The sequence below is a fragment of the Ruegeria sp. CDSB086 genome, assembly GCF_059611065.1.
In genome coordinates this window covers 1-112,581 of the sequence record NZ_JBXWOV010000008.1, presented here as the reverse complement: position 1 = coordinate 112,581, position 112,581 = coordinate 1, and the positions used below count along the sequence as shown (strand labels likewise).

The 112,581-nt window shown below is 55.4% G+C and carries 106 protein-coding genes and 4 pseudogenes (1 of these 110 only partly in view); 47 read left to right on the top strand and 63 right to left on the bottom strand.

Features of this window, described 5'->3' with window-relative positions; translation table 11 throughout:
- The 3 genes in view from AC2FIO_RS17075 to AC2FIO_RS17065 are tightly spaced (at most 24 nt apart) and all read right to left on the bottom strand, a layout consistent with a single transcriptional unit that may run on beyond the window.
- Positions 1-950: the 5' portion of a Rieske 2Fe-2S domain-containing protein gene (locus tag AC2FIO_RS17075; protein ID WP_496699138.1), read on the bottom strand. It extends 421 nt beyond the left edge of the window; only the first 950 of its 1,371 coding nucleotides appear in the window; the start codon lies at positions 948-950; its stop codon lies off the left edge, out of view.
- A gap of 24 nt (positions 951-974) precedes the next feature.
- Positions 975-2,435: an aldehyde dehydrogenase gene (locus AC2FIO_RS17070; RefSeq protein ID WP_496699136.1), complete on the bottom strand. Its 1,461-nt coding sequence runs from the start codon at positions 2,433-2,435 to the stop codon at positions 975-977.
- Positions 2,436-3,458: a succinylglutamate desuccinylase/aspartoacylase family protein gene (locus tag AC2FIO_RS17065; protein ID WP_496699134.1), complete on the bottom strand. Its 1,023-nt coding sequence runs from the start codon at positions 3,456-3,458 to the stop codon at positions 2,436-2,438.
- A gap of 178 nt (positions 3,459-3,636) precedes the next feature.
- Between AC2FIO_RS17065 and AC2FIO_RS17060 the strand changes: the two genes are divergently transcribed.
- The 3 genes from AC2FIO_RS17060 to AC2FIO_RS17050 are packed head-to-tail and all read left to right on the top strand — an operon-like array spanning position 3,637 to position 5,800.
- A complete protein-coding gene (locus tag AC2FIO_RS17060) occupies positions 3,637-4,683 on the top strand; it encodes a pyridoxal phosphate-dependent aminotransferase (protein ID WP_496699132.1) in 1,047 nt (348 codons plus the stop codon).
- Positions 4,683-5,231, top strand: a complete 549-nt coding sequence (locus AC2FIO_RS17055) for a decarboxylase (protein WP_496699130.1) — start codon at positions 4,683-4,685, stop codon at positions 5,229-5,231. Before AC2FIO_RS17060 ends, AC2FIO_RS17055 begins: the two co-directional genes overlap by 1 nt.
- Positions 5,228-5,800 (top strand): thiamine pyrophosphate-dependent enzyme, encoded by a 573-nt coding sequence (locus AC2FIO_RS17050; protein WP_496699128.1) that lies wholly within the window; start codon positions 5,228-5,230, stop codon positions 5,798-5,800. Before AC2FIO_RS17055 ends, AC2FIO_RS17050 begins: the two co-directional genes overlap by 4 nt.
- Here the strand turns inward: AC2FIO_RS17050 and AC2FIO_RS17045 are convergent.
- Both AC2FIO_RS17045 and AC2FIO_RS17040 read right to left on the bottom strand, forming a co-directional pair.
- Positions 5,787-6,677 (bottom strand): LysR substrate-binding domain-containing protein, encoded by an 891-nt coding sequence (locus AC2FIO_RS17045; protein ID WP_496699126.1) that lies wholly within the window; start codon positions 6,675-6,677, stop codon positions 5,787-5,789. The two genes, AC2FIO_RS17050 and AC2FIO_RS17045, sit on opposite strands and share 14 nt — an antisense overlap.
- Before the next feature lie 119 nt (positions 6,678-6,796).
- Complete coding sequence (locus AC2FIO_RS17040) at positions 6,797-7,375, bottom strand: helix-turn-helix domain-containing protein (RefSeq protein ID WP_282154130.1); 579 nt, start codon at positions 7,373-7,375, stop codon at positions 6,797-6,799.
- A 381-nt stretch (positions 7,376-7,756) separates the two neighbouring features.
- Here AC2FIO_RS17040 and AC2FIO_RS17035 point away from each other — a divergent pair, with 381 nt between their 5' ends.
- Positions 7,757-8,107: a hypothetical protein gene (locus tag AC2FIO_RS17035; protein ID WP_282170348.1), complete on the top strand. Its 351-nt coding sequence runs from the start codon at positions 7,757-7,759 to the stop codon at positions 8,105-8,107.
- Positions 8,104-8,646 (top strand): RES family NAD+ phosphorylase, encoded by a 543-nt coding sequence (locus AC2FIO_RS17030; protein ID WP_496699123.1) that lies wholly within the window; start codon positions 8,104-8,106, stop codon positions 8,644-8,646. The genes AC2FIO_RS17035 and AC2FIO_RS17030 overlap by 4 nt, the downstream gene beginning before the upstream one ends.
- Positions 8,647-8,740: 94 nt before the next feature.
- Here the strand turns inward: AC2FIO_RS17030 and AC2FIO_RS17025 are convergent, their stop codons facing one another.
- Positions 8,741-9,394, bottom strand: coding sequence for a TetR family transcriptional regulator C-terminal domain-containing protein (locus AC2FIO_RS17025; RefSeq protein ID WP_282170350.1), 654 nt, complete (start codon positions 9,392-9,394; stop codon positions 8,741-8,743).
- A 109-nt stretch (positions 9,395-9,503) separates the two neighbouring features.
- On the opposite strand from AC2FIO_RS17025, the gene AC2FIO_RS17020 reads away from it, so the two are divergent.
- Genes AC2FIO_RS17020 through AC2FIO_RS16985 form a run of 8 tightly spaced genes read left to right on the top strand, consistent with a single transcriptional unit; the run spans position 9,504 to position 19,593 of the window.
- Positions 9,504-10,373, top strand: coding sequence for an ABC transporter permease (locus AC2FIO_RS17020; protein ID WP_432653528.1), 870 nt, complete (start codon positions 9,504-9,506; stop codon positions 10,371-10,373).
- Complete coding sequence (locus tag AC2FIO_RS17015; protein ID WP_496699120.1) at positions 10,370-11,161, top strand: ABC transporter permease; 792 nt, start codon at positions 10,370-10,372, stop codon at positions 11,159-11,161. Before AC2FIO_RS17020 ends, AC2FIO_RS17015 begins: the two co-directional genes overlap by 4 nt.
- Positions 11,158-12,255, top strand: a complete 1,098-nt coding sequence (locus AC2FIO_RS17010; protein WP_496699118.1) for an ABC transporter ATP-binding protein — start codon at positions 11,158-11,160, stop codon at positions 12,253-12,255. Before AC2FIO_RS17015 ends, AC2FIO_RS17010 begins: the two co-directional genes overlap by 4 nt.
- Before the next feature lie 17 nt (positions 12,256-12,272).
- Positions 12,273-13,334 (top strand): ABC transporter substrate-binding protein, encoded by a 1,062-nt coding sequence (locus AC2FIO_RS17005; RefSeq protein WP_282153236.1) that lies wholly within the window; start codon positions 12,273-12,275, stop codon positions 13,332-13,334.
- Between the two features lie 60 nt (positions 13,335-13,394).
- A complete protein-coding gene (locus AC2FIO_RS17000) occupies positions 13,395-15,455 on the top strand; it encodes an oxidoreductase (RefSeq protein ID WP_496699115.1) in 2,061 nt (686 codons plus the stop codon).
- Positions 15,455-16,687, top strand: coding sequence for an aromatic ring-hydroxylating oxygenase subunit alpha (locus AC2FIO_RS16995; RefSeq protein ID WP_496699113.1), 1,233 nt, complete (start codon positions 15,455-15,457; stop codon positions 16,685-16,687). Before AC2FIO_RS17000 ends, AC2FIO_RS16995 begins: the two co-directional genes overlap by 1 nt.
- Positions 16,680-18,242 carry a trimethylamine methyltransferase family protein gene (locus tag AC2FIO_RS16990; protein WP_496699111.1) on the top strand — a complete coding sequence of 521 codons (1,563 nt, stop codon included), beginning with the start codon at positions 16,680-16,682 and terminating at the stop codon, positions 18,240-18,242. The genes AC2FIO_RS16995 and AC2FIO_RS16990 overlap by 8 nt, the downstream gene beginning before the upstream one ends.
- Positions 18,235-19,593: an aminotransferase gene (locus AC2FIO_RS16985; protein WP_496699109.1), complete on the top strand. Its 1,359-nt coding sequence runs from the start codon at positions 18,235-18,237 to the stop codon at positions 19,591-19,593. Before AC2FIO_RS16990 ends, AC2FIO_RS16985 begins: the two co-directional genes overlap by 8 nt.
- A 117-nt stretch (positions 19,594-19,710) precedes the next feature.
- Here AC2FIO_RS16985 and AC2FIO_RS16980 read toward each other — a convergent pair whose 3' ends face one another.
- Positions 19,711-20,403 carry a nitroreductase family protein gene (locus tag AC2FIO_RS16980; RefSeq protein WP_472724827.1) on the bottom strand — a complete coding sequence of 231 codons (693 nt, stop codon included), beginning with the start codon at positions 20,401-20,403 and terminating at the stop codon, positions 19,711-19,713.
- A gap of 114 nt (positions 20,404-20,517) precedes the next feature.
- Here AC2FIO_RS16980 and AC2FIO_RS16975 point away from each other — a divergent pair.
- A pseudogene (locus tag AC2FIO_RS16975) lies at positions 20,518-20,697 on the top strand (IS6 family transposase); the annotation flags it as partial.
- A gap of 112 nt (positions 20,698-20,809) precedes the next feature.
- On the opposite strand, the gene AC2FIO_RS16970 reads toward AC2FIO_RS16975, so the two are convergent.
- From AC2FIO_RS16970 to AC2FIO_RS16945, 6 genes are read right to left on the bottom strand one after another with little or no spacing between them, the layout of a single operon-like run.
- Positions 20,810-21,751, bottom strand: a complete 942-nt coding sequence (locus tag AC2FIO_RS16970) for an ABC transporter permease (protein ID WP_496699107.1) — start codon at positions 21,749-21,751, stop codon at positions 20,810-20,812.
- Positions 21,748-22,791: an ABC transporter permease gene (locus AC2FIO_RS16965; RefSeq protein WP_496699105.1), complete on the bottom strand. Its 1,044-nt coding sequence runs from the start codon at positions 22,789-22,791 to the stop codon at positions 21,748-21,750. Before AC2FIO_RS16965 ends, AC2FIO_RS16970 begins: the two co-directional genes overlap by 4 nt.
- Positions 22,781-24,301 carry an ABC transporter ATP-binding protein gene (locus AC2FIO_RS16960; RefSeq protein ID WP_496699103.1) on the bottom strand — a complete coding sequence of 507 codons (1,521 nt, stop codon included), beginning with the start codon at positions 24,299-24,301 and terminating at the stop codon, positions 22,781-22,783. The genes AC2FIO_RS16965 and AC2FIO_RS16960 overlap by 11 nt, the downstream gene beginning before the upstream one ends.
- A complete protein-coding gene (locus AC2FIO_RS16955) occupies positions 24,298-25,704 on the bottom strand; it encodes an amidase (protein WP_496699101.1) in 1,407 nt (468 codons plus the stop codon). The genes AC2FIO_RS16960 and AC2FIO_RS16955 overlap by 4 nt, the downstream gene beginning before the upstream one ends.
- Positions 25,673-26,656 carry a BMP family protein gene (locus tag AC2FIO_RS16950; protein ID WP_282170363.1) on the bottom strand — a complete coding sequence of 328 codons (984 nt, stop codon included), beginning with the start codon at positions 26,654-26,656 and terminating at the stop codon, positions 25,673-25,675. The genes AC2FIO_RS16955 and AC2FIO_RS16950 overlap by 32 nt, the downstream gene beginning before the upstream one ends.
- A 39-nt stretch (positions 26,657-26,695) precedes the next feature.
- Positions 26,696-27,997: an amidohydrolase family protein gene (locus tag AC2FIO_RS16945; RefSeq protein WP_496699098.1), complete on the bottom strand. Its 1,302-nt coding sequence runs from the start codon at positions 27,995-27,997 to the stop codon at positions 26,696-26,698.
- A gap of 446 nt (positions 27,998-28,443) precedes the next feature.
- Between AC2FIO_RS16945 and AC2FIO_RS16940 the strand changes: the two genes are divergently transcribed.
- Entirely contained in the window at positions 28,444-28,872 is a 429-nt protein-coding gene (locus AC2FIO_RS16940) for a MarR family winged helix-turn-helix transcriptional regulator (RefSeq protein ID WP_496699096.1), read from the top strand.
- Positions 28,873-29,027: 155 nt separating this feature from the next.
- Here AC2FIO_RS16940 and maiA read toward each other — a convergent pair whose 3' ends face one another.
- The 8 genes from maiA to AC2FIO_RS16900 form a co-directional block, all read right to left on the bottom strand.
- Positions 29,028-29,660, bottom strand: coding sequence for a maleylacetoacetate isomerase (gene maiA, locus AC2FIO_RS16935; RefSeq protein WP_496699094.1), 633 nt, complete (start codon positions 29,658-29,660; stop codon positions 29,028-29,030).
- A gap of 85 nt (positions 29,661-29,745) precedes the next feature.
- A complete protein-coding gene (locus AC2FIO_RS16930; RefSeq protein ID WP_058274548.1) occupies positions 29,746-30,291 on the bottom strand; it encodes a VOC family protein in 546 nt (181 codons plus the stop codon).
- Positions 30,292-30,354: 63 nt separating this feature from the next.
- Positions 30,355-31,671: a TRAP transporter large permease gene (locus AC2FIO_RS16925; protein ID WP_058278629.1), complete on the bottom strand. Its 1,317-nt coding sequence runs from the start codon at positions 31,669-31,671 to the stop codon at positions 30,355-30,357.
- Positions 31,668-32,216, bottom strand: coding sequence for a TRAP transporter small permease (locus AC2FIO_RS16920; protein ID WP_082637164.1), 549 nt, complete (start codon positions 32,214-32,216; stop codon positions 31,668-31,670). The genes AC2FIO_RS16925 and AC2FIO_RS16920 overlap by 4 nt, the downstream gene beginning before the upstream one ends.
- Positions 32,217-32,219: 3 nt before the next feature.
- Positions 32,220-33,254: a TRAP transporter substrate-binding protein gene (locus AC2FIO_RS16915; RefSeq protein WP_496699091.1), complete on the bottom strand. Its 1,035-nt coding sequence runs from the start codon at positions 33,252-33,254 to the stop codon at positions 32,220-32,222.
- Between the two features lie 16 nt (positions 33,255-33,270).
- Complete coding sequence (locus AC2FIO_RS16910) at positions 33,271-33,462, bottom strand: DUF2783 domain-containing protein (protein WP_058274303.1); 192 nt, start codon at positions 33,460-33,462, stop codon at positions 33,271-33,273.
- A complete protein-coding gene (locus AC2FIO_RS16905; RefSeq protein ID WP_496699089.1) occupies positions 33,459-35,093 on the bottom strand; it encodes an FAD-dependent oxidoreductase in 1,635 nt (544 codons plus the stop codon). The genes AC2FIO_RS16910 and AC2FIO_RS16905 overlap by 4 nt, the downstream gene beginning before the upstream one ends.
- 25 nt (positions 35,094-35,118) lie before the next feature.
- On the bottom strand, positions 35,119-36,069 hold the full coding sequence (locus AC2FIO_RS16900; RefSeq protein WP_496699087.1) for an MBL fold metallo-hydrolase: 951 nt from the start codon (positions 36,067-36,069) through the stop codon (positions 35,119-35,121).
- A gap of 169 nt (positions 36,070-36,238) precedes the next feature.
- Here AC2FIO_RS16900 and AC2FIO_RS16895 point away from each other — a divergent pair, with 169 nt between their 5' ends.
- Entirely contained in the window at positions 36,239-36,418 is a 180-nt protein-coding gene (locus tag AC2FIO_RS16895) for a hypothetical protein (RefSeq protein WP_496699085.1), read from the top strand.
- A 13-nt stretch (positions 36,419-36,431) separates the two neighbouring features.
- Here the strand turns inward: AC2FIO_RS16895 and AC2FIO_RS16890 are convergent, their stop codons facing one another.
- The 8 genes from AC2FIO_RS16890 to AC2FIO_RS16855 form a co-directional block, all read right to left on the bottom strand.
- Positions 36,432-37,160, bottom strand: coding sequence for a metallophosphoesterase family protein (locus AC2FIO_RS16890; RefSeq protein ID WP_496699083.1), 729 nt, complete (start codon positions 37,158-37,160; stop codon positions 36,432-36,434).
- 43 nt (positions 37,161-37,203) lie between these two features.
- Positions 37,204-38,259 (bottom strand): aldolase/citrate lyase family protein, encoded by a 1,056-nt coding sequence (locus AC2FIO_RS16885; RefSeq protein ID WP_108859833.1) that lies wholly within the window; start codon positions 38,257-38,259, stop codon positions 37,204-37,206.
- Positions 38,260-38,270: 11 nt separating this feature from the next.
- Complete coding sequence (gene hpaH / locus AC2FIO_RS16880) at positions 38,271-39,071, bottom strand: 2-oxo-hept-4-ene-1,7-dioate hydratase (protein ID WP_496699080.1); 801 nt, start codon at positions 39,069-39,071, stop codon at positions 38,271-38,273.
- Positions 39,068-39,922 (bottom strand): fumarylacetoacetate hydrolase family protein, encoded by an 855-nt coding sequence (locus tag AC2FIO_RS16875; protein ID WP_496699078.1) that lies wholly within the window; start codon positions 39,920-39,922, stop codon positions 39,068-39,070. Before AC2FIO_RS16875 ends, hpaH begins: the two co-directional genes overlap by 4 nt.
- Positions 39,922-41,403 carry an NAD-dependent succinate-semialdehyde dehydrogenase gene (locus AC2FIO_RS16870; protein ID WP_496699076.1) on the bottom strand — a complete coding sequence of 494 codons (1,482 nt, stop codon included), beginning with the start codon at positions 41,401-41,403 and terminating at the stop codon, positions 39,922-39,924. The genes AC2FIO_RS16875 and AC2FIO_RS16870 overlap by 1 nt, the downstream gene beginning before the upstream one ends.
- 24 nt (positions 41,404-41,427) lie before the next feature.
- Positions 41,428-42,270 (bottom strand): 3,4-dihydroxyphenylacetate 2,3-dioxygenase, encoded by an 843-nt coding sequence (hpaD, locus tag AC2FIO_RS16865; RefSeq protein WP_282170371.1) that lies wholly within the window; start codon positions 42,268-42,270, stop codon positions 41,428-41,430.
- Positions 42,271-42,434: 164 nt separating this feature from the next.
- Positions 42,435-43,943 carry a 5-carboxymethyl-2-hydroxymuconate semialdehyde dehydrogenase gene (hpaE, locus tag AC2FIO_RS16860; RefSeq protein ID WP_496699073.1) on the bottom strand — a complete coding sequence of 503 codons (1,509 nt, stop codon included), beginning with the start codon at positions 43,941-43,943 and terminating at the stop codon, positions 42,435-42,437.
- A gap of 3 nt (positions 43,944-43,946) precedes the next feature.
- The gene (locus tag AC2FIO_RS16855; protein ID WP_058274537.1) at positions 43,947-44,345 is read right to left on the bottom strand and encodes a 5-carboxymethyl-2-hydroxymuconate Delta-isomerase; all 399 of its coding nucleotides are present in this window, start codon (positions 44,343-44,345) and stop codon (positions 43,947-43,949) included.
- Between the two features lie 106 nt (positions 44,346-44,451).
- On the opposite strand from AC2FIO_RS16855, the gene hpaR reads away from it, so the two are divergent.
- Entirely contained in the window at positions 44,452-44,892 is a 441-nt protein-coding gene (gene hpaR / locus AC2FIO_RS16850; protein WP_058281156.1) for a homoprotocatechuate degradation operon regulator HpaR, read from the top strand.
- Between the two features lie 33 nt (positions 44,893-44,925).
- Here hpaR and AC2FIO_RS16845 read toward each other — a convergent pair whose 3' ends face one another.
- Positions 44,926-46,278 carry an aminotransferase class III-fold pyridoxal phosphate-dependent enzyme gene (locus tag AC2FIO_RS16845; RefSeq protein WP_496699071.1) on the bottom strand — a complete coding sequence of 451 codons (1,353 nt, stop codon included), beginning with the start codon at positions 46,276-46,278 and terminating at the stop codon, positions 44,926-44,928.
- A gap of 35 nt (positions 46,279-46,313) precedes the next feature.
- The gene (locus AC2FIO_RS16840) at positions 46,314-47,093 is read right to left on the bottom strand and encodes an IclR family transcriptional regulator (protein ID WP_496699070.1); all 780 of its coding nucleotides are present in this window, start codon (positions 47,091-47,093) and stop codon (positions 46,314-46,316) included.
- Between the two features lie 108 nt (positions 47,094-47,201).
- On the opposite strand from AC2FIO_RS16840, the gene AC2FIO_RS16835 reads away from it, so the two are divergent.
- Genes AC2FIO_RS16835 through AC2FIO_RS16810 form a run of 6 tightly spaced genes read left to right on the top strand, consistent with a single transcriptional unit; the run spans position 47,202 to position 54,674 of the window.
- Complete coding sequence (locus tag AC2FIO_RS16835) at positions 47,202-48,131, top strand: tripartite tricarboxylate transporter substrate binding protein (RefSeq protein WP_496699069.1); 930 nt, start codon at positions 47,202-47,204, stop codon at positions 48,129-48,131.
- Positions 48,132-48,187: 56 nt separating this feature from the next.
- Positions 48,188-48,724: a tripartite tricarboxylate transporter TctB family protein gene (locus tag AC2FIO_RS16830; RefSeq protein WP_496699067.1), complete on the top strand. Its 537-nt coding sequence runs from the start codon at positions 48,188-48,190 to the stop codon at positions 48,722-48,724.
- A 9-nt stretch (positions 48,725-48,733) separates the two neighbouring features.
- The gene (locus AC2FIO_RS16825; protein WP_496699066.1) at positions 48,734-50,266 is read left to right on the top strand and encodes a tripartite tricarboxylate transporter permease; all 1,533 of its coding nucleotides are present in this window, start codon (positions 48,734-48,736) and stop codon (positions 50,264-50,266) included.
- A 7-nt stretch (positions 50,267-50,273) separates the two neighbouring features.
- Positions 50,274-51,758, top strand: a complete 1,485-nt coding sequence (locus AC2FIO_RS16820) for an aldehyde dehydrogenase (RefSeq protein ID WP_496699065.1) — start codon at positions 50,274-50,276, stop codon at positions 51,756-51,758.
- A 28-nt stretch (positions 51,759-51,786) separates the two neighbouring features.
- Positions 51,787-53,022, top strand: coding sequence for a Tm-1-like ATP-binding domain-containing protein (locus AC2FIO_RS16815; RefSeq protein ID WP_496699064.1), 1,236 nt, complete (start codon positions 51,787-51,789; stop codon positions 53,020-53,022).
- Positions 53,019-54,674 (top strand): sulfatase-like hydrolase/transferase, encoded by a 1,656-nt coding sequence (locus tag AC2FIO_RS16810; RefSeq protein WP_496699062.1) that lies wholly within the window; start codon positions 53,019-53,021, stop codon positions 54,672-54,674. The genes AC2FIO_RS16815 and AC2FIO_RS16810 overlap by 4 nt, the downstream gene beginning before the upstream one ends.
- 510 nt (positions 54,675-55,184) lie before the next feature.
- Here the strand turns inward: AC2FIO_RS16810 and AC2FIO_RS16805 are convergent.
- Both AC2FIO_RS16805 and AC2FIO_RS16800 read right to left on the bottom strand, forming a co-directional pair.
- Positions 55,185-57,254 (bottom strand): oxidoreductase, encoded by a 2,070-nt coding sequence (locus tag AC2FIO_RS16805; protein WP_496699060.1) that lies wholly within the window; start codon positions 57,252-57,254, stop codon positions 55,185-55,187.
- Between the two features lie 64 nt (positions 57,255-57,318).
- A complete protein-coding gene (locus tag AC2FIO_RS16800) occupies positions 57,319-58,671 on the bottom strand; it encodes an aminotransferase class III-fold pyridoxal phosphate-dependent enzyme (protein ID WP_496699058.1) in 1,353 nt (450 codons plus the stop codon).
- Between the two features lie 155 nt (positions 58,672-58,826).
- Here AC2FIO_RS16800 and AC2FIO_RS16795 point away from each other — a divergent pair, with 155 nt between their 5' ends.
- The 7 genes from AC2FIO_RS16795 to argE all read left to right on the top strand — a co-directional run bounded on the left by AC2FIO_RS16795 (position 58,827) and on the right by argE (position 66,184).
- Positions 58,827-59,639, top strand: a complete 813-nt coding sequence (locus tag AC2FIO_RS16795) for a helix-turn-helix transcriptional regulator (RefSeq protein WP_282170383.1) — start codon at positions 58,827-58,829, stop codon at positions 59,637-59,639.
- Between the two features lie 303 nt (positions 59,640-59,942).
- Positions 59,943-61,223, top strand: coding sequence for a flavin-containing monooxygenase (locus AC2FIO_RS16790; protein WP_282153278.1), 1,281 nt, complete (start codon positions 59,943-59,945; stop codon positions 61,221-61,223).
- Positions 61,224-61,240: 17 nt separating this feature from the next.
- Positions 61,241-61,657, top strand: a complete 417-nt coding sequence (locus AC2FIO_RS16785; RefSeq protein ID WP_496699056.1) for a RidA family protein — start codon at positions 61,241-61,243, stop codon at positions 61,655-61,657.
- An 84-nt stretch (positions 61,658-61,741) separates the two neighbouring features.
- Positions 61,742-62,416, top strand: coding sequence for a DUF1028 domain-containing protein (locus tag AC2FIO_RS16780; RefSeq protein ID WP_282153277.1), 675 nt, complete (start codon positions 61,742-61,744; stop codon positions 62,414-62,416).
- A 17-nt stretch (positions 62,417-62,433) separates the two neighbouring features.
- Positions 62,434-63,930 (top strand): aldehyde dehydrogenase, encoded by a 1,497-nt coding sequence (locus tag AC2FIO_RS16775; protein ID WP_496699054.1) that lies wholly within the window; start codon positions 62,434-62,436, stop codon positions 63,928-63,930.
- Positions 63,931-63,955: 25 nt separating this feature from the next.
- Positions 63,956-64,894 (top strand): LysR substrate-binding domain-containing protein, encoded by a 939-nt coding sequence (locus AC2FIO_RS16770; RefSeq protein ID WP_108862429.1) that lies wholly within the window; start codon positions 63,956-63,958, stop codon positions 64,892-64,894.
- 141 nt (positions 64,895-65,035) lie between these two features.
- Positions 65,036-66,184 (top strand): acetylornithine deacetylase, encoded by a 1,149-nt coding sequence (gene argE / locus AC2FIO_RS16765; RefSeq protein WP_496699051.1) that lies wholly within the window; start codon positions 65,036-65,038, stop codon positions 66,182-66,184.
- Positions 66,185-66,260: 76 nt separating this feature from the next.
- Here argE and AC2FIO_RS16760 read toward each other — a convergent pair whose 3' ends face one another.
- The 7 genes from AC2FIO_RS16760 to AC2FIO_RS16730 form a co-directional block, all read right to left on the bottom strand.
- Entirely contained in the window at positions 66,261-67,298 is a 1,038-nt protein-coding gene (locus tag AC2FIO_RS16760; RefSeq protein ID WP_282120978.1) for an extracellular solute-binding protein, read from the bottom strand.
- 19 nt (positions 67,299-67,317) lie between these two features.
- Positions 67,318-68,127, bottom strand: coding sequence for an ABC transporter permease (locus AC2FIO_RS16755; RefSeq protein ID WP_282120977.1), 810 nt, complete (start codon positions 68,125-68,127; stop codon positions 67,318-67,320).
- Between the two features lie 3 nt (positions 68,128-68,130).
- Entirely contained in the window at positions 68,131-69,060 is a 930-nt protein-coding gene (locus tag AC2FIO_RS16750; protein ID WP_108862424.1) for an ABC transporter permease, read from the bottom strand.
- Complete coding sequence (locus tag AC2FIO_RS16745) at positions 69,060-70,169, bottom strand: ABC transporter ATP-binding protein (RefSeq protein WP_282170389.1); 1,110 nt, start codon at positions 70,167-70,169, stop codon at positions 69,060-69,062. The genes AC2FIO_RS16750 and AC2FIO_RS16745 overlap by 1 nt, the downstream gene beginning before the upstream one ends.
- A gap of 783 nt (positions 70,170-70,952) precedes the next feature.
- Positions 70,953-71,378, bottom strand: coding sequence for a hypothetical protein (locus AC2FIO_RS16740; RefSeq protein ID WP_496699048.1), 426 nt, complete (start codon positions 71,376-71,378; stop codon positions 70,953-70,955).
- Between the two features lie 342 nt (positions 71,379-71,720).
- A complete protein-coding gene (locus tag AC2FIO_RS16735) occupies positions 71,721-71,852 on the bottom strand; it encodes a hypothetical protein (protein ID WP_496699047.1) in 132 nt (43 codons plus the stop codon).
- A gap of 275 nt (positions 71,853-72,127) precedes the next feature.
- A complete protein-coding gene (locus tag AC2FIO_RS16730) occupies positions 72,128-73,048 on the bottom strand; it encodes a tyrosine-protein phosphatase (RefSeq protein ID WP_496699046.1) in 921 nt (306 codons plus the stop codon).
- A 105-nt stretch (positions 73,049-73,153) separates the two neighbouring features.
- On the opposite strand from AC2FIO_RS16730, the gene AC2FIO_RS16725 reads away from it, so the two are divergent.
- From AC2FIO_RS16725 to AC2FIO_RS16715, 3 genes are all read left to right on the top strand, one after another.
- Entirely contained in the window at positions 73,154-74,065 is a 912-nt protein-coding gene (locus tag AC2FIO_RS16725; RefSeq protein ID WP_496699044.1) for a LysR family transcriptional regulator, read from the top strand.
- 207 nt (positions 74,066-74,272) lie between these two features.
- Positions 74,273-74,500 (top strand): hypothetical protein, encoded by a 228-nt coding sequence (locus AC2FIO_RS16720; RefSeq protein WP_282170395.1) that lies wholly within the window; start codon positions 74,273-74,275, stop codon positions 74,498-74,500.
- Positions 74,501-74,795: 295 nt separating this feature from the next.
- Entirely contained in the window at positions 74,796-75,383 is a 588-nt protein-coding gene (locus AC2FIO_RS16715; protein WP_496699042.1) for a hypothetical protein, read from the top strand.
- Positions 75,384-75,395: 12 nt separating this feature from the next.
- On the opposite strand, the gene AC2FIO_RS16710 is transcribed toward AC2FIO_RS16715, so the two are convergent.
- Positions 75,396-75,872, bottom strand: coding sequence for a TetR/AcrR family transcriptional regulator (locus tag AC2FIO_RS16710; protein WP_282170397.1), 477 nt, complete (start codon positions 75,870-75,872; stop codon positions 75,396-75,398).
- A 95-nt stretch (positions 75,873-75,967) separates the two neighbouring features.
- On the opposite strand from AC2FIO_RS16710, the gene AC2FIO_RS16705 reads away from it, so the two are divergent.
- The 3 genes from AC2FIO_RS16705 (at position 75,968) to AC2FIO_RS16695 (ending at position 79,498) form a co-directional block, all read left to right on the top strand.
- Complete coding sequence (locus AC2FIO_RS16705; RefSeq protein ID WP_282170398.1) at positions 75,968-76,438, top strand: DUF2269 family protein; 471 nt, start codon at positions 75,968-75,970, stop codon at positions 76,436-76,438.
- A gap of 38 nt (positions 76,439-76,476) precedes the next feature.
- Positions 76,477-77,157: a DUF1295 domain-containing protein gene (locus tag AC2FIO_RS16700; protein ID WP_282170399.1), complete on the top strand. Its 681-nt coding sequence runs from the start codon at positions 76,477-76,479 to the stop codon at positions 77,155-77,157.
- Between the two features lie 952 nt (positions 77,158-78,109).
- Positions 78,110-79,498: a hypothetical protein gene (locus AC2FIO_RS16695; protein ID WP_282170400.1), complete on the top strand. Its 1,389-nt coding sequence runs from the start codon at positions 78,110-78,112 to the stop codon at positions 79,496-79,498.
- Between the two features lie 12 nt (positions 79,499-79,510).
- Here AC2FIO_RS16695 and AC2FIO_RS16690 read toward each other — a convergent pair whose 3' ends face one another.
- From AC2FIO_RS16690 to AC2FIO_RS16680, 3 genes are read right to left on the bottom strand one after another with little or no spacing between them, the layout of a single operon-like run.
- Positions 79,511-79,825, bottom strand: coding sequence for a hypothetical protein (locus AC2FIO_RS16690; protein WP_282170401.1), 315 nt, complete (start codon positions 79,823-79,825; stop codon positions 79,511-79,513).
- Between the two features lie 36 nt (positions 79,826-79,861).
- Positions 79,862-80,242 (bottom strand): hypothetical protein, encoded by a 381-nt coding sequence (locus AC2FIO_RS16685; protein WP_282170402.1) that lies wholly within the window; start codon positions 80,240-80,242, stop codon positions 79,862-79,864.
- 8 nt (positions 80,243-80,250) lie between these two features.
- The gene (locus tag AC2FIO_RS16680) at positions 80,251-81,825 is read right to left on the bottom strand and encodes a hypothetical protein (protein ID WP_496699038.1); all 1,575 of its coding nucleotides are present in this window, start codon (positions 81,823-81,825) and stop codon (positions 80,251-80,253) included.
- A 604-nt stretch (positions 81,826-82,429) separates the two neighbouring features.
- Between AC2FIO_RS16680 and AC2FIO_RS16675 the strand changes: the two genes are divergently transcribed.
- A complete protein-coding gene (locus AC2FIO_RS16675) occupies positions 82,430-83,296 on the top strand; it encodes a Rossmann-like and DUF2520 domain-containing protein (RefSeq protein WP_496699036.1) in 867 nt (288 codons plus the stop codon).
- 107 nt (positions 83,297-83,403) lie between these two features.
- Here AC2FIO_RS16675 and AC2FIO_RS16670 read toward each other — a convergent pair whose 3' ends face one another.
- Positions 83,404-84,285 carry a DMT family transporter gene (locus AC2FIO_RS16670; protein ID WP_496699035.1) on the bottom strand — a complete coding sequence of 294 codons (882 nt, stop codon included), beginning with the start codon at positions 84,283-84,285 and terminating at the stop codon, positions 83,404-83,406.
- 117 nt (positions 84,286-84,402) lie between these two features.
- On the opposite strand from AC2FIO_RS16670, the gene AC2FIO_RS16665 reads away from it, so the two are divergent.
- Positions 84,403-85,791: an aminotransferase-like domain-containing protein gene (locus tag AC2FIO_RS16665; protein ID WP_496699278.1), complete on the top strand. Its 1,389-nt coding sequence runs from the start codon at positions 84,403-84,405 to the stop codon at positions 85,789-85,791.
- Positions 85,792-85,977: 186 nt separating this feature from the next.
- Here AC2FIO_RS16665 and AC2FIO_RS16660 read toward each other — a convergent pair whose 3' ends face one another.
- Positions 85,978-87,222, bottom strand: coding sequence for a tetratricopeptide repeat protein (locus tag AC2FIO_RS16660; RefSeq protein ID WP_496699033.1), 1,245 nt, complete (start codon positions 87,220-87,222; stop codon positions 85,978-85,980).
- Positions 87,223-87,460: 238 nt separating this feature from the next.
- On the opposite strand from AC2FIO_RS16660, the gene AC2FIO_RS16655 reads away from it, so the two are divergent.
- The 3 genes from AC2FIO_RS16655 (at position 87,461) to AC2FIO_RS16645 (ending at position 90,179) form a co-directional block, all read left to right on the top strand.
- Positions 87,461-87,703 (top strand): hypothetical protein, encoded by a 243-nt coding sequence (locus AC2FIO_RS16655; protein ID WP_496699031.1) that lies wholly within the window; start codon positions 87,461-87,463, stop codon positions 87,701-87,703.
- A 24-nt stretch (positions 87,704-87,727) separates the two neighbouring features.
- The gene (locus AC2FIO_RS16650; RefSeq protein ID WP_496699029.1) at positions 87,728-89,368 is read left to right on the top strand and encodes a sulfatase-like hydrolase/transferase; all 1,641 of its coding nucleotides are present in this window, start codon (positions 87,728-87,730) and stop codon (positions 89,366-89,368) included.
- Positions 89,369-89,480: 112 nt separating this feature from the next.
- Entirely contained in the window at positions 89,481-90,179 is a 699-nt protein-coding gene (locus AC2FIO_RS16645) for a hypothetical protein (RefSeq protein WP_496699027.1), read from the top strand.
- 1,066 nt (positions 90,180-91,245) lie between these two features.
- On the opposite strand, the gene AC2FIO_RS16640 is transcribed toward AC2FIO_RS16645, so the two are convergent.
- From AC2FIO_RS16640 to AC2FIO_RS16610, 7 genes and pseudogenes are all read right to left on the bottom strand, one after another.
- Positions 91,246-92,238, bottom strand: a complete 993-nt coding sequence (locus tag AC2FIO_RS16640) for an MBL fold metallo-hydrolase (RefSeq protein WP_282170410.1) — start codon at positions 92,236-92,238, stop codon at positions 91,246-91,248.
- Positions 92,239-92,359: 121 nt separating this feature from the next.
- Positions 92,360-93,307 (bottom strand): LuxR C-terminal-related transcriptional regulator, encoded by a 948-nt coding sequence (locus tag AC2FIO_RS16635; RefSeq protein ID WP_496699025.1) that lies wholly within the window; start codon positions 93,305-93,307, stop codon positions 92,360-92,362.
- A gap of 1,231 nt (positions 93,308-94,538) precedes the next feature.
- Complete coding sequence (locus AC2FIO_RS16630; protein ID WP_496699023.1) at positions 94,539-95,261, bottom strand: alpha/beta hydrolase family protein; 723 nt, start codon at positions 95,259-95,261, stop codon at positions 94,539-94,541.
- 608 nt (positions 95,262-95,869) lie between these two features.
- Positions 95,870-96,295, bottom strand: a pseudogene (locus tag AC2FIO_RS16625) (transposase); the annotation flags it as partial.
- 54 nt (positions 96,296-96,349) lie between these two features.
- Positions 96,350-96,625, bottom strand: a complete 276-nt coding sequence (locus AC2FIO_RS16620; protein ID WP_496699021.1) for a hypothetical protein — start codon at positions 96,623-96,625, stop codon at positions 96,350-96,352.
- A gap of 669 nt (positions 96,626-97,294) precedes the next feature.
- Positions 97,295-97,693: a hypothetical protein gene (locus AC2FIO_RS16615; RefSeq protein WP_496699017.1), complete on the bottom strand. Its 399-nt coding sequence runs from the start codon at positions 97,691-97,693 to the stop codon at positions 97,295-97,297.
- 363 nt (positions 97,694-98,056) lie between these two features.
- The gene (locus tag AC2FIO_RS16610) at positions 98,057-98,359 is read right to left on the bottom strand and encodes a WYL domain-containing protein (protein WP_496699276.1); all 303 of its coding nucleotides are present in this window, start codon (positions 98,357-98,359) and stop codon (positions 98,057-98,059) included.
- Between the two features lie 439 nt (positions 98,360-98,798).
- On the opposite strand from AC2FIO_RS16610, the gene AC2FIO_RS16605 reads away from it, so the two are divergent.
- Both AC2FIO_RS16605 and AC2FIO_RS16600 read left to right on the top strand, forming a co-directional pair.
- Positions 98,799-99,407, top strand: coding sequence for a 3'-5' exonuclease (locus tag AC2FIO_RS16605; RefSeq protein ID WP_496699011.1), 609 nt, complete (start codon positions 98,799-98,801; stop codon positions 99,405-99,407).
- Between the two features lie 726 nt (positions 99,408-100,133).
- On the top strand, positions 100,134-100,343 hold the full coding sequence (locus tag AC2FIO_RS16600; protein ID WP_496699009.1) for a DDE-type integrase/transposase/recombinase: 210 nt from the start codon (positions 100,134-100,136) through the stop codon (positions 100,341-100,343).
- A gap of 328 nt (positions 100,344-100,671) precedes the next feature.
- Here the strand turns inward: AC2FIO_RS16600 and pdxR are convergent, their stop codons facing one another.
- Positions 100,672-102,165, bottom strand: a complete 1,494-nt coding sequence (pdxR, locus tag AC2FIO_RS16595) for a MocR-like pyridoxine biosynthesis transcription factor PdxR (RefSeq protein ID WP_496699007.1) — start codon at positions 102,163-102,165, stop codon at positions 100,672-100,674.
- Positions 102,166-102,323: 158 nt separating this feature from the next.
- Here pdxR and AC2FIO_RS16590 point away from each other — a divergent pair, with 158 nt between their 5' ends.
- Together AC2FIO_RS16590 and AC2FIO_RS16585 are read left to right on the top strand one after the other, a co-directional pair.
- A complete protein-coding gene (locus AC2FIO_RS16590) occupies positions 102,324-103,907 on the top strand; it encodes an ABC transporter substrate-binding protein (protein WP_496699005.1) in 1,584 nt (527 codons plus the stop codon).
- Positions 103,908-103,971: 64 nt separating this feature from the next.
- Positions 103,972-104,901 (top strand): endonuclease/exonuclease/phosphatase family protein, encoded by a 930-nt coding sequence (locus AC2FIO_RS16585; RefSeq protein WP_496699003.1) that lies wholly within the window; start codon positions 103,972-103,974, stop codon positions 104,899-104,901.
- A 260-nt stretch (positions 104,902-105,161) separates the two neighbouring features.
- Here AC2FIO_RS16585 and AC2FIO_RS16580 read toward each other — a convergent pair.
- The 5 genes and pseudogenes from AC2FIO_RS16580 to AC2FIO_RS16560 all read right to left on the bottom strand — a co-directional run.
- Positions 105,162-105,257, bottom strand: a pseudogene (locus tag AC2FIO_RS16580) (IS6 family transposase); the annotation flags it as partial.
- On the bottom strand, positions 105,241-105,375 hold the full coding sequence (locus AC2FIO_RS16575) for a hypothetical protein (RefSeq protein WP_282170421.1): 135 nt from the start codon (positions 105,373-105,375) through the stop codon (positions 105,241-105,243). The gene AC2FIO_RS16575 and the pseudogene AC2FIO_RS16580, both read right to left, overlap by 17 nt.
- 117 nt (positions 105,376-105,492) lie before the next feature.
- Complete coding sequence (locus tag AC2FIO_RS16570) at positions 105,493-105,747, bottom strand: aminotransferase class V-fold PLP-dependent enzyme (protein ID WP_496699001.1); 255 nt, start codon at positions 105,745-105,747, stop codon at positions 105,493-105,495.
- A gap of 113 nt (positions 105,748-105,860) precedes the next feature.
- Positions 105,861-106,595, bottom strand: a complete 735-nt coding sequence (locus tag AC2FIO_RS16565) for an SDR family NAD(P)-dependent oxidoreductase (protein WP_496698999.1) — start codon at positions 106,593-106,595, stop codon at positions 105,861-105,863.
- A 6-nt stretch (positions 106,596-106,601) separates the two neighbouring features.
- Complete coding sequence (locus tag AC2FIO_RS16560; RefSeq protein ID WP_496698997.1) at positions 106,602-107,132, bottom strand: 2,4'-dihydroxyacetophenone dioxygenase family protein; 531 nt, start codon at positions 107,130-107,132, stop codon at positions 106,602-106,604.
- Between the two features lie 108 nt (positions 107,133-107,240).
- On the opposite strand from AC2FIO_RS16560, the gene AC2FIO_RS16555 reads away from it, so the two are divergent.
- Positions 107,241-108,002, top strand: a complete 762-nt coding sequence (locus tag AC2FIO_RS16555) for an IclR family transcriptional regulator (RefSeq protein WP_496698995.1) — start codon at positions 107,241-107,243, stop codon at positions 108,000-108,002.
- A gap of 199 nt (positions 108,003-108,201) precedes the next feature.
- Here the strand turns inward: AC2FIO_RS16555 and AC2FIO_RS16550 are convergent, their stop codons facing one another.
- Together AC2FIO_RS16550 and AC2FIO_RS16545 are read right to left on the bottom strand one after the other, a co-directional pair.
- Positions 108,202-108,918: a glutathione S-transferase gene (locus AC2FIO_RS16550; RefSeq protein WP_496698993.1), complete on the bottom strand. Its 717-nt coding sequence runs from the start codon at positions 108,916-108,918 to the stop codon at positions 108,202-108,204.
- An 867-nt stretch (positions 108,919-109,785) separates the two neighbouring features.
- A pseudogene (locus tag AC2FIO_RS16545) lies at positions 109,786-110,348 on the bottom strand (IS6 family transposase).
- Positions 110,349-110,829: 481 nt separating this feature from the next.
- Here AC2FIO_RS16545 and AC2FIO_RS16540 point away from each other — a divergent pair.
- The gene (locus AC2FIO_RS16540; protein WP_496698991.1) at positions 110,830-111,483 is read left to right on the top strand and encodes a YrbL family protein; all 654 of its coding nucleotides are present in this window, start codon (positions 110,830-110,832) and stop codon (positions 111,481-111,483) included.
- A 131-nt stretch (positions 111,484-111,614) separates the two neighbouring features.
- On the opposite strand, the gene AC2FIO_RS16535 is transcribed toward AC2FIO_RS16540, so the two are convergent.
- Together AC2FIO_RS16535 and AC2FIO_RS16530 are read right to left on the bottom strand one after the other, a co-directional pair.
- Positions 111,615-112,220: a YrbL family protein gene (locus tag AC2FIO_RS16535; RefSeq protein ID WP_282121617.1), complete on the bottom strand. Its 606-nt coding sequence runs from the start codon at positions 112,218-112,220 to the stop codon at positions 111,615-111,617.
- Between the two features lie 77 nt (positions 112,221-112,297).
- Positions 112,298-112,581, bottom strand: a 284-nt coding sequence (locus tag AC2FIO_RS16530) for a hypothetical protein (RefSeq protein WP_282170428.1), incomplete at its 5' end; no start/stop codon positions are given.

The window sequence follows — 112,581 nt, the reverse complement described above, 5'->3', positions numbered from 1 at the left end:
ATCCCAAAGCCCACTTTGCTTTTGTCCGTTAGGCCCTTTGGATCGTCATTCGCCGCCGCATCCCGGAAGTGGCGCCATGCGATGACCATCGTGTTGGTGTCGTCAATCGGGGTTATCCAACGCGACAGCCCGCAGCGCCCAAAATAGCGCGGCTCGTCTGGCACCGGGAAGTGGCCGCCATTTTGCGTGAACGACGGCAGCATATGGTCATGTATGCGCACCCAGACGATATCTTCGACACGTCGGACATTGGTGTAAAAATCGCCCGTTTGACTATCGTGAAACTCGATCATCGGCATCTCGGCAAAGGCGTCGATGAACTGGCTGCGTACGGCCAGTGTATGCAGGTAGACAACATGGAACGGGTCCCATGCGTTTTCCATCACCTGAAGCCAGTTGCACGGGGATTTGATGAGGTAAGGCACCAACTCGTCGCCACCTTCGTCAAATGTGTCCATTACTGGGAATGGGGGTTGCTCGTCGGGGGGGCCCATAAATGCAAAGGCCAAACCCTTGTATTCGATCACCGGATATGCCCCCAGACAGGCCTTTTTCTTGACCTGTGAGGCGGGCGGCTCACATGGGGTTTCCAGAATGGTGCCGTCCAAGCCGTATTTCCAGCCATGGTATGAGCATCTAATTCCGCCTTCCTCAACGATGCCGAATTCCAGGCTCATGTTGCGGTGACAGCAATGCAGATGGGTCAGACCCAGCTTGCCCTCTTTTTTTTCGCGGAACAGAACCAGATCTTCGCCCAGAATACGCAGGCGATAGGGCAGGTCGCCAATCTGATCGGTCATTGCCACCGGCATCCAGAACCGGCGCAGGTATTCACCGCACGGCGTGCCGGGGCCAACCTCGGTCAGTTCGGGGTCAGGTTGCTGTTGCCAGACTTTTTGTTGGTCGTGACCGCGGAAATTGCCCTTGGGGGCTGAGAAATGATCGTTCATGCCGTCCTCCGTGCGTATCGGTGGTCAGGGAAACGGATCTGACACCGGCGTGGCACCGGTCCAGATCGATTTGACCTGACAGAAATCCCTTATGGCGTCCGGGCCCAATTCACGCCCGTAGCCCGACAGTTTGATCCCACCAATCGGGCAGGCAGGGTCAACGCTGCGATAATGGTTGATGTAAACAGTGCCCGCCTCGATCGCTTCGGCTACCCGAGCGCCCTTGTCGGCATCGGTGGTCCAGACCCCCGCAGCCAGCCCGTAGTCGCTGTCGTTAGCCAGCGCGATGGCTTCGTCTTCGGTGGTGAAAGAGGTGACGGCCAGAACCGGGCCGAACACTTCTTCACGCCAGAGCTGCATGCCGGGCGTCACATCGTCGAAAACCGTTGGTCCGATATAGAACCCATTCCGGCCTGCAGTTGCGGCGTTGCCGTCCAGTAAGCAAATCGCACCGTCGGCTTTGGCGCGTTCGATCATTGCCGTAACCTTTCGCAGATGCGGTTCATTGGCCAGCGGTGCGACCTGAGTATCCGGGTCCATCGGATCCCCCATCTGCAATGTGCGGGCGCGGTCGATCAGGCGGGATAACAGCCTGTCCTTCAGTCCGGCCTCAACGATCAGCCGCGATCCGGCGACGCAAGTCTGGCCATTTGACAGGAAGATGCCGGACAGAATTCCGTTGACCGCATTGTCCATGTCACAATCGGCAAACACCACCTGCGGAGATTTGCCGCCCAGTTCCAGCACCGCCGGGATTACACCGGCTGAGGCAGCCTCGGCCACTTTTCGTCCGCCAAGGTCCGAACCGGTAAAGGTGACCTTGCGTGTTAGAGGGTGGCGGACCAGTGCTTCGCCGACCTCATGACCGAGTCCGGTGACAACGTTGAGCACTCCGGGCGGAAGTCCCGCCTCATGTGCCAGGCGCGCGAATTCCAAGGTTGAAGCCGAAGCCATTTCCGAGGGTTTCACAACAACCGTATTGCCAGCTGCCAGTGCCGGGGCCAGCTTCCATCCAAGGATCATCAGCGGAGAATTCCAGGGCGTGATGGCGACCACGACGCCATAGGGCTTAAAGTGGCCAACGCTATGCACACCGGGGATGGAATTGGCCTGAGGTTCGGGCCGCAGCTTGCGTGCCTCTGTCGCAAAAAATCGAAACCAGCTGTGCAACCCGGCAAACTGCCCGCGCACCTCAGTAATACGTTTGCCGTTGTCGCGAATTTCGGGTGTGACAAGGTCTTCCCACCGAGTTTCCAGCATGTCAGCTAAACGGTCCAGCATATCCGCCCGTTCTGTCGGCCCGGCTTTGGCCCATGGCCCGCTGCGGAAGGCCTGGTCGGCGTCCCGGATGGCTATGTCGGCGGTCTGTGTGCCGCCACGGGCGATCATGCTCCACACCTGACCGGTGGCGGGGTCGATACTGGGCAGGGTTTCACCATCCCAATCGACAAAGGCACCGGAAATGAACGGGGAATAAGTTTTCATTCAACGTTCCTCGGACAGCGGTTGAGCCACCAATGCCAACAGATTGCCACGGCGCACCATGCCACGATTGCCATGAGCCAGAACGTGCCCGGCTGTGGGAAATTTAAGTTCGACAGCCGAGCGTTCCGGTTCGGCGGGGAAATGCAGCGTGCCTGCCAGATCGCCTCGTTTGATCTGTTGTCCTGCGGTGCAGCGTCGGTCGAACAGTCCATCTGCGGGCGCATGGACCGAATGCAACGGGTCGGCGATTTCGACACATTGCGTCGGAACAGAGTCCGGTGCACCGCCGGGCAGGATACCTAAATGCTTCAGACAGCGTTTGAGCCCGGTTTCGGCAAGGTCCGCGGCATGCGGATCGACACCACCTCCGCCGCTGAGTTCAGCTGCGATCATTGGGACCCCAACCCGCGCGGCGGCGGCATTCACACTTCGGTTATCGTTATGTGCGCCCAGCACCCAGATCAGAGGCAACCCGAAAGCGCGGGCCAGTTCCATGTTGGAAGAGGTCAGGTCTGCGTCATCCCCCCGCGCCGCCAAGGCGCAGGGCTCGAATACAGATGCCTTGCCACCCGAGTGCAGGTCAATAGCGGCATCCACACGCGACAGCAGCATAGTTTCAACAAAATGCGCCAGCATCGCTGTCGGGCCGCCATTCGCGGTGCCAGGAAAAGCCCGGTTCAGGTTTTGCCCATCCAATGGCGACACCCGCGATGAGGTGAGAAACGCGGGGGCGTTCAAGGCCGGGATCAGGATCACCTGTCCGGTCAAGTCAGATGGGTTCAGCTGTGCCGCAAGCCGCAGGATCGCGGCAGGTCCTTCGAATTCGTCTCCATGAGTGCCGCCCAAAATTAGAACAGAAGGTCCGGGTTTGCCACGTAAGCTGATGACCGGGATCGGGTGGTATCCCAACGGTACGGCATTGTCGGACCATTTCAGCATCAGATCACCGGACTGTCGACCTGGCGCGTCCAGATCGATGGTCAGGTGAAGCCTGCTGTGTTGGGGCGAAAACGTATCGGTCATCCGGGTTCTTTTGCTGAGTCCCAGTCTTCATAACATAATTTTTTTGAAAGTGAATTGCTTAAAACACGGCTCTATGTGATATATGGTGAAAATTGCCATTGCCGCCATCTGGTGGTGCCGGAGGAATTGGATGGGCATAACCCTCGCAAAAACAGGAATAGGCAGGATTAAACCTCATATGATTGGAGGGGCGTCTGCTGACGTTCCACCGCCTGCGATTCTTTTGAACTCGAATGAAAGCGTGTTTGGTCCTAGCCCGTCTGCCCGCGCTGCCGCTTGTGCGGCAATCAGCAATGTCGAGCGCTATTTGGAAAACCCTGACGATATTCTGGCCCCGGCGATTGCCGCGCAGTACGGGTTGGATGCGGCCCGGATCACCACAGGACAGGGATCGGACGATCTGCTGGCCCGTCTGGCCCGGGCCTACCTAGGGCAAGGTACCGAGCTGATCCGCAGCGCCAATGGCTATCTCAAGGTGCCCAACTATGCTTTTGCCAACGATGCCGAGGTGGTGTCGGTCGCGGATGACGCATTCAAACCTTCAGTCGACCGGATGATCGATGCGTTGACCGAACGAACCCGGATCGTCTACCTCGCCAATCCGGAGAACCCGGCAGGCACCTATCTGAACAGCGCAGAGCTGCGCTGCCTGCATGCCGCGCTACCGGAAAACGTCCTGCTGATCGTGGACGCTGCCTATGAGGAATATGTCGATGCGGCAGATTATGAGCCCGCGCATAAGCTGGTAGAGGCTGCCAACAACGTGGTCTTGTGCCGGACATTTTCCAAGATATTCGGGCTGGCTGGTGCGCGTGTTGGTTGGATGTACGGGTCCAACGATGTGGTGGATAGTGTGCGTCGGATCGGCCTGACTTTCCCGGTGGCGTCCTCTTCGGTCGCAGCGGCTGTCGCGGCGCTGGAAGACACGGCACATACCCGTTTCGTGCGAGAGACTAATTTGAACAACCGAGCCTGGCTTAGCGCCACGCTAACGGAAATGGGTCTGCATGTTGTCCCAAGTCAGGCCAATTTCGTGCTGGTTCATTTTCCGGACCCTGTGAAATCTGCCGAAGCGGCCGATCTTTTCCTGCGCGGACAGGGGATTTCTGTGCGTCGGTTCGCCTCACCCGCCTACCGTGATTTTATTCGCATCACCATCGGTCACAGGCATGAACTGCAAGCGGCGCGGGATGGGCTTGCCGCATTTCTGGACGGAGGTGCCTGATGGTTGCGTCCCCTCTACCGACCGAATGTACGCCGCAGGTCAAGAATCCTTCAGGTGCGGCTATCATCGCTGCTTTCAAAGCGGCGGGTGTTGGCGAAATCGTGGCATTGCCGGACATCGTTACCAGTGACGGGCTGCTCTGGCCGATCTCGCGAGATCCCGAATTTCGCCTGACCCGGATCTGCAAGGAGGATGAGGGCGTCAGCATCTGCGGGGCGATGTCCTTTAACGGCACGCGCGCGATCCTGATGATGCAGCAAACGGGGCTGATGGATTCATTGAATGCGATCCGGGCCATTGGCGTCGATTATGAACTGCCGGTGGTCATGATGGTTGGCCTGCAGGGTAAAGAGCCACATATTCATCCGGACCAATCGGCCTCTTACGGGGTGCGGATTGTTCGGCCGGTGTTGAATGCGATGGAACTGTCACATTCCCTGATCGAATGGCCAGGGGACGAGGCTCATATCCCGCAGGCGATTGAAGCGGCTTATGCAACTTCGAGACCCCACATTTTCTTGATCGGCCGGGCGCCGGAGGCATCATGACCATGCACCGCGACGCAGCGCTTAAGGCTCTGATCCCTCATGTCCGCGAGGACGATATTGTTGTTGCTGTTTATCAGAGCTGTTTCGACTGGCTTGCCCTGAATCCGCGCGACCTTAATTACGTGGCCGTCGGGGCTATGGGACAGGCGTCGTCCCATGGTCTTGGTCTGGCGCTGGTCAATCCTGACAGGCGGGTCATCGTTCTAGATGGCGATGGCAGCCTGCTGATGAATCTTGGGACATTGGTGACGATTGCCAATTCAGGGGTGACGAACCTCTATCATTTTCTGTCGGCTAACCGGGTCTATGAGGTGAACGGGTCGCATCCCCTGCCTGGTGCGGATAGGGTTGATTTTGCGGCCATGGCCTGGGCTGCCGGGTATGCCAGTGTGCAGCGCTTTACCGAGCTGGATCAGTTTTCAGCTGCGGTGCCTCAGGTTCTGTCATCCACCGGCCCGCAATTCGTCTCGATGGAACTGACGGCAGGTGCCCCTTACCCTCGGGACTACGCCTATATCCACAGCGCGCAGGCGCGAGCCAGTTTTCGCGAGGCGCTTAATCGTCGCTGATCTGCGATTGCACGATCGTCAAAAAGGACTGTCCCACGGCGGACAAGGGCTTGTTCTTGGACCAGAACAGGACTGCGCGAAACGTCAGAGGCGCCGCAAAAGGCAGCGCGACACAATCGGGAATGGTTTTGAGATAATCCAGGCTTGCTCCGACAACAGAAACTCCTAGACCGCGCGCGACCAGACGGCACACTGCGTCGGTGGTGCGGGTCTCATACTGCATCTGACGTGAGATCCCTTTGGCCTCAAAAAACTGGTCAATCTCAAACCGGAAGCGTGAGGACGGCATATATGAGATAAAGCTCTTACCCGCCAGGTCCTGCGCCTGAACTATGGTTTTCTCTGCCAGAGGATGGCCGGTTGGAACGACGCAACAGACGTCGCTGTTCCGGATAACCAGGCTGTCAAAGGACGGGTTGGCGGGTTGGGTTGTCGTGATCCCGAAATCGTAATTCTGCGAAACCATCCATTCGACGGCGTCATCGCTGGGCGCGATTTCCATTCGGGCCATGGCTTTTGGCCAAGTAGCTGAAAACTCCTGAAGCAGATCCGGAGCAAGCTGAGAGGACACCCCCGGCGTGATCACCAGGTTAAGCCGCGCGTGACCGAACTTCCCAATGGCTGTGGCGGAATCCTTTATGTGCTCCATGCCGCTAACGGCCTGCCGAACCTCTTCCACCAGCAAGCGTGCTTCATCCGTGGGTACCAGGACCCGGCCCGAGCGCTGAAACAGCTGAAAACCGACTTCGGCCTCGAAATCCGAGATCAGGCGGCTGACCGCGGGTTGTGAGATGCCCAGCATCGCTGCCGCTTCGGTTACAGTTCCGGTGGAGACGACGGTTCGAAATGCATCAACCTGTTTGAACGTAATTTTCATGGGGGCTCAGTGCTTGATTGGGATATGCGGTTGGATTATTCATAGTTTCACATAATACAAGAATATGAAACGGTCCGGGTAGGTTATACGGCTCGAGGGTGTCAAATCGCGGTCTGAATTTACTGCGGGCGAGTTGATACAGTGATGAATTCGATCTCATCCGACACGATCTTGCAAAACCCGTGACGCAGCTTGGCATCAAAGCTTAGGGTATCGCCAGTTGCCATAACAAAATCCTCGGTGCCACACCTGTATATTGCGTCGCCCATTATCATGTAGAGAAAAACACAGCCTTCGTGCTGGTAACTGGGCAATGTCCCAGATTGGTCCTTTGAAATGGTAATACGGGCAGATTGAAACAGACCTCCCGGTCCGCCATGTTTACCAAGTAAAAGGTAGTTATGCACGTGGCCCTGCGTAATACGCCGGGACATGAGACCTTCGCCTGCTTTGACGTGATGTACGTCGGCCGAAACTTCCGTGTCCGCAAACAAGGCCATCAGAGGAACATTCATCGCGTCCGCCAATGCCTGTAGCGTGCCAAGAGACGGAGAGACGCTACCGTTTTCAATTCGGCTGATCATCGAGGTCGAGACCTGCGATGTTGTCGCCAGCTCAGAGAGGATCAGATTGCGTTCCTGCCTTAGCCTTTGTAAGGTTTGCCCGACTTCACGCTCGATATCTCTTTGTTTGATCACAGTTTTCAGTGCCGATACTGCTGTAGTTGCATAGAAGCTTGTTAGTCTTAGTTGTGTCAGTTTTTAGCTTTCAGTCAATTGCTCTTTGTCAGGTTATTGAAGGCCACTCAGCAGAATAGCGATACACCATTCCGAAGGTACCCGACTTGTCCCGCAGAGTTGATCCTCCGTTTCCTAACTATATAGAGCGGACAACTTCAGTTGGGGAAGGATCAGACGGCATTGCCAAGTTGATCGCATTGTTCATCTCGGATCGCGCGGACCCATGACCATACCGGCCTAGGCGGCTTGATTTTTTGCTGCAAAGTACGGGGCAAAAGGCCGGGCAGCCTTGATTGTCAATAAATTGGTCCATATATTGTGGCATCAGGAGTGATCGATATGGAATTACGTGATCTTGTAGAAGACCGATTGATCTCACCGGATCGTCTGGCCCGGCATCTTAAAACCACCAAGCGCGAGATTGGTGAGACCTTAGGCATTGCTCCGGAATCCTTGTCTCGGCGGCAGCGTGTAGCTTCCGTATCGGTCCAGACATCATTGCGTCATCTAGTTGAGATTTTGAACGCCGTTGCACCGGCTGTTGGAAGCTCGCTTATGGCCTATGCCTGGTATCGATCCGAGCCCATTGTGGGGTTTGGCGGGCGTACGCCTGAGGAAATCGTCAAGGATGGAGAGAACACGGCGTTGAAGTCCCATATTCTGCGGCGTTTAGAAGGTGGTTACGCTTGAAGCATGCCATCCGGGTGCAGCGTACTGTCATCCGTGCCGCCAAACCGCGCTGGTCGTACCTGCCGACATCAGGGGAGGGGGCTGCGCGACGCGGTGGGCGGTTCAACCCGATCGGTGAACCCGCGCTATATACGTCGCTTTCCCATGAAACAGCCGCGCGCGAGGTGCGTTTCAGCCTGAATCAAGAACCCTATACATTTTATTTTCTGGCGGTTGATTGCCTTCATATCGTTGATCTGACCAGCCGGGATGCCAGACATGCATTGGGTATTTCCTGGGAGGATCTCGCCAATGACAACTGGGAGTCCGAGATGCACAGGGAATTGATCCCTTCAACTCATGATGTTGCGGAAAGCCTGAAAGGCGAAGGCTACGCAGGTGTTCTGGTGAACAGTTTCGCATCGGGGGCCACGCCTGATGACATCAATCTGGTTCTTTGGGATTGGGACGCGGTTGATCATTTGCCGTCAAGCAGACCAAATGTGGTGATGGTCCTACACCGGGATGATCTACCGAACAGTGATGTATCCTGGCAATAACCCCCTGATTTCGAAAAATTCTTCATCGCAAAGCGGATGTTGGCTTTCGAAGATGGGGCTTTGTCTCTACATCAATTTCGAGCGTCGCTAAGCCTCATAGAATGAATTTGCCGGGAAAAAGTCCGGCTAAGAATCTTCGAATAAGTTCAGCTGAGCGTCGACGCGAAAAAACTTGCATATCGGTAAGATAGTTTACCCACATACCTTCCAATAGGGCCAGCGTTCCGCTGGTGGCATCATTCACCAAGTTCGGATCATGCCCGTTTTTCCGGGCTATCTCCGTGAACGCATGCCGCAAAGTCTCGACAAGTTTGGGATCCTGAGTGCTGCTGTAACGGGCAATGCCTGGGTGTGAGCTCGCGATGCCGCGGAATGCATGCCAGATTTTTGTACTTCGTGGATTCAATAAAGCTTCAGACAGATCAGCCTCAATCACGGCCATCACTCGGTCTTCGGGCGATGCATCCGAGCCCAGATCGGTCAATCTGTCCATCTCGGCATAATATTCGGTACTGAAATGCTGGGCCGCTGCGGTCAGCAAATTGTCCTTCCCCCCGAAATGCAAATGGATCATTCCGCGCGACAGACCTGAGCGCTCGCAGATGCGACTGACCGAGGTATCTGTAACTCCGATATCAGCAATCGTGTCCAAAGTCGCCTTGATCAAAAGCTGCCTATTGGCCTCTGGATCGCGCTTCGAGCTACGCTTTCTCCCTTTTGGATCTTTCACTCTATTCAATGATTCCATCAGCTTAGGGTCTTCTCATATGGGTGGCTCACAGGAAGATTGACACGAAAGGCCTTTCTGGCGCAACATTAAATGGACGATCGTCCATTAGAGACTCGTAAGTACCGAGATGGGAGATAGGGTGATTTTTCGTAGCGAAGCGTCCCGGGGTTATACCCTCAGCGCACCAGCCACGGCATACGTGGGCTTTCTGGTGGCGGCGCCTTTGGTGATACTGATCGCCTATTCGTTCTGGACCCAAACCTACGTAACGCTCGACAAGACACCGACGCTGAAAAACTATAGCGACGCATTTGCCGATCCGCTGGTTCGACACTTAATGCTAAGGTCGATCTGTATTGCCGGAGCAGTTACGGTAGTCACTGTCGCACTGGCCTATCCCATCGCGTACTTCATCGCGATGAAGGCCCGGAAAAAGACTATCTGGCTTCTGCTCATCACCATTCCGTTCTGGTCCAGCTATCTGCTGCGCGTATTTGCCTGGAAACTCATCCTTGGGTTCAACGGGGTGATGAATTCTGCACTGATGATGCTTGGTCTGATCGACGAACCGCTCGACTTCCTGCTGTACAACGAATTCGCTGTCGTGCTGACGCTTGCTCATGCCTGGGCACCTTTTGCGATCCTGCCGATCTATGTCTCGTTGCAGAAGATCGATCCAAGTCTGTTGGAGGCCGCCACAGACCTCGGCAATAGTCCTTTGCAACGCTTCATGCGGGTGACGCTGCCGCTGACGATCCCGGGGATCATTGCGGCTTGCCTGATCATCTTCATTCCGACTGTCGGCGACTACGTGACCCCAGCGCTGGTCGGCGGATCGGACGGGAAGATGATTGCCAATCTTATTCAGGTGCAGTTCGGGGCCGCCAACAACTGGCCTCTCGGCGCCACACTTTCGCTGATCGCGATGCTGTCGGTAGGCTTCGTCGCCATCGTGTTTGTCATTACCGCCACCCAGCTTGGGAGGAGGATCAGATGAAGCGCCCCCCCTCGACCCTGACAGCCTACGCTTTCCTGTATTTGGTTTTTCTGTACCTGCCGGTTCTTTTTCTGCCGTTGTTTTCGTTCAACAGCGGTACAATCGTTGCCTTTCCGATCAAGGGCTGGACGCTGGACTGGTATCGGAAGCTGGGCGAACAGGATACGTTGATCCAGGCCCTTTGGAATTCGCTGGGTGTCGGCACGGTCGTCGCAATTCTATCTACCGCTATGGGGCTTTTTGCTGCTCGTGCCTTTGTTCGCTATCGTTTTCGGGGTCAGCGCGCCGCTGAAGGTCTGGTAATGCTGCCTTTGGTTATTCCTGGCATTATAGTGGCTTCGTCAATGCTGGTTCTGTTTCTGTTTCTCGGTCTCAAACCATCTCTGCTGACAGTTGTTCTGGGCCATACGTTCCTCGCCTTGCCGTTTTCCGTTTCGATCCTGAAGTCTGCCTTTGATGACTTCGACGCGTCGCTGGAAGAGGCATCTTACGATCTGGGCGTCGGCGTGTTCGAAACCTTCCGCCGCGTGACGCTGCCGGTCGTTTCCCCCGGTATCGTAGCCAGCATGCTGGTCACTTTTACGGTCAGCTTCGATGAGTTCGTCCTGGCCTTTTTCCTGTCCGGAAACCAGCCAACCCTGCCGGTCTATATCTGGAGCCAGATCCGCTTCCCCGCCAAGCTTCCAAACGTTTTGGCCTTGGGCTCTATCCTGCTGCTCACCTCGGTTCTGCTTCTGGTGCTGGCCGAGTATTTCCGCCGCCGCTCATCCGCATCAGAGGTCCGATGACAGTCAACAACATCATAGAACTCAGGGGCGTCGAAAAGCGCTATGGCACATTCCTGGCTGCGAGCGGGATCAACCTCGATCTCAAAGAGGGCGAGTTTTTCTCACTCCTCGGCCCCTCGGGATGCGGCAAGACCACGGTATTGCGGATGATCGCGGGCTTTCAGGAACCGACCAAGGGCACCGTGCTGATCGACGGTCAGGATATGGAAGGTGTGCCTGCGAACAACCGTCCAACGAACATGGTCTTTCAGAGCTACGCCATCTTCCCGCACCTGAACGTCGGGAACAACGTGGCCTATGGATTACGGGGAAAGGCCCCTAAGACTGAGATCGACCAGCGCGTGGCCGAAGCCCTGGAAATGGTCGAGCTGGGCGGTCTTCAGGATCGCGGCGCAAGTGAGTTGTCGGGTGGGCAGCGGCAAAGGGTGGCGCTCGCCCGGGCGTTGATCATGCGACCCAAGGTGTTGTTGCTGGACGAGCCCTTGTCAGCACTCGACAAGAAGCTGCGCGAACAGATGCAGTTTGAAATGCGTAATCTGCAGCAATCGCTTGGCATCACCTTTGTGATGGTCACCCACGACCAATATGAGGCGATGACCATGTCCGATCGTATTGGCGTGATGTTCAATGGACGGCTCAAGCAGGTGGACACACCAACCACGCTTTACGCCCGTCCTTGTGATCAGCAAGTGGCCAGTTTCATCGGTGAGATGAACATACTGCCTGCCCAGTTATTGGGTGAAACCGGCAATATGTTGTCTATCGATGCAGCCGCCTTCGGGCGGATTGAGATTGAGAGAAATCCCAACGTTGCGACCAGCTCTAAAGACATGAATATCGGTATTCGCCCGGAACAATTGGAAATCGCTGCTCAAAGGCCCGAAGACTACCCATCAACGGTTCAGGGCACTGTCAGCAACGTCGCTTTTTATGGCGAGAACATTCACTACCACATTCAGGTTGCGGGAGCTGAGAAACCAATCTCGGTCTCAGTTCCAAATTATTTTCACACGGTCGATTTCAAACGCGGCGACGCAGTTTGGCTGGGGCTTCAGGGGGCAAGCGTGATCGATCTAGGTACAGACACAAAGTAAAATAGTGGGAGGATAAAATGAGACTACAGGGAATTGCGGCCTTCGCATGTGCGACGGCAATAGGCACGGGAAGTGCCATAGCAGGTGGCGCTGATCTAACGGTTTTTGACTGGTCGGGATATGAAGACCCCGGGTTCTTTGCCAGCTACATGGAAAAATACGGGAACGAGGCGCCAAGCTATTCCTATTTCGGAAGTCAGGAGGAAGCCTTTACGAAACTGAGTTCGGGTTTCACGGCTGATCTGGCGCATCCTTGTTCTGACGCGGTCCGGAAATGGGTCGCAGCCGACCTGATCCAGCCGCTGGATGAAAGCAAACTGACCAACTGGGCCGATGTACTGCCCGAGATCAAGGAAGTCGACGCCATCGTCCTAGACGGCAAGCTTTACATGTTGCCGTTCGAGTGGGGGAACACGGGCCTCATCTATCGCACCGACAAAATCTCAGGCGACGATATCTCGCTGCAAATGCTGGCGGACCCGGCCTATGCAGGCAAGATCGCCGTCCCGGATGCCGCGTCATCTGCATACGCCTTGGCCGCGCTGGCCACTGGAAACGCCGACGATTATACCAATCTGAGCGACGAGCAGTTCAAGGAAGCATCTGATTTCCTGCGCTCGATCCACCCGAACATGCGCTTTTACTGGTCCGATGCGGGTCAATTTGATCAGGCCATGACCAGCGGTGAGATCGAATTGGGTTGGGCCTGGAACCAGTCAGAACTGAACCTGATCTGGAACGAAGTGCCTGCCGCCATGATGCGTGATGTCGATAAGGGCATCGCGACTTGGGCGTGCGGTTACGTGCATCTGAAGTCTTCCACGACTCCGGTAGATCAGGTCTATGATCTGTTGAACGCTCTCACTGACCCTGCCAGCGGTCAGTACATCATCGACAACTGGGGCTACCCACATTCCAACGCAAAAGCGTTCGAAGTTGCCGATCAGGCCAACATCGAAGCCTATGGTTTTGCTGACCCTAAAAGCTTCTTCGAAGGCAGTTTGTTCTTTGATGCGGTGAATCCCGAGCTTGAGGCGAAAATGCTGGCAGAATTTGAACGGATCAAAGCCGGCTTCTAACACAACCACTTTTCCGGGGCCTTACGGCTCCGGATCCCAGATACAGGAAAACGCGTGAACATGTCGAACGCGAACCCATATGCTCTGCTTTTTGAACCGGTTCAGATTGGACCAGTCACAGCCAGAAATCGCTTTTATCAGGTGCCACATTGCACCGGGCTGGGGCATGTCCGACCGCGGGCGGATGCCGCCGTTCGTGGGATGAAAGCCGAAGGTGGGTGGGCGGTGGTTTCCAATCAGGAGACCGAGATTCACCCAACCTCAGACCTGTCTCCTTACGCCGAGGGGCGGCTATGGGACGGGCGCGATGTTCCCGCGTTGCGGCTGATGACGGATGCGGTACATGCGCATGGTGCGCTGGCAGCTATCCAGCTGGTGCACAATGGCAACCATGCGCAGAACCTGCTGACCCGGGCTCCGGTTCTTGCACCTTCCGAGATGTCTGTCGATACGACGCATCCCAAGCAGGCGCAGGCCATGGATAAAGCTGATATTCGCGAGTTCCGCCGCTGGCACCGCGAGGCCGCCCTGCGCGCGAAAGATGCCGGATTTGACATCATTTACGTCTATGCCGGACACAACATGACTTTGGCGCAACATTTCATGCTGCCGCATATGAACCAGCGTAGTGATGAATATGGCGGGTCGCTTGAAAATCGTGTGCGCCTGACACGCGAACTGCTGGAAGACACCCACGAAGCTGTAGGTGACAGCTGCGCTGTGGCGCTCCGTTTTGCCATTGATGAGATGGTGGGCGCTGACGGCATGCAGGCTTCAGAAGAAGGCCGTGCCGTGGTCGAGCTTTTGGCCGATCTTCCTGACCTATGGGATGTGAACGTTGCCGACTGGTCCAATGACAGTGCCACAACCCGCTTTCAACCCGTAGATGGCTATCAGAACGCGTTTCTGTCGCACGTCAAACAGATCACCGGGAAACCTGTGGTTGGTGTCGGTCGCCTGACGTCCCCCGATATGATGCTGTCGATGGTCAAAAAGGGAATTGTCGACCTTATCGGAGCGGCGCGACCTTCCATCGCGGACCCATTCATTCCCAAAAAGATCGAAGAGGGCCGCATTGACGAAATCCGCGAATGCATCGGCTGTAATATCTGCGTCTCATCCGACAATCTGGGCATCCCGATCCGCTGCACTCAAAACCCGACCATGGGTGAGGAATGGCGCCGCGGTTGGCACCCCGAGATCATCGCGCCGAAAAAGAGCAACGCGGATACTTTGGTTATTGGCGGTGGCCCCGCCGGTCTTGAATGCGCCACGCAATTGGCAAGGCGAGGATATCAGGTGACCTTGGCCGAAGCCTCAGCTGAATTTGGTGGACGTGTTGCAATGGAAAGCAAACTTCCCGGCCTCGCGGCTTGGTCCCGCGTCGTCGATTATCGCCTGAATGACTTAAAGCAGCGCGGCAACGTTCAGTTGTTCACTGACAGCAGACTTGATGGCGATCAGGTAGCAGAGCTTGGCGTCGAACACGTCTTTGTGGCCACCGGCAGCCATTGGCGTACCGACGGCATCGGCCGTAGCACGCAGCGCCATATGCCTCAGATCGAGCAAACCGCCAAAGTGTTGACGCCTGATGACATCATGAAAGGCATTCTGCCCCCGGATGGACCGGTGATGATCTATGATGATGACCATATCTATCTGGCAGGGGTGATCGCTGAAAAACTGGCGACCGCCGGATACCAGGTGGTCTTTGTCACGCCAGAGAGTTTAGTTTCAACTTACGCTGTCAATACTTTGGAGCAGCCTCGTATTCAGGCCCGCCTGATCGAGCTTGGTATCGACATTCGCTGCAATCAGGTGCTGACGGCGGTTGAAGGTGACATCGCGCGCATTGGGTGCGCCTTTACCGGCCGCGAAACTGACATACCGTGCGCCTCAACGGTTCTGGTCACCGAGCGCCACCGCGAGACGGCTCTTTATGACAGCCTGCAAGGGACCGGATTGAAAACCCTCGAACTCATTGGCGATGCCGCGTCTCCGGGGTTGATCGTGGACGCAGTCTTCGCAGGCCACCGCGCGGCACGCGATTTTGAACGCCCAAAGGCAGAAGCAGACAAGGATTGGTTTCGCCGCGAGATAATCGATTTGGAGGAGACGTGATGAACAGCCGACCGTTTGAGTTAGATGCTTTGATGGCCTCGCACCAGTACGGCCACGCGCTGCCGCGTGAATTCTACACTTCGCAAGACATCTATAACTATGACATTGCCCAGGTCTGGAACCGTAACTGGCTTTGGGCAGGGCATGTCAGCCAAATCCCAAACTCCGGAGACTATTTTCTGTTCGACTATGGCCCGGAGAGCATCATTATTGTTCGCGACCGCGAAGGCGAAGTTCGCGCTCATTTGAACGTCTGTCGCCATCGTGGATCTCGCGTCTGCACTGAACACTCCGGCAACTCCCGTGTTCTTGTTTGCCCGTATCACGCCTGGACATATGAGCTATCGGGAAAACTTCGTGCAGGCCACAACATGGGGGAACACTTTGACCCATCCAAATTCGGGCTATTTCCCGTTCAGGTGAGTGTCTTCAAAGGCCTGATTTTTGTCTGTGCCGATGCAAACACGCCATCGCTTGATCCTGTCCTCAGCCAACTTTCGCCACTCGTCGAACCCTATGGTTTAGACGACTTGAAAATTGCGCATACGGCGTCATTTCCGGTTCCAGCGAATTGGAAACTGGCGGTTGAGAACTATCTTGAATGCTACCACTGCGGACCAGCACACAAAGAATACTCTCGCTCTCATAGCCTGAAATCGCCACAAGACATGGCTGGCTTGGTCGAGCCGCTGAATGCAAAGGCTGTAGAAGTTGGGCTGACGCCTGATGAATTGGCGCTTGTTGGCGAGGCTGCGCCCACCCCATTCACCAGCGGGTACTATCGGCGCTACCCGCTTTACCAAGGTTACAAAACCGGCAGCAAATCGGGCGAGGCGCTTGCGCCATTGCTTGGAGCGCTGAAAGGCTTCGACGGTGGCGCAACTGACTTTGATATTGGTCCATTGAATTGGTTCCTGATCTATTCGGATCACATGGTGGGTTACCGCTTTGTTCCACGTGGCCTACAGGAAACCGACATTCAGGTGGTCTGGCTGGTTCGCGCTGACGCCGAAGAAGGCCAAGATTACAATAAAGAAGACCTGACCTGGCTTTGGCATGTCACATCTTTGGATGACGAACGCATCATTCGACACAACCAGTCCGGCGTGAATTCTCAATACTTCCAACCGGGCCCCTTGGGCGAAATGGAAACCGCGATCCAGGATTTTTACGATTTCTATTTCGCAATGATCAGTCCGGAACCAGAACAAAGGATGGCCGGTAATGGCTGAGGTAAAATCACGCCGTCGCGGTGGTGGTGGGCGCGCCGCGCGCATAAAGGTGCAACAGGCGACTACGGGCAACGAGGCCGTGCGTGGAGGCTTAAGCGGCGGACGCTATAAGCCGTTGACCCAATCAGATATGGAGAACATCCACCAAGCGGCCCTGACCGTTCTGGAAAACACCGGCGTCACCGACCATTTCCCGGAACTGCTTGATCTGGTGCTGCCCAAGGGCGCGGTGATGAATGACCTTAATCGGCTGTGCTTTCCCCGTGCGCTGATGGAAGACATCCTGGCTGGTGCTGCCAAGGAGTTTTATGTCTATGCCCGCGGAGAGCGTGAAGGCAAAGACGACATGCATTGCTCGGCAGAGAGTGTCTATTTCGCCAACTCTGGCACAGCCGTCACAACCTTCGATTCCGAGACCAAAACTTATCGCCCTTCGGTCCTGCGCGACGTTTATGATTTCACCCGTCTGGTGGACTGTTTGGATAACATTCATATGCTGGGCGACACGGTTTTGGCCACCGACGTGACCGATGATTTCGCTCACGACATGAACACCGTATATGCGATGCTCGCAGGTAGCCAAAAACCTGCCTGTCTGACCTTTCGCGACCGTAGCCACATCCCACATGCCATTCGCATGTTCGATATGGCGCAAGGTGGCGATGGGGCTTTCATGAAGAAGCCAAGCGTCATATTTGGCGGCTGCCCTATGGTTTCCCCCTTGCGGATCGGCAAGGAGAACATGGAAATCCTGATTGATACCGCCAAACTTGGGCTAACTGTCGATCTGGCAGTGCCTCCTCAGGCCGGGGCCACAGCCCCCGCGACGCTTGCGGGAACACTGGTTCAAACCGTAGCCGAAACACTGGCCTGTGTTGCCATTGTAAACCTCATCACACCGGGCTGTCCGGTCTGCTTTGCTGCCTGGCCCTTCATCACAGACCTGCGCAGCGGATCGTTTACCGGCGGCAGCGGCGAACAGGCACTGATCGGGGCGGCAGCCATTCAGATGGGCAACTTCTATGGCCTTCCCACATCCGTTGGCGCAGGCATGACCGATGCCAAAATACCCGACGCGCAATACGGGTTGGAAAAGGCGCTAACCTTCACGCTTGCCGCGCATGCCGGTGCCAATCGTTTGTGCGAATTCGGGGGTATGATCGGCAGCCTGATGGGATGCAGCTTTGAAAGCATGGTTATTGATGACGAAGCGGGTGGTATGATCCTACGATCATTGCGCGGGATTGAGGTAACAGATGAAACCATGGCGGTGGATGTGATCCACCAATGTGCCATCGACCCAGGTCATTTCCTCGGCAACCCGCACACACTGAGCTATATGAACAGCGAATTCGTCTACCCGCGACTTATGGATCGTGAGCGCACAGATACATGGGAAAACGAAGGCAAGACGGATTTGCTGGACCGCGCCCGTGACAAGGCCAATTCCATTCTCGATAGCCATTTCCCCAACTACTTCGGCGCCTCAGACGCTCAGGTCCGCGAAGAGTTCCCAATAGTGATGAGCGCAGAAAGTATGGCCCGCCGTGGATAACTCTAACGCCAAGCAATGGGATAACGACCACTTCCTGCACCCGTGGGAAGGGATGGAGGCTTTGGGTGAAAACGATCGCACTTTTATAGAAGGTGCCAGCGGTATCCATGTGGTGAACGAAAAAGGCGCACGCTTGATCGACGGCCCGGGCGGCATGTGGTGCACTCAGATCGGATATGGGCGAGAGGAGATGGCCGAGGCCATGGCTGAGCAAGCTCGGAACCTTGCTTATTTCTCACCCTTTAACAACTCCAACTCGACTGCTGCGCGGTTCGCGCGCGAAATCGCCAAACGTGCGCCGGGCGATTTGAACAATGTCTTTTTTACCACCGGCGGTTCCACTGCGGTTGATACGGCCATCCGGTTTGTTCATTTCCGCAACAACCTCTTGGGACGCCCCAAGAAAAAGAAAATCATTTCACGGCAAAAAGCCTATCACGGAAGCACTTATCTGGCGGCGAGCATCAGTGGAAAAGAGCGTGACCGGCTTTGGCTCGACAAGGCGGATGACCTCGCGCATTTCTTGCCGGACGTGAATCCGCTTTACCGTGCACCTGGTCAAAGCGAAGAGAGCTTTCTGAATGAGAAAGTTTCGGACCTGGAAAACGCCATTGTGACGCTGGGCCCAGAAAATGTTGCCGCTTTTATCGCCGAACCGGTTCTGGCATCTGGCGGTGTGATCGTGCCGCCAAAAGGATATCACGAAAGCTGCCTAAACATCTGCAGGAAGTATGATGTTCTATACATTTCCGACGAAGTAGTGACGGCTTTCGGGCGATTGGGCCATTGGTTTGCTTCGGAGGCAGTTTTTGGCATTCAGCCAGACATAATTACCTGTGCCAAAGGAATGACATCCGGGTATGCACCGATGGGCGCCGCGATTATCTCGGATAGATTGATCGCCGATGTTTCAGGAAAAGACGCAACCTTTTCTAATGGTTATACCTATTCTGGTCACCCGGTCAGCGCGGCCGCTGGTCTGAAAAGTATGGAAATTATTGAACGGGAAAAGCTTCTTGAGCACGTTCGAAGGGTTACTCCGATTTTTCAGGATCAGCTACAGCAGCTGGGTCAGATTGACATCGTTACCGATGTACGTGGCATGGGGTTGATGGGATGCGTTCAATGCTCAGTCGACGGTGATCCCCAGAGCGATCTGGGGTGCGACTACGAAATTGGTAGCCAGATCGATATCGAATGCCAGAAACGTGGGCTATTGGTTCGACCTGTGATCAACATGTGTGTTCTTTCACCGCCCCTTGTCATTAGCGAGAGCGAAGTTGAGCAAATGTTCGATGTCTTGCGAAAAGGGCTTGAAGCGACAAGCACGTGGCTCGGAGGGGATCGGTGACCAATGAAGAGCGTGCGCTCTTGTTGTGAATACTCGCTGTTCGAGATGCCGCTGCAACCTTTGAATTCAGTGTTCAATGTCCGTTTTGGGTCGGGGACGTCGATGGTTCGGGAGCACTTATTCAGCAACCGTCAGAATCTCTTCGAGTGGCTTTTTGATCTTCGCCACAGCAGGTACTTTTGCGTCCTTCGCGGCATGACCAACTGCCACGATCATGATTGGTTTTTCGCTATCCGGTCGATCAAACATCCTATTGAGGAACTTCATCGGGTTCGGGGTATGCGTCAGAGTGACCAAGCCTGCATGATGTAGTGCGGCCAACAGGAAACCACAGGCAATGCCCGTGCTTTCGGGTACGTAGTAGTTCTTGAAACGCGTTCCGTCCTCGAAATGGCCCCAGCGCTGCGCAAAAACGACGATTAACCATGCGGCTTCCTCGAGATGCGGTTTGTTGTCGTTGGTGCCAATTGGTTCCAACGCTTTCAGCCATTCGTCACCCGCTCCACCTTCATAGAACTGGCGCTCTTCCTCCTCGGCGGCTTCGCGGATCTTCTTCTTTAAGGTGGGGGCCGAGATAGCCACAAAATGCCAAGGTTGATGGTTTGCTCCTGAGGGCGCTGTGCCCGCCGTGCGTATGCACTCTTCAATCACCTCGCGAGAAACCGGCTTGCTTGAATAGTCCCTAACCGTATGCCGCCGTTTCATTTGGGCATAGAATGCGCGGGCTTCTTCAAGGCTTTGAACCGCCGAATAATCCAGGTGGTCAGGAAGATCGATGGGTTCGTATTTTATATTGTCGCGTGAAAACATTGATGATCTCTTCTGGATATGCAGTTTGTCTGTTTATGCACCTCGCCCGGGGTTTTGGAAACAGGGCCAACAAGGCGACGTCTGGCACCTTGACGAAGTTGTCGTGAGCATCTCTGGCCGCACAAGGTTCTCAATAACCGCGCTGAAAACAGCCATTTCCCATTCCGAAAACGGGAACGGTCGAAGCAAGGCCATCGATCTCCAGGTGGTTATAAGAGGTTCGCGGCAACCCATTCAGCCGTTCGGAATTGCTTTTGTGTCCCAGCACGTCGTTGCTCAGCCTTAACAATCCGAGTATCAGTATTCCTTGGTGCGCCGCAAATTAACGCGACAACACGCGTTCAGGTTTGCAGCGCGAAGTCTTTTATCTTGATCAATTCCAGTGAATATGTGCGAACGAATGCCGCTAACGTTCACCGCGCCGGTAGGGTGCCATCAACGCCGCAGGTATTTCGGCTCTGCGTGCGACGAGGACGAGCGCAACGATGGAAAGCACGTAAGGCGCCATCAAGAAGAGCTGGTAGGGTACGCCTTCAATCGCAGTCTGCAGCCGCAGCTGGTATGCATCAAAGAATGCGAATAATACGGCGCCAACCAGCGCCTTGCCGGGCCGCCAGCTGGCGAAGACGACCAGCGCGATGCAAATCCAGCCCCGCCCCTGAACCATACCTGGGAAAAAGCTGTTAAACGCCGTTGTCGTCAGGAAAGCCCCGCCCACCGCCATCAAAGCCGATCCGACAACGACTGCGCCGATGCGGATGCGGATGGGGTTCAACCCCTGTGCCTCAACCGCATGCGGGTTTTCACCGGTCATACGAATGGCCAGCCCTAGTGGTGTTCGGGCAAGGACATACGCCATTGCAGCCACAGCAAAGAGCGCCAGATAAGTCGGCAGGGCCTGGGAAAACAGGATCGGACCGAGAACAGGTATATCGGAAAGCCCCGGAACATTGAGCGGTTGGAAAGGCTCTATCGTTGGGGGCAAGTCACCCACTTCGACAAGTAGCCTGTAGAGGTAGTAGGCCAAAGCAGATGCAAACAGCGTAATACCAAGCCCCGATACATGTTGCGAAAGCCCAAGCGGAACTGTCAGCGTGGCATGCAGCAAGCCCATCACAGCGCCGCAAAAGGCGGCAATCATCAGGCCCGCGAGCAAAGGTGCACCCATGTAGACGGCAAGCCAACCGCTCATCGCGCCCATGGTCATAATCCCCTCGATCCCCAGATTGAGCACGCCCGAACGTTCGCAGAGCAATGCGCCAAGGACGCCGAATATGAGTGGCGTAGCAATACGCAACACGGAAGCCCACAGGCTGGTATTCAGCAGCAGATCAATAGCATCACTCATCGGCGCACCCGGTAGGTTGTGAAAAGAAGGGCCACGATCATGGTAAGCAAACAGAGCGCAACAATCACATCAGCGATGAAACTGGGAACACCGGTCGCGCGGCTCATGGCGTCGGCCCCAACGAAGACTGTAGCAACGAAAACAGCGGCAGCAACGACGCCGGCCGGATGCAAAGCGGCGAGCATGGCGACAACGATGCCTGCATAACCAAAACCGGGGCTCATCGTGGTGGTGACCCCAGCTGTAACACCCATGACTTCGACAGACCCGGCGAGCCCCGCCAGAGCGCCCGAAAGCAGGGCTACGCCCATGATCGTTCGGGGTAGGGATATTCCGGCAAAGGCAGCGGCACTGGCGTTCAAACCTGCGGCGCGCGTTTCAGCGCCAAAAACGGTGCGCGCCAGGATCAGCCAAACGGCGCCTGCTGCTGCGATGGCAAAAAGCAGCCCGATATGCAGACGCGTGCGCGGGATCAGATCCGGCAGACGAAATTCTCCGTCTACGGGCACTGAAGAGGGCCACCCAAAGGCCAATGGATCGCGCATCGGACCTTCAATCATGAGGCCGACGAAGAGGATTACGATGAAGTTGAGCAGAAGGGTCGTCACCACCTCATCCACCCCGAAACGCAGGCGTAAATAGGCAGGTCCCGCCAACAGGGCCGCGCCTGCCGCCATGCCCGCCAGCATTAAAACAGGAATACCGATCCATCCCGGAACCCCGAGCGAATGCCCGATCCAAGCGGTGACCAGCGCGCCGATAAAGAACTGTCCCTCGCCACCGATATTCCAAAGTCGCGCGCGGAAGGCGACCGCCGCAGCAAGCCCCGTGAAAATAAGCGGCGTGGCGCGGGTCAGCATCTCAGTGATCGAAAGGCGGGAGCCAAGCGCACCGGTCAGCATTTCGCCATACGCCGTGAGTGGGTTTACCCCCGCAGCTGCGATGAGACCTGCAGCGAAAAGTAACGCAGTAAAGATCGCGGCCAGCGGCGCAATGATCACAAGGTGCAGTGGCACATGTGTGCGTCGTTCAAGCCGCATTATCGTTTTCCTTCCAAACACCCGCCATCATCAGGCCAAGACGTTGCGGGTCAGCCTCGTTGGCGGATATGGGCTCCGACAAGCGCCCTTTAACGATGGCCTGTATACGGTCTGACAGGGCCACGGCTTCTTCCAGTTCTTCAGAGATGAGCAAGATTGCTGCGCCTTCGGCCCGTGCAGCCAAAAGCTCGGCATGAACGGCGGCAATTGCCCCTTCATCGAGGCCTCGCGTCGGCTGGTTGGCGAGCACAAAACGCGGTCCGTTTGTCAGGGCCCGACCGAGGATAAGCTTTTGCATATTGCCGCCAGACAACAGCCTTGTTCGCGTGTCGGGACTGGCACCACGGATATCAAAACGTTCGATCAGCCCTGAGGTGTAATCGCGAGCGGCGCCTTGCCGGACAAAGCCGCGGCGCGAAAACTCTGGTGTGCGCAGCCGTTCGAGCACCGCATTTTCCCACAGGCTCAACTCGCCTACTACGCCTTCCGCGTGCCGGTCTTCTGGTACTCTACCAGCCCCCGCACGGATCATGCCGCGCGGCCCCAGATGACCGATATCTTCGTCCAGAAGTGTCAGCTGCCCGGCACTTGGGTGAACCAGCCCAGAAAGCAACCCGCCGAGCGAAGCCTGACCATTGCCTGAAACGCCAACGATACCAAGGATTTCACCAGTATGGACGGTGAATGACACGTCATCCAGACGCAACTCACCGTCCTCTTCCACGCGCACATTTTTTGCAATCAGCACTGGCGCGCCAATCTTATGGTCATGGCGTACGGGCCGTTCCACTTTGCGGCCAACCATCAGTTCCGCCAGCTCTCCGGGGTTGGTTTCAGAGGTTTTGCGTTCTGCAACCATCTTGCCGCCGCGTAGCACTGCCACACGGTCAGAGGCAGCCATGACCTCATGCAGTTTGTGGCTGATGAAGATAAGCGAGAGACCCTCTTTCGTCATGTCGCGCAGGGTCTCGAACAGGCGCATCGCCTCGGGCCGGGCCAGAACGGCAGTAGGTTCATCCAGAATTAATATGCGCGCGTCACGGTAGAGCGCTTTAAGAATTTCAACACGCTGGCGTTCTCCTACGGAAAGCGACCGAACCTTGGCCTCGGGGTTCACGGGCAGGCCAAACCGCTCTGCGATCTGCAACAGCTTTTCGCGCGCCTCACCACGAGCGGATCGCGCGCGCGTCAAGGGTTCGGAGCCAAGCATGACGTTTTCAAGAACGGTGAGGTTGCCCGCAAGCGTGAAGTGCTGGTGAACCATTCCCACACCCACCTCGATCGCTGCACGTGGAAGGCCTGGAGGCAGCTCTTTCCCGAACACCCTGACAGTGCCTGCGTCGGCTGCGTAGTGGCCAAACAGGATATTCATCAGCGTCGTCTTGCCAGCGCCGTTTTCACCCAGAAGCGCAAGGATTTCCCCCTCTGCCAGTGTCAGGGTCACATCATCATTTGCGGTAAGCGTTCCAAAACGCTTGGTGATGCCGTGAAGCTCCAGAACCTTGGTCATGCGGGTAGGCCTGCGATTGGGGACGGAAAGGAAAGTGCGGGCGCGCGGGCCTCGATAATTGCACCGAGTTTTAGCAGTGCGAAATCGGCGCCGGTGGGACCAATCAGTTGCACACCGAGAGGAAGGTCATTTGCCATGCCAAAAGGCAGCGCCAGTGCTGGCAAGCCCGCAACATTGGCAAGCGCGGCGTTTGGGGCAAAAGCTTCCAGCCGCGCCATGTGTTCATCGGTGGAAGTGCCAGACAGATCCAAAGTGCCGACAACGGGCGGAGCAGAGGAGAGGACCGGCATCAGGATGGCATTGGCGGATTTGAAAAGCTTGCGGGAGCGATTTGTCAGGCGTGCCAGCTGTCGCGAGGCCGCAAAAAGTGCGGTGGCAGGTGTCGCACGACCCTCAGTAGCCATGGCGGCTGCGAGCGGTGGAACCTGGTCGTCAGAGATCTTGAGTGCGGTCAGCCACTCAGCCAACGAAACAGCCAGTATGGTTCGGGCGATTTCATGAGCCTCAGCCCCAATCCGGTCGGGGGCACGAACATCATGCACTTCACAGCCTGCGTCGCGCAGCGCGTCGGCAGCACCTTCCGCAGCTTTGCGCTGATCAGGTCCACAACGATCCGGCAATGCCACCGCGACACGGGGACGTTTTGGGAAGTGCACCGGGGCCATAGGTTGGACAACAGCATCAAGGGCGGTCTTCACGTCACGGACCGATCGCGCCAGGATCAACTCAGATGCTATGCCCATCAGGTGATTGGCAAAATCAGGGCCTCCGGGCACCGCACCACGAGACGGTTTGAGCCCGGTCAAACCGCAACACGCAGCAGGTACTCTGATGGATCCGGCTGCATCAGTGGCATGAGCAATTGCAACGATACCACCTGCAACGGCAGCCGCAGCGCCGCCAGATGAACCACCGGGTGTTAACGCGGGATTCCATGGATTTCGGGTCGCAGCCATGCCATCTGGTTCGCATGTCAGGGAAAGGCCAAATGGGGGTGTTGTAGTCAAGCCATAAGGGATCAAGCCAGTTTGGCGCAAATCCTGTAACAGGCGACTGTCACTTTCAGGTTTACGCGCTTGTGCGCGGATTGCTGCGGATCCTGCCGCAGCAGGTAGCCTTTTTGCGAAACCACCGAGGTCTTTCACCAAAAACGGAACCCCATGAAACGGACCGCGCTGGTCAGATGGCAATGCGTCTGCTGCCCTTGCCCCGGCGCGCGCCATGTCTTCGTCCAGAAATGCCACGGCCCCCAAATCCGCCTGCGCGTGGCTGGCAGAAAGGCTTGCCTCCATCACGTCGAAGGCAGTGATCTGCCCTGACGTAATGGCGGCCGCAAGAGCCGTGGCATCGGTCACGTCAAAGCCCGCGGGATCAGGAGGGCTCGCTTTCGTCGATTGGAACATCCCATTCGCCGGATTGGATCGCGGCCTGTTTAGCCTCCATTGCCGGGATGGCGTCAGCAGGCACTTCATCGGCGACATAGATCAACTCATTGCCACCATGGGCCATGAAGGAATATTCTGTGTAGTTGCGCCCCGTTGGGTTACCGGCCTGAACGTCGGCTACGATGGCCTCGATAGTAGGACCGTAATTCCAGATCGCGTTGGCAAAGACTGTGCCTGGATAGCGAGGCGTATAGTCGATAAGCGAACCGATGGCCTTCACACCCCGCGCTTGGGCGGCATCCGCAGTGCCAATGCGCTCACCAAACAGGACATCTGCGCCCGCGTCGATCTGGGCAATCGCAGCTTCTTGCGCGCGGGCCGGATCAAACCATGCTCCGATAAAGCCGTTGACGAAGGTGGCATCCGGGTTCACCTCGGTCACCCCCATTCGGAAGGCATTGATCAACAGGTTCACTTCAGGGATCGGATAACCACCGACCGAACCGAAGACGTTGCTTTCTGACATTTGGCCCGCAAGCATCCCGGCCAAATAGGCCGCCTCGTGGTTGCGGGTGCCGAAGACGCCGAAATTGTCCCCTTCCGGCCCACCGGAAGAGCCCATGAGGAAAGCGGTATCCGGGTAATCGCCCGCCACTTCGCGTGCTTCGCGTTCCACGGCGTAGGACTCGCCCCAAATGATTTGCGCACCACCTTCGGCATACTCGCGCATCGCGCGGGGATAGTCAGTCGGAGCTACACCTTCCGAGAACTCGTACTCGATCAGACCAGCATCGGCGGCTTCCTGCATCGCTACATGGATACGACTGTTCCACGCGTTTTCGACCGGAGACATATGCACGCCAGCGACTCGGGTCGCAGATTGTGCGTTCACGCGACGAACATAAGCCGGCACGGCCAACGCGGCCGCAGCGCCGACCATCAGTTGACGGCGGGTTGTGGTGAGTTTCATTGGTAGATCCTCTTCTGTTGGTGGCAATTGTTCTTGTTCTTAAGCTTCCTGAGTATTGGGCCTGGGCGCGTAATCTGCGGGATCCAGGGTCGTGGGGCGGCCGGGCAACGAAAGCGCCGCCATTCGGGGTTCTGTACGGGCCAACACCTTGCCGTTTTTGATTACGGCAAGGCGGGTGGGTTTCATGCGAACAGCTTCAATCGGATCACGCGCCTGCAGTACAACCATACTGGCAGGGCCGCCTTCGCGGATTGTCGGGTCGGGCAGGCCCATGGCTTTGGCGCCATTTTGGGTGATGGAAGTAAACGCCCATTCCATCGCTTCTCGGGATGTCATCGGTACCGCGTGCACACCCATATGAGCCACTTCCAGCATGTCGGCGGACCCGAGCGAATACCACGGGTCCATTGTGCAATCCTGCCCGAAGGCAACGTTTACACCGGCCGCGCGCAGCTCTGGCACGCGGGTCAGACCTCGGCGGCGCGGGTAGGTGTCCGAACGCCCTTGCAGCGTGATATTGATCAGAGGGTTGGGTACCACGTTCATACCGCTCTCTGCGATGAGCGGGATTAGCTTCGATGCATAGTAGTTGTCATAAGAATGCATCGCAGTGACGTGGCTTGCAGTTACACGGCCCCCAAGCCCAAGGCGCGTAGTCTCAAAGGCCAACGTTTCTACGTGGCGAGACATCGGATCGTCGCTTTCATCGCAGTGCAGGTCCAGCATCAGGTCGCGGTCCGCCGCTATCTCGGCCAGTCTTGTGACAGATAGAGCCCCTTCCGACATCGTGCGTTCAAAATGCGGGATCCCGCCCACCACGTCGACACCCATATCGAGCGCCTGGATCAGGTTTCTCTCTGCGTTTTCTGATCGGTAAAGGCCATCTTGCGGGAATGCCACCAGTTGCAGGTCGATATAGGGGGCAACCTGGTTACGTACCTCCAAGAGCGCTTCAACGCCCACCAACGGGGCGGATGAAACATCCACATGCGAACGGATAGCCAGCAGCCCCTGCGACACAGCAAGGTCGCAATAGCGCATGGCCCGCTCAATCACCGCTTCTGGTGTCAGCAGGGGCTTCAATTCCCCCCAAAGCGCGATACCCTCCAAAAGCGTGCCCGAGACATTCATGCGCGGCAACCCTAGGCTCAGGGTCGCATCCATATGGAAGTGCGGGTCCGTAAAAGGAGGGGAAACCAAACGCCCAGCCGCCTGTATCTCCTCATGCGCCTCAGCCTTGATATCAGGCGCAATTTCCGCAACGCGGTCTGCCTTGATCGCGATATCTACCGGCCCGCTGCCATCTGGCAGGCTGGCCTGTCTGATGATTAAATCGAGCATCCAATTCCCCCAAATTTGACCGCATGGTAAAAAGTATTCTGCAAGAATGCTAATAGTTTTTGTTGCACTTCCGGGTCCAGTGTTTCCGCTAGTCTCGGTGTGTGCCTATATCCAAGGCTTGTCTTGACCTTTCTTGGCAGCTGAAGCTGACACAACGATCAACTTTCGCTTTTGGGATTTTGCGTTGCAGAACTGCTAAATTTTGCAAAGGTCGGTTCACGCTGGGAATCTGTCCGTTTCAGCAGATTGCCGATCCGGACCCTTGATCCAGCGGATCCGCAGTTTTCTTGCAAGCCGAAAAATACCTCGTAACAGAATCAAAACACTGGGAACCTCGATTTCGTAAACTTCGGCTTATAGTTTGAAAAACAACCAGCATAAGGATGGCGAAGATCAGTGCAGGCAAATTTCGTTGCATGTGAAACAAAGCGGTCTTATAGTTTCGTATGCAACTAGATTCCTTCTTTCCCTATCGTCTCGCCGTGGCTTCCGAAGCGTTCTCACGAAAACTCACGGAAGTATACCAGCGCGAATTCGGGCTATCACGGGAGGAATGGCGCCTGCTTTTTCTACTTGCCAATGCCAAAAGCCTGACCTCTCTAGAACTCTCGCGACGCACCACTCTGGACAAGGTTCAAGTCAGTCGGGCCGCGCAGAGGCTTGACGATAAAGGTTTGATAACCAGAGCAATTTCCGAAGAAGATCGCCGGATAAGGGTCTATCATTGTACGCCGGAAGGCCATCGGCGTTTCGAACAGTTGCTGCCACAAGTCGATGCTTGCGCGCAAGGGATGCTGAATTCCATGTCGGCTGAGGACCGCGCAGCGCTGGACCAAGGCGTGACTGCTCTGCTTAAGGCCGCGTCAGTGACATAGGTACTAAGCCAATCTGCGCAACTCAAGCCATCTGGAGAGCTGGCTGCCGACCGGCGTAGAAATCCGTGTAATCGGTGACGCGGAAGGGCATTGCCTTCCCGGTCGGGCTAACGCCGTCGACTTAGAATAGAATTAGGTCTGCCAGTGTATTTCTCTCAGGAGGCATCGGGCTGGCTTTCAGGTCGAGCGGCGTCGAAAGCGGGTAGGGTGAATGCGCGTTCTTCGATCTCAAGCAGACGGTCGAATGGAGTCATATCGACGCCCCAGCGATGTGCATTGTAAAGCTGTGCGACAAGGCAGATATCGGCAAGGTCCGGCTTGTCACCAAAACTGAAGGTGGTGTTAGTTGGCAAAAGCGCTTGGTAGGCATGGAAACCTTCGGTCATCCAATGCCGGAACCACTCGACCCCATCCTCAGCCGTAAGCCCGTACCGGGACTTCAGATGCGCAGTGATCCTAAGGTTGTTAACTGGATGAATGTCCATCGCGATGGTATGGGCCGCAGCCTGTACCCGCGCACGCTCGAACGGGTCCTCCGGCAGGAACGGAGGTTCGGGTATTGTGGCGTCGAGATAATCGATGATCGCAAGCGATTGGGTGAATGCACGACCGTCCTCAAGGATCAGCGTAGGGACGCCCTTGCCGGGGTTCAGCGCGACATAGTCCGGCGCGCGTTGCTCTCCGGCAACAAGGTTGACCGGAACTGTTTCATAGGAAACACCCTTGAGATTTAGTGCGATCCGGACCCGAAAAGAGGTCGTCGAGCGCCAATAGCCGTATAGTTTCATGACTTCCTTGTATTGTGGTAAACCGTCTCAGATTTTGCCAAAGATAAGTTCCCGCGCCGGAATCCGATCCGGCACGGGACGCCCGTCAGGCAGACTTGTTGAGTTCTTTGGCATGCAGCCAATCGGCATGTTTCGGAGCTTTCTTGGTCTTCGACCACTCGTCCAACATAAGCCATTTCACTTCGTCCATGCGCTCCAGCAGCGCTTCTTCTTCCGGGTCCGGGCAGGCCAGTTCGATACGATGGCCGGAAGGATCAAAGAAGTAGATAGAGTGGAAAATCGAATGGTCGGTCACGCCGAGTACTTCGACGCCATTAGCTTCCAGATGGTCCTTAAACTGAAGCAGCGTTTCACGATCCTTCACCTTGAAGGCGATGTGCTGCACCCAGATCGGGGTATTGGGATCCCGGCCCATTTCCGGCTTCGTGGGCAGCTCGAAGAAAGCCAGAACATTCCCATTCCCGGCATCCAAAAACAGATGCATGTAGGGGTCCGGCTCATGCGTAGATGGGACATGATCCTCGGCGATGGCCAAGATGAAGTCCATGTTCAGCATTTTTCCATACCATTCGACCGTCTCTTTTGCGTCTTTGCAGCGGTAAGCGACGTGATGGATCTTCTCGATTTTCATCGATTTCTCCTTTCCGAGGGTGCAGTTTTCAAGGCCAAGGCAACGTACGGCCGCCTCAGGCGGTTACATCAACCCCACCAGCCAGAGTGACAGTGAGGGTACAAGGATGAGCAGGGTCAGCCGCAGGATGTCCGCGATCCAGAATGGCAGCACGCCGCGAAAGATCGTTCCGAGTGAGACATCTTGCAACACGCCCTTCAGCACGAAGACATTCATACCGACCGGGGGTGTGATCAGGCTGATTTCAGTGGCCACAACAACCACAATGGCGAACCAGATCAGGGCGTTTTCGGGATCGAGCAGGAGTTCATTGGCAAACTCAAGCTCAAACATCAGTGGGTAAAAGACCGGCACTGTTAGCAAGATCATCGACAGGCTTTCAAGCACACAACCAAGAACCATGTAGGTCAGCATTATGAACACGATGACCGCCCAGACCGGCAATTCATTGTCGACAACAAAGCCTGATAGGGCATCCGGCAGTCCGGCGTAGTTTATGAAGTTGGTGAACAGCTCGGCACCGATGATCACAGCAAAGATCATGGCTGTAGCCCGGATCGAATCCAGCGTAGCTGCGAAAAAGCTGCGCCAGGTCATCGTCCTGAGGGCAATGGCGATCAGGATCGAAGCGCCTGCACCCATTCCGGCCGCCTCAGTCGGTGTGAAGAACCCACCATAGATGCCAACCATGATGAAGAGAAAAAGGCCCAGCACACAGATCACGCCTATGACGTCAGCCCGACTCATGGGTTCGGTGTTTTCCTCCTCCGGAGCCAGAGAAGGGTTCAACCGTACCGCAACCATAACCGCGCCAAGATAAAACAGCACACCAATTATACCTGGCACAATTCCCGCGATAAAAAGCTTGGCAATATTGGTTTCGGTCAACAGGCCGTAGATGATCAGGATCACCGAAGGCGGGATCAAAATGCCCAGTGTCCCACCCGCGGCGATAGAGCCTGTCGCCAGCCGGTCATCATAGCCAAAACGACGCATTGAAGGCATGGCGACTTTTGACATCGTGGCAGCAGTGGCCAGGGACGAGCCGCACACCGCGGAGAAACCGCCGCAAGAAAAAACCGAAGCCATGGCAAGTCCGCCGCGCAGCCTGCCAAAAAGCCGATCGGCACCGGCGAACAGCCCGTGTGCCACGCCTGAGCCGGCCAACACATTGCCCATGAAGATGAACAGAGGGATGACCGAAAGGGAGTAAGACAAAGAAGTGTCAAAGGCCACTTGCCCTGTCATAGCCCAGGCAGGCTCCCAACCACGCATATAGGCAAACCCAAAGCCGCCTACAGCCGCCATTGCGAACGCGATAGGCACGCGCAGTAGTATAAGTCCCAGAAGGATCGCAAAGCCGATCAGAGATTCAATCATGGGGCGCCCTCTAGGTGATCTTGATCGGTGTCGTGTTCGATGGGGGGTTGTAATCCGCGCAGGAATGCGATGAACGCCGAAACCATGCAGGAGACCCCAGCCAGATAGCCGAATGGTGCCAGTGGAATCTCAAGCGCGTTGGTCACCGCGCCGTCATGTGCGGCCTTGGCCGCATGGGTGAAAAGCCGCCAAGAAAAGGTGGCTAACAGGGCTGCAGAGAACAGGCCTGCAAACGCAGACAAAAGACGTTGCGTCTTGCGTCCAAGCGCAAGATTCAACAGGTCGACCTCGACATGTTCACGGCGCTCTGTCGTCAGTGGCAAGGCAAGGAAAACGAGCGCTGCAAGCAGAATTTCAGTGAGTTCGAAGGCGCCGGAAAGTGGTGCGTTGAACAGGTAGCGCCCAACTACATCCACACAGGTGATGAGGACGAGGCTGAACAGGATCAGTGCGGCCCCGACACCCAGAGATCTGTCTAGCAGCAACCCGATGTCCAGCCCCTCATCAGGGGGCTGGTCGGGGAAACGATGGCGAAGCCGCTCCATGGATCAGAAGTCCACGCCAGCTTGTTTGCGCATTTCTTCCAGTGCCGCCGCGCCGTCGTAGCCGTCCGCCGAGATGGCTTCGGACCACGCTGTTTCTGCATCTGCTGCCTGTGATTTGATCGCATCTACGACTTCGGCTGGCGCTTCGTAGATTTCGATCCCGGCCTTTTCGGCCGCGGCGCTGCCTTTCTCGTCTGCGCCGACCCAAGCTTCGCCAACCAGTGCGGCAAAGGCTTCACCGGAAATCGCCTCGATGGCTGCCTGATCCTCTTCAGAGATCTCGTTCCATTTGTCTTCGTTCATGACCATGAACCAAGTGGTGTTGTAGATGCCGCCGGGGACTTGCATCGTGTACTTGACGTCTTCGGTTAGCTTGAACGCAGCAAGAGCATCGTAGGGGAACGTCACGCCATCGATTACTCCGCGCGAGAGCTTTTCATACACCTCACCCGAAGACATGAAGAGCGTTGTGGAGCCGAGACCAGACATAAGGTCTGAGATGTAGCCACCAGGAACGCGGATCTTGAGACCCGTGAAATCGTCTGTCTTTTCGATCTTACGGACATTGTTGTGCAGCATACCGGGGCCGTGCACAAAGAGCCCCAGAAGCTTGGTGCCCTCATGTTCTTTTTGCGCCTCCAGAGGGCCGGAATAGACGTTCCAGAATGCTTTGGAACCAGCAACGGCATCGTCACCAATGAACGAGAACTGACCGATCCGAGAGCGGGTGAAACGGTCATCTGTGGTAAAGGAATGCAAGCCGTAGGTGATATCAGCGATACCTTCGGCAGCCATGTCGTAATGTGCCGGGGGCGGGCCCATGGGCTTTGCAAGCACACGTACGGTCACGCGGCCATCGGTGACTTCCTCCACTTGCTTGGCCCAGGGTTTGATTGCCTCAACGACGATTGGATGGCGCGGCGGCAGCCAGCTCGAAAGCGCAAGCTTGGTCTCTGCCACGGTAGTCGTTGCGATAGACATTGCAGCGGTTGCAATGCCGGCGAGCAGCAGGGTGTTGCCCTTCAGTTTGATATTCATGGTATCCTCCCTTGGATTATGTGATGTCGGCGGCATTGAGCGCCTGCCTCAGGACGCCCCGGTCGCCGATGTGGTTGGCCAGGATCAGAATTAACCTCGCGTTGATTATATCGCTCTCGGCCTTGGTCTTGCCCTCATGCGTTGCCAGCAGGTCGGCGTAGAAATCGTCGGTTCCGTCGATATTCGGTGTCAGGGTCAGATCGCTCATTGACTTACTTCCTTACCGGCCGCACGGCGCAAGGCAGTGCGCATCAGGGTTTCGTTGTATTCCGCTCGGCGGGCGGCGACATGCTGATCTGGGCGGATCAGGTAGACCGCCGAACTGGCTTCGCCGAGATAGCGTTTCCTGAGCTGACCAGTCGGGTCGTCGCGGGTTGAAAGAGTCAGGCGGCGTGCCGTGATGCCGTCCTCTTCAAGAATTTCAGGTGCTTCTGCATCGATTGTCAAAAGGATGAACTCATCACCCAGCTTCGACAACAGGTATTCATCGCCCAACGGGGCATCAGGGCAGGGGGCGCCGGGCTGCGTCCGTTCGGGACCGCCTGCCAGTGCGTCAGCGGAATTGAGTCCCGATTCACTGTACACGCATGGAACCGAGAGCCGACCCGAGTTGACCATCGGTCGTGCGAATTCGTACGTTCCGCTCAGGCTGAGCACGGCATCGCGGAAGATCTGGCTGGTTTCTGATTTCGGCGTGATGAAATCGGTGGACCGTGTAGAATTCAGGATGTTTTCGTCCGCGCCGTGAACCCGTTCGGTATCGTAGGTGTCAAGCAGGCTCTCCGGCGCTTTGCCTTGAATAACCAACCCTAGTTTCCAGCCAAGATTGTCCACGTCCTGCATGCCGGAATTGGCACCACGCGCACCAAAGGGCGAGACTTGGTGCGCCGCATCACCAGCAAAAAACACCCGCCCCGAGCGGAAACTGTCCATCCGCTTGCACTGGAAGGTGTAGATAGAGGACCAGACCATTTCATAATCCACATCCCCCAGCATCGCATCCAATCGGCGACGGATATTCTCTTCTTTAAGTTCTTCTTTGCGGTCAACATCCCAGCCGATCTGGAAGTCGATCCGCCAGACATCATCAGGTTGCTTGTGCAACAACGCTGAGGCGCCAGAGCCGTGGGTCGGTTCAAACCAGAACCAGCGCTCAGTAGGGAAATTCAGATCGCCTTTCAGTTTGACATCGGCAATCAGGAAGCTGTCCTGAAAGACGCGACCGCTGAAATCGAGACCAAGCATCCCGCGCAACGGTGAGTTGGCGCCGTCGCAACCGATAAGCCAGTCCGCTTCAAGCGTGTAAGGTCCATCCGGTGTCATCACCTTCAGGGTGACGTGATCGTCGTGTACTTCGATGCTGTCCACACGGTTCTTGCCACGCAACTGGATCGGGGCACCCTTGTCCTGCAGCTCGCGCAGACGGTCGATCATGTATTGCTCGAAATAAGGCTGCTGCAGATTGATGAAGGCGGGGTATTTATGCCCGTCTTCCGGCAACAGGTTAAATTCGAATACCTTGTCATCGCGATGGAATACCTTACCGAGATTCCAGACAACGCCTTTTTCGAGCATCGGTTCGCCGCAGCCATAGCGGTCGGCCACTTCCAGACAGCGCTTTGCGAAACAAATCGCCCGACTGCCCATGCCGATGCCCTCATGATCATCAAGCACAACCACCGGAATACCCTGGCGGCCGAGGTCCAGGGCTGTGGCGACTCCGATCGGCCCGCCGCCCATGACCACAACCGGGTGACGCACCGGTGCGTCAATATCCTGATCGGGCGACTTCTCGTATGGATAGCTCTTGTAGGCGAGCGTGTAACGATCATCAAACATTGGAAAATCCCCTCCCTTCAGGCGCTCAGCCTTGCAGTTGTTCCCACATTTCCAGATCCCGCTGCGCCGTCCAGATACGTGGTGTGTCGATGCCGCGGGCTTCGTCATAGGCGCGCGCAACATTGAACGGCAGGCAGTGTTCGTAGATTGCGTAGTCAGCGAATTTCGGGTCGCACGCGTCGCGTACAGCGTCCCAGGCATCTTTCAGGGTGCCGCCGCTAGCGGCGACACGAGCAGCCGGGCGATAGGTGCTTTCGACAAAACCCCGGGTAGACTCGATTGCTGCTTCAACCATGTCTTTTCCGAGCAGAGCATCACCGCGGCCGGGCGCGATAGCATCGACGTCAAATGCGGCGATATTGTCCAGAGTGCCACCCCAATCGTTGAAATGGCCGTCGCCGCAATAGCAGGCCGAGTGATACTCGACGATGTCACCGGTAAACATGACGTTCTGATCGGGGACGTGAATGACGATGTCACCGGCAGTATGGGCGCGACCAAGATGCATTAGATCGACGCGCCGGTTGCCGAGGTATACACTCATGCGATCCTTGAAGGTCGTGGTGGGCCAGGTCAGTCCGGGAATGCTTTCATGGCCTTCGAACAGACGTGGAAAACGCTGAAACTCACTGTCCCAATCTTCCTGACCGCGTTCGACAACCTGCGCTCGGGTTGTTTCGGACATGAGAACCTGATCTGCGCCATACGCTGAAGCGCCTAGAACGCGAACCGCGTGATAGTGAGTTAGCGCCAGATGTGTGATCGGTTTGTCGGTAACTTCTCTGACTTTCTCAATCACCTTGCCAGCCAGACGTGGCGTGGCCTGCGCCTCGACAATCATGACACTATCATCGCCGATGATCACGCCGGAATTGGGATCACCTTCAGCAGTAAAGGCCCAAAGCCCTTCACCCACTTCGGTGAAGCTAATCGTCTTTTCACCCAAATCTCCCTGAGATGCGAATGCCTTAGCCATTGTGTTCTCCCGAAGTATGTCGCTCGCGTGACTCGTTTTGTTTCATTTGCAACGAATATCGTTACATATGAAACTAAAGTCAATGCCGTTTCGTTTGGAGTCACGTGTTTGAACTATTGTTGCTGAGTACATTCGAAGATTTTTCGTAAGTTGCCGGCGTAGAAAAATGTTGTCCATTCCAGCTATTATTGCCGCCAATCCTGCCGACCGCCGTAAAGAACTGCTGTTCCATAAAACGTCTGATGGACCCAATGCGGTGGTTCAAGGCTTAGCGATGACGGCGATCATGGTTGAGAAGCTTTTCAAAAAAGAAACGACATCGGCGACTCAACAATTTTACGCCATGTGAGGCAGAGTCTGTCTCAGTGGGCCACAAGTCTACGCCCACCAGCATCCAGCACACAGCATTTGGTGCCTTCGAACACGGCGGTGGTCAGGGCGTGGCCATAGCCTGCTCCTGTATCCAGATTGATACGGTTTCCATGATGTTCAGGTGCGGACACGTGGCTGTGGCCATGGACTACCAACCATGGATGTGGATCTTTATGGTTCAGGAATTCCTCACGAATCCATATTAGATCGTCGTGGTCTTGCTGCTCCAGTTTCACCCCGGGTCGAATACCTGCATGCACGAACAGCAATGCGCCGTCCTGATGGAACGGCTTTAGCCCGTTCAGAAAATCGATATGAGCCTGAGGGACGGCCTGTTTGGCTTTGGCGTGAACTTGATAGATTCTGTCCACGTTGGTGGCTTCAACCCCATAGGACTGCAGCGTTTCGATCCCGCCGATCCGAGGATGAAGCCAGTGATACCCGACCAGCAGGCGCGCATCATTGCGCGGATAGTCCTCCAGAAACATTGCGCACATCTGGTCATGATTGCCACGTAGAAAGACCCAGTTCTTACCGTCGGCGTTCCCTCGGACCAGCAGATCCAAAACCCCGCAACTTTGCGCACCCCTGTCCGTATAATCGCCAAGAAACACGATCTTGGCGTCTGGCCCTCCATCCCGTTCGATCCGGTCCAGTGCGTCTTCAAGCATCCCCAGTTGGCCATGGATATCGCCAATTACATAAACCGGATCTGACATGAGTGTTCCTTGTAGTCGTCTTCAGGCGGTAGTTGATTTGGGATCAGCCCACCCAGTCAATGCTAATGTCTTCGCGAAAAGCAAACCGTACCAGATGCGCTTCGATGACTTCCTGCCAGCGGGTCAGATCTCCGCGAGGGCCGGTTTCAGCCGTCAGCGAAAGGCTGGATTCACCTGCGACCAAGGTCAGCCGGTTTCCGCCCGGAAATTCCACGCTGCCGTGGGTGTCGTCGAAAGCCACCTGGGCCTTGTGGGACCAGTGCTTGCACAATTGCTGCAGGTACTTGCTGGCCGCTTCCGTTTGGGCAACACCCGAAACGCTTTGGTTAGGTAGCAACGCCAAGGCTTCATCGGCAGCCCGGCGCACCGCCTGCGCGAACAAAGTAACGTCGATGTTTGTGGCCAGGAAGGTCGCCCCCAGATCCAGACATTTACGCTGCATGGCCGGATCAAGTGTCAGTATCCCGGCAAATTTGCCTGCCGCGACGACCCGAGTTATCGCGTCCAAAACGGCCTCGACCACTTCTGTATGACCAACATCACCGATATGGCCCATGTCAGCGGCCAGATCGGAGGGACCGAGAAAGACCCCATCAACGTCAGAGGCAAGAATATCGTCTAGTGCCTCTAACCCGGCGCGGTTTTCCACCTGAACAAGCAGGCAGATCTGTTCATCAGCCGTTTTCAGATAGTCCGGGATCGCCGCAAAGCGCGAAGCCCTGGCCAACGCTGATCCCACGCCCCGAACTCCGTGGGGCGGGTATCGCACCGCCCGTACCAAATCCCGCGCCTGATCTCCGCTTTCGACCATCGGCACCAGAATATTCTGAACGCCGGCATCGAGGTATTGCTTGATCATCCAGGTTTCACCTATCGGCAAGCGTGCGACCGGTTGGCTGCCGCTTCCTTCGATGACCCGCACCTGTTCCAGGATTGAGCGAAGATCGTTTGGGGCGTGTTCCCCGTCAACGAGCAACCAGTCGAACTGGGACGTGGCCGCGATTTCGGCGGCATAGGTGTCGGCCATTCCAATCCAGCAGCCGACCTGCGGCTGACCAGCCTGCAGCGCGGCCTTGAAAGCGTTTAGTGGCGCAGGCATCCCGGCCTCCCTTAGGCAAAGTTGATATCGACCGAGCCAAATGGCCCAAAATCAGCATGGATTTCGGTGCTCGGCGGGCATTCGACGGGTCGAATAAAGCTGCCAGACAAGATCACCTGGCCCGGCTCTAAGCTCTGGTCGTACTGCGCCATGCGACGGGCCAGCCAGACGACGCTTTCGACCGGGTCGTTCAGAACACCCGCGCCAAGACCGGTTTCCTCGATCTCACCATTGCGGAAGGTCAGTGCCCCGACCCAACGCAAATCAAATGCATCTATCGAATGACGTTCGGGGCCCAACACGATGCCGGCATTGGCAGCGTTGTCGCTTATTGTGTCATAGGCGGTACGTGTTTGTCCGGTCGCGGGGTCGACACGCTGAATACGCGTGTCGAGGATTTCAATCGAAGGCGCGACGTAATCCGTGGCGGCAATGATGTCGTCACGGGTGACATTCTCTCCGCCTACCGCAGATTTCATGACAAAAGCAATCTCAGCCTCGATCCGGGGCTGGATGAACCGGCCCGCAGGAACGGTTCCGCCGTGATCGAACTTCATGTCATCGAACAAAATTCCGCTGTCGGGAATGTCGATATTCAGCGCATATTGCATCGCTTTTGAGGTCAGCCCGATTTTCCAACCGATCACCTTGCGCCCTTCGGCCAATTTCTGTTGATAGATGGCGTTCTGCACCTCATAGGCGTCGCTCATCCCCATTTCGGGATGGCGCAGTGTCAGAAGGCCAATCTGTTCGTGCGAACATTCAGCCTGCAACAAGTCGGCTGCGGCACGGGCATGATCTTCGGGGGTCATACCTGTTCGTCCTCGACTGTGTTGCGCAGCGTTCCAATGCCCTCGACTGAGATTTCCACTACGTCACCCGGAGCCAGGTATTTCGGTGGTTCAAACCGCGCGCCTGCACCCGTCGGGGTGCCGGTGACGATGATGTCTCCGGGCAGAAGCGTCATGAAGGTCGAAATATATTCGATCTCGCGCCTTATCGGGAACATCATGCGATTCAGCGTATCGTCCTGGCGCAACTCACCATTCACATGGGTCTGAATTCGGGCATCGTCCAACTGGGCCGCGTCGGTGAATGGCACTAGCCACGGACCGATGGCACCGGAATTGTCCCAGTTCTTTCCCTGTGTGACGTTGAACTTGGCATGGCGGACCCAGTCGCGAATTGTGCCTTCGTTACACAAGGTTAGGGCTGCGATGTGGTCATAGGCATCTTCCTGTGAAATTCGCCGACCGGATTTGCCAATCACGATAACGACCTCGCCCTCGTAATCCAGCGAGTGGTTTTCTGGAGGACGGATCAGCGGGCGGTCGTGCCCAGTGAAACCGCTGGCAAAGCGCGGAAACAACGACATGTATTTCGGTTGTTCGCTGCCGTCTTTGTATTCTGCGTTGCGGTCGGGAAAGTTCACTCCGACGCAGAGGATGCGGCGGACATCCGGCATCACCATTTCGTAAGTGAATTCCTTGTGGGTTACTTCCCGGCCTGCTGCGGCCTCGGTCAACTGTTCAAACGTGCCCGCGGCGATCACCTCATAAAGGCTGACCTGATCGGGAAAGGCGTCGTTTAGCGCAATTGCACCGTCCTTGGTGATCGCGCCGAAAAAAGTTGCTCCGTTTGCGGTGAAAGTTGCAAAGCGCATCAAGCCTCCTCGGCGGCGTCAATGCCACCCATGCACAAGTATTTGAGTTCCATGAAGTCATCCAGCCCATGGCGCGATCCCTCGCGCCCCAGACCTGACATCTTAACGCCTCCAAAGGGCGCTTCAGCAGTTGAGATCAGGCCGGTGTTGATCCCGACCATGCCATATTCCAATGCTTCTGACACGCGCCAGACACGGGCCATGTCGCGGGAATAGAAGTACGAGGCGAGGCCGAATTCGGTATCATTGGCGGCTGCGATAACTTCGCTTTCCCTGTCGAATTTGAACAAGGGCGCGACTGGGCCGAAGGTTTCCTCGGTCGCCACCGCCATGTCTGCGGTCACGCCAATCAGGATGGTCGGCTCGAAGAATGTGCCGCCAAGGGCGTGCGGCTTGCCGCCCAGTGTGACTGTTGCACCCTTGGCGGTTGCGTCTTTGATATGCTCAGACACTTTCGCGACTGCGGCTTGATCGATTAGTGGGCCAAAGACGGTGCCCTCGTCAAAGCCGTTTCCAGTCGGCAGTTTTGCGACCTTAGCGGCCAGTTTTTCGGCGAACGTGTCGTAGACCCCAGACTGGACATAGATGCGGTTGGCGCAGACGCAGGTCTGGCCGTTGTTTCGGAACTTGGCGATCACTGCCCCTTCGACTGCCGCGTCCAGATCTGCGTCGTCAAACACGATGAACGGCGCGTTGCCGCCCAATTCCAAACCTAGCTTCTTGATCGTAGGTGCGCATTGCGCATAAAGCATCGCGCCGATTTCGGTGGACCCGGTAAAGGTCAATTTTTGCACGATTTTGCTCGAGGTCATCTCACCTCCGATGGCGCGCGCTGATCCAGTGATGACCGAGAACAATCCCGCAGGCAACCCGGCTCGCTCGGCCAAAACCGCCAGCGCGATAGCCGAGAACGGCGTCTGGCTGGCAGGTTTGAGCACCATGGAACAGCCTGCCGCCAGTGCCGGTCCCGCCTTTCGCGTGATCATGGCATTGGGGAAATTCCACGGCGTGATCGCGGCAACAACCCCAATCGGCTGTTTGATTGTGATGATCCGCTTATCCGGCGCGTGGCCCGGGGTAACGTCGCCATAGGCGCGGCAGGCCTCTTCAGCGAACCATTCGATGAAGCTGGCACCATAAGCGATCTCACCCTTGGCCTCAGCCAGCGGCTTGCCCTGCTCGGCGGTCAGGATAGCGCCAAGATCGTCCTGGTTTTCGATCATCAGGTCATACCAGCGGCGCAGAATTTGGCTGCGGTCCTTCGCTGTGAGCTTGGCCCAGCCCTTCTGTGCACGGTGCGCTTCGGCGATTGCTTCGGCCGTTTCGGCCGCCCCAAGATTGGGGACTCGTCCGATTAGATCACCAGTTGCCGGGTTGGTCACTTCCAGAGTGGTGGATACCTCAGTGGCACCGACCCATTTGGAGCCAACCCGCGCCGCTTCAATAAGCAACGTGGGGTCGTTGAGACGTAATTCTGTCATTTGCAGGATTCCCGTGTCTCGGCCTCAGACCGAAAAGCTGATGTTTGCCTGACCCGTTCCGGAACTACCGAAATACGGGGTGTAGATGTCGATCTCGCCCTTGTAACTGCCCCATCCCAACGCACCGAACAGCAGGGCAGTGTCGTTCATCGCACATTCGCCCGTACATTTCTTGGCGTAGTCAGGCAAAAGGTCCAAGAATTCTTCGAACCGGCCCTGTTCCCACAATTCGAGAACGCGCATATCCATCTGCCGGTTGAACTCGCCATTCACTGCGTTCAGACCCTCGACCGAGCGCTCATTCGGCGTGAAGTCATGACTTAGAGACCCGGAGGCAAGAATAGAAACATTGCGGTTCGAACGCCGGATGCCTTCGGCGATGGCTTCACCCCAAACGCGGTTCTCAGCGATGGACGAGAACTGGTTGACCGCAACTGGCAGAACCCGGGCATTCACATCGTCATTGATAAAATGCATAGGCAAAAGGGTACCGTACTCCATTCCCATGTCGGGATGCGAATGACCCAGTGCCCGTTCCCCTCGCTCTCTCAGAACGTCAAGGATAGTTTCACCAAGGTCGTGATCACCGCGATAGTCGAACTCCATATCCGCCAGCATGTGCGGCAGTTCATGGCTAATAAAACGGCCCTTGTGGCGCTCTTTTGTGTTCAGGTGAAAGCCCTGATTGGTGATCCAATGTGTATCGAACACGATGAAGGTGTCGACCTCGCGGTCAATCGCGTCCTGACGCAGACGTGCGTAGCCATCTATCGCAGGTTGCCGGATACCTTTGTATTTTGGCATCGTGTGGGACATCCAGATGCTGGGCACATGTGTGATCTTAGCAGCCTGTACAATCTTTCCCATGACAGTTCCTCCTCACTTAAGGTGGCGTCTGACCGCTTTGGAAGGGAGAGCGGACGACCAGACGTCGTTTGGTCCGACTCTCAAAGAGTTCATGGACCATAGATGTGCGCGCGTATCCTAACTTTTAACGAGCGGCACCTTGTCCAGACGTCGCTCGAGAGGCGTTACTTTCCCAACTGCATAATCTTGTGCTGACCAGTGGCAAAGCCCACGTGTTTCTGCTCCATATAGAAGTCAAAGCTCCAATCACCGCCGTCGCGACCGATACCTGACGCCTTTACCCCGCCAAAAGGCGTGGGCAGGTGACGAACATTTTCCGAGTTCACCCAGATCATCCCAGCTTCCAACTTATCGGTAAAGCGTAGGGCGCGTGTAAGGTCGTTGGTCCAGACATAGCCGGTTAACCCATAGGGCGTGTCATTGGCGATCTGCAGCGCTTCTTCTTCGTTCGAGAATGGAATGGAAGTTAGCACGGGGCCAAATATTTCCTCACGCGCGATGCGCATGTCGTTATTGGCATTTGTAAACAATGTCGGGCGTACGAAATACCCGTCGTCACCAACCTTGACGCCACCGGCCGCGAGGGTCGCACCATCCTCTTTGGCGATGTCAAAGTATGAGGTCACCTTGTTGTAATGCTCCTCAGTGACCAGCGGGCCGATCTCGGTCGCCGGGTCCAGGGGGTGCCCGACCTTGATGTTGTTCACACGCTCGACCAGTTTGGCTTCGAATTCTTCCTTGATAGTGTCCTGCACCAGCAGCCGCGAGGACGAGGTGCAGCGCTCACCGTTGATCGAGTAGATCATAAAAATCACCGCATCCAGAGCCCGGTCCAGATCGGCGTCATCAAACACGATAACGGGGTTCTTACCGCCCAGTTCCAGGTGCATCCGCTTGAGCGTATCGGCACCCTGCTTTGTGATGATGCTGCCTGTCCGGCTTTCTCCGACAAAAGCGATGGCTTTGATCAAGGCGTGCTCTGTCAGCGCCCTACCGGCATCAGGGCCAAAACCGTTCACGGTATTCAGCACGCCCTTGGGCAGCCCTGCCTCTTCAGCGATTTCCACCAACAGGCGGGCGGACAAAGGAGAGTCTTCGGCCGGTTTGTGGACCACGGTGCAGCCAGCGGCCAGAGCGGGCGCGATTTTCCAAGTCGACAGCATGAAAGGCGTGTTCCACGGAGTGATCACACCAACCGGGCCGATAGGTACACGAGTGGTGATATTCATCAACGTCGGCGATTTCAGGTGTTGCCCGTCGCGAGCCTGCACGACTTGATCCGCAAAGTAGCGAAAATTCTCGGCACCGCGCAGCGCGGCCTTGGACATGAACCGTAATGTTTGGCCCGTATCCCAACATTCACACAGCGCAATTTCTTCGGCCCGGGCTTCGATCGCATCGGCAACGTTTAGCAGGATCCGGCGGCGTTCGGTGGCGGGCATGTCGCGCCATTCAGTAAAGGCAGCATGGGCCGCTTTGACCGCTGCGTCGATATCGTCGGACGTACCGTGCGCAACGTCGCAGATCACCGATTTATCCACGGGAGAGGAGGATTGGAAAACACCCGCTGCGCCATCCCGGTCTTCGCCTGCGATACGGTTCTTGATGCCTGTTTCTTTGAACCGGGCCAGAAAGCCTGCCAGTTTCTCAATATTCGTATCCAGTACGCTCATGCGTCAGGTCTCCTGCTTTGTCGCAGCCAAATGATTCCGGATTGTGCCGGTCTTGGGCGAAAGGTCTGGGTCGATGTCACGCATCTCTAGTGAAAGCGCGATAGAGTGTTTCGAGAAGGCCTGTTCCAGATACGCCTCAACCGCGTCAAAGATACGCTGTGTTGCGTCCTTCTTAACGTCGTCAGGACGGCCAGCGCGCAGGCGGATAGAGATGTCCACAAAGCCATGCTTGGGATCTCCATCCGCAATGGCAAAATAGTCAACACGCGTGGCGCGGACGCGAATTCCCGGCATTGGAAAAGCCTCAATCCCCGCAGCGGTGTCTCGTATGCATTCGCACAAGCCACCGATGTCGACCCGATCGTCCAGATTGCCGGAGTATTCGACGTGGAAGTGTGGCATGACCTCTCCTTTACTACTTAACATGTTTAGTAAATTGTATAGCGACCGTCAAGAACTTGCTTTGTTAATCTTTGCAATTCCTGAAATGGCGTTCTAGAAGGCTGGAATGAACCGACAAAGCCATACCACGAGAACCTCTCGCGCTCTTCCGATCGCCCTGCTGCGCGCACGCGAAACCGTTATGGCCCCAATTCGGGATATGCTGCAGGGGATACAGCTGACTGAGCAAAAGTGGCGTATCCTTCGTGTTCTGGACGAAATGGGCGAAGTGGAACAAAGCACTATTGCAAATGAGGCCTGCCTTTTGCTTCCCAGCCTGACGCGAATTCTACGCACGATGGAGACTGATGGGCAGATATCCCGCCGTCAGGGCAGCACGGATAAGCGCCGCACCATGGTGAAGATCACCGATGAGGGGCGTCAAATTCTTGAAGAGAACCTTGCGACCTCGCTGGCGATTCACAATACGATCGAGGCGCAAATGGGGCAGGAAAAAATCGACAACCTACTGGATCTACTTGAGGAACTGCAGGCCGTAAAGGTTTGACCCCGACCTTGAAGACCGGGGCCAGCGTGATCACTACAGTCTCGCTAGTCCTGTATCCAGGGCTGACAGGATCTTGGCTACGTCATCAGACGTGATGACCAGCGGCGGAGACAATATGATGTTGTTTCCAGATACACGGACCATAACGCCATCTTCATAAGTTGCTTTTTGAACCTGCAGCGGAAGATGTTTGGCAATTGGCGCCTTGGTCGCACGGTCCGAAACCAGCTCGAGCGCGCACATCAGACCTTCACCCCCTCGCACGTCACCGACTACGTCGTATTTGTCGGCCAGTTTTTTCAACCCGGCAAACAACTCATCCCCCCGTGCAGCTGCGTTTTCCCAAACTCGCACGCGGTTGATCTCGGCAAGCGTGGCCAAGGCTGCGGCCGCGCCAACCGGGTGCCCGGAATAGGTGTAGCCCTGATCGACAGAAGCTCTGCCGGTAGTGTCGCTTTCGAACACCTCCGCAACCGCGCCAGAGATCATTGCCGCGCCGAATGGGAAATAGCCGTTTGTGATGGCTTTGGCCGTTGTCATGATATCGGGCTGCACCCCCCAATGTCTCGCGCCACTTTCGCTGCCTGTACGCCCAAAGGCAGTAATGATTTCGTCCGAAATCAGCAGAATTCCGTGCTTCGAGCAGACCTCACGCACCATGGGCATAAAGCTCTTGTGCGGCGGGATCACTCCGCCTGCGCCCAAGATTGGCTCCATAATAAATGCGGCGACGGTGTTTGCACCCTGGAATGCGATTTCGGCCTCCAGCGCGTTTACGCAAAGCTGCGCTAGACGCTCGGGGTCCGTCTCATCGAACGGGTTGCGATAGGTCCAGGGCGCGGGCACGTGGAAACAGCCCGGCATCATCGGCTCATAAGCCGCACGGAACTTCTGATTGCCATTGACCGAGGCAGCCGCGAAGTGGGTGCCGTGATACCCCTGTTTCAGGCTGATGAACTTGGTACGGCCAGCCTCGCCTCGAACTTTGTGAAACTGACGTGCAAGTTTCAGCGCGATCTCAACGGAATCCGATCCACCTGAAGTAAAGAATGCACGGGTCAATCCGTCAGGCGCAAAGAACTGCGCCAGCTCATAAGACAATTCGATCGCCTTGTCGTTGCTGGTGCCGCGAAAGGTTGAATAATAGGGTAGCGCGTTCAGTTGATCGGTGATGGCCTGCTTCACCGGATCACAGGAATAGCCCAGATTGACGTTCCATAAGCCACCCACTGCATCCAGCGCCTTGTGACCATCTACATCAATGATGCTGACTCCTTCACCTCCGGTCAGAATGGTCGGCGGGTTTTTCTGGCTGTCTGCCGGGTGCGCCATTGGTTGCCAGAAATGTCGGGCGTTGTTTTCTTTCAGAAAGTTGGAGTCTTTCATGTAGCGTGTCTCCGGAGATTTAGTCCGCCCGTCAATCATGGGTGGAATTCGGTTGGAAAATTTTCGGGCATCTGGCCGCCAAAGTTTGCGGTCAGTTCTTTCGAAAGGGTGTGGAGTGAGGTCAAAATCAGCGGCTGCCGCGCGCTGGTTGCACGAATTTCGGGAACGGCAATCGCAATGGTTCCAATCGCGATCTGATCAATACCGAAGATAGGCGCCGCATATCCGAAGACACCATCTTCAAAGCTGCCATTACTATTGGCCCAGCCCGCCTGACCGATTTGTGCAACCCGGTCACGGATAATCTCTGGGTCCGTCATTGTTGACTCGGTAAATCGGGTGAGTGTGTCGGATTCCAAGCGTTCCAGAAGGAAAGCGGGACCGAAGCTCAGCATGCACAATCCCGAAGCAGTCGCGTTGACCGGAATAATTTCGCTAGGGTCGAGACTTACGCGAACGCTGTGCTGCGTGGTTTCAACCACCAACGCGGTTTGTAGAGTGTCTTTCTCAAGCAGGGTAAGGTGCAGACTCTCGCCAACCTCATGCATCGCGGCCTGCATTTTCTGGCGTGCACCATCAAGGCCGGGCTTGGCAATTTCTCGCAGGGCGGCCAACCGTAGAGCAGCTGGTCCGATGGCATATGATTTCGTCTGCGGATTCTGCTCGATCAGGCCGAACTCTTCCAGTGCTCGTAAGTGGCGGAGGGCGGTCGCCTTGTTCAAACCAGCTAGGCGCGCAATGTGACTCAGCCCGATTTCCGGCTGAGAGCTTGAAAAGTACTCTAGCATTTTCAAGGCATTAAGTGCGGTGCCCATGTGTTTTGCCTCCTCCCGGTCAGGTAATACTTGACAGAATTAACTTAACAACGCAACATTATTATTGTTAACGCGGTTCATTTATTGAACCACTAACGGGAGGTGTCAATGAAGAAATTTCTAGTAACCGCCGCATTTGTAGCGTCAGCAACCGCTGCACTGGCAGAATATCCAGAGAAGCCGGTAACCTTCGTGGTTCCATGGCCTCCGGGCGATCTTGAGGACGTGCTGACGCGAATGATCGCGGACGAATTTCAAGCCATGTACGACGTCCCGGCCGCGGTCGTGAACAAGCCCGGCGGCGGCGGCGGTCCGTTCCCAGGTGCAGTCGAAGTCGCCACCGCCCCGGCGGACGGATACACTATTGGTTCTTTCGTCATTGGCGTTCCCGTCATTGGACCGGAAATCGGTATCCCTGAACTGAACCCGAACCCGTTTGATCCGATCGGTATTTTTCTGACTTACCCATTCGTAATCGCATCCAGCAAGGATGCGCCGTTCTCGAACTGGGAAGAACTGGCGGAACACGGCAAGGACAACGATTTGGCGCTTGGTCATTTCGGCTCGGTCTTGCCGCCCACGCAGGTCACCTTTGCTGCTGCTGTCAGCAGCGGATTTGATTTTGCAAGTGAAGCAGCCTTTGACGCGTTGGATTGCAACACGCTGGCATCGGGTGACGTGGACGTCATCAACACCACGCTGCAACTTGTACTACCTTGCCTGGACGACGTGAACATTCTGGCGAGCATTGGTGGCGAGCGGATTTCGCTGATCCCCGATACGCCGACGATCGTCGAGCTCAACCCGGATCTGCCGCTGGCATTGTGGAACGGCCTGTTCGTTCACAAGGATACTCCACCCGAGGCACGCGAAAAAATCACCGCAGCAGCACAAAAGGCGGTGCAGTCGGACAAAGCCAAGCAGCTTGCTGAGGAAACTGGTGCTTTGATCTACTGGCAGGACCCAGACGCATCCAACGCTCAGATTGAGCAAGACAAATCCTCTTTCGCTAAGATTGAAGAAATTCTGGGCGAGTAAGATCCAGATCGGGCGTGGGGCACTGCCTCACGCCTCTTTCAGGTTGGGAGGAAACGATGATTGCAAAGACTTTACAGGACATGTTCAAAAGATATCGCCGACCCGGCGATGTCGTTTTCGCCGTACTGTTTCTGGCATTCGCAGTGTTTCTGTTATCCCAACTGGGTGATCAGACCAAGGTCGTCAAACGAACCAAATGGTTCGCACAGCCGGGTCTTTGGCCCACAATTGCAATCTGGTGCATGGTGGTGTTCGGGTTTCTGCATTGGCTTAGCTCGGCCATGTCAGACCGGATCAGCGGCCGCTGGACCGAGGTCGGGTTCTGGGTTCGGTCGCTCGAATATGTTGCCTATTTCCTGATCTATGTGCTGGTGGTTCCGCAGCTGGGATATCTGCTCTCAACCATGTTGTTCGCAGTCTTCCTGACCCTTCGTGTAGGGTTTCGTGGTGCAAATGCTATCGGAATAGCTGCGTTGTTCGGCTTTGTGGTCACCATCGTTTTCCGTGGCTTTCTTCAGGTCAAGATCCCCGCCGGAGCGGTCTATGAATACCTTCCGGATTCCGTGCGCGCATTTGCGCTGACCTATCTGTAAGGGGCCACTATGGAAACGCTTCTTTCCGGCATTTCGATCCTGCTACAATGGCAGGTAATCGTGGCCCTGCTGATCGGTTCGATCGGCGGCGTCATCATCGGTGCATTGCCCGGCGTGGGTGCGGCGGTGGCCATCGCAATCCTGTTGCCTGCCACCTTTGCGTTCGAGCCCATCGTAGGACTAACCCTGTTATTGGGTATCTACGGCTCGTCCATGTATGGCGGAGCCATTCCCGCGATCCTGATCAACACCCCCGGCACAGCGGTGAACGCGCTGACCACTTATGACGGATATCCCATGACCAAACGTGGGCAGGGCCACCGTGCGCTATCTCTGGCGTATTCGGCCTCGTTCTTCGGGGGCGTGTTTGCGATCATCTGTCTGATGGTGTTGTCACCGGTTCTGGCCCTTGTCGCCCCACATTTCGGCAGTCGCGAGATTTTCCTGGCCGCGCTATTGGGCATCATTCTGGTTGTGCTGGCCCACCGGGGGCAGATTTTTGCCGCTGGTATGCTGGCGGCCTTCGGTATTTTTCTGAATTCGTTGGGGCTGGAGCCCGTGAAATACACCCGCCGGTTCACCTTTGATCAAAGTTGGTTGGCTTCCGGCATTGATCTCATTGTGGTCGTGCTGGGTCTGTTTGCGATTAGCCAGGCATTTCTGCTGCTATTGGAAAAGAACCACGCGCCAGGCGACACCCATGTAAGTGGCAATATCTTTGCCGGTCTCAAAGAACTCCTGGGCGTGAAACGCGTTGCTACCGTGTCCTCAAGTATCGGTGTTTTCATGGGCATGGTGCCGGGTACGGGCGAGTTTACATCGCAATTTTTATCCTACACCTATGCTCAAAAGACGTCAAAAAACCCAGAAAAGTTTGGTGATGGCTCACCCGAGGGACTTGTAGCGTCCGAGGCGGCGAACAATGCCGTCCCAGGCGCTGCGATGATTCCTCTGCTGGCTCTGGGTATTCCCGGCGAGGCGCTGACGGCGATGATGCTGTCGGTGTTTTATGTCCACAACGTGATCCCCGGACCGCAGCTGTTCGAAAACCAGATGGACTTCGTATTGGCCCTGTATATGGCGCTGATCCTGCTTAACGTGATCGTTCTTGTGTTCTTGTTGTTTTCGACGAATCTGCTGCTGAAGATTATCCAGATCCCGACCCGGTTCCTTGGTGTCATGATCCTGATTTTGGCATTCGTGGGGGTCTATAGCCTGCGCAACTCGATCACAGATTGTGCCATTGCTGCCGGGTTCGGGGTTTTTGGGCTGATCCTAAAACGGCTGGACCTGCCGATTGTTCCAATCATTTTGGGCATGGTTCTTGGCGGGATTATGGAAACCAAGCTGCGCAGCGCAATGGCACGGGTCAAAACGCCGCTCGACTTCATCGACCGGCCCATCGCGGCCGTTCTGTTTGGCCTGATCGTTCTTATCCTGATCCTGCACTGCCGAACGCTGTATTTCGAATTCAAAAACAAACTGCGGCCGGAACCTACGATGCAACCCGTGGATTCCGATAATCCGAACCAGCAAGGATAAGCGACCTATGGATCAACTTGCCATCGATGCGCTACGTGGTCAGCCCGTACCGCCACGGAGCCTTCTAATTGATGGGCGTCACGAGGCCGCAGCGGCAGGAGGGCAACTGGATGTCATTTCTCCAATTGACGGTCAGGTTCTAACTCAAATTGCCGAGGGCACCCCCGCGGATATGGAGCGGGCTATTGCGGCGGCCCGCACGGCGTTTGAAGACGGACGCTGGTCGCGGGCTGCACCTTCTGTACGCAAGAAGGTGTTGTTGAAACTGGCCGATCTGATTGAAGAACACGCTTTGGAACTGGCCGTTCTGGGCGTGCGGGACAACGGCACTGAGATCAACATGGCCATGAAGGCCGAGCCGATGTCGGCTGCGGGCACGTTCCGCTATTATGGCGAGGCCATAGACAAGATCTATGGTCAGATTGCGCCCACAGCTGAAAATGTGCTGGGCCTCGTGCATCACGCGCCTGTCGGCGTTGTCGGGGCGATTGTGCCGTGGAACATGCCGATGATGATCGGTGCGTGGAAGATCGCGCCGGCGCTGGCGGCGGGCAACTCGGTGGTGTTGAAACCTGCGGAATCGGCCTCGCTATCACTTTTGCGATTAGCCGAATTGGCGCTTGAGGCAGGTGTGCCGGACGGTGTCCTGAACGTTGTCACAGGCAAAGGCAGCGTGGTTGGTGAAACACTGGCCCTGTCGATGGATGTCGACATCATGGTTTTTACCGGCTCGGGTGCGACAGGGCGGCGGCTTCTGGAATATTCCGCGCGCTCGAACTTGAAACGCTGCTACTTGGAGCTTGGCGGAAAGTCCCCCAACATCGTGTTCAACGACGCCCCGGATCTCGCGCAGGCGGCCAAGGTCTCCGCCGCAGGTATTTTCCGAAATTCAGGTCAGATTTGCGTCGCGGGATCGCGCTTGCTGGTGCAGGAGGATATTCACGAAGACTTCGTCGCCGAGATCGTTAAACACGCGCAGGCCTTCCGCGTCGGCGACCCGCTGAATTTGAACACACAGATCGGGGCAGTGCACTCATTGCCGGAATTGGAAAGCAATCTGGATTTCGTCGCCCAAGCCGAAGCGGAAGGTGCTGAGCGCCGTGCCGGCGGTGACCGAATTCTGACGGAAACGGGCGGTTATTTTATGGCACCCACTGTAATGAACGGGGTCAAACCCACCGACAATCTGTTCCGCAATGAGGTCTTTGGTCCGGTTCTGGCCGTGACATCGTTCAAAGACGAAGATGAGGCACTGCGCCTGGCCAATGACAGCGTTTATGGATTGGCTTCGGGCGTGTGGACTGCAAATCTGAGCCGTGCACATCGCATGGTGGCGGGCATCCGCTCTGGTGTTGTTCACGTCAACACTTATGGCGGTGCGGACGCCACTGTGCCTTTGGGCGGAGTAAAGCAGTCGGGCAACGGCCACGACAAGTCTATGCATGCAATGGAAAAGTATTTCGATCTAAAAACAGCCTGGATTCAGCTGTAAGACGATAGCCTGCAAGGAGAAGATTACCATGGGCGAAAAGACTATCTTGTTGATCGGCACCTATGACACCAAAGACCCCGAGATGCGCTACATCGAAGAGTGCATCACGGCGCAGGGTGGCAACGTGCTGACCATGGATGTCTCGGTTCTTGGGGATCCAACCACGCCCACGGACATTTCCAAACATGATGTGGCCGCGGCCGGTGGTATGACTATAGATGAGGTGATCGCGCTCGGTGACGAAAACAAGGCTTTTCGCGTGATGTCGCGGGGCGCAGCAACGCTTGTTGCGCAGGTCTACGCCGAGGGCAAATTTGATGGGATGCTCGCAACTGGTGGCACGATGGGCACCGATCTGGCGCTGGATTGCGCGCAAGCTTTGCCAATGGGTGTGCCGAAATACATTGTCTCCACCGTCAGTTTTTCACCGCTGATTCCGCCACACCGTTTGGCACCGGATATTCAGATGATCCTTTGGGCTGGCGGGCTTTATGGTATGAACTCGGTTTGCCGCTCATCGCTAAGCCAGGCCGCAGGTGCTGTTTTAGGCGCAGCCCGCGCGGTTCAACGCCCTCAGCGCGATCGCCCGATGATCGGGATGACTTCGTTGGGCTCATCCTGCCTGCGTTATATGAAAACTTTGAAACCTGCTTTGGAAGAACGGGGATACGAAGTGGCCGTGTTCCATTCAACGGGCATGGGCGGTATGGCATTTGAGAAGCTTGCGGGTGAGGGCGCGTTCTGTTGTGTAATGGATTTCTGCATGCAGGAATTTGCCAACATGCTCGCAGGTTCGCTGGTGTCCTCGGGGCGTGACCGGCTGACAAATGCCGGACGCGCGGGCGTGCCGCAAATGGTGGCCCCAGGCGCGCTGGATCTTTTGGATTTTGCCGGTTGGCAGGACATTCCCGACCAATATGCCGACCGTCTGTTCCACGAACATAATCGCCTGATCAAAAGTGCGGTGTTCAATGCAAAAGAGCGACGGGCCGCTATTCGGGAAATGGCCGATCGTCTGAAACAAGCCACCGGCCCAACCCATTTTTTCCTGCCCACCGGCGGTGTTGAGGAATGGGATCGCGAAGGTCAGGAAGCGCATGACCGGGAAGCGCTTGCCGAAATGGTTGACGAGGCTCGCAACGTGATGCCAGCGGTTGCATCAACTACGGAAATTGACGCCCATATCAATGACGACGCCTTCTGCGAAGCGGTACTCAAACAGTTCGACAAATGGATGAATGACGGGGTGGTTAAGGCGACATGACCAGAAAAGCCAAAAACATCCTGTTTATCATGTTCGATCAGCTTCGGTACGACTACCTGAGCTGCACCGGACATCCGAGTTTGAACACCCCCCATTTGGATGCGCTTGCTGCCAAGGGAGTGCGGTTTTCCCATTGCTATGTTCAATCGCCCATCTGCGGGGCCTCAAGGATGAGCTTTTACACAGGGCGTTACGTACACAGCCACGGCGCTGCCTGGAATAATTTTCCGCTCAAGGTCGGAGAGGTTACTCTGGGCGATCATCTGCGCGAACGTGGGATGGATAGTTGGTTGATCGGAAAGACGCATATGAGCGTGGATCAGGCAGGGATGGACCGTCTGGGCATTTCGCGCGATGGCGTGATCGGAGCACGTGTCGCGGAATGTGGTTTTGATGTCTTCCTCCGTGATGACGGCTTATGGGGTGAGGGGCCGCAAGGCTTTTATGACAAAAGACGTTCGCCTTATAATGAGTATCTGAAAGGGCAGGGGTATGAGGCTGAAAACCCCTGGCAGCACAATGCCAATGCCGGGGTTGATGAAGATGGTGGTGTCGCTTCGGGTTGGTTTATGCGGCACGCTGATAAGCCTGCAAACATTAAGGAAGAAGATAGCGAAACGCCGTGGCTAACGGGACAGGCGATTGAATTTATTCAAACGCAGGATGCAAATTCCGCTGGGCCATGGATGTGCCACCTGTCCTATATCAAGCCGCACTGGCCTTACATTGTTCCAGCGCCGTATCATGATATGTACACGGCAGTGGATGTTTTGCCGGTGGTTCGCTCGGATGGCGAGTTACATAATCCTCACCCTGTCTATGAACAATTCATGCAGAACGAAATCGGTCAAACCTTTAGCAAGCCGGGTGTGCGTGAAAAGGTGATACCCGCCTATATGGGGCTGATCAAACAGGCTGATGATCAGATGGGTCGCCTGTTCAATTGGCTAGAAGAGAATGGCCACATGGAAGACACGATGATTGTCGTGACTTCCGACCATGGGGACTACCTCGGTGATCATTGGATGGGTGAAAAGGATCTCTTCCATGATCCGTCGGTGCGCGGTCCACTGATCATCTATGACCCGTCACCAGAAGCAGACGCAACACGCGGCACTGTTAGTAGCGCACTGGTCGAAAGTATTGATCTGGCGGCAACATTTGTTGATCTGGCAGGTAGCGATGTCCCGGATCACGTTATCGAAGGCCGCTCGCTACTGCCGTTACTGTATGGCCAAAACCCCAAGGCATGGCGCGAGTATGTGGTTAGCGAATATGATTATTCCGCCACGCCCGAAGCCGCTGCTCTGGGCCTTGACCCCAAACAAGCACGCCTGTTCATGCTGGCGGACAAGGATTGGAAATTCATCTTTGCCGATGGTGGGTTTCGCCCGTTATTGTTCGACCTGAAAAACGACCCTAAAGAGTTGAATGATCTCGGTGCCGACCCGGGCCATGCTGAGGTGATTAACATGTTCATGAAGCGCTTGTCAGAATGGGCGCGCCGTCCATCGCAACGTACAACAGTTTCAAATGAAACGTTGCTGAAGAAGCGAGACGGTAGTGCGGCTGATGTCGGTATTTTTATCGGTGTTTTTGATGAGCGTGAATTGCCCTACGACGTAATAGAGAAAACGATCAAGCGTCGGTAAGTCATGCAGGGGTTTCGTCATGTTGTGGGTCTTTTGCGGATCTGTCGCAAAGTTGTTTAAGCAGTTGCGATGACCCCATTCAACTACCTTCAAGGCAACAACACAAACAACAACAACGAAAAATGAGAGAAAACGGCCTGGATCCGGGAACAAAGTTAATCAGCACCAGGCTAATCAACTTCTTCAGATAAATGGTGGTATGACCCGTAGTTATTTCAAAAAGAACGAACCGTAGTTCATACCGACGTCTATCGGACGGAATTGTCGGGATTTTGCGGAAACGCTGACTTTCGCTGCGCGTGCATTACACTATCAATTTCGGACCTAACGCGGATGTTCACACCGTTTTGAGTTCGTAAGCAAATGAAAGCAATTCGCCGTTGAGTTGAGAAAGAGTATTTTCTTTGTAACGGATTTGTTGCGTCTGTTGGTGTTCCGCGGATGTCAAATGACATTCAGGCGCATAAGGCGGCAAAGTTCGCACTTCGCCGCCAAAACCCCACAAATATATTAGTCTACCGCAAGTTCTGTAATTTCACGGCGGAAGGGCAAAGCGTCACCAATACCTTTACCATCGAGTTCCCGTGCATAGCGGTGACCGGCATAGGTTGCCCAAGCGATCGGAGCCGGTGCGTTGGCGTCGCCGATCAGTTTGACCGACTTGATGCCTGCATCTGCCCAGTCCGCTTCGCGTGCCTTCAGATCATTGAATACGCCGTTGTTTTCCAGACGGGATGCAACCATCACAACAGCATCTGCCTCGATCTTCCAAGTGCGATCGGTGTAGACACAGTTTGAGACCACATGATCCGGGTGGATTTCAGTGACGCCTTGGTTGAGCGCGATCTCGACCCCCGCGTCGACCAGCCTTGGATGAATGGCGATCTGTTCCAACGTGTTGTTGGTCCAGTCACTGACATAAGCCGATGGTGTAACCAGCGTCACTTGCGCGCCGTTCTTGGCCAACAGTTCGGCAAGAACACCACCCATATAATAGTGGTCGTCGTCGTACACCACCACTCGGCCGGATGGGATTGTGCCATCCATCAGATCGTCCGGGGTATAGACCCTGGCGCCTTCAGCAATTGGCATCGGCACAACGTGCTGACGCGAGACACCATCGTTGCGCCATGTCGCTCCTGTGGCGATACAGATGTTTTCGAAGCCGAACTCCAGAATGCTCTCAGCATCTAGCTCGCTTTCGCGATAGATTTCCACGTTTGGGCGCTGGCTGAGTTGATAGTCACGATAGTCCACTACCCGACCCCAGGCCGATAGGCCCGGCAACAGACGTTCGCGCGCCACACGGCCTCCGATAACGTCGCGGGCCTCGGCCACGGCAACGTCGTAGCCGCGGCGACACAGCGCCCACGCGGCCTCAAGCCCCGCAGGGCCCGAGCCCACGATCAGCACGTTCGAGCTATCACCTTTTTCGTTCATCTTCTCGGGGTGCCAGCCCTTGCGCCATTCCTCCATGAAGGTCGGGTTCTGGGTGCAACGACTGATCGACATGGTCATGTCACCCGTGATGCAGATGTTGCAGCCGATGCATTCGCGGATGTCCTCTATCCGGCCTTCTTCGATCTTTTTGGGCAGGAACGGGTCGGCGATAGATGGACGGGCGCAGCCGATGAAATCCAGCGTACCGGACTTGACCATCTTGGCCATTACATCGGGTGAAGTGAACCGGCCCACGCCGACAATAGGCTTGTCGGTCAGATCGTGAATACCACGCACCAGTTCTTCCTGCGTGGCCTCTTCCTTGAAACGTGAAGGGCCAGAACAGTCTTCCCAAGTTCCTTGCGCCAAATCCCAAAGATCCGGCAGGTCCTTGTTCATTTCAATATAGTCACGCACCTCGGCGTTCGAAAAGCCAAGCTCACCGATGGTTTCATCCAGGCTGACCCGCAGCGTGATCGCCATCGTATCGCCGACCGCGTCGCGCATGTCGGCGATGACTTCCTGACTGAAACGGGCGCGGTTCTCCAGACTGCCGCCATATTCGTCGCTGCGCTGGTTGGTGGCACGGCTGAGGAAGTGTTGGAAGATGCCAAACCCGTGCGCACCATAGAGACAGATCAAGTCAAATCCTGCGTTTTTCGATCGTTTGGCAGCGTTCACGAACCAACGGCGCAGGTCTTTGATGTCCTGCTTGTCCAGTGCGCGGGCTTGAACCGGGTCGTTTGTGAAAGTCCGAATGGGAAGGGCAGAAGGGGCCAGCGGCACTTCTTTGGTATAGAGGTTCGGCCCGTTGATGCCGGAATATGCCAGCTGAATGCCCGCCAAAGCGCCATGTGTTTTCATCCGTTCCGACATCTTGCGCAGTTGCGGGATGTCCTTGTCCTCCCACAGACGCAGCTCGATAAAGGGTGTGATCTCAGACGTGTGGTGCATCTCGCACTGCTCGGTGAAGATCACACCCCAGCCGCCTTCAGCCTTGATCCCACGCATCGCAGCCGCCGCCGAGGGATCACGATATCCGCCGCCGTTACAATGGGGAACTTGATAGAACCGGTTCTTGGCGGTCAGAGGGCCGATCTGCATCGGCTCGAACAGAATATCATAGCGTGGATCGCGCATGGCTGGCTCCTTAAGGCTGGCTGATAGGGTTCACGGAGGGCCGTCAGTCCCAGTAAATCAAGATCTAAAGACCGGTGGCAACTTCTGTGATGGAGTCGCGCAGGATGGCTTCGATGCGATCAATCATGGGCTCGTCCATGATCAATGTCGGGGACAAGATCAGCACGTTTCCCAAGGGGCGTGCGATCAGGCCGCGTTTCTGGCAGGCTTGGGCTACTTTCAGCCCCACTTGCGCCTCATCCGGATAACTTTCCTTGCTGGCGCGGTTTTTGACGAATTCGATCCCCATCATGAAATGGCTACCACGCACTTCGCCGACCATTTCGATGTCGGTCAGACCGCGCAGGTTGGATTCGAACCGTGCACCGGTTGATTGCACCCGCTGCGGGATCTGCTCGCGCTCCATAATCGCGATGTTGGTCAGACCTGCCGCCGCAGCCGCAGGGTGGCCCGAATAGGTCATGCCATGCAGGAACATACCGTCGGGCCCCGAGATCACTTCGTGAATATCATCCGAGACGATCGTGGCCGAAAGCGGTTGATAGCCTGAGGTCAAGCCCTTGGCCGTGGTGATGATGTCTGGCACCATGTCGAACACATCTTCCGAGGCAAAAAAGTGCCCAAGACGGCCAAAGGCGGTGACGACCTCATCGGCGACGTATTTGATATCGTTGGCCTTACAGACCTCCCACGCGCGCTTGTGATAACCTTTAGGTGCGGTCACAACACCGCCTGCGCCCTGGATCGGCTCGGCGATGAACGCACAAATGTTTTCTGCGCCAATCCGCTCAATACTGGCGGTCAGATCGTCGATCAGATCGTTAAGGAACTCACCCTCGGTCATCTCGCCGCATTCGCGCCAGTAGTGGGGTGAGCGCAGGTGATGCACGAGTTCGCTGGCCGCGTGCCAACCTTCGGAATAGCCAGGTGTGGTCATCGCCATCGCCAGATGAGTCGATCCGTGATAGGCGCCGTGCCGCGATAGAACCAGCTTCTTTTCTGGCTTTCCCTTGCGGATATTATAATGGTGCAGCATCCGAATGGCGCTGTCATTTGCGACCGAACCGGAATTGCTGAAATAGACCGAATTCAGATGACCCGGCGCAAGCTGAGCGATCTTCTCGGCCAGCGCCGCCGCTGCCGGGTGTGTAAAGTTGTAGAAGGTCGAGTAATAGTCCAGTGTTTTCAACTGATCCGAGATCGCGGCAATCATCTCGTCATTGCCATGGCCGATATTGACGCACCATAAACCGCCAATTCCGTCGATCAGCTCTGTTCCGTCGCTGTCATAAACGTAGGCGCCCTTTGCCCGCGATATGACGGTGCGAGCGCCCTGCTTCTTTAGCGCGTCCAGATCGGCGAAAGACTGAATCAGGTGCTTATCCTGCGAAAGAATGTCGAGCGTATCTTTAGCCATGATCAACCCCTTTGTTTTCCTGTAGCAGTTCTGCTGATCCGGCGCGTCCCTTGTTCGGGCCATGATCGCGCCGGCGGATACATACCACCTAAATAGAGTATTTACGTTACTTTGGCGATTTCAGGGGGTATATACCCCCAGGGGGGTACCCGAATATGTCACAAATTTCGGCACCAGACGCCTTGTCGACCGCAATTATGGCAATCGGATCAGAACGCTTCGGTGATGCATTGCACCGTTGGCTGGATGCGACATGCTCATTCGATAACTTCGCGATCATCGCCTTTTTTAAGGATCGTGCGCCCCAGGTTCTGATGACCCACGCTCGCGACAGTCGCGTTTTCGAGCGCATCGACAGCCACTATGTCAAAGGAGCCTATCTGCTGGATCCGTTCTTTGGCCTACATCAAAGCCGCGCTGCAGACGGTCTTTATCGTTTAACCGATGTCGCCCCTGATCAGTTTCAGCGCAACGAGTACTTCAAATCCTACTACGCCAACACAACGCTGACAGATGAGCTTGCTTATTTCGCCTGCCTTACCCCGATCAGTTCAATCACAGTCTGTATCGGCAGGGACGCAACCACCGCATCGCGGTTCTCGTCCAGAGACTACAGCGCGGCTAAACACATCGCGCCAGTGGTTAGTGCGCTGGTCAGAATGAACTGGCCAGACATCAAGCCCCCGATTGAAGGTGAGCCGGAAGATACCGTTGAACAACTGCGCCGGCGCATGTCCGCCGAGCAGGACATCAGCCTAAGCCCAAGACAGGCCCAGGTGGCGCTGTTGATCCTGCAAGGACACTCGTCGATTTCTATTGGCCTGACACTTGGCATTAGCCCCCAGACCGTAAAGGTCTTGCGCAAGCAACTTTACCGGAAATGCCAGATCTCTTCGCAGGGGGAACTGTATTACCTGATCGCGCCTTATCTGTCGGAGAATAGGCAACTGCCTGGGAGCTCAACATAAAACCCGACAAGTTAGCCAAAGCCTAATTAAGAGTAAGTTAGACAGTTATTTCACCTGTTTCGAACTTGTGAAACCTTAACCTGGAAACGTGCATAGCGTGCTGGAGTGGCACAGAATGCGGCAATCCAAAGCGGCCGTTACCCAGGTATCGGCTAGCTCACCGGTTAGGTGCTGATGTCCGAATTCTGAAAGTGCAAGGCGTTCGGTCCATTGTGATCGCTCGTCCTCCAAGACCGGCATGTAATGAGCGATGGCAATGACCTCTCAGGGTCAATTCGAGATGCAGTTATAGGGAACCGACACATGTCCATTGAGAAAACGGATACGCTGGTTGTTGGCGGCGGACAGGCTGGTATCGCGCTGAGCGAGCACTTGGCAAACAACTATGTGCCCCACATCATTCTGGAAAAGAACCGCACTGCAGAAGCATGGCGTACCGGTCGTTGGGACGCATTGGTTGCCAATGGCCCGGCCTGGCATGACCGTTTTCCCAGCCTGCAGTTCAACGGCGACGACCCCGATGCGTTCGTGCCTAAGGACCGGGTTGCCAAATATCTTGTCGAATACGCCGAAATGGTCAAAGCCCCCATTCGCGAAGGTGTAGAGGCGCTGAAAGCAGAACGTCTGCCGGGTGAAGGAGGCTTCAAGGTTGAAACCTCTGCCGGCGAGATTCATGCCAAACGCATTGTGGCCGCCACGGGCGCGTTCCAGCAACCGGTCATTCCGCCGATCGTGCCGGCAACGGCTGGTGTCGAGCAAATCCACTCCTTCTACTACAAGAACCCCGACCAACTGCCAGAAGGTGCCGTGATGGTGGTCGGTGCCGGGTCGTCCGGCGCGCAGATCGCGGACGAGTTGAACCGCGCAGGCCGCAAGGTCTTTTTGTCGGTTGGTCCGCATGACCGCCCGCCTCGCCGATACCGCGGTCGCGACAATGTCTGGTGGCTGGGCGTGCTGGGACTTTGGGATATCGCTGCGCAAAAACCCGGAACCGAGCATGTCACCATCTCAGTTAGCGGGGCCCATGGTGGGCATACGATGGATTTCCGCCGGCTTGGAAATGAGGGGGTCACCCTTACTGGTATGACCAAAAACTTCGAGAACGGCGTTCTCAGCTTCGCGGATGATCTACAGCGCAACGTAGCCGCAGGCGACGCCAATTATCTAGAGATGCTTGATCTTGCTGACGCCTATGTGGAACGCACCGGAATTGATCTGCCGGAAGAGTCTGAGGCGCGCGAACCCTTTGAAGACCCGGACTGTTTGACCAATCCGCTTGGGTCAGTCGATTTTGCCAAAAAGGGTATTTCCACGATCATCTGGGCCACGGGCTTCCGTCAGGATTTCAGTTGGATCAAGGCGGACGCATTTGACGCCAAAGGCGCGCCGATCCACCAGCGCGGCGTTTCGGTCGAACCTGACATATACTTCCTTGGCCTGCCTTGGCAGTCACGTCGTGGCTCCACCTTCATTTGGGGCGTTTGGCACGATGCGAAATACATAGCCGATCAGATTGCGATCCAGCGCGCCTATGCCGATTACGATGGTCAGGCGGCAATCATCGCCCCAGCAGCCGCAGAATAAGACAACAGGACACCGAAATGGCGCACATTCGCATTCGCAAATTCAACACCAAAGAAACCTACCCCGATCAGAACCTCGATAACGACCTGTGTCAGGCCGTCGTCACGCAAGGTGGAAAAACCGTCTACCTGCGTGGCCAGTGCCCGCAGAACCTGGATGATGCAGTCAATATCGACAGCCACGATCCGGTCGAGCAGACCCACAAGGTCATGCAGAACATCAAGCAGCTGATCGAAGAGGCCGGCGGTTCAATGGAACATCTGGTCAAGGTCGTCGTCTACATCACTGATGTCCGCCACCGCGAGGCCGTCTATCGCACCATGGGCGAGTATATCAAAGGGGTCTACCCTTGCTCGACGGGGCTGGTGGTTCAGGCACTCGCACGCCCGGACTGGTTGGTTGAGATTGACGGCACCGCAGTCATTCCCGACTGATCTTGCCGATCATTTGAGGATACCGGGCTGCGCACTTACGCTCTCACCCCGCGCAGCCCGGTCTTTGTCGTTAAGGAGGTCTATATGACTTTTTCACTGGTCGCCCGTTGTGCCGATACCGGCATGTTCGGGTTGGCGATTTCGTCGTCTTCACCCGCCGTGGCCGCCCGCTGTTCGTTTGCCCGCGCCAGTGTCGGTGCTGTCGCATCGCAGAACGTAACCGACCCCAGCCTTGGCCCGCTGACGCTGGATCTGATGGAACAAGGTAAAACCGCGCCTGAGGCCATCGCCGAGATGACGGCCCGCATGAAATTCATTGAGTACCGTCAGGTTCTGGCCGTGGACACCGCTGGACGCACGGCGATCCATTCCGGTCCCAACAGCCTTGGCATCTGGACACAAGCGCAGGCCGAAAACGTCGCCTCGGGTGGCAATCTTCTGGACAACGACGGCGTCCCGCAAGCCATCGTCGACGGGTTTCTGTCGGCCTCGGGTCATATCGGAGACCGCCTGATCGCAGCCATGCGCGCCGGTCTGGACGCGGGGGGCGAGGCCGGTCCGGTACATTCAGCAGGCATGAAGATCGTCGACAAGGTCAGCTGGCCGGTAGCCGACCTACGATGCGACTGGACCGAGGGTTGCCCGATTGAGGCCATCGCAACCGCCTGGGACATCTATAAACCGCAGCTGGACGCCTATATTCAGCGCGCGCTCGACCCGAGAGAAGCGCCTTCTTATGGCGTACCCGGCGACGAATAATCAGCGAGAGAGACATCATGTTGGATTATACGCACGAAGATTGGAAAAGTCGCGCCGCCGGTCTGTCATTTCGTGGGCAGGCTTTCATTGACGGCAAGTTTGTCGATGCCACATCGGGCAAGACCTTTGATAGCATAAATCCCGCCACAGGCGCAGTGCTGACTCAGGTTGCCGAATGCGATGAGGAAGACATCAACCGTGCCGTCGCCGCAGGCCGCGCCGCATTCGAGGATGGCCGCTGGTCGCGCATGGCCCCCGGTGACCGCAAGGCGGTGATGCTGAAACTGGTCGACCTGATCCGCGACAATCTGGAAGAGATGGCGCTACTGGACAGTCTCGACATGGGCAAATTAGTGACGGATGCTGCCACTATCGATGCCCCCGGTTCGGCGCATTTCTTCCAGTGGTATGCCGAGACTATCGACAAGGTCTATGACGAAGTCGCCCCAACCGGGCCTGGCGATTTGGCGCTAGTCAAACGTGTTCCTCTGGGCGTGATCGGAGCAGTGACACCGTGGAACTTCCCGCTGGACATGGCCACATGGAAAGCCGCCGCGGCGCTTGCGGCCGGCAACTCGGTTGTGCTGAAACCGGCCGAACAGTCGCCCCTGTCAGCGCTGAGACTGGCGGAACTGGCGGCTGAGGCTGGCGTTCCGGATGGTGTATTCAACGTCGTGCCTGGCTTTGGCGTGACTGCGGGCAAAGCGCTGGGTCTGCATATGGATGTGGACTGCCTTGCCTTCACCGGGTCGACCGCAATCGGCAAGATGTTCATGCAGTATTCGGGCGAGTCGAATCTGAAACAGGTCTGGCCGGAAACAGGTGGCAAAAGCCCCAATCTGATCTTTGCCGATTGCGAGGATCTGGACTCGGCCGCTGACATGGCCGCCTTTGGCATCTTCTTCAATCAGGGCGAGGTCTGCTCGGCCAATTCGCGGCTATACGTGGAACGCTCGGTCAAGGATGCGTTTGTCGAAAAGCTGATCGCCCGTGCGCAGGCGATGCAACCCGGTGACCCGCTGGACCCGGCGTCGAAAATGGGTGCCATCGTTGATGAAAAGCAGACACAGGGGATCATGCGCTTTGTCGAGGAAGGCAAGAAAACCGCCAACCTTGTGACTGGGGGCGAACGGATCACATTGGATGGCAAGGGCTGCTTTGTCCAACCGACCATCTTCGACGACGTAGACCATGACAACCCGCTGGCGCGCGATGAGATCTTCGGCCCCGTCCTGTCAGTCATTCCCTTCGACACCGAAGACCAGGCCGTGACGATGGCCAATGACTCGGTCTATGGACTGGCAGCGTCAGTCTGGACCGATAACCTGTCCCGCGCTTGCCGGGTGTCAGACAAGCTGATGGCAGGGACCGTTTCGGTGAATACGGTAGACGCGCTGTCTGCAATGACGCCGTTTGGAGGCATGAAACAGTCAGGGTTTGGGCGCGATTTGTCATTGCACTCGCTTGAAAAGTATACTGCTTTGAAAACGACTTGGATCAAGTACAAGGCTTGATCCGCAAGACCGCGGAGATGCGCCTTTGCCTTTCAGATACACGCTGCGACAGCTTGAGTATTTTGTGGCCGTCGGAAAGGCAGGCAGCATCGCAGCCGCCAGCGACAAGCTGAACGTCTCGTCGCCGTCGATCTCGGCGGCGATCACCCAGTTGGAAGTGGAATTCGGCGTCGCCCTTTTTGTGCGCGAACACGCGCGTGGTCTGTCGCTGACCAAGGCCGGGCACAAAATCATGGAACGTACCGAGTTCGTTCTGCGCGAGGCCGAGTTGCTGGCCACACTGGCCGGGGAAATCACCGGGAAGGTACAGGGTATCCTGTCCGTCGGGTGTCTGGTTACATTTGCTCAGATTGTTCTACCGGGGTTGCGACGCGACTTCGAGGACACCTATCCCGATGTACGTATCGAACAGCGTGAACTGAATCAGGCCGTTATTTTCAGCCAGTTGCGCCGGGCTGAACTGGACATCGCCCTGACTTACGATCTGGACATTCCCGCCGATCTCGAATTCCGGCCACTCCATGAACTGCCACCTTATGTCGTTCTGAGCGAAGGTCATCCGCTGGCAAATCGCAGCGAGCTGACGATCCCCGACCTGCAGGACAGCCCAATGGTCTTGCTGGACCTGCCATTTAGTGGTGAGTATTTTCTGTCCTTTTTCCGCGAAGCCAATATCAAACCGAATATCGCGGAGCGCACCGCAGATATGTCGGTCATGCGATCTTTGGTGGCGAACGGGTTCGGTTTTTCGATTGCCAATATCCGCCCCCTCAACGTTTTGTCGCCGGATGGCAAAAAGCTGATCTTTGTGCCCTTGGCCGGGGAAATGCGCCCAATGCGTCTTGGCTTGCTGCGCGCGCGGGCCGAGAATGAAACAAACACATCAAGAGCATTCATTGATCATTGTGCTCATGCCGTAGATTCAGGATCGCTTCCTGGTCTTTTTGCGCAGGACGAAGGGTGATTGCGTGACTTAGAGATCTCCTAACCTCTGCTTCGCCATTCCCAGATTTAAGTATTTTACCCGTCGTATAGGCTTGGAGAGAATGACCCTCTCACAGCCAAGACCAAAGCGGCTGTCAAACCAAAAAACAGGTTCAATCCTATGATCTCTACCCTGGATATTCTCGACAGGCTTGTTGGCTTCGATACGGTCAGCAAAAACTCGAACCTTGAGCTTGCCGCTTATGTCGAAGAGTTTTTGGAGGCGCGCGGATTCACCGTTCACCGCATCACCGACCCTGGTGGCGACAAGACCGGGCTTTATGCCGAGAAAGGACCTGCGGGTGATGGCGTACTACTATCCGCGCATACTGATGTTGTCCCGGTCGAAGGCCAAAGTTGGACCAAGGACCCATTCCGCCTGACCCGTGAAGGCAATCGCGTCTATGGGCGTGGCACCACGGATATGAAGGGGTACGTGGCTTCTGTCATGGCGCTGGCGGATCGTGCCGCCGGGGCTGATCTGCGCGAACCTCTCAAGATCGCGCTTTCTTATGATGAAGAGGTCGGCTGTGTCGGCATCCAGCACATGCTGGACCGGCTCGCCCCTATGCTGGGCCAGCCACGCGCCTGTTTTGTGGGTGAACCGACCGAGATGCAGGTGGCCGTCGGCCACAAAGGAAAAGCCGCGCTACGTGCCGTCTGCCACGGCCAAAGCGGGCATTCAGCTCTGGCCCCGAAATTCGTCAACGCGCTGCACCTGGCAACTGATTTTGTAGGTGAATTGCGCGCGTTGCAAGAAACCTATGCCAAAAGCGGCAACAGCGACCCGGCCTATTCGGTGCCCTACACCACGTTCCATGTGGGCATGATGTCTGGCGGCAAGGCGTTGAATATTGTGCCGGATCGCGCTGAACTGACATTTGAATACCGTCATGTCGCCTCGGATCATGGCAAAGACATCTTGTCACAAATTCTGGAGGCGGCCATCAGGGTCGGTGCACAGTATCAGGACCTGTGTCCCGAGGCGCGTATCGAGGTTGAACAGTATAACGCCTATCCCGGACTGGAGGTCGCCCAGACCGAAGGCGTCATTGCCTATGCGCAGAAACTGGCGCAAAGCAACGTCACCACAAAGGTGGCCTTCGGTACAGAGGCCGGGTTCTTCAGCGAACTGGGCGTGCCGACTGTTGTTTGCGGGCCCGGATCAATGGAACGTCAGGGCCACAAACCGGATGAGTACCTGGAGATCAGTCAACTGAACGCTTGCGACGCAATGATGGATCGCATCCTCGAAGATATCAGGCGGTGAACAACAAGGGGTTTACCACAAACCAAAATGCCCCCGGCGGAAACCAGGGGCATTCAAGATAAGTATGTGACCTGAATTACTTCTTCAGATTGGTCCAGATTTGGTCGTACACCGCCTGAGTTTCCTCATCGCAAACTTCGATAAAGACACCCGGTCCGGCATTGGCATGTGGATTCTTTTCAGGCTGCGCTGCCAGCGCTGGGTCCAGAAAGCTTTCCACCCCGTTCACGCCCGCGTTGTATTGCGCGAAGTTGGTCACGGCAGCGATGTTCTCAGGTTCCAGCAGGAAATCCATGAAGATCAGCGCGTTGCCGCGGTTGGGCGCATCTTTCAGCAGAACCACGTTATCCATCCACGCAATGTAACCTTGTGTCGGATAGGCGTATTCGACGTTGGCGCCTTCTTCGCGCGCCTTGGCAGAGAAACCGTCATAGATTTGACCTACAGCCGCATCGCCCGAAACCAGTACCTCTTTCGCGGTGTCTGAGTTGAACGAGGCCCAATGCTGTTTGGCTTCTTGCAGCATGGCGTTCAGCGCCTTCAGCTGTTCACGATCTGTGGAGCACTGCGGAATGCCCATGTGCAACGCGGCCATGGCCATCACTTCGCCCTGACTGTCCAGCATGTTGATGCGACCCTGCAATTCAGCCGGCGGGTTGAACAATATGTCGGTGGTTTGAATGTCCCCGTCATAAGCATCGCGGTTAACTGCAAAGCTGGTCGAGCCCCACTGATACGGAATCGAAGATTGGCGGTCGGGGTCAAAGCTGGGATCGGCCCAATCGGGGGCGATGTTGCCTTTGTTCTTCAGCTCACCATCGGCGATCGTGTCCAGCATGCCTTCACCCGCCATGATCGAGACCATGTAATCACCAGGCACAGAAACGTCATAAGTGCCGATGCCACCAGCCTTGAGCGAAGCCAACATGGACTCGTTCGAGTCGTATGTGTCCATGGTGACAGTGATGCCGGTTTCTTCGGTGAACTTATCCAGCAGCTCTTGCGGGATGTATTCGAACCAGTGGTACAGAACCAGTTCGCCCTCGGCTGCTGCGGCATTTGCGCCAATGGCCAAGGCAAGAGCAGCGACGCCGCTTTTCATCATATGTTTCATGTGACTCTCCATCTGTTGGTTATTTTGTGTTGTCAGACTTGCTGACGAAATAGCTGATCGTGACCATGACGATGGACACACTCAGCAACATGGTCGAAATCGCCATGATATTCGGTTTGATCCCCTGCTTGACCGAGCCAAAGATCGCGGTAGGAAGCGTTTCGACGCCCGCACCCTTCACGAAATTGGTGATGATGAAATCATCCAGGCTGACGATGAACGCCAGCAGGAAGCCCGAAATGATGCCGGGCATCATCAATGGCAAAAGGATTTTGGTGAATGCCTGCCGTTTCGTGGCATAGAGATCCAGTGCCGCTTGTTCATAGCTGTCTTCGATCCCCTGCATGCGGGCTGAGATCGGCAGGTAGGCAAAGGGAATGCAGAACGCGATATGGGCCAGCAGGATCGTCAGGAGCCCGCGTTCGAAACCGATCGAATTGAAGAAGATCAGGGTCGCTACCGCCAGCACGATTTCCGGCACCATCAGCGGCAGGCTGATCAACCCGAAAGACACAGTGCGAAAACGGAACTTACCCCCGCGCACCATCCCCGTTGCCGCCAGGGTCGCGATGGTCGTCGCCGTAGTTGCCGCGATGATGGCGATGATAAAGCTGTTCTTCGCTGCCGTTTTGAACTTGCCGCTTTCTGGGCCGGTAAACACATCTGCATACCAGCGCAGCGATACACCTTCCCAGTTGGTCAGTGATTGCGACGCGTTGAAGCTGTAGATCGTGACCACGACCAGCGGCGCATAAAGGATGACCAGACACAGCAGTGTAATACCCTTGAATCCGGGATATGACTTGATGTCGAATTGCTTGCTTGCCATTGATCAGCCCCCCGCCTTGTCGGCTTTGGCTTGTTGCCGGGCCGAGAACATCAGAATGATCAGCACCATCGTCAGCAGGACCATCGATGCCGCCGCTCCGAACGGCCAGTTGCCAGCATTGCCCTTGAACTGTTCTTCAATCAGCGAACCGATCATGAAGTTCTTGGCGCCACCTAACAGGTCGGGTGCAAGGAACGATCCCATCGAGGGGACAAAGACCAGAATGCAGCCCGCAAACACGCCAGGTTTGACCGCAGGAAGCAAGATCCGTCGCAGCGTCGTCCATTTCGACGCGTAAAGGTCCGCCGCTGCCTCGGACAGGGCAAAGTTGTAGCGTTCGACCGCCGCATAAATCGGCAATACCATGAAGGGCAGGTACGAATAGAACAGGCCCAGCTGCACCGCGAAGTTCGTATTCACAATGTGCAGGGGGCTGTCGATTAGGCCGATATTCATCAGAAAATCATTGAGCGGCCCCTGATCCCGCAGCAAGAATTTCATCGACACGGTCCGGATCAACAGGTTCACCCAATACGGGATGGTGATCAGGAATACCCAGACCGGACGCATGTTCTCGGACCGGGTCGCAATGAAATAGGCGGTCGGAAACCCGATCGCGAGGCTCAGCAGCGTCGCCGCCGCCGCCTGCCAGATCGAGCGCCAGAAAATAGTGATATAGGTCCACTCAATCTTGGGGGGCTCGTCCCCGAACAAGCCGCGATCAAAGAAGAATTGATCGTAGGCAGCCAGAGAGAATTCCCAGATCACACCCCCGCGGAATTCTTTCGTCAGGAAAGAGTAGATCAGCATCATGAGAACTGGGGCCAGCACCAGAATGGACAGTGTCACCCATGCAGGCAACAACAGCCATGTACGGGCCTCTTTGTATGTGTCTGTCGTTGCGCTGCCGCCGCTTGCTGCACCCGCTGCCATCAGTCCACCAGGAGGCGCGCGGCCCCCAGCTCCATGTTGACAAACATTTCGGCGCCCGGCTCGAAGATACGCTTGTTGCCGCGATCTGAATTCGAAGTGCGCACGACAAAATCAGGACCCTCGTCCAGATGCACTATTGTGGTGATGTCGGTGCCGACAAAGATGTTGTCTTTGACGCGCCCGTGCAGGCCTTCGGTCTCAACCGGCTCGGCGGACATATACAGACGTTCGGGGCGGATCGACATGTGGACCTTGGACCCAACGCCAACCCCGTCGACGGCGTTGCAAGTCAACTCATGCCCACCGCCCAGATGACAGGTTGCGCGGCCGTTATCAATACCATCGACGGAGACCTCCAAAAGGTTTGTTTCGCCGATAAAATCCGCCACGAACATGTTGTGCGGACGCTCATAGATATCGGTCGGTGCACCCAGCTGCTGCAACTCGCCTGCCGACATGACCGCGATCCTGTCAGACATTGTCAGGGCCTCTTCCTGATCGTGGGTGACAAAGATAAAGGTGATCCCGGTTTCGCGCTGCAGGTGCTTCAGCTCCAGTTGCATCGCCTTGCGCAGTTTTAGGTCCAGCGCAGATAATGGTTCATCCAGCAACAGAACCTTGGGCTGCGGTGCCAGGGCCCGGGCAAGCGCTACACGCTGCTGCTGACCACCCGACAACTGGCTGGGCTTACGTGCCGAGAACTGGGAAAGCTGCACCAGCTCCAGCATCTCACCTGATTTCTTTCGGGCCTCGGATTTCGACTTGCCCCGCATTTCCAATCCGAACGCCACGTTATCCAGAATGGTCATATGCGGAAACAGCGCATAGTTCTGGAAAACTGTATTAACTGGGCGTTTGTTGGGCGGCAGGTTCTCGATCTCATCTCCATAGAGGTAGATGGCACCTTCGGTTACGGCCTCGAAACCGGCGATCATTCGCAGCAGAGTTGTCTTGCCGCACCCGGACGGGCCAAGGAGTGTAAAGAACTCATTGTCCATGATCGACAGCGAGATCGTCTTAAGCGCCGTAAAATCGCCGTAGCGTTTTACTGCATCCCGCACGTCGATCGCGATATTTACCTTGTCAGACAATTGCGCCTCCCCGAGCATTGCGAAATTCCACTCAGGTATATACGGGCAGCGCGATCCTTCTAATAACTGACTTCCTCACCAAACATTAGGATTAGCCTAATGTTTAATTTTTGCACTTATTAATCAGTATATTATGGTGCATCTTTGCGCTTTATTAACGCCAAGAAAACGGCGAAACGTAGTTCCTTGCTGTTTACCTACGCCTTTCGGAGGACCAGTGTGAAAAAACTGGTTGGCATTCTTACTTCCATCGAAGCTGTCACTGTGTTGTTTCTTGTTAGCGTGTTACTCTTCTTATTGGTGGAAAATTTCCCAAACCCAAGTGTAGAGTATTTCGACCAGACTGACTCGGGAGCTTCCAGAACATTTTGCATTTAGCTTAATGGACTGAACCACTGCCACCGCTGCAAAATCATGCACTGCGACAGGATGTGTCGCAAACTTCTAAAGCGGTCTGAGGCGGCGACTTACTAGTCGCACCTATTCTGCGATCGCGGCAAATAGCAGAAATCCAGACGTCACTGTGCTCTGGAATTGCCACTTCCGGAGCATATTGGAGACCTCGATGCCTTCCAGAGTAGCCGAGGTGAAATTAAACAATTTGAACCCGCACATGTGCCGAATACGACGTATTATGAACCGATGTTCCTGTTCGATCAGGTTAGCCGTCACCTCAATTGATGTCCTGGGTACTAAAGGTTCAAATTTCTAGGACTGATGAAAACGATCAGCTTTGACTACGCCGTTCCCTTCGGCCGCCATGCTATCAGTCAATTCGTCACATATCTGGTGATACAGGCCCTATAACCGCGCTTGAATAAACTGGTCTGAATTCGCGCAAGGCCAAAGCTCATCTACCATTTTGCTGAGATGTTCATCACCTAGAAGACCATCAAGAAGCAGATTCAATACATGTTCGGCGCAGACGTCTTGACCCTCAATAGTTTTCAATGTGCCTAACTTCGCCTTCCCACGCTCGTTCAGGCGGTCAAAAAACAAAAGAAGAAGATCGTTTTTGTTTCCTGCAAGGTGAGGGATTAACGAACGGAGTAGCCCATCGTCGGTTTCTACTGTGGATAGGGTTGGTTGAGCCAATTCCTCTCGGGCCCCAATGCGTTCCAGAGCGTCCAAAATTTGCGTAATACATTCTTTATAGTTCTTGGGACGTACCAAAAATGCTTCGCGATGTACGACGACTGGTTCAGTGAAGTCGCGATGCAGCGACAAGCAGTTTGCCTGATGTCCTTTGGATCGTCAGTTGGATTAACACAGAAGTGGTAGGGGCAATGCTGGGCTCGCTCCGAGGCCAGCTGCGAGCCCGGAAGCAACTGACGCCGCAGGGTGCCGAATGTCGGCTATTGGCGAGCCGAACGTCTTCTTATCGTTCCAAGACGCTTCCAGATGTTCTGGCTGACCTTCCATCCCGCGACTACTGAGCCAGGCATTTTCTTCTTGCTGCCGAACAAGCCATGCTTCGATCTGTTGAGCTGGGTTTTCGGATAGGCCATCTAACTGCTCCCGCTTCGTGCGCATATGAGCTGAACCTGCAATGAAGGACGCCAGCGTTGTTTATTCAAGCACTGTGAATTGTTTGGGTTGATCGGTCAGCTTATGGTCTGGCGCATCATCCCAGATAGAAACTTCGGCAATCAGGGCTGACTTTGGGCTCAGTAAGATCGGTGCACCTGGCGGGGCCAGCATGCAGCCGCCAACAATGACTGCGATATGATAAAACTTGCTGCCGCCATACAGACCAAACCGTTCGTCAATTGCCTGATTGAGGTTTCGCGTCAGTTCTTGTTAGGGTGCCCGGTGAGAGAGAAATGCTGCCGGCGTCATCGGCTACCACCACGCTATGCCCAAGCTTGAAGTCGTCAAGAACTTCGGGCGCACCCCGCCAATTGGTCCACGCTGCGCGCCGCGAGAAGAAATTGAGCGGCCACCCTTTGTAACTATTTCATCCTTTTGTCAGCGCCTCAGTCCTGCAAAAGCAGGTTTTGCCTAATCGACTCCACTTCTTCATCACTAATGCCGAGAATATCGCGGCGATAAGTGTCAAAAGAACCATGAGCATCCTTGACCGCCTGAAGGGAGGCTTTGATTTGTTCCGGATGCGCTCCGAAGGCCGGACGCAGCGAGTGTGGGCCCTTGCCAACCAGTTGCTCGAGCTCGTCGTAGGTGAAGGCATTGGTGGTCAGGTAGTCGCGCACGGCATCCTCTTCGGAATAGCCTAAAGTCAACATGGTGACGGCCGCCATGTATCCCGTACGGTCCTTTCCGCCTGCGCAGTGAAATAGCATCGGAAAGTTGTTCGCATCGGTGAGCAGATGCAGGAACCGGGACACTTTCGGATCAAACTTGGTCGCAAAATCCCGGTAACGGTCAATCCTGATCTGGCGCAAGTCGACATCGTGATCCGCAAGCAACTGGTCGATCTCATCGAACTTGCCTTCAAACCACATAGGGCGGATTTGAGACGCGATCTCGATGGGCATGATCTTGGCGATGTCGGCTGGATCTGAGCCAATGGGCAGATTGACGTTGAAATCCACCGAAGGAATCTGCGCGTTTGGGTGCGTTTCCAGTTCTTCCGGGGTGCGCAAATCAACAATGGTCTCGATAGCGAGGCCATTCAGCTCGGCAATGGCGGCATCGGAAAGGCCGTCCAACTGATCCGAGCGAAAGAGCACACCGGGCTTGATCCCCGCATCAGGTGTCGTGAGTTCACGAAAATTCTCAAGCCCGTCGATCGGATGACTAACTGTCACGTCTTTGCACTCCGATGGCAGATCAATGTCCAAAGCAGTACTGCAGGCTGTCGTTTGCGCGGTCGCTGTGCCGACAGTGAATGTGCACGCAATTACCGCTGCCAAGCTCAATGGGGAGTGCGCTTTCATACCGTGTGTCCTCAAAGCAGAAATCTCTTGATCAGACGCTCTTTAATCAGAGGAAGGATAGATATAGAAAGTTAAAGTCCACATGGTTTTCCGATGGAGTTACGAATGCCCGAGATCGAGCAGTTACGCGCTTTTGTCACCGCAGTTGAGTGTGGTTCGTTCTCTGCCGCCGCGCGAAAACTGGGCAAAGCACAATCTGCCGTCAGCGCGACGATCTCCAATCTGGAAATCGATCTGGATCTGTCGCTATTCCACAGAGATGGCTATCGACCCGTGTTAACGGATGCCGGTGAGTCATTACTGAAGCACGCAAGGTCGGTATTGAGCAGCATGGACATGCTCCGAGGGCAAGCCGAAGCGCTGAGCGGATCTATTGAGCCCAGGTTTTCCTTCTTTGTCGAAGATGGGTTGTTGGTGGATCGTGTTCGAAGCCTGTTAACTGGCACAGCCGATAGGTTCCCAAGCTTAGAGCTCCGTGTGGAGCAGCTTTCGAGGGCTTCTGTTCTCAAGGCAGTTCAGTTAGGTGATGCGGACGCTGCTTTTGTATGTGAGGCACCCAAGGAGGCTCAAAGCTACAGATGCCTCGGCGTCGGGTTTCAGAGGGTCGTGCCCGTGTGTCACTCTGACCACCCGCTGGCTAAACTGGCGACCGTGGGGCGGAAAGACCTGTCGCAATACCGTCAAGCGGTGGAACCGAGTTCAGTCGCTTCAATCGCTGGAGACCGCATTTTCAGCCCGGACATTTGGACCTCAAGTACCCCGATCACTAGAAAAGCGCTTGTGATGGGTGGCTTGGGCTGGGCAGAGTTGCCGGTCGTTTCGGTGGAGCGAGAAGTCCTGCGCGGCGAGTTAAAGGTTTTGGAGTACGAATTCGCACAGAACGCGATCCTGAGGACGGTGGATTTCCTCAAAATAAACGCGACCGACCAAGGGCCTGTGATGAGGTGGTTGACGAGTGAAATCACAACCTGGGATCAGCGCGCCTGGATTGGCGATCATCAGGTTGGCAGGCGTTAGCATAGCCAACATTCGGGCAAACGCAGCGAATTCACTGTTTGTCGGCTTAAAAACACTGTCATTTAAGCCAAATATACGGCGATCATTACGGTTGGCCAGTAACCAAAAAGTTCTGAGAACCACCTTGAGCACCGCATCATGCAAGGGTGGATTTACTTTGGAACGTGATGCACTCTGGAAACCCACGCCCGGGTAGGAGTAACCAGAATGCCCCAATACAACGATTTGTTCGAACTCTCAGTCGAGGACATCGATCTGATTGAAGTATCCCTGCGGCGCGCACTAACCTCATTGTCGGTTGGAGCCCCTGGTGAAAGCGAAGACGAAAAGAAAGAACGGAATGACAGCTTGCACCGAATTCAGGATCTGCTTGGGCGGCTGCACGATCAGAAGATATTCTATCGGCCTAAGTCGGGTGTGTATGTCGGCGGTTGACTAGTAGTCCAAACAGATCTGACGGGCTAACGCGAGCTGGGCAATCCAAGAGTTCGGAACCCGTCCGCGCGGGCCACGCGTCGATCCGACAACATCCGCTGTGAGCCCATCATATTGACTGATGCACTTAGCCCGAAGCGTCGCAATGTGTTAGAAACGGACCTTTAGCTCGGATGTAAATTCGATCTGGCAATTCTATTAATTTCCTTAATAGTCCAATTGGACTAAAAAAATTGACACGGCCTTCCGATGACCGTATTCGACCTCCGGAAACCATCTTTCGGAAGGTCACATCATGACAATTAATTGGGAATTACCCGCATTCCGTCCCGGCATCTGGGGTGCAATCGACAAGTTCATTGGCCCCGGTGCCACCAAGGCCGAAAAAAACATTCAACTCTATCCGCCGTTTCTGTTCGCGACTGGCGTTGTCGGTGTCGGGCTCTATGCACAGTTTGACTGGTCGATCTGGCAGTTTGTGATCATCGCGCTTCTGGCCGTGGACATGGTCGGTGGGGTGATCACAAACGCGACTTCAGCAGCAAAGCGCTGGTTCTTCCGCGAGGGTGAGGGCTTCAAGCAGCACATGAGTTTCATTGCGATTCACTTGCTTCAGATCGTGGTCTTCAGTTGGGCTTTTCAGGGTTTTGACGTTTTGTGGGTCGCCGGGGTGTATGGGATGCTAATGGCATCCAGTGTCATCATCCTCAAATCGCCGCTTTTTCTGCGACGCCCGGTGGCAGCGACACTTTACGCGGCCGCTCTGCTTTTGTCGCTTTATGTGTTTGACAGCCCACCCTATCTAGAATGGTTCCTGCCGATCCTGTTCTTCAAGATCCTGGTTAGCCATGTGTTGCGCGAGGAGCCTTACCAGCCGGAATAGGCATGTGTGTCGTTACCGCCCGGACATGTAGTCCAGCATCAAAACGCCGAACAAGCGGGCCAAGGCATCTTCGGCTCGCTTTTCTCCGACAATGCGCGCGGCCACTGTGCGATAGGCATCCATGGCGACCAGCATAGCCTCGTCCCCGGCAACCTCGGCTGGGCTTTTGCCGCGCAGATACTCGAAGGTCAGCGCCATCTCCATAGCAAAGTTCCGACGTAGGACATCTGTCAGGCGCGCCAGGTTTTCTTCCTCGGAAAGGTCCGGGTCGACAATATCCGTATCAAACGCAGCCATAACCTGTTTGGTGCAGGCCAGGAACAGGTCTTCCTTGGTCGGAAAGTAGTGATAAAGCGCGCTTTTCGAAACACCCAGATAGGCCGCAACCTTGCGCATGCTGGTCCCGGCATAACCGTGATCCGAGAAGTATTTGGCCGCCCGTTGCGCCAGATCCTGGCTGTGGGCGTCATGATCAACAATTTTCGGCATTTTTTCGTCCATGTGGTCCAATTACGATTGACACGGATTGAAGGTGGGGTCCACAAATATTAAATAGTCCAAGTGGTCTAAAAGGGATGAGCACCATGCCAGATATTTTCCTTTCCTTGAAACTGACCCATTTGCTTGCCGCACTCATCACGGTGGGGGCGACCATCATCAACGGCGTGATCCACGCCCATGCCCGCGCCGCGACCCAGGTAGAGGCAGCCGCCCATTTACGGGTTTTGACGCGGATCAACAGGATCTTCATGGGGCCATCGCTTCTCATCATCCCGGCCTCGGGCCTGTGGATGATGCTGCTGCTGAGTTATGACTGGTGGACCGGTTGGATTGTGGTCTCAATTGCCCTCTGGCTCGCTCTGCTTCTGGCATTTCTGATCGGGGACCGAATCGAACGACAACTGCATGACACAGCGGTCGCCGCCACCCACAAGGGCGTTTCGGTGCTGTCCGAGAGCTATGAAACCACGTTCAAGAAAGACTCACCGATCGGTGGTGCCGCATTCATCATGAGCATCACCAGGCTTGTTTTGATGGTGTTCAAACCGTTCTAAGACGCGCCCATGATTGCTACGAGACTAGGGATAGATTGATGATAACCAAATACGGCGGCGTGGACCGCGCACATGATCGCTCGTTCGGGATCAAACTGATCTTTGCCCTTCTGCACAGCACCATTGTGGCGGTCTGCCTCTGGTTGGCTTTCGGGGGTTTCGAATGGGCCGATCCTACCCGAGGCAAACTGCTGGCAGGGGCGGCAGTACTCTATTGGTTGCGCCACATGATCACCCTGTTCGTACTGCTGCAGCGCAAGGTCGAACTGTCCGAAGGATTGGGGCTGACCGTCTTCATCGCTATCTTCGAAATCGGCTTCTTGCTGCTCGGAACTGGCTTTCTTTCCGGTCAAGCCACACCGTTTGGTCCATGGGATTGGATCGGGATCGCGCTACTTCTGATCGGCTCATATCTGAACACAGGCTCCGAACTGCAACGCCGTGCGTGGAAGAAGCTACCGGACTCCAAGGGGCGGTGTTACACAGATGGCCTCTTCGCCTATTCAATGCACATCAACTACCTGGGCGACAGCATCCTGTTCACCGGCTGGGCGATCCTGACGGCCTCAATCTGGGCGTTCTCAATCCCGGCGCTGATGACCTATCTGTTCATCTTTTACCATATCCCGCCACTCGACGAGTATCTGGCGGATCGCTATGGCAAGGAATTCAATGCCTATGCCGGAAAAACCGCGAAATTCGTGCCGTTCCTCTATTAAGTGGGCGGTTGGCGCAAGCACCTGAAAAAGGGAGATAAAGACTGCAAACGGATTGGACGCATGGTCGACGGCACTGGCAACCTAACGTGCGTATTCGTTGGCTAAAACGACCGATATTGACAGTCCGATCGGAAAGCGGCCCTTGATATAGTCGCAGCCAAAGGTCACACTGTCCCGCGGCACCGCAATCTGCGTTCCACTTAGGGAAGATCCGGTTTGCGTGGTTCGCGACATGCAGCATGAGCGAAAAACCGAATTGTGATCAACGGTTGGTAACGGCTTTCTTCGCGCGGAGGCGCGTCGCAAAGAATGGCAGCAGAGAGCCCATTTCGACCAATGCCGCGCATCGCATCAATGTCCGCTCTTCGGACTACGGCCAAAAATGTGAAAAAAACCAAAAGGGGGGTGCCAAGGGTTTGTGGCACAAGGTTTTGCAGGGCTTTCAGTATACAGCCCGACAATGCTTAAAAACGGCCGTTTTTTGACATGGGGGTCATGACCTAGGGACTTTGACACTTCAGCACCCGATGTTGCTGAACTGTGTCATCTTGCGTCGCATGTTGTTGTTGCTCGCATGCGATCAAGATGGAAAATTATGCTTATGGCTTCGCTTGCCATTCTTGCGAAGGCAAGTGGTATCGGCTTCACCGGTGGAAACACCCGATTTTGACAAAGGCGCTGAGATCTAGGGTTATTGAAGCTGCCGCTAATCCACCAGCCAAACCTGATCGGTCTGCATTATCAGACTCCGTAGGAACGTAGAGCGCGTACTGTCTGGTAAGAGGGATTGTCTGAACAGTTATTCTCTACGCCAGGCAAGAGATTCAATCTATCATCCCCCCCCCAGAACCGTGTCTGATTAACAATCTGGGCGTGGAATAGGGCGTTAATAATTTCTATGACTTAGCGAAATCGTGTATTCTATCTTTAGCTGCCGTAAGGATGCGGGCCGATGCGCTTCATATCTAATCTCCGGCGCGACACGCTCAAGGCGTTCGCCGAGGCCGGCGCCGAGGCGCATGGCTATCTCCTTTCGAGCCACCGGATCACGCCAGCGGCACTTCAGGACGCGGCGGAGGTCCGCGCCATGGGCCTGCCACTCTTTGCCGACAATGGCACGATCGAACTGATTGGCGAGGTCACCGCCGGATTCGGGCACGAGGCGGCGCTTGTTCGCGATGAGGTCAAGGAGATCCGGCGGACGGTCGGGCGCATCCCGCGCGGGCGCGATGTCCCCGATGCCCTCCGCGACCGGGCATCGGCGCTCGCCGACTCGGTGACCGATGCGGCCGAGGCGCAATCCGAGATGCGTGACCACGACGCGCTGCTTGCGGCGCAGCTTTCCATGGACCCGACCGACCTCATCGCCAATGAGGATTTCGGGACGGCCTGCCTGATGGCGCTCGGTATCGAGCGCGAAATCACGAGGTGGAGTGTCGACCGATATCGGACGCTTGCCCGGCGAAGCATTCGGCTCTGGCGGCGGGTCGCGGAGGATCCGGCCGTGGCGGGGCGCCTCATCTATGCGGTGCTCGGCGCGGTCGATTACAACACCGCGCGCGCGGCTGGGCAGGAGGCGATGGGGGCGGGCGTTAGGAATGTCGCGCTCAGCGTGGCGAGCTTTGCAAGTGACCCGACAGCCACGGATTTCTACGTCATGGGGACGGCAAGCCTGAAGCTCGCTCGCCCGGCGCCACGGCGTTATGTGCGCCTTGCCCAGGTCGTGCGCGGTCTCTCGGACGGGGCGAGAGATGCCGGCGGCGCGTTCGACCGGCTCCACTGCCTCGGCCTCGGCGCGCCGCCGCTGCTGCCGGTCGCGGCGCTCGGCCTTGCGCCCGAAACGGAACTAACCACCGACGCGACGAGCCCGATCCATGCGGCGGTTAAAGATCGCGTCCTCTATGACCCGGAGGCGCGGGGCGATCGGGCGACGACGATCGAGATCGTGGAGCGGATCATGGCCGGCGGCGACTGGCCGTTCGTCAGCCCATTCGCGAGCAAGTTCAGGGAGGAGTTCGGGTACCGGCCCGAGGATGCGCGGCGCTGGTGGTCTGACAATGGCGAGCCGCCGGTCGACAACACGCTGCTTTCCACACCGAGCGACCTAACCGAAGCGCTGCCGCTCTTCGCCGAGGCCGACCCGGACATCCAGCCCATTGCACGCGAAACGCGCATTGCCCACAATCACTGGGTCATCGGCATGCTCGCAGCGCAGCGCAGCCAGCCGGACCGGCACAAGGCGGCAAGCGAGATCATTGAGGGATGGCTCGCCGGCCCTTCTACCGTTACCGCTCGTGGCCTCGCTGTCGCGAAGGAAATCTTGTCGCGCCCGGCACTTTAAGTGTCGTTGAAATCAGGCGAGCTTGAACGCCTTGGCCTCATGCTCGCAGTTTTCCAGCGCTTCCTGGTGTTCGTAGAGCTTCTCGCGCAGCGCATCGATAGTTCTCTCAAGCGGCTCCATCTTCCAGAACCGATGCTGCTGAAGCTTTCCGCGCGCCTCGGCGCATTCGGGCGGGGTCTCGAATTCGATGACCGGGCAGGCCTCATGAACCTCGTGCTTCAGATCTAGCTCTTCCATATGGAAGTCCCACCAAAGGCCGGAATGGAACCCGATCCATTTCTCGTAGATCTCCACACGCAGGTGCTCGAGTTGGCATGTGTCTGACATGGCTTTCCCTCGTATTGTGTCCGTGGCAGGGACCGCTCAGGCTTCCTTGTTCTCGTGCTCGCATTCTTGCAGCCGATCCCTGAACCGGTCGCGCATTCTGTTGGCCTTAATCCAAAGGCTCGTCCTCTTGTACACGTCGACCATCCTGAACCAGCGATAGGCCTGGATCGCGTCAAAGCACTCGCCGTTCAGCTCGCGCCTCGACCCGCGCCGGAGAGGGTCTTCGAGCAGGTATCCGCCATCGGAACTCGACGGAAACAAATGATTGAGCTTCGGAATGCCGACATGCTCGCAAGCGCCGGGGATGTCCTCCAGAAGATCCTGCAGGTGTTCATCGCCCTTCTCCATCTGATCGTGGTAGTGCTCAACGAGCTTATCGGCGAGTTCGACGAGATGTTTCTCCAGTTCACAGGACATAGTTGGCCTCAATCTCGAACGAAGGGCGGGTAGATTAGGTCAGCCGCACCGAGGGCAATCGGTTCCTGCTCGTCCTGCGGGAGGTGCGGGCCGATCGACCAGATCATGTTGGCGTTGCTGCGCCAGACCTCATACCAGGGCTCAGCCGTGCGCAAAAATGCGATCCGCCAATTCTCCTTGGCAAGCTCGGCAAGGGCAAGCCGGTCAATTTCGACGGCCGGTTCATCCTCATTGAGGTCAGAGCTTGACTGGATCGTACCATTCAGCCGGACATAGGCGCCTTCCGTCAGCCCGGCATGGGGTAGATGCGCGAAGAGGACCACGGCGGGAAAGGTCGCGCCATTCGACGGATCTATCAGCCCAACGCGGCTCACGCGGGATTTGCCCGGAGGGTTGAGCACTTCGATCGTATTAACGAAGCCCTCGACCTCTACAAATTCGCCATCCGGCCGGTCGGACAGGGCATTGAGCGCAGTGTTCTTGCCGTCGGGAAGATCGCCGTCAAAGGCGGTGCTCGATGCCCTTTCGACAAGCTCCGCGACCGTTTCGGCGCGGAAACCGGACGCGATCTCCTGCATGATGCGTGCGGCGGCGGCATGGCTGCCAATCGCTTCCCGGGTCAGGCCACCGGCGCGCGCAGCCTGACGGCCGAGCGCTTCCGATTCGGAGTTGCGGCCGAGGTTCTGAAGCTCCGCAATGGAGTAGCGAAGTATGGCTTGTGACCTCAGGAACGCGGGAAGCGCGCGCTCGGATTCAACGACAATGTTCAGCGCCGCCTGGGCCGCCTCGTCGAGCGCATTGCGGGCGCATGCGACGAAAAGCTCCATCTGGAGGCCGCGCAGTTGTTTGGCGAAGCGGTCAATCAAGCGATTAGCCGCTGGAAGATAATCGGTTGCGACGAAAGCGCTGATCACCGTGTCGCTCCGTTCGGTCAGGTTGAAGCCGGCATGCGCCACGGCGACAAGGCCGCGCGACAGACCGGTGAGGATCATCGCGTCCCCCTCAACCAGTGTCTGCATGGCCTTTTGGCGAAGCCCGACTATTTCATCGAGGAGCGGGCCGCCGGTCTCCTGATCCAGGAGGGCACTCGTTTCCTCGAACGTACTGGTGTGGATCTGCTCCAGTTCGGAGCGAATATCGTCGAACTCGCCGCTGAGGTCGGCGAAGTGCGGGTCCGCCTCGATCTCGGCCATTAGGACATCGATACCGGCCAAGGGATCGATCTCTTCGCCGGCGGCCTGAAGCTCGGCAATCAACTCGGCCCGGTTCCTATCGTTGAAAGATTCCTCGAGGGCCGCGTCGGTGAAATCGTCGCTGAGCTGCTGCAAGGCCAGCGAGCGCCGTAGCGTGGCTGTATGGTCCTGATGCAGTAGCAGCGCCGCATGGGCCAGACCCAAGCACCGCCAGCCGGAATTGAGCACGACGTTCCAGTCGGCGTCGATCCCCTTTAACCTGAGTTCGACGAGTGCTTCGAATACCGGCAGATAAAGGCTAGGCGAAAGATAAGAGGGAATGGGATCGAGGCGGGTCAGTTGCAGGATCTCTTCCGCTGAGGGAGGAGAATGTTTGTCCACTGGCCGCATTTTCTGTCTCCGTGTTCGCCGTTCCTGGAACGGCCAATCTTCAGACTTTGCCTTGCTTGATCAGACCGCCGCCTGAGTTCCAGAGCGAGGTAGCAACACCGTCTCTGGATTTGATATCCTGACATCGCAAAACAAGAATGCAGTGTTGCGATGTTAGGATATACCCATCTCGCCGGAATACCACTCTGAGACTCGAAGGTCGCAGTGTTCGGGCAAAAAATTGCCCGTTGCGTAGCCAGCGGCGAGTTGGCGTACGGTCCGGTCAGGTGACGAACAAGGAGTCGCAGTTCAGGTATCGCTCATACGAAATTATCCCTCCATCTCAGCAATTTCTTGAGCCTCATGAGGTTGTGCCCGAGGACTCTGGCCAGAGAAAAAAGACCGTTTTTGTCCGCTGACTTTGAGTTCGACCGGCCCCCGTTTTCGCGCTCGCGGCGAATGTCTCCTCTGACGGGTCGCGTCCCGGCGACGGTGACCAAGGTCGAACGGCAGGAATGGGTCGCTCCGGTTGATTGTTGCCTTGGATAAACTGGTGTTGATGAATTGGTCTGTCGCTTAGCATGTTCCCTAAGGAAGCAAGAGCGTATAGGTCGGAGGCCATTGAATGGCAAAAATCAGAGTAAATATTGTTGGTGCCGGTCGCGTGGGGCAAACCATCCTCGGCCTTTTGCGACACTCATCCAAGTATTCGGTTCAGGACATACTGAGTTCTCGATTTAGATCAGCGCAAAACGCAGCCCAAATTGCGGGAATGGGCAGAGCGGTGGAGAAATATGCAGACTTAGCGCCGGCCGACCTGTGGATTTTGGCGGTGCCGGATTCTCAGATTTCAATTGCAGCAACCGAACTCGCAAAAGTTGTTGGTCAACACGATGTCAATGAAACGCCTCCAGTTGCGTTTCACTGCAGTGGTTTTTTCCCGGCAGACGAAATGGCGCCGCTTCAGAAGCTAGCCTGGCGACTGGCCAGCGTGCACCCGGTACTTACGTTCGCAGAGCCGGCAACCGCGATCCAGCAATTCGAGGGAACACTTTGTGGCATTGAGGGCGAAGTTTCTGCCTTGGATTTTATCAAAGACTTTCTGACCGAGATTGGTGGAATCCCATTTCATATCAATTCCGATAGCAAAAGCCTCTATCATGCGGCCGCCGTGATTTCGAATAACTTCACTGTGGTTTTGCAGGCGATCGCGCGTGAAGCCTGGGCTACCGCAGGAGTGCCTGATGAAATTGCAAAGCAACTGAACACCACGCTGCTTCATGCCACCTGTGAGAATGTTGCCGCCTATGGACCACTGGGAGCGCTTACGGGACCCGCATCACGAGGCGACACCTTTGTCGTCTCGCAACAAGCGAAAGATGTAGCCGCTTGGCACCCTGCTGCAGGAATTATCTACAAAGAGCTGAGCTTGCTCGCTCAGAAATTGAAGGCCGACGGTAAGACACAGGATTGGTTGGGTCCCGAAGCGTAGCCTGACCTACAATTCAACTGAGGTTGTGCGAATTCTTGGAGCCTCTTATCTCGCGCTTGCGGCGAACGGCAGGTTCGATGGGTGCACTGCGATATCTTAATCTTGGATCATGAGTCCGGAATGGGCCGCCAGGCGAAACGCTTTGCCCCGGCTACGCAAATCACCACAAAGATCGTTACCCCGATCATAGACGGCGCAACGGGCTCCGCGAGCAAAAGAGCCGCGAGGATCAGGCCGAAGAACGGCTGGAGAAGTTGAAGCTGTCCGACACCTGCTGTGCCGCCTAGTGCTAAACCGCGATACCAGAAGATAAAACCGACCAGCATCGAAAAGATAGAGACGTAGCCTAGACTGAGCCAGACCGGCAGGGTCAGCCCGTTTGATGTAGGGGGCCATGTCAAAATCGCGAAAGCAGCCATAAAAGGTAAGGATAGGACCAGCGCCCAGGAAATCACCTGCCATCCACCGAAGCGGCGCGATATCTGTGCACCCTCCGCATAGCCCAACCCGCAAGCGAGGACGGCAGCGACCATGAAGAGGTCCCCGACGAGTGATACTTCAGCGCTTTGGCTGAGGGCGAAGCCGACGACAGCCGAGCTGCCAAGGATCGAGAATACCCAGAACAACGCGGTCGGGCGTTCTCCGCCGCGCAGAACGCCGAATGTCGCGGTGGCTAGCGGCAGGAGGCCAATGAAAACGATGGAATGTGCAGCGGTGATGTGCTGTAGCGCCAGCGCTGTTAAAAGCGGAAAGCCGATCACTACACCCAAGGCTACAACCACAAGAGAAAACAGGTTCTCACGCGAAGGTAGCTTTTCTTTGAAAAAGGCCAGCAGGGAAAGCGCAAGTACAGCCGCAAGAACCGCTCGGGCGGATGTCAGGAAGAACGGGTCTAGACCACTGACCGCCACCCTCGTTGCGGGAAGTGACCCACTGAAGATCAATACACCGAGCAGTCCGCTGCCCCAGCCAGAAAACGAGGAGTTCATAAATTAACGGTCCTTTTTTGAACCTTGTAGCTGGAGTGGCGCGACAAACGCAGATACAAAGCAATACAATTGGAAAAAACTGTACTGCTGTATGGTCCCATACAGAGGAGATCGAGTATGGCCGTTGCGACCCGTAGAACTCTTGTGATGGAACATATCACGCGTCTTATTCGATCGCGGGCACTTGGTGCGGGTGACAAACTTCCCTCAGTCCGGGGCCTTGCAACTCGCTTGGGCGTGTCACCTTCGACAGTGGTAGAGGCCTATGATGTCTTGGCCGCTGAAGGAGTTATCTTTGCTCGTCGCGGCTCAGGTTTTTTTGTGTCAGACCGCGTACAACCGTTCGAGGTTTCGCAAACTGGACCGCTGCTTGAGCGCGAGATTGATCCGCTTTGGGTCGCGCGACAATCGATAGACGCCAGCCAGGACATGGCAAAGCCTGGATGTGGCTGGATGCCTGCCGATTGGATGCCTGTCGAGTCGCTACGGCGAGCAATGCGCCGTGTGGCACGTGGAGGCGACAATGTGCTTACAGATTACAGCTGTGCACAGGGTCATTCCGGTCTGCGCCAGCATGTGGCTCGAATGCTGTGCGACCAGACCATAGAGGTAGATCCCAATACCGTTTTGCTCACCAATTCTGGATCGCAGGCGCTGGATTTGATTTGCAGATTGCTACTCAAGCCTGGCGATACTGTGTTGGTGGATGATCCATGTTATTTCAACTTTCAGGCCCTTCTGAGAGCACACCAGATTACCATTGTCAGTGTCCCCTACACGCCTAACGGCCCCGACCTTGCCCAATTTGAAAACGTGCTTAGGAAAGAGCGGCCGCGGCTCTATCTGACCAATTCAGCATTGCACAACCCAACAGGTGTGACACTAACTGCGGCGACTGCGCATCGTGTACTGACTCTGGCCGAAGCGTATGAGTTGCAAATCGTGGAAGATGCCATTTTCTCTGAGTTCGAACCTGATCTTTCGCCAAGACTGGCTTCCCTGGATGGGCTTAACCGCGTTCTCACGATTGGAAGTTTTTCCAAAACCCTGTCGGCATCGTTGCGATGTGGATTTATTGCAGCGCGTCCTGACTGGATTGTCTCCCTGACCGAACTTCAGGTTGCGATCAGCTTCGGAGGTCCAAGCCCTATGGTGACAGAATTGCTACATTCGGCGCTCACTGACGGTAGCTATCGCAAACACATGGAGGCGCTCAGGGCTAAACTGGATCGCGCCCGTACCCGCGTAACCGACGAGTTAGAAGCGTTAGGCATTAGGCCTTTTGTGAAACCCAGAGGTGGATTTTATCTTTGGTGCGAGCTGCCAGACGGACAGGATGCTGCAGCGATAGCGCGAAAAGCTCTCAAGAAAGGTGTCGTTCTGGCGCCTGGAAATGTCTTTAGCCCAACTCAATCCAAGAACTCGTTTCTACGTTTCAACGTAAGCCAGATGACCAGAAAGACCCATGCGGAACTACTTCGCGATCTGATGAGTGAGGCACAATAGGACTGCCTACTTCTAGAAAAGGTAATAATCTTCCCCTCAAAGTGAAAGTCCGGTTAGGGCCGTCTGCGAACTCCAGCGGCAATGAGGCAGTGAGCTATAACGCTTCCTAGCTGGAAACGATGTTTGGTTAAACAACCACCGTGGCCAGTTCGTACTGGAATGGCTCCGATAGCCAAGACACGAGCTTCATTCGTTAACTTTTGGCTTCCAATTGGCTTGTTTCATAGCTTCACCTAATTCCACTCCGTATGCCCGGTCCGCGAACAATCTCTGAAACAAAATATCCACCCGACTGTCAGGCCACTCACGCGAGAGTTTATCCGCCAAGGCCTGAGCTTCACTTTCGTTACCCAGCATCTGGTGAGCCGCCAAAAGATAAGCCACAGACACAGGGCCGACGGGGCCGCCCTTTTTGGTCACCTGCTCAAAGGCGGAAACGGCACCTTCGAAATCCTTCAGATGAAACTTTGCAGACCCCATCGCGTTCTGAAACACATAACCCCGGTCCAAATCTATTTTCGACAGCGCATCTTCGCTGATCGTCACGACTTCTTCGAATTCACCTGCGTACAACAAGATCAGTGAGACGAACTCCAGCACATGCACGTCGTTTGGTGCTAAACGCTGTGCCCTGTACGAGAACTCCGTAGCTTCAGGCCAATTTCCCTTGGTAAATTCGACCCAGGCCTTTGCAGATTGGCTCCACCCCGTTTCTGGTGCCAATTCAATGGCCCTGTTGGCCTGTGCGTCCGCGTAACGCAGCATGTCCCCGGTCGGATCGGCGTCCGGTGAAACCAACGCTATCATTGCTGCAACCTGCGCGGCTCCTGCGTGGCCTCCGAAATAGCTGTCGTCGTTTTCGATTGCCCCTTTGAATATTGTCAGGGCTCCGTTCAGCCGCGCGGGCTCCAACGCCGGAAAAATCAAATCGCGGCCTGAGTTGGCCAGGTTAACGGCCTGAAGCCGCATGGGGGATGCATCAAAAATGGCGCTGCGCTCATCTTGGCTCAGGCCATCGACTGGCAGGTTGACTGGAACCCCACGATTTGTCGACACTAACGCAATTGCAGCAGCAACACAGATAAAAATGAAAACCCCTGTAATCCCAACGAACGGGCGAAGCCAAGTGTGCCTCTTAGTTTCCCTCTCGGAAACTTCAGGCTGATCCGTCCCGGGCGACCTAATCGAGATCTCAGGTGCGTATCCGCCTTTTGGCAGATCGAAAACAGTGACTTCTTCGCGGCCATCTTCGACATAATAGTCGGCCAGCTTGCGACGCAGGCGACCAGCGTCCACCCGCACTACATTTTCTCTGCGTGCCATCTCGGACATGGTCCCGCCATAGACATCCATGGCGATTGTTTTGGCACGTATTTCGTCGGCCCTGCCGTTAAGGGATTCCTCGACAACATAGACAAGAAAGTCCTGCAATCGCTGTGAACTTGCGAAAGTCGAGGATCTGACAAGTCGTTGAAGTGCGGCCCGCACATCCTCAGCGTCAGGCGCAATGCCCTCATTCAGAGGAGGTGACTTGTCTCTAAATACTTTCATATTTTCAGCGAGTTACATCCATGACTACACCGTATTATGCCCCGATATACCTATTGTTAAAAGTGAATTCGTCCAACACTCCAGTATATCTGCTGATCTATCGAACGAGACATCGAAATTGAAAGGCCTCGAACTTGATACGCTGTTTCCCGACCACCAGGCCGCAATTGCGGACTTACGGCGCGTGGACACTGTGTTCGATGAGATCTGCCAAGACTACCAGCTTCTCAGCGACGAGTATCTCTCCATGAATGCTGAGCCGGGAAGCCAATCGTATCAGATTCAATGCGACATCAGCGAGACCCTGGATGGTCTTAGGGATGAAATCGCCCAGTCCCTGCGGCGCGCAGGAAAGATGTAATTCGAAAATGGGGAAGAGATACCGATGAGATCAATATGGAAACATGCCTCTGCCATGGTGCTGATGGCTGGCGCGGGCTTCGCTCAGGATGCGCCCATCATTCATGATGGAGAATTCCACTTTCTCCGCGCGCAATTTGGCGAACAATGGGACGCTCAGGATACGGAGATCGAAGCGAAGCTTTCCGAGATCCGCGGCGCCAATGGCGGCAAACCACCTAATATTCTTTACATTCTGATTGACGATGTCAGTTTCGGTCAGATGGGCAACCGGACGATGAACTACGTCACCGGTTTCGATACACCCAACATCAACGATTTTGCCACAGAAGGCATGTCCTTGATGAGAATGTATACCGAGCCGTCCTGTACACCGACACGAACGGCAATGTTGACCGGCCGACACCCGGTGCGCGCGGGCGTGGAAGAGGTCAAGGTTGCTCTGGTCGGTGAAGGCCTGGCGTCCGAAGAGGTGACGATTGCCGAAATCCTGAAGGAAGAAGGGTACAACACCGCCCATGTCGGGAAATGGCATCAGGGCGATATTGAACAATCCTACCCGCACAATCAGGGGTTTGACTGGGCGGCCTTTCCCTTGCATCAGCAGGTTCAGCTCAGCTTGATGACACGAGATGCGATGGTTGCCAACAACATGCTTGGCTTCCATGCGTCGGGTCAGTCCAACCAGTTTCAATTGGACCAGCGGTTCAAACCCTACGGGCTGGTAACTGGCGTAGAAGGTGAAGCGGGCGGCCTTGCTCGCGAAGTAGACATAGCGCCGGGCGAAGAATGGACACAGGCAAAATACGAGGAAATGAACCTGCGCTATCAGCGTCAGGCATTGGAGCAGCTGGAGAAGCTGGCTTCGCAGGACGACCCGTTTTTCATGCAGTACTGGCCGCTCTACCCGCTGAACTTTGCCTACCCTGATGAGGCCGTTTCCCGCAATGGTGGCTTCCATGCCGACAAATTACAGGTTCTGGACGGCTGGATTGGCGAAGTTCTGGCCAAGCTCGATGAAACTGGCAAGGCAGACAGCACCGTCGTCATGATCATGGCTGACAATGGCTTGATGTATCACTACGAGGGGACATCAGGTCTAAACCAGCTGATTTATCGCGGCGGCAAGACCCAGCACCTGGAAGGCGGCGTGCGTACAGATGCATTTATCCGGTGGCCCGGAGCAATCGAACCGGGAAGCGCAGCTGGTGATATCGTGCATGTCTCGGATCTGTTCACTACCTTTGCCCGGATTGCAGGGGCAACCGACCGCATTCCGCGCGACCGTGTGATTGACGGGATTGACCAGACCGCGCTGCTGCTTGAGGGCGAAGGCAACTCGCGCCGCGATTACGTCTATGTGTACGAGGGGCCGGTCTTGCGCTCAGTAGTCAAGCAGGAGTTCAAGATGCATCTGCCTGCCCCCGGGCAACCCGGCGCGGCGGCTCCCGTGTTCAATGTCTACCGTGACCCACGCGAAGAACATCCCCTTGTAGGGTACTCTCTGTGGTCAGGGGCGTCGTTCCAGGACATGGTCAAGCGCCATCAAAAAACCATTGCCAAACACCCGCATCTGCCACTTGGAAAGGGTGTTCCTTATGAAGGTATCGAGAACCTTCGCCCGGAAAGCGAACTGACCAGAGAAGTCTTTTCCAGTTGGCAATAACGAACTTGGGACGGTGGCGGCAAAGCCACCGTCTCACCAATCGCACTAAGTTATTAGGTACACGATGGCCCGCCATTTCGTTGTTCATTCATATCTGGCGTCCGCGTTGCTGATGTCAGGTATTGCTGTCGGAGCTGAGGAAAACGCGTCGAACCCATTGGCGGCTGTCAACAACACGGACATTCGTTATCAGTATTTTGATCTTGAAGGTGGGGCAGACCGTCAGGATGTGTTCATTGATGGCGCATATATGCTGCGCCCTGATCTGAAGCTGAAATATGAGCTCCACTACAATTCGACAAATGCGACTGGCGCACGGTTCAGCGGGTTTGAAAAGACCAGTTTGAAGCTGATTTATTTCCCGTCACAGAAACCCCTGAATGACACCTGGACCGTCAAATCCGCGCTTGGGTTGGAGTGGATCCTTGATTTTGGCGACCCCGGTGAAGGCATTGGCACCGGGTCGGATCAGATCGCCCCGTTTGGTGGCTTTGCCTTTGCCAACACAAACACCGGGCTGACGCTGATCCCTTTGGTCCAGCATTTCGCGTCGTACAATGGCCCGACTGATGTCAGCCAAACTGCAATGCGCCTGATTGCGCTTCAACCGTTTGGCGATGGGTATTGGGTCAAAGCAGATATCAAAGCGCCCTATGATTGGGAAAACAACGCCTGGCCTGCAACCGCTGAGTTTCAGATTGGCAAAAATCTTAGCCCCGGTATTGCCCTCTATGCAGATGTGCTGATCGGGATCGGAGCAGATCGTCCTTATGATCAAGGCGTCGGAATCGGTCTCAGATTCAACTACTAAGTTTCAGGAACCCCAAAGACAAAGCTACGTCTCACCGCATAATTTTCAGCGTGATTGCGCTTGCTACGTGCCTTCTAACGCTGCCGACACTTTCCTGTGCTCAATTACTGACCGCGCCGGACCAGGACGAATCCAGCTGGGGTCATGGTGCTGCGTTCTATCTGTTCACACCCTTGCGAACCACAGGGACATCCACCGTGGCTGGTCAAGCCGCTGATCTAGATCTTGGCGACGTGCTGGACTTGCTCGATTTCGCAGCAGCCGGTCGGTATGAGGCATGGAATGGAGATTTTGGAATAATCGTCGACGCCAACTAAGTTGGCATCGAACAGGATACGACGCTGCCTGGCTCGATGGGTGCCGAGCTGAACGTAAACGTGCGTCAAAATGGTCTGGCGTGCTAGGTGCTTACCGTATCGTTGACGGAGGATTTGGTGCAAAAAACCAGCGGTATGCAATCGATATTCAGGCGGGACAGAGGTACAACTCCATCAGTTAGGAAACAGACATCTCCACTCCGACGCCTGGCAATCCGCCTGTATTGGGCGCCGATCAGGATTGGATAGAACCCGTAATCGGCAAGCGCGGGATGTGGCGACTGAGCCAAAACTGGCCCGGAATTGCTTCGTTGCTGGCGGAAATGACCTTCAAATCGGTGCGAGTGTTGGTTTTGATTTCCAACCCTGAGAGACAACCGCCCTCACATTTGGATGCCGCTATTTCAGCGTCGACTACAGCGACATGCTGAGTTCAGGAGAATTCGCCTATGACGCCGACCGGCACGGGCCTTACTTTGGCATCAAGTATTTCTTCTAAGGGCAGCTCTATTGCGCTCCCGGCTTCCGGCGTGCACGTAACTTTGCACTTGCAGTGAATGACGGCGAAGCAGGCTGCGACCGCAGCATTTGATTGGTCGGTGAAAGGCAGGTTTGGACCGCGAGCCTTCAATTCGACTGAAATTCGCCGAGCTATGTTATTTTCGAAAACAAATTTTGAAACTACGAGCGGCCAGCGGAAAAATTCGCTGGCCGTTCTACTGAGTTGAGCAAGGGCGCAAAGCCAGCCGTTACCCCGTCTGGGCGTGGTTGCCAAAATACATGAACTCTTTGTCCATTCCTGCAACGTCCGCCGCGTTCAGCGACAGATTGGCGCCGTCCAACATCTTGTAGCTGGGTTGGGACTTCACCCACTCATCCGCGTCCTGCAAGGTGGTCAGGGTATAGCTGGTGGTCTCGCTCAGATAATGTGTCGGAATGATAACTTTGGGGTTCAGGCGCGACACGATATCATCGCCCTGACCATAACTGAGAATGTGTTGCGATCCGTCCACCGGCAGAGTGAGGATGTCGATTTCCCCGATGGCATCCCAGAATTCCTGCGGCGGGTTGTGCCTATTGTCGCCCCAGATCAGGGTTCGCAACCCACCGGCCTCGATCACATAGACCACCATGTCCATATGGCTAACATTATTGGGCGGGCAGGCTTCAACGCCGAATTCAGCCAAGGCGTTTGTCCAATTGTACCAACCCGGAGCCTGGCACGCGTGTTTGTCGGCAAACCCCGTGATCTTGATATCGGCAAACTCAAAGTTTCCAACCATCCGGTCCAGCACCATAGTTGAGACCGGGCGGTGAATGGCATCGTGGTCAAAATGCGTGTGGGTGGACATGCAGATGTCCACTGGCACCTCGGGGAATTCATTCTTGAACCACAGCCCCCAGGCACCGGACGGGTCATCGCGCCATGGGTCGAACAACACCGTCGCCCCGCTCGGCGAGGTGAATTTCAGCGCGCAATGGCCGTAGAAGTCGATCCCCAGATCGCCATCGACAGCAGTGCCCGTGGTTTTCTGCAATTCGATAACACCATTGTTGTTCCCCGGCTGGGTCCAGTCTGTCGATTGCGCCTGAGCCGATGTGCTGGACAACAAAGACGCAGCACCGCCCACTCCTGCTGCTCCGGCGGCCATGAAAAAAGAACGTCGCGAAAGGCCTGGCGTCAGATCGTCTTTCTTGCCATTCACCAATGTCGGTTCCAGCTTTAGGTCTTCTCGTTCCATTATGTGTTTCCCTGTTGTTGCCCGGCACCCGGATTGGCACCATGGACAAAAGGGTAACAACGGTAGTCGGTCAGATGAGTGTGAGAAAACCAAGAGTAAATCATGGGGCTGGCCCCCATACCTATTGCAGGGACCGCAGCTTGGTACGCAGGTTCTGACCCGTTTTCCGCAAGCCCAGTTTCTTGCGTATGTTGTTGCGATGAAACTCGATTGTGCTCGGCTCACGCGACAAAACCTGAGCAATATCTTTTGTGGTCTGGCCGCGCATAATCATTTGGGCGATGTCCTGTTCGGACGGGGTCAGCTGTTCGAACACATCCCGCTTTTCGTCGGACATCGAGGCAGTGATGGATCTTAAATTCTCTTCCAGAATATCAAGATAGACCAGCGCCGCATCGTTTCCTATGACCCGGCTGCGCAGCTTGGCAAAAGTCGGCGCGACAACTCCTTTGATCTGTCGCATGATGTTCTGGTCATAGTCATCGCGCGACCGCTCAACGCTTTGCAGCAAAACGCGCAGGGCGATGTTTGCCTCTTCCAACTCGGCGGTGCGTTCTTCGACACGTGTTTCCAGTTGATCCAGACTTTCCTGAAGTTGTCGTTCAAGCTGAACGCGTCGGTCCGCTTCGACAAGCAGTTTAAGGTCCGCTTCGATCACGCGAGCAAACTCTTTCAGCCCTTCGCGGAACATCAGAGCACGTCGGTTCAGTTTCGAGTCCAAAACGCAAATTGTCCCGAACACAGACCCGTCCGGCCAGTAGAGCGGGAAGCCGACATAGAAACTCATACCGTGTTCCATGTCGTCATTGTCCGCCCATCGGGGATCGTACTGCGCGTCTTCCACCACCAATTCGCCCTGTTCCAGAACGCCATGGCAGTAGAGTTTTTCGTTCAATCTGAAACACAGCCCGACGTCATAAGGGTGGTCCGCAGTATCGTTCCTGACGAAGACTGAGTGTTCGGGGGTGTGGGTGCGCATCACCAGACTGGCAGGCACATCCGCCAATTTGGCGATGAGGTTCACAATTCTCTGCCAGTTATTGATCGTTTCTTTCGGAATATTCAACATTGGCCGAACAGCGCCCCTTGTACTTGCTGCCTTGGCACCACCATCACCAATCCCTAGCAGCAGAACAATTAGAATAAGCCGATTGCCCTTCGATCAAGCCCTATTGCTTCAGCAAGGCGTGCGCTTGCCGCACAGTCCGGTGCCCGCCGGTTGAATGATAGATACGTGCCGTGAACGATGGTTCGATGCCAAAAAAAGAGCATAATCTGCCGCCGATCGTTTCCCTTGCCCTTGCCAAACACAAGGCAACAGAATTTCGGAGATCACCGTGGCTACTTTTTCGATCACGCGCAGCGAAAGCCTGCGATACGGGTTGCGATTGCAGCATCAAAACAATGGGTTGGATGCCGGCTCTGGGCCGTCCTTGCAGGTGAACATAGGTTGGTATCGTACGAATACTGGGGTCGATCTAATGGTGACAAAGCTGGTCGCCGATTACAAGCGTACTCTGTTAGGCGCCAGGCCCGACAGAGCCTGTATACCGAAGCGCGATTTCTATTAGCGTCAGCCAAAGCTCAAACACCGCTCAGGAACTTACGAACAGTGAAAGTAATGAGGTTGGCTACTATCTGCTCGCTCGTGTTGATACCGGCAAAATTTGTGTCCGCAGACCAGCTGGCAACAGACAGCTATGTGAAATACCTGTCGCATAGCGACATGACTGACAATCAAAACCTATTACTGGCTGAGTGCATGGTTGCATTGCTCTCACCCGAAGCCCGAGCTGAACTCCAGTCATCAAAGTCTAAAAGAGCTGCAGAGTTGGCTTTTCTGGCAGACGGCAAAAATACGTCTCAAGGGGTCTGTATCGTTCGGGCACTCACTGAAGCGAAGTAGCAACATAATCGGGCGCTAACTGCCGCTTCAGCTTTGCAGTGGCGCAACGTGTTGAGCTGAAAGCCCACGCGGGGGCCCCGACGGTTTTGGACTTCGCCTGCAAGTCACGGTGGTTTTACCCAAAAACTGGCGCATTATTGCAGTGAGTAATTGACGGGTGATTATCAATTTGTTCGGTTGATCTGAACTGACTTTGCTTCACGTTGAGAACGTCCCGACCTGCGGCGCCAATAGGGTTTTTGGTGTCCGCACAAGATCAACGCCCATTCTGTCAAGGCTAGTACTGTTGTGTGCTCAACAGTAGCGATACCGAAGATCTGACTACCAGATCACAACACTAGCCGTGTACTAAATTCGCTTTTACTCACCCAGATTGGGAACTTGAGATATCCTGTCATTTCTCGTTCGCGATGCGCTCCAATTCATCGGCAACAGCCAATGGTGCGGTTACTATCGCCTCGTGACAGGCGGCAATTTCGGAAATGGGCCAGCCATATTGCCTCGCGCGGTCGAGCGATCCGTTTGCAGGCATATAGGGCGGATCTGACAAGTGAATATAATGGGGGTTCAACCCTTTTCCTGCAGGCTTTTGCATGGCCAATGACGTCTTTAACGTTGCCAAAGGATGTGGGGTCAAGCGCGGCTTCAGGAAAGCGATGTCCGCCGCCTTAGTCAAACCCAGAATTTCCGGGTCAACCGGGGGCAAACTAAGGCCGTTGCTGAACTGATTGGCCAGATCCTGGCGGGCCTGGGCAATTTCGGAATCCAGCAAATCGAACCAGCTCTCGCCCGGCTGCAATATTGCTGCATCAAGATAGATCACCTTTGAAATCCTTTCAGCCACCTTATCGCCGGTTCCGCAAATCGTGGCACCGCCAAAACTGTGACCGACCAGAACCAGGTCGTGGAGGTCTTCAAACAAGATATGCTGTTCGATGTCGCGCGCAAAAGTCTCCAAGGTAATCTCTGCGTTGATCAAATGTGACCGATCCCCGACACCGGTATTGGTCGGCGTGTGAACCTGATGGCCCCGTGTCCGGAGGATGTCGGCGACCCGAGACCAACACCAACCGCCATGCCAGAGGCCATGCACAAGAACAAAAATCGATTGAGGCATCCGGTCCCCGATCCTTAAATTGGCTGCAACATTGTGGCACTCTAGCTGAGCTGAACGAGGCGTCAAAAGTTTCTGCAATACCAATCAATTTTTGAGACTCGGTGACAATGAAATTTGATATTTAATTCACTAGGTATTTCTTGTTGGCAGGTTCGAAACGGCACTAGCGACGAGAGGTAGCTGACCCCAATACTCTGTCTGCTTGGTGGGTTGAGTTAAACATTGGTGATGATTGGCACGTGCAATGCCACTGGGTGATCGCCGTCTAACAGCGCAGCCCGGCCGAGAGCTTGTCAACGCCCGAACCCTAAGTATTGATCGCTGTAGTGCGACTGAGAGAATGGGGCATTGGCCGCAGTGTCGATGAATGCTGCTATTTGTGTTGGGTCAAAAATGCTTGACGTTTGGGTCAGAATTGAAGGATGCGCTTCACTGATTTACTAAGGTTTTGGGCATCGAGTGAGATCAAAGATCTGTGACGTTCCACAAATGTCAAGGGGTCGGAACGGCCAAATCCGGGAGGGACCCACGCGTGCCTCACGCGGGGTAGGAACCGGAATTTTGTCGAGAAGACGACGCGCGTTCCGCGCGGCGCTGGCCCCTTGACCGGCGCGGAGGATCTCGTTCCGGAGCCTGGCCGCCGGGCAGTCCTCTTTCCAAAGACGCCCGTTTTTGCGGATCGGGATGATTGCGGTGGCCTGTCGTTCGATGATGGCCGCGTAGCATCGTCGGGTGTCATATGCGCCATCGGCAGTCACCGTGCCGATCTGCTGGTCTTCCGGGACTTGGTTGATCAGGTCCGGCAGGACCGGGCTACCGCTGTAGCGGCTCGAAGTGAATTCAGCCCTGCCAACTCCAGCAGGCTGGCAACCACACCTGCAGTCTGCCGCAGAGGCAACTTGAACAGCTTTCGGGCCGCGCCAGCCAGGTCATCCCCGATCAATCCAAATCAACAACGAGGCACGCATTCTCGGAGCAGCATTGTAGTTGGCCCAGTTCTTCGTGCGATGGCGAGTGGGAGTCGGCTTTGGCATTCCGCCCTCCTAATCACATGGATTCACATTGTGAATTCTCCTTAGTCGAGTTCTTCAACAACGCCGTTCAGCAGCATGAACAGGCGTGCCAATATCAATGGAAATCTCATACCCGCTGTCATCGGCATCCACGGCGGCCTCACCGTTCGGGCTTATCTGGCTGTCGAAATACCCATCGCGCAGCTGACCGTCGATATAAAACTGACTGTCCGCAACCAAAAGTGCTCTGAGGGTAGCATCGTAGCCGACGGCCGAGATATCGGCGCTGGCCAAGCGGTTACCGACACCTGATGACAGATGGTCGATGCCAAATTCCAGCCCGCCAAACACCTGTCCGCTGCAACCTCTCCCATAGGGAAAACTGTGTCATATCGACGTTCATCGCTGTGTGTCAAAACACTGCGATCACTGACATTTTTTGTACCAGCGTGGTTATGTGCTTGCGAAACTGCGGAGCGAACGTCCTGTGCTTATCCGCGCAGGTCATGGCCTCGAAACGGACCGGCCATGGACATTCCAGCACACATAGCAATAGCGAATGCAGTGACGAATGCAATCATTACGTTTTTCATCATTTAGCACGTTCCAGCTAAGCGTGTTCATTTCGCTGTGTGTGCAATAAACATGGTAATCTGCGGCTCAGGTTTATTGCGCGGGCACGTCAAGGTTTTGAGGGAAGGCATCAAATTGGCGCCCGCCTACAGTGCAATATCTGGTGGGGCGTTCACTGCCAGGTAGGCATTGGCTTTGAGGCAACCGCTCGCCAATTTGAATGGGCATAAATCAACACGCGCAACCGCGAAAATACGCTGTACCAGCCGAAAGTTTGGACTGGGTCGAGGTCGATTTCCTTGCGCTCTTACCGTATGGACAATGTGCTGAACCGGCCTCATAGAGAGACCGGTTCAGCCGGGATCCTGGTACTAGCTGTCCGGGCCCGGTGATAAATAGCGGCATGTCGCGTTTCCTCTAGGAAGACCCGCCTAGGTCCGCAATGTGCTACCGGTGGTGCATCCAGGTTGGGTTATCATCGAGGCCGCCACCCGACGTATTTCCTATAATCCAAGTGTAACTACCACCGTCTGCAATACCGATGGCTACGACATTGGGCAATTCCGAGCTCCAGTTCGTTCCATATGTACTCTGCTGCTGGGTCGAGGAGAGATTGGTTTGACCCAGATCCTGCTTTGATGTCACAGCGAAGCGACCGTCAGCCATGCTATTGCTTTGTTGGGTTTTGGCCATCCGGTCAGAGTGGCTGATTGCTTGCGAAATCGTTGAGCGAACATCATGTACATTCCCGCCCCGACCGTGGTCACGCAACGGACCGGCCATGGACATTCCAGCACTCAGAACAATGGCGAGTGCAGTGACGGATGTGATCAGTGTCTTTTTCATTTCTTGGTCCCTTTCGGTTTGGCGCTGTTGATGCGCTGTGTGTGAGACCAATTTGGCAATCCGCAGATCAGATTTATTGTGCGGGCACGTCAAGGTTTTGAGAAAAGACATCAAGTTTCCGCCCGTCGGCGGCACCTCCCGCAGTACGGCAGCCTTTGTCCGGTGAAATTTGACTTCGCTACGGCCCTCCGCGAAACTGAATAGGTGGAAATCGACAAAGCTCGAACAGCCGACATTTGGGCAAAAAGCAGCATCAGGCACAAAGGGCTCCTTACGGACCTCGGTGCCATCGCGGCAAAGCCCTCTGCCTGGCTAAAAACTGACACGAGGACGGCCCAAACCTGCCGCTGCGCTGCTGCTTCCTCAAAGCAGTCCTTCGGAACCCTTGTCTTTTGCCTCCTCTTCATAACGCTTACGTTCTGCATCCGCCGCGTTACGCCACTCTGCACGAAGTAGGTCCATTCGCCGAGGAATGCTGTCATTGAGGACCTCCGCCTTAATGATCCGTTCTGTCCGAAAGTACCGAAAGCCTTCTCGCATCTCGCACCATGCAGCGATGATGCGGCTGGTGTCCCGATAACCCAGCAGTACGGGCCAGATCACACGACGGGTCTGTTGGCTTGAGTGCTCCAAATATTTAAGGGCTATCTTTTGGCGGCGCCAAATAGCCAGGCGAAAGGCCGCGGCTCCCAGTACTTCATCCGGCTGAAGAAACGACGTCCGGTACTTGTCAGGTGCGACAGTTTCCAGCTTGGTGATCAGCTTCTCTGCCGCCCAACATCAAGCAGGGAAATTTACTGAAGCCGCCATTCGTGTGTCTGCAACGAATCGGCGCTTGGTCCGCAGAGTGCTAGTAGACCACCTCCAGATATAGCGCTCAGGTCGAAAATTCGGTTTGACGGACGCACCACGGCATTTGCGCTGCTCGTTGAACGGCAGGTATGGGCCGTGAGTGAAGCGTCGTATAGGCAGACTAAACTCCTTGCGCGCTAGAACGGCTTGCCAAGACCCATTCGACCTGCAAAAACTATGATGTTCAGTTGTCTAACTGGCAGCGAAAGCTGAGGAAATCCGACAGATTCAGAGCGTTCAAACGGTGGACACATTGAACAAATTTGAACATCTTAATACGCCGCCTGCCGGACCTTTTCGATTTATTGCGTTGGACGTCGAAACGGCGAGCAATTCTATCGGTAGCATATGCCAGATTGGGCTTTGTTTTGTTAGCGACACTGGTTCCATGCAAACCTATTCTGTACTGATTGACCCCGAGGGACCATTCGAGGTTTTCAATACTGAGCTTCACGGGATTTCTGCCGAAACCGTGATTGGGGCTGGAACATTCCCAACGGTTTACGCATCCTTGTTTGAAGTCCTGAACACCCACAATCTTGTGCAACACAGTACGTTTGATGAACAGGCGATGACGGCTGCTTGTACCCGGTATGGGCTGCCAATGATCTCGTCGCATTGGACAAATAGCGTGTCGATTGCCCGTCGGGCATGGCCGTCCTTGAAGGGCGCCGGCGGGCACGGGTTGGCAAATCTTAAGAAATACCTCGGCCTTGAGTTTCATCACCATGATGCAGGTGAAGACGCCCGTGCTTCGGCTTCTGTGATCTTAAAAGCAGAGGAGGCTTTGGGGACGCCGTTGTCTTACCTCAGGACAAACCGCCAGTTGAACTTCCAATTCGGAAATCCATCCGAGAGATAAGCGGCCAAGGTCTTCTAGGTCCTGCTGAACGGCGAACTAACAGTGCGATGTTGCGCAGTGTCCGAAGTCCGGCTCTGCTGAAGCAGTCATCCCAATTTTTGCAGTGTTCGAATGTCTAGAATGGGTCAAGTCGTTTTGACCATTGAGCGTGGTTTCATCACCAGTTTCCTGCAACACAACAAAACAATTGCGAGTTACGAGCAGGTAGGATTGCGCATGATAGCAAGCTGGTTTTCTCACTTATTTTTAGCCACCCACACGTTTGGTTTTATGGTGTAAAAACTCGTCGTGCCTGGGCACGCACTGCTTAAGACGTAACTTAGGCGCGACTCAAATCCATTCAATTGTTTTTTTTACCTAACTATTTTTGCGACCGTACCCAGATGCATCTTGGCTAAGTTGGAAGCTGTCGAGCAGGGGAAGAAATGCTGCCAACGACGCGCTATGTGAAGAGTGGAGGCGTGCATGTCGCCAATCAGTTTTTTGGTGATGGGTCAAAGAGCTGTGTTTTTGTTCCCGGATTTATCTCTCATATCGAAAACTATTGGGACTAACCCAGATGTGCCTGGTGGTTAGAAGGCGTTGCCAGGTTGTAAAAATGGGTTTGTGGTTGTAGCGCGATGCCATGTTGGATCAGTCTGATCTGTCCCGCCTCAGGGGTTTCCGTTTCCCGCGTTCGGTCATCGGCTACGTCCGGCGGACAAATGGCACCTCGTCGAAGTCGTAGTGCCTATCAATGGTCGAGAACATTGGCTGTGGCGCACGGTCGATGGCAACGGCGACGCACTTAATATCCTTGTTCAGCCGTGTCGCAACAAGGCCGCCGCGATGCGCTTATTCAGGAAGCCGTTCAAGACCTGGGCAACCGCGCGTGACCATCACGGACAGACTACGTTCTTGCCGCGCTGCGATGGCAGAAGCGGCCCCGGAGACTGATCTTCGCCTGAACAATCGCGTTGAGGCTTTGCACGGACATACGAGGCGGTGACAGAAGGTTATGGGCCAGTTCAAGTCACCCTCTCAGGCGCAACCGTTCTTGTCGGTCCACGATCAAACCGCCGCCCCATTCCGACCCAAACGCAACCGTCTTTCAGCCTGTTCTTATCGCCATTCACGAGCGGATACCGTCAATCTGTGGACTCAGTACAGCGGCCAACAGGCCGCCTAAACCATCTCGGCATGGCAACTCTCAGTCAATGAAAACAACCTGACAATGCCCAAGTCCCAAAAAGGTAATACTTTGTTCAGGTGAAAGTCTGCTTCCTCAAATTTTATTGTTGTTGAATTCAGAGAGACATGAACAAAGACCCGCAACCGCAGCCGGAATGTCATCCTCATGGGTGCAGCCAAAACCCAATAATAACCCATTCAAGTCCTGCCGCTGCATGCAATAATATGAGAGCGCATAGGCCGCCACGCCGTGCGCATCCAACACATCCAGCATTTCCGTATCCGGCAGGCTGGCAGGCAGGTCTGCAATCACTCTCAGCCCGCTAGTGTTCTTGTGCAAGGTTACAAGCGGGTTGGCAATGCGAGCAAAGCTGTCAATCATCGCTTTGCGGCGACGTGTATAGGCACTGTGCATGCGTCGGATATGAGTGTTCAGATGTCCCTGCTCAATAAACTCTGCCAACACCGCCTGCAGCCATGTGTTGGGGCCGCGGTCAGTGACGGCGCTGAGCGCCATCAGCGGTCTGGCCAGCGCCCGGGGTGCAATGATGAAGCCAAGCCGCAGCGACGGGAAGAGCGCGTTGTTGAAGCTGGAGACGTAGATGGTACGCGCATGGTGGTCGTCGCAGTAGATCGCCGGGTCAGGGCGTCCGCCGAACATAAACTCATTGTCCAGATCGTCCTCGATGAGCCAGGCATCATTGCGGCGGGTCCAGTCCATCCATTCTAACCGCTGGGCTATCGGCATCACGGCGCCCAAAGGATACTGGCAGGAGGGTGTCAGATAGGCCAGACGTGCCCCATCAGAATTCGGGCCGTCAGGCGGAACGGCTGCACCGGTTTCAGTCACCGGGACAGGAACGACGGCTCCGCCTTGAGCCAGAAAGGTAGCCCGTACCACCGGGCTGGATGGATCCTCCATCAACACTTTGTCGCCAGGGTTTAGCAGCAGAGCAGCAATCAGATTCAGCGATTGCTGGGAGCCGGTAGTGACAATGACCTGACTCGGGCTGCATTTCAGGCCGCGCCGGTTTAGTACGTAATCACAGATTGCCTCACGTAGGGGCGCAAAGCCGCCGGGCTGGCCATAGGCCATCATCGTACTGTCCAGCCGGTTGCGGATTCGGTTTTCGATCCGGCCCCAGATCTTGTGCGGGAACAGATCTATGGCAGGAATGTTGGCCAGGAAGGGGCGCACCATGACCGGATCGAAGTAAGATGAATCCAGCCCCTCTGTTACCGCCTGGCCGCGCTTCGATAACCTTGGTGGAAGGGTGGTTTCCGGCACGTTCCTGACGCCGGGGTTTAGGCCTGGAAACTCCGGGTTGACGAAAGTTCCGGAACCGGTTTGGCTTTGCAGGTAACCCTCGCTGGTCAATTGCTCAAATGCGGCGACAAGGGTGCTGCGGGCAATTCCGTGGTGTTCTCTTAGCCAGCGGGTTGAGGGCAGTTTCTGCCCGGGTTTGATTTCCCCGTTCTGGATCATCCGGCGCAGGTGCTGAACCAGTTGCAGATAGAGCGGTGTGCCAGCCTCGCGATCCAGTTTCAAAAATGGCAGCGGCGCAAAATGCTTCGTTTGCCCTGGCACGTGCGAACTCCAAATTGGTTTGCAACATTTAATCTAAATGGACGTAGTAAATAAAGCCACTTTCTGCCAACAAATCTGTGAATGCCCTGACTTGGGCACATGAACAACAAGAAGGCTGTATGGCCCTGCTGGGGCCGGTGCAGCCAGCAGGGGAAAACATGTCTGACATCATCAATCACTATGTGAAACAGGCGGCCAAAGGTTTCATAAGCCGCCGAGAATTCATCGGCCGCCTTGGCGCGCTGGGTGTGGCCGCTGCCAGCGCTAACAGCCTTCTGGCCTCTGCAGTGCGCGCCGAAGGTCCGAAAAAGGGTGGTTTGATCCGTGCGGGCCTGCAAGGCGGCGCCAGCACCGATAGCCTGGATCCGGCGCTGTCAGCCAGTTCCGTCACTGCCAATGTGCTCACGGCCTTTGGCGATTTGTTAGTTGAAGTCAGCCCGCAGGGTGAGATTGTTCCCCGTTTGGCGGAATCGGTTGAGGCGAGCGATGACGCAAAGACCTGGACCTTCAAGATTCGCAAGGGTGTGGAATTTCACAACGGCAAAACGTTGACGCCGGACGACGTACTTAAGACCATGCAGCGCCATTCAAACGAAGAGGCGCAATCCGGTGCGCTGGGTATCATGCGCGGTATCGCGTCGATGAAGGTGGATGGCGACTATTTTAGCGTTTCCCTGGATACGCCGAATGCAGACCTTCCATACCTGATGGCAGACTACCACCTGGTGGTTCAGCCGGATGGTGGTATGGCGCACCCGGCTGCAGGCATTGGCAGCGGCCCCTACACTGTCGAGGTCAACGAAGCCGGCACCCGCTACGCATTCAAAAAATTCGCCAATTATTGGGACGAGGGCCGCGGCCACGCCGATGAGATCGAGATCCTGGTGCTGAACGATGACACCGCCCGCGCGGCAGCGCTGCAGAGCGGTCAGGTCCATTTCATCAACCGGGTGTCGCCCAAGATCGCCAAGTTGCTGGGTCGCGCGCCTGGCCTGCGGATCGAGACCATATCGGGTCGCGGCCATTATGTCTTCGTCATGCACACCGACACGCCGCCGTTTGCCAACAACGACATGCGAATGGCGCTGAAACTGGCGGTCGATCGGCAGGAGATGGTCGACAAGGTGCTGCGCGGATTTGGCAGCGTCGGCAATGACATGCCGATCAACGCTGCTTATCCGCTGTTTTCCGGCGATATCGAGCAGCGCAGCTTTGATCCGGATCAAGCCCGCCATTACTACCAAAAATCCGGTCACGATGGACCGATTGTGCTGAAAGTGTCGGACGCTGCATTCCCCAGCGCGGTGGATGCCGCTGCGCTGTATCAGCAAAGTGCGGCCAAGGCAGGTATCCCGCTGGAGATCCAGCGCGTGCCTAGCGATGGCTACTGGTCCGAAGTCTGGAACAAAGAGCCATTCTGCGCGTCTTATTGGGCAGGCCGTCCGGTGCAGGATCAGATGTACTCCACTGCCTATAAATCGGATGCCGACTGGAACGATACTCGCTTCAAGCGCGAAGACTTCGACGCACTGCTGTTGCAGGCCAAGGCAGAGCTTGATCCGATCAGGCGCACATCGCTCTACCACGAGATGGGTCTGATGGTGCGCGACGAAGGCGGCGCTATAATCCCGATGTTCAATGATTTTATCGATGGGGTCAGCGAACAGATCGGCGGTTGGGAAGGCGATCCGGGTGGTGGCACCATGTTCGACGGCGCACTGGTCAAGACTTGGCTGCTGTAATCAAAGCTCCGGAAAACAGCGGTGGGCGGCCCCAAAACAACCCGTCGCTGTATTGAGCAGTTCCATGAATTTGGTCACCTACAATATCCGCTACACTCTGGGCATGGACGGGGTTTATGATTGCGCTCGTATCGCCGATGAGGTGCGCGGCGCCGACATCATCGCCTTGCAAGAGGTCGAGCGCAACTGGCGTCGCAGTGGCATGGAAGACCAGCCGACACAATTGGCGGGTTTCCTGCCCGACTACCATTGGAGCTATTTTCCGGCGTTCGACATGGATGCCAGCAGTGTCGGCACAGACGGCCGCGTTGAAAACCGCCGTCGCCAATTCGGCGTGATGTTGCTGTCTAAATACCGTATCCTGGAGGTGCGCCGCCACCTGTTACCCAAGATTGCTACCGCTTGCAGCCTTGGGATGGAGACTGGCGCACTGGAGTGTATCCTGGACACCCCGGGCGGTCCGCTGCGGGTCTATTCTCTGCATTTATCGTCTGCGTCCCGGCGAGAAAAGTTGCTACAGGTGCAATACCTGATTTCCCTGCATCAGGGTGCGCGGGCTCGTGGTGGATCTTGGACCGGATCGGCACCGAAGCATGACCCTATCGAGTTGGCAAATTTTCACGCCATGGATTGGTCTCAGGGTGAACATGAGCCGAAAGCCCCCAATAGTACAATTGTGCTGGGCGATTTCAATTTAGTTCCTGACAGTCCGGAATACACTGCTTTGACCGGCGAACCTGACATAGCGACCGGTCACAACCTACACTGGGACAGCCTTGCGGACAGCTGGGTCGTTGCAAAGAATAGATCCGATGGCGACGGATTTACGTGGTGGCCCGACCCGCCTGATCGCGCACCTGCACAGCCTTTGCGGCTGGACTATTGTTTGATCACTCCCGATTTGGTCCATTCAGTAGAGAGGGCCTGGGTGGATTGCAGCGCAACTGGTTCCGATCACCGCCCTTATTGGGTCGATCTGCGCATTGAATGTTAGCATTTTCCGCTAACTTTCTGATGGATTCCATATCCAAAACTTGCCAGATGAGATCCCTGCTGGCTTGTGTCGCAAAGTTTTCGATAGACCAGCGTCGATGTTATGGCAGGCGAAGTCATCCTGTAATACCAGCAGACATCCGAAAGCTCGAGTTCGTTGCGCTAGAGAATTGCTGTTCCCGGATCATGTTGACGACTTGGATCCTAACAAGCGTGGCCGTATTGAATTTGAACGACTTAAACCCACACTTGTGCCGAACCCACCGCTGAAGCAAAGGCCTTGAACCCTAACATCGGTCGAGTGTGTCTCTTGATGAGGCGATAGTCCTGTTCCACGATGTTATTTAGATACTTCCGCCTGACCATCGCGATAGAAATCGCGTGCCTCGGCGTGACGGGCGTAGCGGGTGTACAGCCCTTCTTTCAGCATGTCATCCAGCGCGACGTCCAGCGCGTGAACGACCGCCACGGGCATGGATGTCAGGCTTGGATGCCAATTTCTTGAGGCGTCGTATTGATCCCGCCATCGGATTACATCCGTGAAGCCGTCGCGCGGAGACTGTTTCGCTTTGATCAGGTTCCAGGCTTCATCTCAAACGGCGATCATCCCGACCCCCGGTACAGAGCCCAACCCTTTCTGCGAGGCGGCCGTCATCACCGACACCCCCCAGCCATCCAAATGCGCGGGATATGTGCAAAGTGCGCTGACACTATCGACCATAATAGGAACGCCCGCCTCTGAGGCGACTTTGGCGAGGGCATCGACCGGGTGCTGCAATCCGGTCGAAGTTTCAAAATGGGTAAAACAGAGGAGGTCGTATTTCTGCTCTGACAGCGCTGCACGCACGTAGGCCTATGAAAAATCGGGAACAACATACAGGCCCTGGGGGCCATGCTGTGCCGCCACCACAGTTGCAGCCACTTCCACGGGGCCAGGCGTAAAATCCCGAACGTGCGCCATCAGTAGGTCGCTCTTCCACCTGAGAGATCAAAGACTGCGCCGGTGTTGAATGTGCAATCTTCGGAACTTAGCCACATCACCATGCGCGCTGCTTCTTCAACCCAGCCGAGGCGTTTCATGGGGGATTTGTCGATCATGATTTGCACGAAATCTGGCGTCATCTGATCCAAGATCGCCGTTTTGATGGCGGCGGGTGCGATGCAATTGACGCGAATATCAGTCTGCGCCAGTTCCTTAGCAATCGACTTGGTGAAACCGATGACGCCTGCCTTGGACGCCGAATAGGCCGAGGCGTTAGGGGTGCCTTCTTTGCCTGCAAGCGAGGCCATGTTGACGATCCGACCAAAGCCAGCCTTTTGCATCACGGGAACGATGGCTTGAGCCAAGTAAAAAGTCCCGATCAGGTTGACCTCAATTACGCGGGCCCAGACCGCCGGATCGTTTTCCGCGACCGGAAGTGTTGGGCCGGCGAAACCCGCATTGTGAGACAGAAAATCTATGCCACCGAAGGCTTTTCTGGTCTCTGCAACTGCTGAGGCAATCTGGTCTGGTTGGCTGATATCCACTTTGCAAGCGATTGCACCCGCGGGGGCGTCATTTGGTTCTGAAAGGTCCCAGATCGCCACGTTGGCGCCGGCAGCCGCATAATGGCTTGCGATTTCGGCTCCGATCCCGGCTGCCCCGCCGGTGATAACGGCGGTACGTCCTGCGAAGTCATAGGTTACATTGCTCATGATGTCTTACCGGATAAAATTTTTCACGTAGTCAGCGCCAAGGCCAACCTCTTCGAAATGCGCACGGCACATATCGATCTTAGTGAACACATCCTCATAGCCCAGGTGATTTCCGTCGGGATCGCAGTAGTACATCACCCCGTTGACCTGAAAATAGGTGATCATTTCCTGGACATCATCGGGCACAACAAGTGTGTGGGTCTCTCCGGGCGGTTCGAATACATAGCTGCCTTCTTCGGCAAACCAATCATGCTCAAGATAGTGCCAGCGCCCCTTCAGCACGAAACCATGCACAGGGCAGGCATGGCGGTGGCGCGACAAAACACCGGACTTGGTGACTTTCAGCAGGTTCATCCAGTAGCCTTGCGAGACATTCAGGCAAAGCGGGCGAAAAAATGCGTGCTCAGCCTGTTGCACCCACATGCGCGGATCATCTTCGGCCAACGCGTCAGGGACCACAATCTCGGGCAAGGCATCCTGCGGCATCGGATGCTTGTATGGCACGCGCGGATTTTCGTCAGTTTCGGTCAGTGGCATTTCGGCTCCTACCCATTGCGATCAGTTTTGCTGTTCTACAATGTGGACATCGTTTGCAATATATGGAATATACACCGTCAAGACGCCCCGTCAATCAGAGAGGTAGGAATGGCAAAACAGGTCCCGGGAACCCAAAGCTTTGCGCGTAGCATCAGCCTGCTGCAGCATATTTGCGATCGCAGAAACCCGCCAACACTGGCCGAACTTCTGGATGAATGCGCCTTTACGCGTCCAACGCTGTATCGCCTGCTAAATGGCTTGGAGTCCGAAGGGCTGATCGTGCAACTAAAGGACAAAAGCTACAAACCCGGTCCACGCCTGATCAATCTTGCCCGTTCTGCGCTGGCCAAGTCTGACATTCGTGAGAGGGCGCAGGATGCCTTGGTTCGCGTCAGGGATCAGACGGGTGAAACCGTACATCTCGCGGTGCCAAGTGGCGAAGGGCTTGTTTACATCGACAAGATTGAAAGCCTTGAGACGGTGCGCATGAACTCGACCATAGGCACGTTTGTCCCGCTTCACTCCAGCGGAGTCGGCAAAGCCTACCTTTCGGCTTTGCCTGAAGAAAAGCTGGCCGCTTTCCTGGAAAATGCGACTCTGGAATCGATCACCCCGTTCACAACCACGGATCCAATCCAATTGCGCGCGCAGATCAATCAATGCCGCGCGCAGGGGTTCGTTTTTGACAATCAGGAGAACGAAACCGGCATTGCATGTTTTGGAGCGCCCATCCTGGATGAAAATGCCCAGCCTATTGCTGCGGTCAGCGTATCCGTGCCGTTGTTTCGGTTGAAAGACGAAACGTCTCGATACTCAAGCGCCTTACTGGACTGCGTTCGAGAGTTGTCCGACGGTGAGTTTCAAAGCTGAATCTAAATCTTGCACCCAAGATTTCACCAACGGGGCCAATAGCAGCACTGCGATAAACAGCTGTTTGGTTTCGCAATCTTTGAGTTTGACAGCCCTCTGATCTTGTCGGTGTAGCGAATGGCGGCAAAGCGGGGTGCACCTGCAGCATCTCGGTTGGCTGCTGGATGTCGGCTGTGGGTCGAGATACGACGTGTTCGACTTAGCCTTTGAACCAAATCGGAGAGTCGCCCTCTGACCAAGTTGCGTATTTACTCATCACAAGCAAAAATATCTCACTGTCCAGGAATTGATCCAGCCACGCTGTTAGATTCGGCCACTCCTGAACGTCAAACCATGCCCGATCTATATGCGCAAACTGGCGCACAAACGGTAGAAGCGCCAGGTCGGCAAGGGTGGGGCGATCTCCGAAAAGCCAGGCCTTCCCGACTAACCTCTCGTCGAGGCTGAGCAAGTAGCTTGCCGCTTTCCTGCGTTCCTCATTGGCGTCTAAATCCGGATACCGCGTGGTGTATTTTGTATGATCTAAAGCCGCCTTGAATGGACCATCATTTACCGTAATCAGACCCCAACCTTCTTGAGGCATGTCCAAAAGCCGCTGTGGATCATTTTGTTGGAGCGCCCAAACCATGATTTCCAGACTTTCATCTATAACTTTGTCTGGAAGTCGAAGCGTGGGCACTGTTCCGGATGGGGATACTTTTAAGAAAGCCTCTGGCTTATCCCGTAAGAGAATTTCGCGCAGCTCGACTGTAACTCGTGAACTCGCCAATGCGAGGCGGGCCCTTATCGCGTACGGGCAGCGACGGAATGTCCATAAGATAGGGTGGTGAGCCATATGAGGATCTATCTCCAATCTACCAGCTTGGTCAAACCTCACATCGTTTCCCAATAGGTACTCCTGCTTAAACGCAATCATATTGAGAATTGGATATTATGTGACACTAAATGCCGTGATCCATTGATTTTTCAATTGGGAACAAGTCAACGCATCCAACCACTGACGGTGTCATACCTTTGGCGTGTTAAAATTCGCGCGGGGCGCGCGGCTCACCGTGACTCTAATCGTTGCGATAGCTGACCGCCTTGCGGTCTGCGGCGCTTGTTTTCTTGGGCGCCAGGGGGTCAAATCTCTCGTATCTGAACCGGTCCAGGGCAAGGCGCGAAGAGAGAGCCGCACCGTTGGTCCGGCTCCAATTTCTCATTTCAATTCGCCTCAAACAGAAACCATGAAAATCACGGTTCCTCCCACGGACAGAGCGCGGGCCCCTCCCAAATTCTTCCAATTTCAGCCTGACGCCCAGCCCTCAGATCAGAAACGGGTCTTTTCCATCGGCCCCGCTCCTTTCCAGGGAAAAAACGCGGAAAAGGTGCCGGTCTCGATGTCTCACGGCCAATGGACGTTAGGGCGAAACCCACACCTTTGGTCCATTGGAACAAACTCAAACGATGGCGGACAAGCCGGGTGCATATCGGCCAACGTATCGTCGAAGGAGGACCTTATCATGAATGCACAAATCGCAGAAACCACCATGTCACAAGCGCAGATTAGCGCCCGGCTTTCGGAACGGAATGATGGATTCCGCAAGCGTGAAACTGCAGGTAGCAGCGGTCATTGGATCTTTACCACGGCAAACGATAACGAAGGGCCAGAGTCTTTAAGGCCAGTCTTGAGGCCGTCCAAGCATATGACGGGTTGACCGAGGACAATGATCCTTATGGCACCCATGAAAGGTTCTGTTGCGAAGTTTCCTACAGCTCGGAGAAATGCATCCGACCTGCGGTGTCAGGCCGCCAGTTCTTCGACCTGTTGAAAGGGGCAAAGTCCAGGTGTGAATTGGCCTTTTCGGATCATGTGCGCGACTTCGATGTCTGCCAGAGTGGCTGAAGCTGAAGCAAAGGACTTGAAGACGAGCATCGGGCGGGTTCGTCCTTTGATAAATCAATCATTCTGTTCCACAATGCCATTCAAATATTTCCGCCTGAGCATCTCAATTAGCATCGGGCATCCAAAGCCCTTTAGCATCTTGTTTATGGCCTTGATGCCAGCTGTTTTAGCTCCGCTTTTGTCAACGACTCGAAAGAGATAAACGCACGCGCCTTTCACCTTGATGTAAGCCTCGTCCATCTGCCAGAAGTGGTTACACGGCCCCTTACGTCTGCGCGCTACGTCGGCGATTGCACCAGCGTATTCTGTCACCTAGCGGTTCAGCGACGTATGACCTACTGCAACGCCACGTTCGGCCATGATTTCTTCAAGATCACGGCAGGACACGCCGTATCTGACATAAAAAACACAGCAAAGAGGATCACATCCTTGGGATATTGCGCGCCTTTGAAAGAGATTATGAACTGACTTTCGACTAGCTGGGATCGAAAGCCATCCACGCTCTAAAGCTAAGCGCGTCAACAGCCAAAAGTTTGCAATAGAGCCCTACCCGCCGGTGCTGGCTTATGAATACGAAGTGATAGCCGAAACCTCCTCGAAACGGAAAATTACGGGTGCGCAAGGGTCGAAAGATCTGAAAACTCAGGACACCGCACCGGTATTTCCAAGTTGTTTGTCATCGCTTGCAAAGAGTGTCGGATGGTACAGTCAGGTGGTCAGCGTTTGGACTTGACCCTTCCTGAGATCGGGCGCATCCGCTGGGGCATAGCGACGGATACTGCGGCGACCCCATAGGTTCCCGGCCACAATCAAGATGGTGACCGTCCCTGTGCAGCTTGAACTCCAAGCATCATGATCGCAATTGTCTCCGGCGTTTAACCTAACAATTTCAATGGTCAAAAAACAACTTGCGCTGGTTCGGAATCAACTTAAACAGAAAATATGAAATGCCAACAAAATCCCACTCTGCTTGAACTAGGAAACAACCCTGTTATCGCGAAGGGAAACAGGCAATTCGTATATGAACACCCATTTGACAAGGGGTTGCTGTTAAAGGTTCCGCAACCTCACACGATGGATGCAGGTTCGAGGCTTGTAACCGACAAGTGGTATGACCGACTGTTTCGCAGAGCTACCGCTTTTAAGGGTTTCATGCGTGAGTTTGATGAAGCCTTTTTTCTGATGATCCGCCATCAGGAAAGTCCGGAAGTGATGCCCGTTTGCAGGGTGTTTGGCACCGCACCGACAGACAAAGGTTTGGCGCTTGTCTATGAACGCATTTCTGATCCGGATGGACAGCTTTCCCCAAGTCTGGGTCAGTTGATTGCCAAAGATCGTCTCACCCCTCAGCATTTGAGCGATCTCAATAGTCACTTCGACCAACTGTCAGATGAACGCGTCATCATAAGCAACAAGAACACTGGCAATCTTGTCTATCAAACATGGCCCGACGGATCCGGGCGATGGGTTTGGATTGACAGCTTTGGGTCTAAACAAGTCATTCCTCTGCGAAGATGGGTTCGTAGTTACAATGACCGTAAGCTCGGCCAGGTTCGAAAAAAGTTCTTTGAATTGATAGACGCGGCAAAGAGCTAGTCGTCTGACAAGCCCTGTTGATTAGGTCCAACAGGTCCTTGTTTGGTTAGGCCGGGAAGGCGCCTATTTAGCTGGTGGCTTATGCAGCAAAGCCAAATCGACGCCGGTTGATTGCCGTAGAGCGGGTGTCATTAGCCTAGACCAAATGCCTGGCCCATGCGCGTCCGGCGACGCTCGATGGACTTGCGGAATGCTAAATCAGAAACCAGCGTCAGCGGAAACAGCACTCTTTCGCCCAAGCCATCGATAACGACCAGTTTTCCATTGCGCTCTTGCGCCCGTACAATGTTTTCAAAACTTAGGTCGCCCACGATAATCCGGCCACGTTCAAGGTCGTCCATGAGTTCCATGAATTCACTGTGCAGCTGTTTGCGCTCTGATATGTCATCGCCCAATGCGGCCCGTTCCGATTCCAGCGTTGGCGCCAAATCGCCATCAGGACCGGTCATCTTTTCGACCACCAGCGCTGGTCCTTGAGATGTTGGAGCATACCCCATAAAATCCGCAAGGCGTTCAATCTCGGGGCAGCCTCGTGTCAACGCGGCTAAGTATTCGTTTGCTTCCCGGTTCCATTGACGGAGGTTGCCATAGCGCCTCTCGGCATATCGAGGAATTACGTGGTTACGCACCGGTTCATCCACCCGGACTTTCAACAGCGCGCGCTCAATAAACGGATGCTGATAAATTTCGTAGTTGCGGCTTCTTCGCAATGGCCGAATTTTACTTAAGTCTATCATGTTGTTTTGCCGATCCTAATAAAGAAGATTACCGATTACAGCCATCCTCTCAAACCAAGGCCTCCAATTAGTCCTTTTCATGTTTGAGGACAACCAGATGCCGAAACCAGACATTTAGTATCGGCATCTTGCGGAACGTATCGATAGTGAAGCGGTACTGTTCTTAAGCCCAGTTTGTGCAGATGTTTAACGCGCCTCCGTACCCCATCATTCTGCCCTAAAAGCCCGAGCATCAGCATTTGTTGATAAGGGTGAAGCCAATATGACAACGCCATGTCCACTGTTAATTCACTGCAGCGTTGATTGGTGTTGTTATGAGTGATGGAGTGATTTGGCTGATTGTTCTGCCCCATTTTGTGAC

What these genes read in the sequence shown, in the direction of transcription:
- AC2FIO_RS17060 (WP_496699132.1), top strand. Translation starts at nt 3,637, where the DNA reads ATGATTGGAGGGGCGTCTGCTGACGTTCCACCGCCTGCGATTCTTTTG.
- AC2FIO_RS16925 (WP_058278629.1), bottom strand. Translation starts at nt 31,671, where the DNA reads ATGATTGAATCTCTGATCGGCTTTGCGATCCTTCTGGGACTTATACTA.
- AC2FIO_RS16590 (WP_496699005.1), top strand. Translation starts at nt 102,324, where the DNA reads ATGTCTGACATCATCAATCACTATGTGAAACAGGCGGCCAAAGGTTTC.
- AC2FIO_RS17005 (WP_282153236.1), top strand. Translation starts at nt 12,273, where the DNA reads ATGAGACTACAGGGAATTGCGGCCTTCGCATGTGCGACGGCAATAGGC.
- AC2FIO_RS16905 (WP_496699089.1), bottom strand. Translation starts at nt 35,093, where the DNA reads ATGTTTGATGATCGTTACACGCTCGCCTACAAGAGCTATCCATACGAG.
- AC2FIO_RS16890 (WP_496699083.1), bottom strand. Translation starts at nt 37,160, where the DNA reads ATGTCAGATCCGGTTTATGTAATTGGCGATATCCATGGCCAACTGGGG.
- AC2FIO_RS16555 (WP_496698995.1), top strand. Translation starts at nt 107,241, where the DNA reads ATGGCAAAACAGGTCCCGGGAACCCAAAGCTTTGCGCGTAGCATCAGC.
- hpaD (WP_282170371.1), bottom strand. Translation starts at nt 42,270, where the DNA reads ATGGGAAAGATTGTACAGGCTGCTAAGATCACACATGTGCCCAGCATC.
- AC2FIO_RS16785 (WP_496699056.1), top strand. Translation starts at nt 61,241, where the DNA reads ATGGCGCACATTCGCATTCGCAAATTCAACACCAAAGAAACCTACCCC.
- AC2FIO_RS16900 (WP_496699087.1), bottom strand. Translation starts at nt 36,069, where the DNA reads ATGGCTAAGGCATTCGCATCTCAGGGAGATTTGGGTGAAAAGACGATT.
- AC2FIO_RS16665 (WP_496699278.1), top strand. Translation starts at nt 84,403, where the DNA reads ATGGCCGTTGCGACCCGTAGAACTCTTGTGATGGAACATATCACGCGT.
- AC2FIO_RS16950 (WP_282170363.1), bottom strand. Translation starts at nt 26,656, where the DNA reads ATGAAACTCACCACAACCCGCCGTCAACTGATGGTCGGCGCTGCGGCC.
- hpaE (WP_496699073.1), bottom strand. Translation starts at nt 43,943, where the DNA reads ATGAGCGTACTGGATACGAATATTGAGAAACTGGCAGGCTTTCTGGCC.
- AC2FIO_RS16675 (WP_496699036.1), top strand. Translation starts at nt 82,430, where the DNA reads ATGGCAAAAATCAGAGTAAATATTGTTGGTGCCGGTCGCGTGGGGCAA.
- AC2FIO_RS16645 (WP_496699027.1), top strand. Translation starts at nt 89,481, where the DNA reads ATGTCAGGTATTGCTGTCGGAGCTGAGGAAAACGCGTCGAACCCATTG.
- AC2FIO_RS17045 (WP_496699126.1), bottom strand. Translation starts at nt 6,677, where the DNA reads ATGAAAATTACGTTCAAACAGGTTGATGCATTTCGAACCGTCGTCTCC.
- AC2FIO_RS16930 (WP_058274548.1), bottom strand. Translation starts at nt 30,291, where the DNA reads ATGAAAATCGAGAAGATCCATCACGTCGCTTACCGCTGCAAAGACGCA.
- AC2FIO_RS16965 (WP_496699105.1), bottom strand. Translation starts at nt 22,791, where the DNA reads ATGCGGCTTGAACGACGCACACATGTGCCACTGCACCTTGTGATCATT.
- AC2FIO_RS17050 (WP_496699128.1), top strand. Translation starts at nt 5,228, where the DNA reads ATGACCATGCACCGCGACGCAGCGCTTAAGGCTCTGATCCCTCATGTC.
- AC2FIO_RS16725 (WP_496699044.1), top strand. Translation starts at nt 73,154, where the DNA reads ATGCCCGAGATCGAGCAGTTACGCGCTTTTGTCACCGCAGTTGAGTGT.
- AC2FIO_RS16835 (WP_496699069.1), top strand. Translation starts at nt 47,202, where the DNA reads ATGAAGAAATTTCTAGTAACCGCCGCATTTGTAGCGTCAGCAACCGCT.
- AC2FIO_RS16780 (WP_282153277.1), top strand. Translation starts at nt 61,742, where the DNA reads ATGACTTTTTCACTGGTCGCCCGTTGTGCCGATACCGGCATGTTCGGG.
- hpaH (WP_496699080.1), bottom strand. Translation starts at nt 39,071, where the DNA reads ATGACCCCCGAAGATCATGCCCGTGCCGCAGCCGACTTGTTGCAGGCT.
- AC2FIO_RS16845 (WP_496699071.1), bottom strand. Translation starts at nt 46,278, where the DNA reads ATGAAAGACTCCAACTTTCTGAAAGAAAACAACGCCCGACATTTCTGG.
- AC2FIO_RS16825 (WP_496699066.1), top strand. Translation starts at nt 48,734, where the DNA reads ATGGAAACGCTTCTTTCCGGCATTTCGATCCTGCTACAATGGCAGGTA.
- AC2FIO_RS16615 (WP_496699017.1), bottom strand. Translation starts at nt 97,693, where the DNA reads ATGAAAAAGACACTGATCACATCCGTCACTGCACTCGCCATTGTTCTG.
- AC2FIO_RS16585 (WP_496699003.1), top strand. Translation starts at nt 103,972, where the DNA reads ATGAATTTGGTCACCTACAATATCCGCTACACTCTGGGCATGGACGGG.
- AC2FIO_RS16640 (WP_282170410.1), bottom strand. Translation starts at nt 92,238, where the DNA reads ATGGAACGAGAAGACCTAAAGCTGGAACCGACATTGGTGAATGGCAAG.
- AC2FIO_RS16760 (WP_282120978.1), bottom strand. Translation starts at nt 67,298, where the DNA reads ATGAAACATATGATGAAAAGCGGCGTCGCTGCTCTTGCCTTGGCCATT.
- AC2FIO_RS17055 (WP_496699130.1), top strand. Translation starts at nt 4,683, where the DNA reads ATGGTTGCGTCCCCTCTACCGACCGAATGTACGCCGCAGGTCAAGAAT.
- AC2FIO_RS16870 (WP_496699076.1), bottom strand. Translation starts at nt 41,403, where the DNA reads ATGACAGAATTACGTCTCAACGACCCCACGTTGCTTATTGAAGCGGCG.
- AC2FIO_RS16805 (WP_496699060.1), bottom strand. Translation starts at nt 57,254, where the DNA reads ATGCGCGATCCACGCTATGATATTCTGTTCGAGCCGATGCAGATCGGC.
- AC2FIO_RS16540 (WP_496698991.1), top strand. Translation starts at nt 110,830, where the DNA reads ATGAAATGCCAACAAAATCCCACTCTGCTTGAACTAGGAAACAACCCT.
- AC2FIO_RS16710 (WP_282170397.1), bottom strand. Translation starts at nt 75,872, where the DNA reads ATGCCGAAAATTGTTGATCATGACGCCCACAGCCAGGATCTGGCGCAA.
- AC2FIO_RS17000 (WP_496699115.1), top strand. Translation starts at nt 13,395, where the DNA reads ATGTCGAACGCGAACCCATATGCTCTGCTTTTTGAACCGGTTCAGATT.
- AC2FIO_RS17070 (WP_496699136.1), bottom strand. Translation starts at nt 2,435, where the DNA reads ATGAAAACTTATTCCCCGTTCATTTCCGGTGCCTTTGTCGATTGGGAT.
- AC2FIO_RS16815 (WP_496699064.1), top strand. Translation starts at nt 51,787, where the DNA reads ATGGGCGAAAAGACTATCTTGTTGATCGGCACCTATGACACCAAAGAC.
- AC2FIO_RS16635 (WP_496699025.1), bottom strand. Translation starts at nt 93,307, where the DNA reads ATGTTGAATATTCCGAAAGAAACGATCAATAACTGGCAGAGAATTGTG.
- AC2FIO_RS17025 (WP_282170350.1), bottom strand. Translation starts at nt 9,394, where the DNA reads ATGGAATCATTGAATAGAGTGAAAGATCCAAAAGGGAGAAAGCGTAGC.
- argE (WP_496699051.1), top strand. Translation starts at nt 65,036, where the DNA reads ATGATCTCTACCCTGGATATTCTCGACAGGCTTGTTGGCTTCGATACG.
- AC2FIO_RS16980 (WP_472724827.1), bottom strand. Translation starts at nt 20,403, where the DNA reads ATGTTTTCACGCGACAATATAAAATACGAACCCATCGATCTTCCTGAC.
- AC2FIO_RS16535 (WP_282121617.1), bottom strand. Translation starts at nt 112,220, where the DNA reads ATGATAGACTTAAGTAAAATTCGGCCATTGCGAAGAAGCCGCAACTAC.
- AC2FIO_RS16960 (WP_496699103.1), bottom strand. Translation starts at nt 24,301, where the DNA reads ATGACCAAGGTTCTGGAGCTTCACGGCATCACCAAGCGTTTTGGAACG.
- AC2FIO_RS17010 (WP_496699118.1), top strand. Translation starts at nt 11,158, where the DNA reads ATGACAGTCAACAACATCATAGAACTCAGGGGCGTCGAAAAGCGCTAT.
- AC2FIO_RS16745 (WP_282170389.1), bottom strand. Translation starts at nt 70,169, where the DNA reads ATGCTCGGGGAGGCGCAATTGTCTGACAAGGTAAATATCGCGATCGAC.
- AC2FIO_RS16755 (WP_282120977.1), bottom strand. Translation starts at nt 68,127, where the DNA reads ATGGCAAGCAAGCAATTCGACATCAAGTCATATCCCGGATTCAAGGGT.
- AC2FIO_RS16695 (WP_282170400.1), top strand. Translation starts at nt 78,110, where the DNA reads ATGCGCTTCATATCTAATCTCCGGCGCGACACGCTCAAGGCGTTCGCC.
- AC2FIO_RS16720 (WP_282170395.1), top strand. Translation starts at nt 74,273, where the DNA reads ATGCCCCAATACAACGATTTGTTCGAACTCTCAGTCGAGGACATCGAT.
- maiA (WP_496699094.1), bottom strand. Translation starts at nt 29,660, where the DNA reads ATGAAACTATACGGCTATTGGCGCTCGACGACCTCTTTTCGGGTCCGG.
- AC2FIO_RS17035 (WP_282170348.1), top strand. Translation starts at nt 7,757, where the DNA reads ATGGAATTACGTGATCTTGTAGAAGACCGATTGATCTCACCGGATCGT.
- AC2FIO_RS16830 (WP_496699067.1), top strand. Translation starts at nt 48,188, where the DNA reads ATGATTGCAAAGACTTTACAGGACATGTTCAAAAGATATCGCCGACCC.
- AC2FIO_RS16910 (WP_058274303.1), bottom strand. Translation starts at nt 33,462, where the DNA reads ATGAGCGATCTGACCCTGACACCGAATATCGACGGAACCGACGATTTC.
- AC2FIO_RS16915 (WP_496699091.1), bottom strand. Translation starts at nt 33,254, where the DNA reads ATGAATATCAAACTGAAGGGCAACACCCTGCTGCTCGCCGGCATTGCA.
- AC2FIO_RS16630 (WP_496699023.1), bottom strand. Translation starts at nt 95,261, where the DNA reads ATGCCTCAATCGATTTTTGTTCTTGTGCATGGCCTCTGGCATGGCGGT.
- AC2FIO_RS16550 (WP_496698993.1), bottom strand. Translation starts at nt 108,918, where the DNA reads ATGATTGCGTTTAAGCAGGAGTACCTATTGGGAAACGATGTGAGGTTT.
- AC2FIO_RS17065 (WP_496699134.1), bottom strand. Translation starts at nt 3,458, where the DNA reads ATGACCGATACGTTTTCGCCCCAACACAGCAGGCTTCACCTGACCATC.
- AC2FIO_RS16750 (WP_108862424.1), bottom strand. Translation starts at nt 69,060, where the DNA reads ATGGCAGCGGGTGCAGCAAGCGGCGGCAGCGCAACGACAGACACATAC.
- AC2FIO_RS16920 (WP_082637164.1), bottom strand. Translation starts at nt 32,216, where the DNA reads ATGGAGCGGCTTCGCCATCGTTTCCCCGACCAGCCCCCTGATGAGGGG.
- AC2FIO_RS16875 (WP_496699078.1), bottom strand. Translation starts at nt 39,922, where the DNA reads ATGCGCTTTGCAACTTTCACCGCAAACGGAGCAACTTTTTTCGGCGCG.
- AC2FIO_RS16775 (WP_496699054.1), top strand. Translation starts at nt 62,434, where the DNA reads ATGTTGGATTATACGCACGAAGATTGGAAAAGTCGCGCCGCCGGTCTG.
- AC2FIO_RS16680 (WP_496699038.1), bottom strand. Translation starts at nt 81,825, where the DNA reads ATGCGGCCAGTGGACAAACATTCTCCTCCCTCAGCGGAAGAGATCCTG.
- AC2FIO_RS16970 (WP_496699107.1), bottom strand. Translation starts at nt 21,751, where the DNA reads ATGAGTGATGCTATTGATCTGCTGCTGAATACCAGCCTGTGGGCTTCC.
- AC2FIO_RS16820 (WP_496699065.1), top strand. Translation starts at nt 50,274, where the DNA reads ATGGATCAACTTGCCATCGATGCGCTACGTGGTCAGCCCGTACCGCCA.
- AC2FIO_RS16940 (WP_496699096.1), top strand. Translation starts at nt 28,444, where the DNA reads ATGCAACTAGATTCCTTCTTTCCCTATCGTCTCGCCGTGGCTTCCGAA.
- AC2FIO_RS16705 (WP_282170398.1), top strand. Translation starts at nt 75,968, where the DNA reads ATGCCAGATATTTTCCTTTCCTTGAAACTGACCCATTTGCTTGCCGCA.
- AC2FIO_RS16560 (WP_496698997.1), bottom strand. Translation starts at nt 107,132, where the DNA reads ATGCCACTGACCGAAACTGACGAAAATCCGCGCGTGCCATACAAGCAT.
- AC2FIO_RS16790 (WP_282153278.1), top strand. Translation starts at nt 59,943, where the DNA reads ATGTCCATTGAGAAAACGGATACGCTGGTTGTTGGCGGCGGACAGGCT.
- AC2FIO_RS16800 (WP_496699058.1), bottom strand. Translation starts at nt 58,671, where the DNA reads ATGGCTAAAGATACGCTCGACATTCTTTCGCAGGATAAGCACCTGATT.
- AC2FIO_RS16995 (WP_496699113.1), top strand. Translation starts at nt 15,455, where the DNA reads ATGAACAGCCGACCGTTTGAGTTAGATGCTTTGATGGCCTCGCACCAG.
- AC2FIO_RS16715 (WP_496699042.1), top strand. Translation starts at nt 74,796, where the DNA reads ATGACAATTAATTGGGAATTACCCGCATTCCGTCCCGGCATCTGGGGT.
- hpaR (WP_058281156.1), top strand. Translation starts at nt 44,452, where the DNA reads ATGAACCGACAAAGCCATACCACGAGAACCTCTCGCGCTCTTCCGATC.
- AC2FIO_RS16840 (WP_496699070.1), bottom strand. Translation starts at nt 47,093, where the DNA reads ATGGGCACCGCACTTAATGCCTTGAAAATGCTAGAGTACTTTTCAAGC.
- AC2FIO_RS16735 (WP_496699047.1), bottom strand. Translation starts at nt 71,852, where the DNA reads ATGCTGGCCCCGCCAGGTGCACCGATCTTACTGAGCCCAAAGTCAGCC.
- AC2FIO_RS16990 (WP_496699111.1), top strand. Translation starts at nt 16,680, where the DNA reads ATGGCTGAGGTAAAATCACGCCGTCGCGGTGGTGGTGGGCGCGCCGCG.
- AC2FIO_RS16955 (WP_496699101.1), bottom strand. Translation starts at nt 25,704, where the DNA reads ATGTTCCAATCGACGAAAGCGAGCCCTCCTGATCCCGCGGGCTTTGAC.
- AC2FIO_RS16730 (WP_496699046.1), bottom strand. Translation starts at nt 73,048, where the DNA reads ATGAAAGCGCACTCCCCATTGAGCTTGGCAGCGGTAATTGCGTGCACA.
- AC2FIO_RS17020 (WP_432653528.1), top strand. Translation starts at nt 9,504, where the DNA reads ATGGGAGATAGGGTGATTTTTCGTAGCGAAGCGTCCCGGGGTTATACC.
- AC2FIO_RS16670 (WP_496699035.1), bottom strand. Translation starts at nt 84,285, where the DNA reads ATGAACTCCTCGTTTTCTGGCTGGGGCAGCGGACTGCTCGGTGTATTG.
- AC2FIO_RS16690 (WP_282170401.1), bottom strand. Translation starts at nt 79,825, where the DNA reads ATGTCAGACACATGCCAACTCGAGCACCTGCGTGTGGAGATCTACGAG.
- AC2FIO_RS16650 (WP_496699029.1), top strand. Translation starts at nt 87,728, where the DNA reads ATGAGATCAATATGGAAACATGCCTCTGCCATGGTGCTGATGGCTGGC.
- AC2FIO_RS16795 (WP_282170383.1), top strand. Translation starts at nt 58,827, where the DNA reads ATGTCACAAATTTCGGCACCAGACGCCTTGTCGACCGCAATTATGGCA.
- AC2FIO_RS16810 (WP_496699062.1), top strand. Translation starts at nt 53,019, where the DNA reads ATGACCAGAAAAGCCAAAAACATCCTGTTTATCATGTTCGATCAGCTT.
- AC2FIO_RS16700 (WP_282170399.1), top strand. Translation starts at nt 76,477, where the DNA reads ATGATAACCAAATACGGCGGCGTGGACCGCGCACATGATCGCTCGTTC.
- AC2FIO_RS17015 (WP_496699120.1), top strand. Translation starts at nt 10,370, where the DNA reads ATGAAGCGCCCCCCCTCGACCCTGACAGCCTACGCTTTCCTGTATTTG.
- AC2FIO_RS16685 (WP_282170402.1), bottom strand. Translation starts at nt 80,242, where the DNA reads ATGTCCTGTGAACTGGAGAAACATCTCGTCGAACTCGCCGATAAGCTC.
- AC2FIO_RS16945 (WP_496699098.1), bottom strand. Translation starts at nt 27,997, where the DNA reads ATGCTCGATTTAATCATCAGACAGGCCAGCCTGCCAGATGGCAGCGGG.
- AC2FIO_RS16565 (WP_496698999.1), bottom strand. Translation starts at nt 106,595, where the DNA reads ATGAGCAATGTAACCTATGACTTCGCAGGACGTACCGCCGTTATCACC.
- AC2FIO_RS16885 (WP_108859833.1), bottom strand. Translation starts at nt 38,259, where the DNA reads ATGCCTGCGCCACTAAACGCTTTCAAGGCCGCGCTGCAGGCTGGTCAG.
- AC2FIO_RS16855 (WP_058274537.1), bottom strand. Translation starts at nt 44,345, where the DNA reads ATGCCACACTTCCACGTCGAATACTCCGGCAATCTGGACGATCGGGTC.
- AC2FIO_RS16575 (WP_282170421.1), bottom strand. Translation starts at nt 105,375, where the DNA reads ATGCCCGTGGCGGTCGTTCACGCGCTGGACGTCGCGCTGGATGACATG.